We start from the raw sequence: 111,072 nt of genomic DNA on the forward strand, positions 1-111,072 counted from the left end.
GTGATGTTCGGCGAGATGCTGAACCCAGGCGTGCTGCACGACGCCCAGGTGGCGGCGCAGGAATCGGACGTGTTCATGGTGGTCGGCAGCACGGCGGTGGTCTACCCGGCGGCCGAGCTGCCGCAGCTGGCGATGTCGCGCGGCGCGCGGCTGATCACGCTCAACATGGAGCCGCTGCCGCAGCTGGACGCGGCGGCTGCGGTGGTCCTGCGCGGCGCGGCGGAGGTTCTTCTGCCGCGGCTCCTGGCGGGGATCGGCGGCTGAGGGCTCGCGCTCAGCCCTTCTTGCCCCCCAGCAGCACCAGCGCCCCGCCCACAACGATGGCGGCCACGCTGGCCCAGGCCGGGAAGTTGACCTGCTGCTTTTCCTTCACCGAGAACTCCAGCGGCCCCAGCTTGGCCTGGTGCGTTTCCTTCGTGAAGCTGAAGCCGCCGAGGCCGAGGCCCGCGATGCCCGCGACGATGAGCAGGATGCCGATGATGCGTGTGGCGTTCATGGTGGGTCTCCTCCGTTGGTGAAAAAAGCGCTTCGAGCCGAGCTTACTGCCGCGGCAGCTGGTCCACCCACTGCACGACCTCGGCCACGGCCGCATCGGTGGCCGCGGCCAGCGCCTTGACGCCGCCGGGTGCATCGGCGCTCGGCGCGGGGCGGCGCACGGTGAAGCTGCGCTGGCCCAGCACGCGGTCGCCGCCGGTGGTGCCGCGGATCAGCGTGGCGCGCAGGCGCACCAGGCCGGCGCTGCTGCTGGCCGATTCGAAGTAGTGGCTGAACTCGTCGAGCGAGATGCGCAGCGTGTCGGGCACCTTGCCCTCGGCGCGCGCAATGGTCGCGCTTTCTTCCGGGCCGAGCACGGTGCGCCGCTCGGCGAGCGCGTCGCGCAGCCGCTGGCGCAGCAGCTGCGCCGGCGCCAGGCTCCAGCGCGACTGGCCGTAGGGGCGCAGCTCGTTGGCATCGGCATAGCCGAGCCGGTAGAGGATCTGCGTGCTGTCGAGCCGCGTGTTGCTCTCGATCTCGGCCAGCGCGAGCGTGGGCAGCGCGGCCGCGGGCGGGTTGGCGGCTGGGGCCGATGCGGCCGGCCCGGGTCCGAAGTCGTACAGCGTGGCGCGCGCGGGCTTGTCGGGCAGGGCGCTGCAGCCCGCAAGCAGCAGCAGCGCGAGGCCGGCGCAGGCGGCCAGGCGCGGAGGGAGGCGAAGGACGGCGTTCTTCTTCATCATGGTCATCATCACGTTCAGGGACGTGCCAGCGAATGGGTGGAGGGCGGCGCCGAAAAACCGGGCTCGCCGGGCCCGGCAGCGGTGCCGCCGTTGCCGAACAGCAGTGACTGCGGGTTGTCGTTGATGCTGTCGGCCGCACGTCCCAGCCGGCGCACCGCGCGCGAGGTGTCGTCGGCCACGCGGTTCACGCGCGGCAGCGTGGCGGCGTTGAACGAATCGACCGATTGCGCGAGCGCCTTGGTGCCCTCGCTCAGCCGCTCGATCGGACCATCGGGCGCGTTGAGCCGGCCCACGGTGGTGTTGAAGTTGTTGGCCACGCGCGAGACGTCGCCGGCGGCGGTCTTCACCGAAGACAGCGTGTTCGGCAGCGCCGCCAGCGCCGGGTTCAGCCCGGTCTTCACCGTGTTGTCGAGCTGCTTGAGCAGCGTGTTGGCGCTGGCCGAGGCGGCCGCGATGTTCTCCAGCGCATCGGCCGCGCGCTTCTGGTTGTCGTCGCTCAGCAGCTGGTTGGCGCGCTTGGTCGCCTCGTCGACTTGGTTGACGATGGCTTCGCCGCGGTCCTGCAGCTGCGCCAGCATCGAGGGCTTGAGCGGAATGCGCGGCGGATCCTCGTTGTTGGGCGCGAGCGCCACGTTCGATTCGCCCTTGTCGTCCAGCGCGATGAAGGCCAGGCCAGTCACGCCCTGGTAGCTCAGCGTGGCAAAGCTCGAGGTGGTGAGCGGCACGCGCTGGTCGACCGTGATGCGCACGCGCACGTTGCCCTTGGTCTTGGGGTCGAAGTCGATCGAGGTCACCTTGCCGACCGCGATGCCGCGGTAGCGCACCATGGCCTGCGGCTGCAGCCCGCTGACCGGGTCGCGCGTGGAGAGTTCATAGGTGTTGCGCACGGTGCTGTCGCGCGTGAACCAGACCACCAGCCCCACGAGCACGGCGATGAGGCCGAGCACGAAGGCGCCGGCGGCGATGGCATGGGCTTTGTTTTCCATGGTGTGGCTACCTTTCAGCGGGCCGCGCCGGCGGGGGCCGGCGCGGCGTTGGCGGGTTTGTCATGCAGGGCCTCCAGCGCGCGCTGGCCGCGCCCGCCCAGGAAATATTCGTGGATGAACGGATGCGGATAGGCGATCACCTCGCGCGCCGAGCCGCTGACGATGACCTTGTGGTCGGCCAGCACCGCGATGCGGGTGCTCAGGTCGAACAGGGTGTCCAGGTCGTGCGTGACCATCACCACCGTCAGGCCCAGCTCGCGGTGCAGGCCGCGCAGCAGGTCGCAGAAACTGTCGGAGGCCTCGGGGTCCAGGCCCGCGGTGGGTTCGTCCAGGAGCAGCAGCGGCGGGTCCATGATGAGCGCGCGCGCCAGCGCCACGCGCTTGATCATGCCGCCCGAGAGGTCGGCCGGGCTCATGTTGGCATGCCGCGGCTCCAGGCCCACCATCTGCAGCTTGACCAGCGCCGCGTTGCGGATCAGCTCGTCGGGCAGCAGCTTGAGTTCGCGCAGCGGAAAGGCGATGTTCTCGAGCACGCTGAAGGCCGAGAACAGCGCGCCGTGCTGGAACAGCATGCCCACGTTGGCCGCGCCCTTGGCGCTGAGTTCGCCGGGCGCCTGGCCCAGCACCTCGACCGTGCCCTTGGTCGGCTTCTCGAGCCCGAGGATCTGGCGCAGCAGCACCGTCTTGCCGGTGCCCGAGCCGCCCACCAGCGACAGCACCTCGCCGCGCTCGATGCGCAGCTCGAGGTCGCGGTGCACCACGACCTCGCCGTCGGCGCTCTTGAACACCGTCCAGAGCTTGCGGATGTCGACGACGACCGAAGAGTCGTTCATGCCCGGAACCCCACGCCCTTGAACAGCACCGCGAACAGCGCGTCGACCAGGATCACCGCGGTGATCGAGGTCACCACCGACGAGGTGGTGCCGCGGCCCAGGCTCTCGGTGTTGGGCTTGACCTTCATGCCGAAGTAGCAGCCGATCAGCGCAATCAAAATGCCGAACACCGCCGACTTCGCGAGCGCGAGCCAGAGGTTCGAGATCGGCACCGCGCGCGGCAGTGCCGAGAGAAAGTAGGCCGGCGAAATGTCGAGCGCGGCGTCGGCTGCGAGCATGCCGCCCAGGAGCGCCGCCATCGAGGTCCAGAGGCTGATCAGCGGCATTGCGATGGCCAGCGCCATCACGCGCGGCATCACCAGCCGGAAGCCGTGCGGAATGCCCATCACGCGCATCGCGTCGAGCTCCTCGGTCACGCGCATCACGCCGATCTGCGCCGTGATGGCCGAGCCCGAACGGCCCGCGATCAGCACCGCGGCCAGCACCGGCCCGAGCTCGCGGATCAGCGACAGCCCGAGGATGTTGACCACGAAGGCCTCGGCGCCGTACTGGCGCAGCTGCTGCGAGATCAGGTAGGCCAGCACCACGCCGATCAACAGGCCCACCAGCGCCGTGATGTGCAGCGCGGTGGCGCCGAACTGGTAAAGATGCCCCGAGAAATCGCGCCACGGCCCGCGGTGCGGCGCCCGCAGCAGCGTGCAGGCGTCGAGCGCGAGCTGGCCGATCAGCCCCACGAAGTCGCGCGCCACCTCCAGCCCGCGCGCACCGGTGTGCGAGAAATGCCGCAGCCGCTCGGCCAGCGTGGGCGGCGGCTCCTCGGGCGTGCCCACGGTGAACTGCGCCACCTGGTCGAGCACCGCCTTGTGCTGCGGCGACAGCTCCAGCGTGGCCGGCCAGCGGTGGCGCCAGTGGTCCCACAGCAGCTGCGCGCCGATGTGGTCGAGCTGTTCGATCGGGCGCAGGTCCCAGGCGCGGCCGTCGGCGGGGGGCGCGCCGGCCAAGTCCTTGGAAAGCGCCTGCCACGCGCTGCGCGACGACATGGCCAGCGTGGTCCACCGGCCACTGGCGACGGTCCAGCTGCGGCCGTCCTGCTCGCGCTCGTCGATGCGGGGCAACACGCTGTCGGCGGCGGGTGCGTCGGCAGGCGGGGTTGCTAGGGACATGATGCGGCGGTAGGGGGCGAAGTAAGAAGAAAGAGGCGGTGCGGAAGGGCGCATCGTAACCGGATGAGTCGACATTCCCGGTGCGCCGCGGCGCCGCTTCGCGTAGGGCGGAACGCCGTTTCGCCGGTCATTCGTAACCCTTTTCCGCTCAGTTCCAGGCCCGCGCGAGCGCGTTCCATGCGCTCGCGATCACCGGCTCGTTGCGCCGCGCCGCCAGCGAGACGAAGCGCAGCGTGCAGTCCAGCTGCACGCGGTCGGCCATCACGAGGCCGTGCGACTGGCTTTCTCGGATCGCGATCGAGTCGCGCAGCAGGCTCAGGCCCACGCCCGATTTCAGCAGGTCGAGCATCGAGGCCTCCTGGTCCACCAGCGCCACGCGGCGCGGCGACAGCCCGAGCGGGCCGAACACCTTTTCCAGCAGCCGGTGGTGCGCCGACTCGGGCGGCGTGGCCAGCCAGGGCAGCGCGGCCAGCGCCTTCCAGTCGCGGCCCAGCACCTGCGGGCCCCAGCCCGCGGGCGCGACCACGCGGTAGGTGAAGCGCGTGAGCGTGCGCGCCGCGAGCGGCGCCGGCGTGGCGGCATCGTCCCCGTCCGCATCGAGGTGGAAGCCCACGTCGAGCTCGCCGCGCAGCACCTGGGCCAGCACCGTGCCGCTCATGCCGTGGCGCAGCTCGGTCTCGATCTGCGGAGCCGATTCCACCAGCTCGCGCAGGAACACGCCGAGCCGGGTGAACTCCGGGTCGAGGATGGTGCCGATGCGCAGCGCCCCGCGCACCGTGCCCTGCAGGTTGCGCGCGGCCTGCTGCAGGTCGCCCACGGCCGCGAGCACGCGCTCGGCCTGCGGCAGCAGCGCGGCGCCGTCGGCCGTGAGCGCCAGCCCGTGCGGCGTGCGCGTGAAGAGCTGCAGCCCGGTTTCCTCCGCCAGGCGCTTGAGCTGCAGGCTCACCGCCGGCTGCGTCAGGTGCAGCCGCTCGGCCGCGCGCGACACATTGCCCTCGCGCGCCGCCAGCACGAAGGCACGCAGAATCTGGAGGTCCAAGGCGGCGGCAGTCATATAAGAACGATTTATATGCCAACCGCGCCGAAATCATTGGCTTTTTGCGCATGGCTTGGGAGAAACTGCCGGCCGAAGCCCCTCACCGGGCCCATGAGCAAAAGAAATACCGTCGACCCCCGGAGACAAGCCAGCGCCATGAGCGACAACACATTCGACTACATCGTCATCGGCGGCGGCACGGCCGGCGCATTGATGTGCAACCGCCTCACCCGCAAATCGCAGCAGCGCACGCTGCTGATCGAGGCCGGCCGCAAGGACGACTACCACTGGATCCACATTCCGGTGGGCTACCTCTACTGCATCGGCAACCCGCGCACCGACTGGCTCTACAGCACCGAGCCCGACGCCGGCCTCAACGGCCGCGTGCTGCGCTACCCGCGCGGCAAGACGCTGGGCGGCTGCTCCAGCATCAACGGCATGATCTACATGCGCGGCCAGTCGCGCGACTACGACCAGTGGGCGCAGCTCACGGGCGACGACGGCTGGTGCTGGCAGAACGTGCTGCCCGACTTCAAGAAGCACGAGGACTACTACCTCGGCGCCGACGAGCTGCATGGCGCCGGCGGCGAATGGCGGGTGGAGAAGCAGCGCCTGCGCTGGGACATCCTCGACGCCTTTGCCGAGGCCGCGGTGCAGGCCGGCGTGCCGCACAGCACCGACTTCAACCGCGGCAGCAACGAAGGCGTCGGCTACTTCCAGGTCAACCAGAAGAACGGCTGGCGCTGGAACACCGCCAAGGCGTTCCTGCGGCCGGTCTGCTATGGCCGGCCCAACTTCGAGATGTGGGTCAACGCGCATGTCACCAAGCTGATCGTCGAGACCCAGCCCGACGGCAGCCGGCGCTGCACCGGCGTGCAGGTGTGGGACGGCCGCGAGATGGTCATCGCCCATGCCACGCGCGAGGTGGTGCTGTGCGCGGGCAGCATCGGCTCGCCGCAGATCCTGCAGCTCTCGGGCATCGGCCCGGCCGAGCTGCTGCGCCAGCACGGCATCGAGGTGGCGGTCGACGCGCCCGGCGTCGGGGCCAACCTGCAGGACCACCTGCAGATCCGCGCGGTCTACAAGATCAACGGCGCGCCCACGCTCAACGTGCTGGCCTCGTCGATGGTCGGCAAGGCGAAGATCGGCCTCGAATACCTGATGAAGCGCAGCGGGCCGATGAGCATGGCGCCGTCGCAGCTCGGCGCCTTCACGCGCAGTTCGCCCGAGCATGAGTGGCCCAATCTCGAATACCACGTGCAGCCGCTGTCGCTCGATGCCTTCGGCGATCCGCTGCACAGCTTTCCGGCCTTTACCGCGAGCGTGTGCAATCTCAACCCCACGAGCCGCGGCAGCGTGCGCATCAAGAGCCCGCGCTTCCAGGATGCGCCCGCGATCGCGCCCAACTACCTGAGCACCGACGAAGACCGCAAGGTGGCGGCCGATTCGCTGCGCGTGACGCGCCGCATCGCCTCGCAGCCGGCGCTTGCCAAGTACCGGCCTGAGGAATGGAAGCCCGGCGTTCAATACCAGAGCGACGAGGACCTGGCGCGCCTGGCCGGCGACATTGCGACCACCATCTTCCATCCGGTCGGAACCACCAAGATGGGGGCGGACGGCGACCCGATGGCGGTGCTCGACTCGAAGCTGCGCGTGCGCGGCGTGCAGGGGCTGCGCGTGGTCGATGCGGGCGCGATGCCGACCATCACGAGCGGCAATACGAACAGTCCTACCTTGATGATGGCCGAGAAGGCTGCGGGGTGGATTCTGGAAGCGAACGGCTGAGGCGCTCTCTTGTTCTTGGCGCTGTTGTTCTTGTTCGGGGCGTGTGCACAGATCACCGGGTACTCCCCTCCGCGAATGTCCCCCGGCCTTCGGCCTCCTCCTTGATTTCGCTGCGGGGAGCACCCGATGCTCTGTGCACATGGACACGCTTTGGGTGCACAGCTGATCAACCAGTGCTCTGATCACGCTCCCGCTGATGGGGTGCCTTGCGCAGCGAAATAAAGGAGGAGCGCGAAGCGCGGGGGGCATTCGCTTCGCCGCGTACCCCGTCGGCGGGAGCGCACCCCGAACGTCCCCGTTTTTTTGAATTACTTCTCGATCGTCTTGTTCCAACGAGCATTCCAAGCAGGACGGTTCGCATTGATGCTGTCCCAGTCGATGGTGACCGCCGTCTTCATCCACTTGTTGATGTCGGCCACCTGCGCCACCCCGTCGCCCACGGCCGGGGCCTTGGGGTTGGTGGGAATCTGCGCGCCGTACTGAAGCACGTTGGCCTGGGCCAGTGGGCTCAGCAGGAACTCGGCGAGCTTCTGCGACAGCTCGGGTTCGCTGTTGTTCGCGATCACGCACTGGCCCACCATCAGCACCACCGCGCCTTCCTTCGGCGGCGCGTACTCCACCGGAATGCCCTTGGTCTTGAGCGCCGCCACGGCCGTGGGCGTGAGCGGGAAGATCGCGGCCTCGCCGGTCTGCACCATCTCCGACAGCTTGGCCGAGCTCGGGATGTACTCCAGCACGTTCGGTCCGATGGTGGTGGGCCAGGCCTTGAAGCCGGGCTCCACGTTCTTGTCGTTGCCGCCCTGGATGCGGTTGAACATCAAAAAGCCGTGCAGCCCGAACGAGGATGACGACATCGACTGGAACACCACCTTGCCCTTGTACTTGGGATCGGCCAGGTCCATCCACGAGGTGGGCGGCGCCCAGCCCTTTTCCTTGAACATCTTCGCGTTGTAGGCCAGGCCCGTCATGCCCAGGCTCACGCCGCTGGCCATGTCGTCCTTGAAGCGCGCGGCCGGGTAGATCTCGGCCAGCGACGGATTGGGCCGCTGCTTCTGGCACAGGCCCATGCCGATCGCGCGCACCATGATGCCGTCGTCCAGGAACATCACGTGCATCTGCGGGCGGTCCTTGTTGGCCTGCGCCTTCGCGAGGATGTCGGACGAGGTGCCCGGCACCACCACCACCTTGGCGCCGTAGAGCTTCTCGAAGGCCGGGAACACGTACTGCGTGTACGCCTTCTCCATGGTGCCGCCGTTCATGCCGATGTAGAGCGTCTTGGTCTGCGCGCCGGCCGCGCCGCCGGCCGCGAGCGCGGCCACCGCCGCCGCACCGAGCACGGTCCGGCGAAGAGAGAAGAAGGAAAAAATCTTCTGGAAACGGGACATGGTGTTTTCCTTTCAGGGTGGGGTGGGGGTGAAGCGTTCGATCGAGAAGCTCTCGATGGGCGTGCTGCTGCGGCCGTCGCGCACGAGTTCGGCCAGCACTTCGCCGGCAGCGGGGCCGATCTGGAAGCCCGCGCCCGAAAAGCCGAAGCCATGGAACAGGCCGGGCGTGGTGCGGCTCGGGCCGAGCACCGGCTGGCGGTCGGGCAGGTAGCCTTCGGTGCCGCTCCAGGTGCGGATGAAATGCGCATGGCGCAGCGCGGGCAGCAGTTCGACGGCCTGTGCGGAGAGCGAGGCGATGGCGTCGCGGTCGGAGCGGGCGCGGTCGGCATCGAGCGCCACGCCCTTGCCGCCGCCACCCAGCACGAGATTGCCGCGCGCCACCTGGCGGCAGTAGATGCCGCCGCCCTCCACGCCAAGGCTCCAGTCCATGAAGAAGGGCAGCGGCTCCGTCACGGCCATGGCGGGATGGCCCGATTGCAGCGGCACCTCTTCGTCGAACTCGGTGGCGATCGATCCGGCCCAGGCGCCCGCGCAGTTGAGCAGCGCCGGTGCATGCACTTCGAGCGCATTGCCCGAGCGCAGCATGAAGGCCTGGCCGTCGTGCGCCACCTCGTCGACCTTGTGGCGCTCGAAGATCTGCGCGCCCGCGCGCTGCGCCGCGAGCGCGAAGGCGGGCGACACCAGCCGCGGATTGGCCTGCCCGTCTTCCGCGCACAGCGAGCCGCCGACGGCGCGCGTGCCGAGCCAGGGGCAGCGCTCGCGCAGGCGGGCATCGGAGATCAGCTCCAGCCCCAGGTCGAAGTCGCTGCTTTGCGCACGGTAGCGTTCCAGCGATGCCATGTCGGCCTCGCTGCGCGCGATCTTGAAGTGGCCCGAGCGCAGGTACTCGCCGTCGGTGCCGATGGTTTCGCGCAGGCGGCCCCAGATGCGGTGCGCGCGCTGCGCGAGCGGCAGCTGGTCGATCGGACGGCCCTGGCGGCGCACGCCGCCGTAGTTCACGCCGCTCGAACGCGAGCCGCACAGGTCGCGCTCCAGCAGCACCACGCCGATGCCCATCTGCCGCAAGGCCAGCGCGGCCGACGCGCCGACGATGCCGCCGCCGACGATGGCGACGTCGGTGCGCAATGTCCTGCGGCCGCTCATTCGCCGGCTCCTACGGTGGATGGCGCGGCGGCCAGGTGGATCGGAATCGGCTTGATCGGCGCCTGCCCGCGCAGCCGGCCCACCTGCTGCAGCGGCAGCCCCGTGGCCTGCGCGAGGATCTCGGCCGCCGCCGCGCCGCACATGCGGCCCTGGCAGCGGCCCATGCCCACGCGCGACAGCGCCTTCAGGCGGTTCATCTCGTCGGCGCCGGTGGTGGCGACGGTCTGGCGCAGCGTGCCGGCCGTGATGTTTTCGCAGCGGCAGACCACCAGCTCGTCGCTCGCATGCGCAGCCCAGTCCTGCGGCACGGGGAAGGCGCGTTCGAGTCCCTCGCGGAATCCGGCGAGCTTGCCGAGCTTGCGTTCGAGTTCGGCGGCGCGCGCCGCATCGACCGCCACGCCGTTGTCGGCCAGCAGCGCGAGCGCGGCGCGTTCGCCGGCCCATTCGGCCGCATCGGCACCCATGATGCCGGCGCCGTCGCCCGCAAGGTACACGCCGCGCACGCTGGAGCGGCCCGCAGCATCGCGCACCGGCAGATGGGCGCGGTGCAGCGGCGCGTAGTCGAAGCGGCAGCCGAGCAAGTCGGCCAGCTGCGTTTCGGAGCGCAGCGCGTAGCCGAAGCCGACGGCATCGCAGGCCAGCGTGCGTTCTTCGCGGCCGTCGTGCCACGCGACGCCGGCCACCCGGCTCTCCTGTGCATCGCCGAGCACGCGCAATGGCCGCACGCCGCCGTGCAGCGCCACGCCGTGCGCGCGCAGCCAGGCCACGTAGTACACGCCCTTGGCGAACACGGCGGGCTGCCGCAGCATCGCGGGCGTGGCAGCCAGCTGGTCGGCGAGCCGCGCGGTGTCGAGCACCGCCGCCACCTTTGCGCCGGCCTTCGCGTATTGATACGCGACCAGGTAGAGCAGCGGCCCGGTGCCCATGAACACCACGCGCTCGCCGATGGCGCAGCCCTGGAACTTGAGCGCCACCTGCGCGCCGCCCAGCGTGTAGACGCCGGGCAGCGTCCAGCCGGGCACGGGCAGCACGCGGTCGGTGGCGCCGGTGGCAACGATCAGCTGGCCGTACGAAAGGCTCGACGTGCTGCGCGTCGGGCCGTGCAGCACGTCGAGCCGGCCGCCTTGCGCATTCCACACTAGGCTGTCGGGGCGGTAGTCGATGCGCTCGCGCAATGAATCGAAGGCGGCATGCAGCGCATCGGCGCGGCCGGCCTCGAAGCCATAGAGCGCCTGCGCGCTGCGCTGGGCCAGGCTCGCGGGCGGCCGCCGGTAGATCTGGCCGCCAGCGCGCGAAGCCTCGTCGATCACCACGGGCCGCAGGCCATGCGCCACCAGCGCCTGGGCGGCGCGCACGCCGGCCGGCCCCGCGCCGACGATCACCGGCTGCAATGCGGCAGAAGAAGAAGCCGTCATCCGCCGCTCCTTCCCGTGACCAGCGCCATGCCCGGCGCAATGAAGGTGGAGCAGGCGCGCAGGCGCTCGCCCTGCTCGGTGGCGATCCAGCAGTCCTGGCAGGCGCCCATCATGCAGAAGCCTGCGCGCGGGGCGCCGCTGAATTCGTTGCGCCGCAGCTGGACGGCCTGCGTGAGCACGGCCGTCAGCACCGTGTCGCCCGCGAGGGCGGAGGCGGGCTGGCCGTCGAGCGTGAAGGGCACCGCGGCGCGGCCGGTCTCGGCCAGGCGATGCAGCAGCGGTTGAAGCTTTGGCAGGCTCATCTATCGGCGTCCCACCAGCACGCGGTCCAGTCCATAGACACGGTCGAGCACCACCATCGCGATGGCCGTCACCGCCACCATCAGCGCCGACACGGCCGCCATCAGCGGATCGATCGATTCGGTGGCATACATGTACATGCGCACCGGCAGCGTCACCGTGCTGGGCGAGGTGACGAAGATCGACATCGTCACTTCGTCGAAGCTGTTGATGAAGGACAGCAGCCAGCCGCCCGTCACGCCCGGCAGGATCATCGGCAGCGTGATGCGCCGGAACACCGTGGCCTGGCTCGCGCCCAGCGAGAGCGCGGCCTGCTCGGCGCTGCGGTCGAAGCCCACCAGCGCGGCCACCACGAGCCGCAGCGTGTAGGGCGTGACGATCAGCGCATGCGCCATCACCAGCCAGCCGAAGCTGCCCGTGCCGCCCACCAGCGCAAAGAGGCGCAGCAGGGCCACGCCCAGCACCAGGTGCGGAATGATCAGCGGCGAGAGGAACAGGCCGTTGAGGAAGTCGCGCCCCGGGAACGCGTAGCGCGTGATCGCCATGCCGGCCGGGACCGCGAGCAGCGTGGCGATGGTGGCCGAGGCCAGCGCGAGCCACAGGCTGTTCCAGAACGACTGCATGAAGTCGGGGTGTGCGAACACCGCCTCGAACCAGCGCAGCGAGAAATGCGTGGTCGGAATCGTCAGCGTGTTCTCGGGCGTGAACGCGACGATGCACACCACCACGAGCGGCGCCAGCATGAAGGTGATGACGAGCGCGTTGAACGCGAGGGCGAGGGGGCCGTTCTTGCTCATCCGATCACCCCAATGCCTTCTTGTAGCGGCCTTCGACGAGGCGGTTGTAGCTCAGCATCACGATGAGGTTGGCCACCAGCAAGGTGAGCGCCACCGCCGCACCGAGCGGCCAGTTGAGTTCGCTCAGGTACTCGTCGTAGACCACCGTCGCCACCATCTTCAATCGGCGCCCGCCCAGGAGCCCCGGAATAGCGAACGAACTCGCGGCCAGGCCGAACACGATCAGGCTGCCCGAGAGAATGCCCGGCATCACCTGCGGCAGCACGATGCGGCGCAGCGTGGTGAAGGGCGAGGCCCTGAGCGAGAGCGCCGCGTTCTCCACGCCCGCGTCGAGCTTCTGCAGCGAGGTCCAGACCGGAATCACCATGAAGGGCAGCATCACGTGGACCAGCGCGACGATCACCGCGGTCTCGGTGTAGAGCATCTTCACCGGCCCGATGCCCACCAGCCGCAGCAGGCCGTTCACCGCGCCTTCGGGCCCGAGCAGCATGCTCCAGCCGAAGGCGCGCACCACCACCGACACCAGGAGCGGCGCCAGCACCACCAGCAGCAGCACCGAGCGCCACGGGTTGCGCATGCGGCTCAGCACATAGGCTTCGGGCGCGCCGACCAGCACGCAGATCAGGGTGACGAGGCCCGAGATCCAGAAGGTGCGCCAGAAGATGCCGTGGTAGTACGAGTCGGTGAACACCTGCGCGTAGTGCGCGAGCGTGAACTCGCCGGCCTTCGGGCCCGTGGCCGGGTCGTAGACGTTGAACGACAGCACCGCGGTGAGCGCGAGCGGCACCACCAGCAGGGCCGCGAACAGCAGCAGCGCGGGCCCCGACAGCCACCAGGGCGTGGCCTTGCCCTTCATGCGGCCACCGCCTCGCCGGCCGGCAGCAGGCGCGTGCAGTGCGCGGGCCAGTCGATGCCGGCGGCATGGCCTTCGTCGAGCGCGTCGCGGCCGTCGTTGGGGCTCAGCACCATCAGGTCGCCGGCGGGCGTGCCCAGGCGGTAGAGCCACTGGCTGCCAAGGAAGAAGCGCTCCAGCACCCGGCCGTCGAGGCGGCCGCGGCCGGCCTCCACCAGCTGCAGTTTTTCGGGGCGCACGCTCATCAGCACCGCATCGCCCGGCTTGTAGCCGCTGTCGTCGACCTCGACCGCGAGCGCGCCCACCGCCACCTGGCAGCTGCGCGCGCCGCTGGCCGTGACGCGCCCGTCCAGCAGGTTGGCCTTGCCCACGAAGGTGGAGATGAAGCGCGTGCTCGGATGCTCGTACACGCGGTGCGGATGGTCGATCTGCGTGGCGCAGCCGCCTTCCATCACCACCACGCGGTCGCTGATCGACATGGCTTCGCTCTGGTCGTGCGTGACCATCACCGTGGTGGTGCCGACCTTGCGCTGGATCTGGCGCAGCTCGAACTGCATTTCCTCGCGCAGCTTGGCGTCGAGGTTGGAAAGCGGCTCGTCCAGCAGCAGCACCGGCGGCTCGATCACGAGCGCGCGGGCCAGTGCCACGCGCTGTCGCTGGCCGCCCGAGAGCTCGCGCGGGTAGCGCGCGGCGTGCGCTTCCAGGTGCACCAGCGCCAGCGCCTGCTTCACGCGTTCAGCGCGCTCGGCCTTGGGCATCTTGCGCATCTCCAGGCCGAAGCTCACGTTGTCGGCCACCGTCATGTGCGGGAACAGCGCGTAGGTCTGGAACACGATGCCCAGGCCGCGCGTGTTGGCCTTGGCATGCGTGATGTCCTTGCCCGCGAGCTCGATGCGCCCGCTCGACACCGCCTCGAAGCCCGCAATCATCTGCAGCGTCGTGGTCTTGCCGCAGCCCGATGGGCCGAGCAGCGAGACGAACTCGCCCTTCTCCACCGTGAGGTTCATGGCCGACACGGCGCGCGTGGCGCCGTAGAACTTGGTCAGGTCGGTGAGCCGTAGGAACGACATGAAGGGCCTTTCTGCGGAATCGAGAAATGGCGTGCAGCAGCTTGGTGCATGCCATGGCAAGGAGAGAACTTTCAATTCACTCTATTGCAACGATCGCGCCAGAATGCCTCGGGTATTCCATTAATCAGAATTTTTATTAAATTTATTCCATTCAATGGAATATCATGTGGAGAATCAATCTCAGGAATTCCACAGGAGCAAGGTATGGAAACCCTCTCGGCCGCCAGCGGCGGCGTGCCGCGCGTCTTTTCGGTGATCCGCGCACTCGGCGCGGTGCAGGCCGAGGGCGGGCGCGTGACCCAGATTGCACGGTCCGTGGGCCTCACGCAGGCCACCACGCACCGCCTTTTGCAGTCGCTCATGGCCGAAGGCATGGTCGAGCAGGACGAGCGCAGCAAGCTCTACCGGCTGAGCATCGACTTCTTCGCGCTCGCGGCCAGCGCCGGCAATCCCGGCGACCTGCGCTCGATCTGCCGCCCGGTGCTGCTGCGCCTGTGCGCGAGCCTGGGCGACAGCATCTTTTTGCTGGCGCGCAGCGGCTTCGACGCGATCTGCCTCGACCGCAGCGAAGGGCCGTTCCCGATCCGCTCGTTCACGGGCGACATTGGCGGGCGCATTGCGCTGGGCGTGGGGCAGGGCGCGCTCGCGATCCTGGCCTTTCTGCCCGAGGCGGAGCGCGAAGAGGTGATCCGCTTCAATCTCTCGCGTGTGCGCGAGTACGGCGTGTACGACGAGGTCTACCTGCGCACCGAGATCGAGCGCGTGCGCCAGGCCGGCTATGCGGGGCGCAACACCGGCCTGCTCGAAGGCATGGCCGGCGTGGCCGTGCCCATCCTCGACCGCGAGGGTCGCGCGGTGGCCGCGCTCAGCGTGGGCACCATCGCCGACCGCCTCAATGCCGACCGCATGCCCACGGTGGTCGAGCTGCTCAAGCGCGAGGCGGCGGCCATCGGGCCGAAGATCAATCCTTTCGACGCCACCTTGCGGCGGCCCGCGCAAAGCCTCGCGGGCTCGCCGGCCGGGCAGCGCATCAGCCTGCCCGAGCCGCCGGGGCCTGTGGCTTGAAGGCGTTGCTTGTGCGCCGAATGCACGAACGCTTCGGAAGTTCATTCCTGAAACGCACCAAGTCCTTCCGTTTTTTCGCTATGCAAGCAAGCCCTGTTCGCAGATATTGAGCTGTTGCCGCGTCGCCTTCCCTTCGTCTTGTCCTCTCTTCTCCACGCCGGAGCCTCCATGCCAGAAGCCCAAGCCTTTCTTTCCGTCGCCACCGAGATCGCGCAGCTGCTGCAGCGCCTCGACGTTCCGGGTGCCGCCCATACCGGCGGCGAACTCACGGTGCGCTCGCCGGTCACCGGCGAGGTGGTCGCGCAGGTGCGGCAGACCACCGCCGCCGAAGCGGCCGCGGCCATCGGCCAGGCGCACGAGGCCTTCAAGGCCTGGCGCAGCGTGCCGGCGCCGCGCCGCGGCGAACTGGTGCGCCTGCTGGGCGAGGAGCTGCGCGCCGCCAAGGCCGACCTCGGCCGCCTCGTCACGCTGGAGGCCGGCAAGATCCCGTCCGAAGGCGCGGGCGAGGTGCAGGAAATGATCGACATCTGCGACTTCGCGGTCGGCCTCTCGCGCCAGCTCTACGGCCTCACGCTCGCCACCGAGCGCGCCGAGCACCGCATGATGGAAACCTGGCATCCGCTGGGCGTGTGCGGCGTGATCTCGGCCTTCAACTTTCCGGTGGCCGTGTGGTCGTGGAATGCGGCACTGGCGCTGGTGTGCGGCGATTCGGTGGTGTGGAAGCCGTCCGAGAAAACACCGCTCACGGCACTGGCCGTGCACGCCATCGCGCAGCGCGCCCTTGCACGCTTCGGCGATGCGCCCGAAGGCCTGCTCGGCCTGCTGCTGGGCCAGCGCGACATCGGCGAAGTGCTGGTCGACGACCACCGCGTGCCGATCCTCTCGGCCACGGGTTCCACCGCGATGGGCCGGCAGGTGGGGCCGAAGCTGGCCGCGCGCTTCGCGCGCGCCATCCTTGAACTCGGCGGCAACAACGCGGCCATCGTCACGCCCTCGGCCGACCTCGACCTCACGCTGCGCGCCATCGCGTTCTCGGCCATGGGCACGGCGGGCCAGCGCTGCACCACGCTGCGCCGCCTGTTCGTGCACGACAGCGTGTACGACGCGCTGGTGCCCAAGCTCGCCAAGGTGTACGGCAACGTGCAGGTGGGCGATCCGCGCGAGGCCGGCACGCTGGTCGGCCCGCTGATCGACCGCGCGGCCTTCGACGGCATGCAGAAGGCCTTGGGCGAAAGCCGCGAGATCGGCGCCACGGTGCATGGCGGCCAGCGCGTGGAGGGCATTGGCACGAAGGACGCCTTCTATGTGCGCCCGGCGCTGGTCGAGCTCAAGTCGCACGACGGCCCGGTGCTGCGCGAAACCTTCGCACCCATTCTCTATGTGGTGCGCTACAGCGCGCTGGACGACGCCATCGAATGGCACAACGCGGTGGGCGCGGGCCTGTCGTCCTCGATCTTCACGCTCAACGTGCGCGAGGCCGAGCGCTTCCTCTCGAGCGCGGGCTCGGACTGCGGCATTGCCAACGTCAACATCGGCCCGAGCGGCGCCGAGATCGGCGGCGCCTTCGGCGGCGAGAAGGAAACCGGCGGCGGCCGCGAAGCCGGCTCCGACAGCTGGAAGGCGTACATGCGCCGCGCCACCAACACCATCAACTACTCGACCGCACTGCCGCTTGCCCAAGGCGTGACCTTCGAGATCAACGACTGACCGACCCCGGCCTTCCTGTCCTTGCCGCGCGGCGTTCCGCTGCAGCGGCCGGACGGAGGCCGTGCCCAAGAAAAACAACCAGGAGACAGAGACCATGAAGATGCAATTGAAGACCCTCGCCATCGCTGCCGCGCTGCTCGCGCTCGCCTTCGGCGCCGCCGCGCAGCAGGCCCCGGCCGGCGGCACGCTCGACAAGATCAGGAGCAGCGGAAAGGCGGTGCTCGGCGTGCGCGAAGCCTCGCCGCCCATGGCCTACATGCTGGGCGCGAACGAGAAATACGTGGGCTACCACGTCGAGCTGTGCGAACGCGTACTCAAGGACATCGCGCCGCAGGCCAAGCTCGAATACATGGCCGTCACCGCGCAGAACACCATCCCGCTGGTGCAGAACGGCACCCTCGACATCGGCTGCGGCCCCACCACCAACAACACCGCGCGCCAGCAGCAGGTCGCGTTCGCACTCACTACCTATGTGAGCGAGGTGCGCATGGCCACGCGCGTCGATTCGGGCATCAGCTCGCTCGACCAGCTGGCGGGCCGCACCGTGTCGGCCTCCACCGGCACCACCGCCGTGCAGCTGCTGCGCAAGCGCGAGCGCGCGCAGAACACCACCATCACCACCATGCTCGGCAAGGACCACCTCGAAAGCTTTTTGCTGATGGAGTCGGGCCGCGCCGATGCCTTCGTGCTCGACGACAACCTGCTCGCGGGCATCATCGCGAACGCGAAGAATCCGTCGGCCTACCGCATCGTCGGCGATGCGCTGGGCTCCGAGCCCATTGCGCTGCTGTTCCGCAAGGACGATGCCACCTTCAAGGCCGCGGTGGACGACGCGCTGCGCCGCCTGATGAAGAGCGGCGAGCTCGAGAAGATCTACACCAAGTGGTTCGTCGCGCCGATTCCGCCGAAGAACACCAGCCTGAACCTGCCGATGAGCGCGGCGCTGAAACAGCTCATTGCCGAGCCCAACGACAAGCCGCTGGAGGCCTACGCGAAGTGACATCCACCGTTCTCGATTCCGCACTTTCGGCTTCCGCATTCGAGCCCGCGCAGCGCGTGCGCGCCATCGGCGTGTCGGAGATCCTGCGCATCACCGACCATGCCAATGCGCTCAAGCGCGCCGGCCGGCCGGTGATCGTGCTGGGCGCGGGCGAGCCGGACTTCGACACGCCCGAGCCCATTCGCGCCGCCGCGTCCCGCGCGATGGAGCGCGGCGACACGCGCTACACCGTGCTCGACGGCAGCCCGGCCATGAAGGCCGCGGTGCAGCTCAAGTTCAGGCGCGACAACGCGCTGGACTTCGCGCTCGATGAAATCAGCGTGGGCGCGGGCGCCAAGCAGGTGATCTTCAACGCGCTGATGGCCAGCCTGAACCCGGGCGACGAGGTGATCCTGCCCGCGCCGTACTGGACCTCCTACGCCGACATCGTGCAGATCTGCGGCGGCGTGCCGGTGAGCGTGCCCTGCGGCGAGGCCAACGGCTTCAGGCTCGATGCCGCGCAGCTCGAGGCGGCCATCACGCCGCGCACGCGCTGGCTCTTCCTGAACTCGCCGTCCAACCCCTGCGGCGCGGCCTACAGCGCGGCGCAGCTCGCGCCGCTGTGCGAGGTGCTGCTGCGGCATCCCAAGGTGTGGGTGCTGGCCGACGACATCTACGAGCACATCCTCTACGACGGCCACGCGTTCGCCACGCCCGCGGCCGTGGAGCCGCGGCTGCGCGACCGCACGCTGACGGTGAACGGCGTGTCCAAGGCCTATGCAATGACCGGCTGGCGCGTGGGCTACGGCGCCGGGCCGCGCGCGCTGATCGCGGCCATGGCGGTGGTGCAGAGCCAGTCGACCTCGTGCCCGTCATCGGTGAGCCAGGCCGCCGCCATCGAGGCGCTCACGGGGCCGCAGCAGGTGGTGGCCGAGCGGCGCAATGACTTCCAGGCGCGGCGCGACTTCGTGGTGGCCGCACTGAACCGCGCGCCGGGCCTGCATTGCCGCGTGCCCGAAGGCGCCTTCTATACCTTTGCCAGCTGCGCGGGCCTGCTCGGACGGCGCACCCGCAGCGGAGTGCGGCTGCAGACCGACGGCGATTTCTGCAGCTACCTGCTGCAGAATTTCGAAGTGGCGGTGGTGCCGGGCAGCGTGTTCGGGCTCGCGCCGTACTTCCGCATTTCGTACGCCACGTCGATGGCGCAGCTCGAGGAGGCGTGTGCACGCATTGCCGCGGCATGCGAAGCTCTCGAATGACCTCGCGTTTCTCCCTCCCCTTCCGGGGGAGGGCAGGGGTGGGGGCAGGCGGCGTATCGATCGCGGCGGCCCGGCCAGCGCCGCTTGCCCCCATCCCAACCTTCCCCCGGGAGGGGAAGGAGTAGATACCAAGACCTTCATTGCATTGGAAACAGCATGACTTCTCCCCGCACCGGCGGCCAGATCCTGGTCGACCAGCTCATCACCCACGGCGTCAAACAGCTCTTCTGCGTGCCCGGCGAAAGCTTCCTGGCCGTGCTCGATGCGCTGCACGATGCCGCCATCGACGTGACGGTGTGCCGCCAGGAAGGCGGCGCCACGATGATGGCCGAGGCGCAGGGCAAGCTCACGGGCCGGCCCGGCGTCTGCTTCGTCACGCGCGGTCCGGGCGCCACCAACGCGGCGGCCGGCGTGCACATCGCGCACCAGGATTCGACGCCGCTCCTGCTGTTCGTCGGCCAGGTCGCGCGCGAGGCGCTGGGCCGCGAAGCCTTCCAGGAGCTGGACTACGGCGCGGTGTTCGGCACCATGGCCAAGTGGGTGGTGCAGATCGATGATCCGGCGCGCGTGCCCGAGCTGGTCTCGCGCGCCTTCCACGTCGCCACCTCGGGGCGGCCCGGCCCGGTGGTGATCGCGCTGCCCGAGGACATGCTGACCGAAGCCGCCACCGTGGCCGATGCGCAGCCCTATGCGGTGGTCGAAACGCATCCGGGCGCGGCGCAGATCGCCGAGCTGCAGCAGCGCCTGTCGCAGGCCGAGCGGCCGGTCGTCATCCTGGGCGGCAGCCGCTGGTCCGAGGCCGCCACGCAGCAGTTCGCGGCTTTTGCCGAGGCGTTCTCGCTGCCGGTGTACTGCTCGTTCCGCCGCCAGATGCTGCTGTCGGCCGAGCACCCTTGCTACGCCGGCGACCTGGGCCTGGGCGCGAATCCGCGCATGCTCGAGCGCATCCGCAACGCCGATCTCGTGCTGCTGGTGGGCGGGCGTTTGTCGGAAGTGCCATCGCAGGGCTACGAGCTGCTCGCCATTCCGCAGCCGAAGCAGGCGCTGGTGCACGTGCATGCCGATGCCGACGAGCTCGGCAAGCTCTATCGTCCCGCGCAAGGTATCCACGCCACGCCGCAGGCTTTTGCCGACGCGGTGGCCGCGCTGCGCCCGGCCGCGCCGCCCGCCTGGCAGGCCGGGACGAAGGCCGCGCGCGAGGACTTCCTGCGCTGGAGCGATCCGGCGCCCATCCGCATTCCGGGCCCGCTGCAGATGGGCGAGGTCATGCAGCACCTGCGCGAGGTGCTGCCGGCCGACACCATCTTCTGCAATGGCGCGGGCAACTTCGCGACCTGGGTGCACCGCTTCTGGCCGTTCCGCGCGTTCGCGAGCCAGCTGGCGCCCACCAGCGGATCGATGGGCTACGGCCTGCCGGCCGGCGTGGGCGCCAAGCGCCTCTGGCCGCAGCGCGAGGTGGTGGTGTTCGCGGGCGACGGCGATTTCATGATGCACGGCCAGGAGTTCGCTACCGCGGTGCAGTACGGCCTGCCGATCCTCGTGGTGCTGCTCGACAACGCCATGTACGGCACCATCCGCATGCACCAGGAAAAGCACTACCCGGGCCGCGTGAGCGCCACGCAGCTGAAGAACCCCGACTTCCGCGGCTATGCCGAGGTGTTCGGCGGCCACGGCGAGCGCGTGGCCAGCACTGGGGAGTTCGGCCCCGCGCTGGCGCGGGCGCGGGCCAGCGGCAAGCCCGCGATCCTGCATTGCCTGCTCGATCCCGAAGCCATCACGCCGGCCAGCACGCTGCAGTCGATCCGCAAGGCCGCTCTCGCGGCGGGCTGAAGGATCTCAGCCCAGCCCGTCCGCATAGCGCGGCAGCGGGTTGGGCAGATGGCCGTCGGGCGCACGCGCCGCCAGCCGCGCGGCGCGCGCCAGCGGCTCCATCGCCTGCTCCAGCCGGGTGGCGAGCAGGTACAGCTCTTCGTCCTTGGTCTCGACCGCATGCGCGCGCGTCATGCGCACGATCTCCGTGGCGTACTCGGCATTGGTGGCCATCCATTCGGTGTCGGTCACGCGCCCGTGCTTTCGCCTGAGCGCCACGTGCAGGCGCGCGGCCAGCGCAATGCGTTCGCTTTCGGACATGGACATGACGGCCTCCATGAATGGATCAAGCGCTTGCGTGCACAAGTCATGCCATGCCGTTAACGGTCCGAAACACTTTGGTTTGCGAACCGGCCCTTGGAGGTAAGGCAAAGCGGGTAATTCCCAATGCACTGGGGCGGTGCACCGCCTAAAGTCTGCCCACTCGCGAACGGGCCCAGCTCGTACTGCCGAGGGTCCGAGGAGACAAATTCGGTCTACAACAAAAATTCTTCAAGGCTTCCGCTCGAGAAGCCGTGCTGAACTTCAAAAGGCGCCGCTGGTCGGCGTCTTTTTTTTGCCCGCCGCAGCCCTCCCGCCGAGGCATTTTCTGCCGGCCGAAGAGCGCTCCTGCGCCCGTCCTGCCTCCGGTTGAAGCTCCCTTTTTGATAGCGATCCGGGTGCGACAATCGCCGCCATGGAAATGCTGGTGGTCACGGGCGCCTCGCTGCTCGCGGGTTTTGTCGATTCGATCGTGGGCGGCGGGGGACTGATCCTCGTGCCGGCGCTCTTTGCCGTCTTTCCGGGCGCGCCGCCGGCCACCTTGCTGGGCACCAACAAGAGCGCGTCCATTTGGGGCACGGCGGCCGCGGCCGCCCAGTTCAGCCAGCGCGTGCAGATGCGCTGGGGCGCCCTGTGGCCGGCCGCGCTGCTCGGTTTCGCGGGCTCGATGCTGGGTGCCTGGGGCGTCACGGTGTTCCCGGGCGACTTCCTGCGCCGCGCGCTGCCCGTCGTGCTGCTGGGCGTGCTGCTCTACACCATCGCGCGCAAGGACCTGGGCCGCAACCATGTGCCGCGCTTCAGCGGCCGGGCCGAAACCCTGGCGGCCTGCGCCATCGGGCTGTCGATCGGGTTCTACGACGGCTTCTTCGGCCCCGGCGCGGGCAGCTTCCTGGTCTTTTTGTTCGTGCGCTGGATGGGCTACGACTTCCTGAACGCCTCGGCCTCGGCCAAGATCATCAACACGCTCACCAATGCCGCGGCCCTGCTGCTGCTCGCGCTCAAGGGGCACGTCTGGTGGCACTATGGGCTGGTGATGGCGGTGGCCAACGTGGCCGGGAGCCTGCTGGGCACGCGTGTTGCGCTGAAGCACGGGGCCGGTTTCGTGCGGGGGGTGTTCATCGTCGTGGTGAGCGCGCTGATCCTGAAGACCGCCTATGACGCATTCCTGAAATAGCCCAACCCGAAAGTCCTCCTGCATGCCGCCGCCAGAGCCTGTCGAACCTCCCGCACCCATCGGCTTCTGGCAGGCCTTCGCCTACTGGCTCAAGCTCGGCTTCATCAGCTTCGGCGGGCCGGCCGGGCAGATCGCGCTGATGCACCAGGAACTGGTCGAGCGCCGGCGCTGGATCTCGGAGAAGCGCTTCCTGCATGCGCTGAACTACTGCATGCTGCTGCCCGGCCCCGAGGCCCAGCAGCTGGCCACCTACATCGGCTGGCTCATGCACCGCACCTGGGGCGGCATTGCGGCGGGCGTGCTCTTCGTGCTGCCCTCGCTCTTCATCCTGGTTGGCCTGTCGTGGGCCTACATGGCCTACGGCCAGGTGCCGGCCGTGGCGGGCCTGCTCTACGGCGTGAAGCCCGCGGTGACGGCGATCGTGCTGTTCGCCGCCTGGCGCATCGGCTCGCGGGTGCTCAAGAACGCATGGCTCTGGGCGATTGCCGTGGCGGCCTTCGTGGCGATTTTCGCGCTGCGCCTGCCGTTCCCGCTGATCGTGCTGGCCGCCGGGGCCATCGGCTACTTCGGCAGCCGGTTTGCGCCGGCGTACTTTGCGGCGGGCGGCGGCCACGGCAGCGCCGCGTCATCGGCCGGGCCGGCGCTGATCGACGACCACACGCCGACGCCGCAGCACGCGCTTTTCGGCTGGGGCCGTTTCGCGCGCGTGCTGGCGGTGTTCTTCCTGCTGTGGCTCGGCGCCCTTGGTGCACTCACGGCGCTGTACGGCTGGCACGGCGCGCTCACGCAGATGGCCTGGTTCTTCACCAAGGCGGCGCTTCTGACCTTCGGCGGCGCCTACGCGGTGCTGCCCTATGTGTTCCAGGGCGCGGTCGACCATTACCAATGGCTCAGCGCCACGCAGATGATCGACGGACTGGCGCTCGGCGAAACCACGCCGGGTCCGCTGATCATGGTGGTGTCGTTCGTGGGCTTCGTGGGCGGCTGGGGGCAGGCCCTGTTCGGTCCAGAGGCGCCGTTCGCGGCGGGCGCTGCGGCGGCGGCGGTGGTGACCTTCTTCACCTTCCTGCCGTCGTTCCTGTTCATCCTGCTGGGCGGCCCGTTCATCGAATCGACCCACGGCAACCTGAAGTTCACCGCGCCGCTGACCGCCATCACCGCGGCCGTGGTCGGCGTGATCGTCAACCTGGCGGTCTTCTTCGCCTACCACGTGCTCTGGCCCGCAGGCCTGTCCGGACCCTTCGAGATCGCTTCCGCCGTGATCGGCGCCCTCGCGGCCCTCGCGCTCTTCCGCTTCAAGGCCGGTGTGATCCCGGTGGTGCTTGCTTCCGCACTGACCGGGATGGCCTGGCAACTACTGCACTAGGCTCGCCCCGGGGTCATTCCTCGACGAAGGCTTCTTCGCGCTTGGCCTTGATGGAAGGCAGCAGCACGATGCCCAGCAGCAGCGCCGCGGCCACCAGCAGGCCGGCCGACAGCGGCCGCGTGACGAACACGCTCCAGGCACCGCGCGACAGCAGCAGCGCGCGCCGCAGGTTCTCTTCCATCATCGGCCCGAGGATGAAGCCCAGCAACAGCGGGGCCGGTTCGGTGCGCAGCTTCAGGAACAGGTAGCCGATGAAGCCGAAGATCGCGACCATCCACACGTCGAAGGTGTTGTTGTTGGTCGAGTACACGCCAATCGCGCAGAACAGCACGATCGCCGGGAACAGGAACTTGTAGGGCACCGTCAGCAGCTTGATCCACATGCCGATCAGCGGCAGGTTCAGCACGATCAGCATCGCGTTGCCGATCCACATCGAGGCGATCAGGCCCCAGAACAGCTCGGGGTTGCTGGTCATCACCTGCGGGCCGGGCTGGATGTTGTGGATGGTCATCGCGCCCACCATCAGCGCCATCACCGCGTTGGGCGGAATGCCCAGCGTGAGCAGCGGGATGAAGGAGGTCTGCGCGCCGGCGTTGTTGGCCGACTCGGGCGAGGCCACGCCGCGGATGTTGCCCTTGCCGAAGGCGATCTCGCCGGGTCGCATCTTGATCTTCTTCTCAAGCGCATAGGCCGCAAAGGCCGCCAGCAGCGCGCCGCCGCCCGGCAGGATGCCGAGCGCCGAACCCAGTGCCGTGCCGCGCAGCACCGCGGGCGTCATGCGCTTGAAGTCTTCCTTGGTGGGCCACAGGCCCTTGACCTTGTGCGTGAACACCTCGCGCTCGTCGTCGGGCTGCGAGAGGTTGCCGATGATTTCGCCGTAGCCGAACACGCCCATGGCAATCACCACGAAGCCGATGCCGTCGGTGAGCTCAGGAATGTCGAAGCTGAAGCGCGCCACGCCCGAATTCACGTCGGTGCCCACGATGCCGAGCAAGAGGCCCAGCACGATCATCGCCACCGCCTTGAGCAGCGAGCCCGAGGCCAGCACCACCGCGCCGATCAGGCCCAGCGTCATCAGCGAGAAGTACTCGGCCGGGCCGAATTTGAAGGCCAGCTCGGTCAGCGGCGGCGCGAAGGCCGCGAGGATCAGCGTGCCGACGCAGCCCGCGAAGAACGAGCCCAGGCCCGCCGCGGCCAGCGCGGGGCCTGCGCGGCCCTGCCTTGCCATCTGGTAGCCGTCGATGCAGGTGACCACCGAGGACGACTCCCCGGGCAGGTTCACCAGGATGGCGGTGGTCGAGCCGCCGTACTGCGCGCCGTAGTAGATGCCGGCCAGCATGATCAGCGCCGACACGGGCGGCAGCGCGTAGGTGGCGGGCAGAAGCATCGCGATGGTCGCGACCGGGCCGATGCCCGGCAGCACGCCGATCAGGGTGCCCAGGATGCAGCCGAGCAGGCAATACAGCAGGTTGGTGAAGGTGAAGGCAACGCCGAAACCGATGGAAAGGTTGTGGATCAGGTCCATGGTGCGTGCTCCTCAGCCCGAAATGAAAGTGGGCCAGACCTGGATCTGGAGCTTGAGCGCCCAGATGAAGGCCACGTAGCTGCCGGCCGCCAGGATGGTGGACAGCACCAGCACGTCGCGCAGCTTGAAATGTTCACCGGCCATGCTCGAGATGATGGTGAGCGCGTAGATCGCGACGATCATTCCCATGGCGGGCAGGCCGATGCTCGGCAGGCCCCCCAGCAGCACGCCGAACGCGAGGTTGGCGCCGAGCACGAAGGCCAGCGGCTTCCAGGCCCACTTGCCGATCTTGTCGCCGTCGGCGGTTTCGACCACCAGCGCCTGGAACATGATGAATGCGCCCAGGATGGCCAGCAGGATGCCCAGCATGAGCGGGAAGTAACCGGGCCCCATGCGGGCACCGTCGCCGATGTTGTAGGTGGTGGCGCCGATGCCGAAGGCGCCCCCCACGGCTGTGAACATGACTCCTGAAAAGAAGTCAGCCTGACTCTTGATGCGCATTGTCTCGACCCTCTTGATTGGAGGGGTGAGGGTCGTCGCCCGCGGCTGACCGCTGGCTGACCTGCGCGGTAGGGACTAATGCGTACGAGGGTTCTCCCGCTCTGGAAAGAGGAGCGGTGCGGAAACGAAAAAAGCTCCCGAAGGAGCTTTTTTTACTTGAGAGCGAAGTCTCGGGGGAGGGCTTAGTAGCCGCCGCGACCACCGCCGCCGCCGCCGTAGCCGCCGCCACCACCGCTGCGGCCACCGCCGCCACCACCGTAGCCGCCGCCGCCACCACCACCGCCGTAACCACCACCGCCGCCGCCGCCGTAGCCGCCGCCACCACCGGTACGGGGGGGACGAGCTTCCATCGGACGTGCTTCGTTCACGGTCAGGGCGCGGCCCTGGAGCGAATGGCCGTTCATGGCTTCGACGGCAGCCAGCGCTTCAGCGTCGGTGCCCATTTCCACGAAACCGAAGCCCTTGGAGCGGCCGGTGTCGCGTTCCATCATGACCTTGGCGCTGACGATCGAGCCGAACTCGCCGAAAGCCTGTTCCAGGTCGTTGTCACGCACAGAGTAGGCGAGGTTGCCTACGTAGAGTTTCTTGCCCATTGAGGGACTCCTAATTCAAACCAACAAGACAAAGCGATGGAGTCCCAGAATCACAACAAACAAATGCGCTGTGGCGCGAAACTGACCGATCACCGAATTACGTGCACGGGAGACAAGCTCACAGACACGTAGGCCGGATTATCAAGCCGTTCCGGAAAAAGCGTATCAAAATCCGCGCTTATTACGAAACATCACGTCCTGAGGGGCGGTTTCGCAACGGTTGCAGCAGACCGGAGAGGCCGTTGTGGTCTATTTCATGCATCAAATGAAGCAGCCGGCCAATTTCGCCCGAGGGAAAACCCTCGCGTGCGAACCAATTTAGATAATTTCCGGGCAAATCGGCAATCAGCGTGCCCTTGTGCTTGCCAAAGGGCATTTCGAGCGTGACGAGGCGCTGCAGGTCTTCGGGTTTCATTGAATTCAGCCTCCTGCGCGCTTGACGGTGTGGCCCTGCTTCGAGAGCGCGGCGATCACCAGCTCGCGGTGGTCGCCCTGGATTTCGATCAGGCCGTCCTTCACCGTGCCGCCCGAGCCGCAGGCCGTCTTGAGCTGCTTGCCCAGCGCCGCGAGCGCCGCCGCATCGAGCGCCAGGCCCTTGACCACGGTCACGCCCTTGCCCTTGCGGCCCTTGGTCTCGTGCGATACACGCACAATGCCGTCGGTAGCCGGCGCGCGCGCCTTGATCTGCTTGCAGCGGCACTGCGCCATCGGCGCGCCGCAATCGGGGCACATGCGGCCGCCCGCCTCGGTGGAGTACACCAGGGCGCTGGCCGGATTGCTTTTCATCGTTGCCATTCGATCGATCTCTTCGTCTTCTTCACTTCTTCACTGTCCCCGGTTCATCCCTCTGTCTGCTCACATGCCATTCGACTCACTGGGCCTGGCCCCCGCGCTCGTGCAGGCTGCCGCCGAAAGCGGCTATGCCGCGCCGACCGCCATCCAGGCTGCGGCCATTCCCGCCATTCTGCAAGGCCGCGACGTGCGGGGCTCGGCGCAGACCGGTTCCGGCAAGACCGCCGCATTTTCCCTCCCGCTGCTGCAGCGCCTGGCTGCCGAACCGGCACAGGCGCCGCGGCGCATGCGCGCGCTGGTGCTCGTGCCCACGCGCGAACTCGCGGCCCAGGTCGGCGAGACCCTGCGCAGCCTCGCGCAGCACCTGCCCGAGCGGCTCAAGATCGCGATCGCCTTCGGCGGCGTGTCGATCAACCCGCAGATGATGAGCCTGCGCGGCGGCGCCGACATCATGGTGGCCACGCCGGGCCGACTGCTCGACCTGGTGGAGCACAACGCGCTGAAGCTCGGCGCCGTGTCCATGCTGGTGCTCGACGAGGCCGACCGCCTGTTCGACCTCGGCTTTGCCGAGGAGCTGGGCCGCATCCTCGCGCTGCTGCCCGCGCGGCGCCAGAACCTGCTGTTCTCGGCCACCTTCCCGCCCGCCATCCAGGCGCTGGCCGACGGCACGCTGCAAAACCCCGCGGTGATCGACGTGCAGGGCGAGCCCGGCACCGAGCCCGCCATCGTGCAGCGCGTGATCGAGGTCGATGCGAACCGCCGAACGCAGCTGCTGCGCCACCTGCTGAAGGAAAACGAGTGGGATCGCGTGCTGGTCTTCGTCGCCACCCAGCATGCGGCGCAGACCGTGGCCGAGAAGCTCTACAAGAACGGCGTCTATGCGGTGCCCTTCCACGGCGACATCGCGCAGGGCACGCGCACCGACATCCTTGCGCAGTTCAAGGAGAGCCGCTGGGACGTGGTGATTGCGACCGACCTGGCCGCGCGCGGCATCGACATTGCGCAGCTGCCGGTGGTCATCAACTACGACCTGCCGCGCTCGCCCACCGACTACATCCACCGCATCGGCCGCACGGGCCGCGCCGGCGAAAGCGGCCTGGCGATCAGCTTCGTGAGCGCGGCCACCGAGGCGCACTTCCGCCTGATCGAGAAGCGCCAGGGCCTCAGCCTGCCGCGCGAGCGCATCGAAGGCTTCGAGCCCACCGAGGCGCCCGTGCCGATGGCCGATGCCTCGGGCACCGGCGGCATCAAGGGCAAGCGGCCGAGCAAGAAGGACAAGCTGCGCGCGGCGAATGCGCTGGCTGCCGCGCAGCACGATGCGGGTGAAAAGAAGAACGGCTGACTCGCGCCGCTCATCGGCTGCGCGCTACGCGGGCTTGTGCAGGAAGCTCGCGAGCAGCTCCACCGGCAGCGGAAAGACGATGGTGGTGTTCTTGTCCGCACCGATCACCGTCAGCGTTTCCAGGTAGCGCAGCTGGATCGCCTGCGGCTCCTGCGCCAGCACGCGCGCGGCCTGGAACAGCTTCTCGGAGGCCTGAAGCTCGCCTTCGGCATGGATCACCTTGGCACGCCGCTCGCGTTCCGCCTCGGCCTGCCGCGCGATGGCGCGGACCATCGATTCGGTGAGGTCGATCTGCTTGATCTCCACGTTGGAGACCTTGATGCCCCACGAAGCCGTCTGCACGTCGAGCGACTCGCGCACATCCAGGTTGAGCTTTTCCCGCTCCGCCAGCATGTCGTCCAGCTGGTGCTTGCCGAGCACCGAGCGCAGCGTGGTCTGCGCCAGCTGGCTGGTCGCGTTGAAGAAATCCCTGACTTCGATGATGGCCTTTTCGGCATCGACGATGCGGAAGTAGACGACCGCGCTGACCTTCACCGACACGTTGTCGCGCGAGATCACGTCCTGGGTCGGAACCTCGAGCACCACGGTGCGCAGGTCGACCCGCACGACCTGCTGGATGGCGGGAACCACGATCACCAGCCCGGGCCCCGCGACCCTGGAGAAGCGGCCCAGGGTGAAAACGACGCCGCGCTCGTATTCGCGAAAGATCCAGATGGCCGAAAAAAGCAGCACCACCAGCAAGACAAGCAAGACGGTGCCGATGCCGAAAGTGAACATGGCGGTCTCCCGCGACCCAGCGACAGCGCTGGACTGTTGGACCGCCGGTGCGCGCGGGCGTTCCGGCCGAGGCCGGAAAAGATCGCAGCCTCAGCCGCGCGGCGGCCGCTTGGCGATGCCCATCGTCTTGGCGAGGATGCCCAGCATCACTTCGTCGGCGCCGCCGCCGATGGAGCCGAGCCGCCCGTCGCGGTACAGCCGCGAGACGCGGTTCTCCAGCGTGAAGCCCATGCCGCCCCAGAACTGCAGGCAGGTGTCGGCCACCTGGCGCGTGAGCCGGCCGGTCTTGAGCTTGGCCATCGAGGCCAGCTCGAGCACGTCCTGGCCCTGCACGTGCAGGTCGCAGGCGCGGTAGGCAAGGGCGCGCAGCGCTTCCACCTCGGTCTTGAGTTCGGCCAGCTTGAACTGAACCCACTGCTGGTCGGCCAGCGTGGCGCCGAACATCTGGCGCTGCTGCGCCCATTCGATGGTCTGAGCGATGCAGTCTTCCATCGGTTCGAGCGAGCTCGCGGCGGCCCACAGGCGCTCTTCCTGGAACTGCTGCATCTGGTAGACGAAGCCCTGGCCCTCCTCGCCGATGCGATAGCGCTGCGGCACGCGCACGTTGTCGAAGTGGATGAGGCCCGTGTCGCTCGAATGCATGCCGATCTTGCGGATCTTCTTCGCCTTCTCGATGCCGGGGCTGTCCATCGGCACCATCACCAGCGACTTGTTGCGGTGCACCGGGCCATCGCTGGTGTTGACCAGCATGCACATCCAGTCGGCCTGCAGGCTGTTGGTGATCCACATCTTCTGGCCGCTGATGAGGTAGTCGGCGCCGTCCTTGCGTGCGTGGCTCTTGAGGCCCGCCACGTCGCTGCCCGCGCCGGGCTCGCTCACGCCGATGCAGCCGACCGTCTCGCCCGCGATGGCGGGCGCGAGGAACTCGCGGCGCAGTTCGTCGCTGCCGAAGCGCGCGAGCGCGGGCGTGCACATGTCGGTCTGCACGCCAATGGCCATCGGCACGCCGCCGCAGCTCACATGGCCGAGCGCCTCGGCCATGGCCATCGCATACGAATAGTCGAGCCCGGCGCCGCCGAAGGCCTCGGGCTTGTTGAGGCCCAGCATGCCCAGCTTGCCGAGCTTCCTGAAGACCTCGTGCGCGGGAAAGATCTCGGCCTCTTCCCATTCATCGACATGCGGATTGATCTCGCTGTCGATGAAGCGGCGCAGCGTCTTCTGGATCTCGAGGTGCTCGTGGGTGTACTGCATGCGGTTGTCTCCAATCAGTCGTTTGCTTCGCCGCCGACCCGGAACACGCGCGGCGCCTCGGCCAGGTGAAAGCCGCCGAAGGGCCGCACGGCGGCGCGCTGCCGCACCTGCGCATCGGGCAGCGCCATCGGCCAGCCCATGCGCACCTGCGGCCGCGCGCCGTCCACGCGCAGCACGCTGCCGCTGATGAAACTCGCCGCCGGGCTCAGCAGGAAGGCGATGGCGGCGGAGGTCTCGGCCTCGTTGCCGAAGCGGCCCGCGGGCACGGTGTCGCGCATGGCGCGCAGCATCTCGCCGGCCTCGGGCGGGTAGTGGTCCATGCCGCTCGACGCGATGTAGCCCGGTGCCACGGCGTTCACGCGCACGCCATTCGCGGCCCATTCGAGCGCGGCGGTCTCGGTGAAGCTCACCATGCCCGCGCGCGCCGCGCCGCTATGGCCCATGTGAGGCATCGAGCCCCACATGTCGGCCACGATGTTGACGATGGCGCCGCCATGCGCCTGCATGCTCTGCACGAAGCACTCGCGCGCCACCAGGAAGCCGCCCGTGAGGTTGGTGTGGATCACCGCCTCCCAGCCCTTGGCCGAGATGGCCGCGAGCGGCGTGAGGTACTGGCCGCCCGCGTTGTTGACGAGGCCGTCGATGCGGCCGTGCGCTGCAACGATGTCGGCGACGGCGGCGCGCACCGCTTCTTCCTGCCGGATGTCGAAGGCCTGGATGCTGGCCTTGCCGCCCGCATCGGCGATCTCGGCCTGCACCTGCTGCAGCTTGTCGGCGTTGCGGCCGGCCAGCACCACCTGCGCGCCCAGCGATGCAAGCTCGTGCGCCGTGCAGCGGCCGATGCCCGAGCCGCCGCCCGTGACGAGGATCACTTGCCCGGCAAACAGGCCGGGCGAGAACACGGAGCGATAGCGCGAAGAGTCGTTCATGCGTGAGGCTTCCGCAAAGGCTGGCGAGCTGCAGTGTGCGCCGTCATGCGTCGGCGATCTCGGCCACCACATGGCGCGCGGCCACCTGCGCGCCCACCGCCACATGCAATGCGGCGACGCGGCCCGCGCGCGGCGCGCAGTGCACATGTTCCATCTTCATCGCCTCGAGCGTGGCAATCGGCTGGCCGGCAGCGACGGCCTCGCCTTCGGCCACCAGCAGCGCGATGACGCGGCCGTTCATCGAGGCGCGCAGCAGGCCGTCGCCGCCCGCGGCCTCGGCGCGCGGCACGGCGGCATGCGTGAGGTCCTGCAGGCCGAAGGCCTGGCCGTGGAAGTGGAGCCACAGGCGCGTCGCGGATTCGCGCACCGCCAAGGCCCGCTCCGAGACGCCATCGCAGGAGAAGCGCAAGGCGCCGTCGCCGGTCAGCGAAAGCAGCTCGATCGGTATCGGCGCGGCCGCATCGAGCGAGACATCGAAGCAGCCCGCGCCCCGCGGCGTCACGCGCGCGGCGTGCACCTGGCCGTCGAGCGAGAAGCGCAGCGCGTTGGGCAGCGTGTGCGCGAGCGGCGAGGGCCATCCGCGTTCGCCCAGCTGGAGCAGCAGCGCCGCGAGCCATGCGGTGCGGCGCGCCATGGCGGGGTCGATTGCCAGCAAGGCCCCGGCGTGTTCGGCAATGAACGCCGTCGTCGCCGAACCGCCGGCAAACACCGGATGCGTCAGCGCGCACTGAAGGAAGCGCTGGTTGGTCGCCAGGCCCAGGGCCACCGTGTCCTGCAGCCCCGCGACCAGCCGGCGCCTGGCTTCCTCGCGCGTGCGGCCGTAGGCCACGAGCTTGGCGATCATCGAATCGTAGAAGGGCGGCACCGCGGCGCCGTCCCGCAGCGCATGCTCGATGCGCAATGCCGGCGAAGGCCGCCATGCGGCGAGCGTGCCGCTTTGCGGCATGAAGCCCTGCCGCGGATCTTCGGCACACAGCCGCACCTCGATCGCATGGCCGCTCAGGCGCACGTCCTGCTGTGCAAGCGGCAGCACCTCGCCCGCCGCCACGCGCAGCTGCAGCTCGACCAGGTCGAGCCCTGTCACGGCCTCGGTCACCGGATGCTCCACCTGCAGCCGCGTGTTCATTTCCATGAACCAGTACTGCCCGTCGGCATCGAGCAGGAATTCGAGCGTGCCCGCGCCCTCGTAGCCGATGGCCCTTGCCGCCGCCACGGCCGTGGCGCCCATGCGTTCGCGCAAGGCCTCGGAGACGGCGGGCGAGGGCGATTCCTCGATCAGCTTCTGGTGCCGGCGCTGCACCGAGCAGTCGCGCTCGCCAAGATGGATGGCGTTGCCATGCCGGTCGGCGAACACCTGGATCTCGATGTGGCGCGGCGCGGCGATGGCGCGCTCCAGGATCACCGCCCTGTCGCCGAAGGCATGGAGCGCCTCGGACTGCGCACTCTGCAGCAGCTCGGCAAAGGCCTCGGCCGATGGCGCGAGCCGCATGCCGCGCCCGCCGCCGCCGGCCGTGGCCTTGATCATCACGGGCCAGCCGATGCGCGCGGCTTCGGCGGCGAGCGTGGCCGCACTCTGGTCTTCGCCCTGGTAGCCGGGAATGCAGGGCACGCCGGCGGCCTGCATCAGCCGCTTCGCGGCGGCCTTGTCGCCCATGGCGCGGATGGCCTCGGGCGAGGGGCCGATGAAGACGAGGCCCGCATCGCGGCAGGCCTGTGCGAAGTCTGCGTTCTCGGCGAGGAAGCCGTAGCCCGGATGGACCGCTTGCGCGCCGCTCGAACGCGCGGCTTCGACGATGGCCGCGATGTCCAGGTAGCTCTGCGCGGGCAGCGGCCCGCCGATCCACACGGACTGGTCGGCCTGCCGCACGTGCTCCGCATCGGCATCGGCGCTCGAATACACGGCGACCGTGCGGCAGCCCATGGCGCGCGCCGTGCGCATCACGCGCACTGCAATTTCGCCGCGGTTGGCGATGAGGATCTTGTGGAAGCTCATGGCCGCGCCACCGAGAACTGCATGGCCTGCGGCACGCGCGCATCGCCGTCGCGGCACACCGACAGCACTTCGGCCAGCACCGCGCGCGTGTCGCGCGGGTCGATCACGCCGTCGTCGAGCAGCAGCGCGCTGGTGGTGAAGACGCTGGTCTGCCGATCGAAGCGCTCGATGATCTGCCGCTGCATGGCGTCGATCTTCGCGCGGTCGACGGAGCCTTTTCGCGCCATGCCCGCCTCCATCACCATGGCCATGGTCTGCGCCGCCTGCTCGCCGCCCATCACCGCGGTGCGCGCGTTGGGCCATGAGAAGCAGAAGCGCGGCGCGAAGCCGCGGCCGCACATGCCGTAGTTGCCCGCGCCGTAGGAAGCGCCGCAGTGCAGCGTGACCTGCGGCACGGTGGCGCTGGTCACGGCCTGGATCATCTTGGCGCCGTGCTTGATGATGCCGGCCTCCTCGTGCGCGCGGCCCACCATGTAGCCCGTGATGTTCTGCAAATACACGATGGGCGTGCGCGACTGGCAGCAGGCCTGGATGAAGTGCGTGGCCTTGGTGGCGCCGTCGGAGTCGATCGGGCCATTGTTGGTGACGATGCCCACCGCATGGCCTTCGAGCCGCATGTGGCCGCACAGCGTGGCGCTGCCGTAGTGCGCGCTGAATTCGAGGAACTCGGAGCCGTCGGCAAGGCGCGCGATCACCTCGCGCATGTCCACCGGCCGCCGGCCGTCGCTGGGCATGATGCCCAGCAGTTCCTCGGCCGCGTAGAGCGGCGGCGCGAACTTGCGCGCTTGCTCGTCGCGCGCCCAGTCGATGCCGCCGAGGATCGCGCGCGCGATGCGGATGGCGTCGCGGTCGTCCTCGGCCAGGTAGTCGCCCAGGCCCGAAATGTGGGTGTGCATCACGGCGCCGCCCAGTTCTTCTTCGGTGGCGATTTCGCCGGTGGCGGCCTTCAGCAGCGGCGGGCCGGCCAGGAAGGCACGCGTGCGGTCGCGCACCATCACGATGTAGTCCGAAAGGCCCGTCTGGTAGGCGCCCCCCGCGGTCGAGGAGCCGTGCGTCACCGTCACCACCGGCAGGCCCGCGGCGGAGAGCCGCGCCAGGTTGCGGAAGATGCCGCCGCCGCGCACGAAGTCCTGCACGCGGTACTGCATGAGATTGGCGCCCGCGCTTTCCACCAGCTGCACGTAGGGCAGCTTGTTCTCCAGCGCGATCTCCTGCACGCGCAGCTGCTTGTCGAGGCCCATGGGCTGCAGCGCGCCGGCGTCGATGCCCGAGTCGGAGGCGCTGACCATGCAGCGCACGCCCGCGACCCGGCCGATGCCCGCGATCACGCCGCCGCCCGGCACGCTTTGCGCGAGGTCTTCGTTGTCGTGCCCCAGCCCCGCGAGCGAGGCCAGTGGCAGGAAGGGCGCGCCGGTGTCCAGCAGCAGCGCGAGCCGCTCGCGCGGCAGCAGCTGGCCGCGCCTGGCAAAGCGCTCGGCCGAGGCGTTCGATGCCCCGGCCGCGCGGGCCTCGTGCGCGCGCACCTGCCCGAGCAGCGCCAGCATACCGGCGCGGTGGGCCTGGAAGGATTCGCTGGCCGCGTTCAGCCGGGATTCGATGGCGGGCATGGAAGAGTCAGTGCAGATCGCTTTCGCTCTGCACCGACTCTAGGGCGCCGATGCACGCCCGGCTTGCGCCAATTAGCTGGTGCGGGCGCGCTGTGCGGCGGGCGCGTCCAGGCTGGCGCCCGTGATCACCCAGTAGATGAAGATCAGCACCGCGCCGGCCGTGCCGAACACCGACAGGCCCATGTAGTTGCCGCCGATGGCCAGCGCGTCGGTGGGCGCGGCCGCGATGCAGATCATGCTGGCCGCGCTCATGCCCACGTAGTGCATGGTGCAGACGGCCACGCCCATCACGGCGGCTGCCGCAATCTGGTGGCTCAGCCGGCGCAGGTTGAAGGCCAGCCACAGGGCCGCGCCGGCGGCGGTGATGGCAATGGCCACCGACAGCGCCACGACGGTGGGGTCGAAGTCCATCGAGGCGCGCATGTTCATTGCGAACATGCCCATGTAGTGCATCACGCACACGCCCAGCCCCGCGAGCAGGCTTCCGGCCAGCCAGCCGGCCCGGCTGAACTTGCGCCGCCCGCCCGCCATGTACAGCGCAATGCCCGAGATCAGGATGGCCGCGACCAGCGAGACGACCGTGAGCGGCACGTTGTACGAAATGCCCACCGGCAGGCGGTACGCCAGCATGCCGATGAAGTGCATCGACCAGATGCCGATGCCGCCCAGCGCCACCGCGGCGCAGGCGACCACCGCGAGGTTGGGTTTGCCGTCGGCGCCGACCATGCGCCCCGCGCAGATCAGCGCCACCAGCGAGCCCGCGAACGAGATGAGGAACGAGAGCGCCACCAGCCCCAGCGAATACTCGGGCGACAGCAATTGGCCAACGACGAGGGGAGTCATGTCTTTTCTTCTCCTGGTAAGGAACGGCTCGCCGCCGCCGGCCACCTGGCCGGCCGAAGATGTAACGAGACGTCCGCTCAGGAGTCTGTAATAGTTGTTTTTAAAAGTAAACCCAATTTCATGGGATTTACTCCCATTTTTATGGGGCTCAATTTTTCGGGCGAATCCGGTAGATCGCGTTGTTCCGGTCGGCCGCCATGTAGATGCTCCCGTCGCTGCCGACCGCGACGCCCGTGACCACGTAGGGCGGCGGCAGGCCCGGTCCCGCGGCCAGCCCGATCGGCAGGTTTTCTGCCACGGTGCGGCGCGAGCCGTTGGCCGGGTCGATCTCCACCAGCCGGCGCGCGGCGCTTTCGGCCACGATGAAGCTGCCCCAGGGCGTCTCGGCCACGCCCTCGGGCAGCGCCAGGCCTTCGGCAATCGCGCGCAGCGGGGCGCTGGCGTCGAGCGGAATGCGGGTCAGCTTGCCTGCGGCTTCGGTGACGTAGAGCGCGCCGTCGCGGCCGACGATCATCTGCACCGGGCCGCCCAGCCCGCTGGCGAGCACTTGCTTCTCTGCAAAATGAGGGCCGCTCGCGCGGGTGATGCTGCCGGTGGCAATCTCGGCATAGATCACACTGCCGTCGGCCATGGGAATGGCATCGAACGGCGCCTTCAGGCCGTGGATGATTTCGACGGTTCGCAGCGTCTGGCGGTCCACCAGCTGCACGGTGCCCGTGAACCACGAGGTCAGCGCGAAGCGCGTGCCCGACAGGCCGACGGCGAACGGATAGTCGAGCTCCGGATCGCGCTGCATGCGGAACACGTCGCGCACTTCGCCCGTGCGCACGTCCACCTGCCGGAAGCCGAACACATCGGCCACCCAGAGCGTGCGGCCTTCGATCTTGAGCCCCGCGGGCGTCGCGAGCTTGCCGCTGGTGAGCGTGCGCAGCACGCCGGTGGCGGGGTCGAAGGACTGCACTTCGTTGTTGGCCATGTTCGTCACGTAGATCGTGCCGTCGGGGGCGATGGCCAGGTTGTCGAGCGACGGGCGCAGCTGCTTCGCGACGGTCTTGCGGCCCGTGGCAAGGTCCACCTTGACCAGCTCGCCGCTGCGCGCATCGACCACCCAGAGGTTGCCCTTGCCGTCGAGGTTGGCGGCCGCGGGAATCTTGAAGCCGCCGGCAATCACGGTCATGGCGCCGTCGGCCGGATCGATCTTCACCACCTGGCCCTTGAACCACAGCGGTCCGTAGAGCCTGCCGTCGGGGCCGACCTCGAAGCCATTGAAGCCGCCCATGTCCTTCTTGATGAGCCGCGGCGGCTTCTGGCCCGTGCGGTCGATTTCCCAGAGCGCGTCGCCCAGGAACACCTGCGAGGCGTAGAGCTTGCCGCTGCTGCGGTCGAAGTCCAGCGAGTTGAGGCCGGGCAGGTCCTTGGCGAGCACGCGCATCGGCGCGCCGTCGCTTTCGCGGTAGCGCAGCATGCCCATGAGGTAGTTGGTCCATGCCAGCTCGCCCCGGGGGCCGACCGCGATGTCGTCGGCCTGGCCCTCGGGCGCATCGATCAGGACCTTGGCCGCGCCGGTGCTGCGGTCGACCTCCCACAGCGTGTTGCCGAGCACCGAGCCCGCGAGCAGGCGGCCCTTCTGGTCGATGGCCAGGCCGTGCACGCCCGCGAACGAGGACGGCGCGACCAGCACTTCGGGCTCGGACCACGCGGCGGGGCGGGTGGGCGGTGGCGACGGCGGCGGCGCAATGCCGGCGCAGGCGGCCAGCAGGGCGAGGATGGCGATGAGTGCGGCGGCGCGGATGAACGGGCGGCAGGGCATGTCTTCTCTCCTTCTTTTGGATGCGCGCGAGCAGTCTAGAAGGAAGGAGGGGCGGCGGGCCAGTCGCTCCCGCGACAGGCGGCCTTTCGTCCGCCTCGGCTCAACCGCGCAGAAGCTGCGTCGCCGTGTGGATCGAGAGCCCCACCAGCCCGCCCACCAGCGTGCCGTTGATGCGGATGAACTGCAGGTCGCGCCCGATGTGGCGCTCCAGCTCGCTGGTCATCTCGCTGGCGTTCCAGTCGGCGACGCGCTCCTCGATGTAGCGGCGGATGTCCTCGCGGTAGCGCTCGATGGCCAGCGGCGCGGCCGCCTCGATCTGCTCGTTGATCCAGCGGCGGATCGCGTCGTCGGCCTGCAGCCGCGTGCCGAGCGCGCCGGCCATCGCTGCGATGCGCTGGCGGATGGTGGAGTCGCCCCGGCCCAGGTCGTCGTGCAGCCAGGCCAGCAGCTCGCCCCAGATGCCGTGCAGGTAGTCGCCGAGCGCGGGATGCGCCATCAGCTCGGCGCGGATCTGCTCGCCGCGCTGCTGGAACTCGGGGTCGAGCTTGAGCCGCACCACGAAGTCGTCCACGAAGTGGTCGAAGCGCCGGCGCATCGGATGCTCGGGCTCGGCCGCGAGTTCGGCGATGGTGCGCGCCACGGCCGCCACGATCTTGCGCGTGGCGAGCTTGGCCGCCACCTGGTCCAGGCCCACGTAGCGCAGCGTCTTGATCTCGCGCGCAATGGCTTCGGTGATGTGCGCCTGCACCTCCTCGCCTTCGAGCAGGCCAGCCACCTGCTGCAGCACGTCGTCCAGCAGCGCCTGGTGGCGCCCGCCCGCCGTGAGCGCGTCCAGCGCCTGGCCCATCAGCCGCGAGAGGTCGATCTTCTGGAGGCCGGCCGCGGCGGCACGGCCCATGAAGGCGCGCACGCGCTCGTCGTCGAAGGCCGCAAGCCCGTAGCGGGCGGCCGCCACGCCCCATTCGCCGAGCTTCTGGCCGCTCGCGGGCCGCGCCAGCCAGTCGGCGATGCGACCGGCCGCGTCGAACTCGCGCAGCTTGGCGAGCACCTGCCCGGTGCCGAGGAAGTTGTTGCAGATGAAGCCGGCCAGCTTGGCGCCGATGCGGTCCTTGTTGCTCGGGATGATCGCGGTGTGCGGGATCGGCAGGCCCAGCGGATGCCGGAACAGCGCCACCACCGCGAACCAGTCGGCAATGGCGCCGACCATCGCGGCCTCGGCAAAGGCCGCCGCGTAGCCCCAGGCCGGATGCTCGCCGTCCAGCGCACTGGCCAGCGCATAGAGCAGCGCCGCCGCGCACAGCAGGCCGAGCGCGACGCGTTTCATGCGCTGCAGCGCGCCGCTGCCGTGGCTGTCTTCAGCCAATGGTCGGCGTGGCAGCAAGGCGCTGCATGAACAGTTCGCAGCGCGCCAGCTGCTCCAGGCTCACGAACTCGTCGGGCTGGTGCGCCTGCTCGATGCTGCCCGGGCCGCACACCACGGTGGGGATGCCGGCGTTCTTGAACAGGCCCGCCTCGGTGCCGAAAGCCACCAGCGTGGTGCGGTCCTCGCCCGCGAGGCGCTGCGCGAGCAGCGTGACCGGATCCGTAGCCGCGCCCAGGAAGCTCGGGATCTCGCAGATGGTCTCGAAGCGGAAGCCCGCATCGGGCGCCACCTTCTTCATCGAGGCCTCGAGGCTGCCGGCATAGGAGACGACCTCGTCCTGCATCTTTTTTGCGTCGGCGGTCGGCAGGTCGCGGAATTCGTAGCGGAACTCGGCGTCGCGCGGCACCACGTTGTCGGCGATGCCGCCGTGGAACTGGCCCACGCTCGCGGTGCTGAAGGGCACGTCGAAGCCCTCGTAGCGCGGCTCGCTGCGCTCGAAGCCTTCGGCCATGTCGCGCACCTTGCCGACCACGCGCGCGGCCATCTCGATGGCGTTGACGGACTTGGGCGTGAGCGACGAATGCGCCTCCTTGCCGCGCACGCAGCAGCGGTAGCGGTACACGCCCTTGTGCGCGATGGCCGGCACCATGCTGGTGGGCTCGCCCACGATGCAGGCGAGCGGCTTGATGCCGGCGTCGCGCATGTCGGCGATGAGTTCCTTCACGCCGAAGCAGCCGATCTCTTCCTCGTAGCTGAAGGCAAAGTGCACCGCGAAGGGCGAGTCGCTTTCGAGGAAGCGCCGGGCATTGGACAGCGCGATGGCGATGAAGCTCTTCATGTCGGCCGAGCCGCGGCCGTAGAGGCGTTCGTTCTGCACCGCGGCGGAGAGCGGGTCGACGCTCCAGTCCTGCCCGTCCCACGGCACCGTGTCGGTGTGGCCCGAGATGATCACGCCGGCCGGCTTGCCCTCGCCGAGGGTGGCGAACAGGTTGGCCTTGGTGCGCTCGGCGTTGTAGGTGATGCGGCTCTTCACGCCCAGCGCGGCCAGGTGGCTTTGCGCGAGGTCGATCAGCTGCAGGTTGCTGTTTTCGCTGACGGTGTTCATGCGCACCAGCGTCTGGGCCAGCGCGAGGCTCTGGGGGGAAAGCGTAGGGGACATGCAACACATTGTCCAAGAAGTCGGCGCCGCGCGCCCGCGGGCGCCCCGGCTGTCATGCGCTGCGGGTACGCTGCGCCTCTTTTGGATGGAGAAAAAGACGATGCGCACCGTTCACTTCGCCCTTGCCGCGACCGCCGCCCTTGGCCTGGCGGCCTGCACCACCATCGGTCCTGCCAACAAGCTGCTCACGCTCGACGGCAACCCACCGCTGGTCATTGCGCACCGCGGCGCCTCGGGCTACCTGCCCGAAGAAACGCTCGAAGCCTATGCGCGCGCCATCGAACTGGGTGCCGACGTGATCGAGATGGACCTGGTCTCCACCAAGGACGGCGTGCTCATTGCCCGCCACGACCCCAACCTGGCCATCAGCACCGACGTGGCCAAACACCCGCGCTTCGCCTCGCGCAAGAAGACCATCAAGGTCGACGGCGAAACCCAGACCGGCTGGTTCAGCAACGACTTCACGCTGGCCGAGATCAAGACACTGGGCGGCATCTCCACCGACCCCGAGCGCCCGCAGGAATTCAACGGCAAGTTCAAGATCCCCACCTTCCAGGAGATCATCGACTTTGCCAAGGCCAAGTCGAAGGAAACCGGCCGCACCATCGCGATCTACCCCGAGACCAAGAACCCGACCTACTTCCGCGAGCTGGGGCTGCCGCTGGAAGACAAGGTGATCGCCGCCATCAACGCCGCCGGCTGGAACAGCAAGACCGCGCCCATCTACGTGCAGTCCTTCGAGCCCGGCAGCCTCAAGTACATGAAGGCCAAGGGCCTGAACACCCGGCTCATCCAGCTGATCGACGGCGACAGCGTCGACCTGAAGACCGGCGCCGTGACCTTCGCCGTGCCGAGCGACCGCCCCTACGACTGGACCAAGGCCGGCGACAAGCGCAACTTCGACGCCATGGTCACGCCCGCGGGCCTGGCCGAGATCAAGACCTATGCCGACGGCATCGGCCCGTGGAAGCGCTACATCGTGAGCATCAAGGGCAGCATCGGCGCCGACGGCAAGCCGCTGGACGTCAACAAGGACGGCAAGATCAACGACGCCGACGCCACCTCGGTCTCGCCTACGACGCTGATTGCCGATGCGCACAAGGCCGGGCTCTTCGTGCACCCGTTCACCTTCCGCAACGAATCGCGCCGGCTCGCGGCCGACTACAACAAGGACGGCAGGAACGAGTACGCGGTCTACTACAAGCTGGGCGTGGACGGCGTGTTCACCGACTTCACCGACACCGCGATCGCCGCGCGCGCCGACTACCTGAAGAGCATGGGGCGCTGAGCGCGACCTGGGGGTTTGCCCGGCACGGTCTTTGCGGAGGTTTCCGCAAAGCCTAGACTGTGCTCCATGAAACTCATCGACTCGCTCGTCACGCAGGCGGCCGGCATCGCCGCCGTGCGGCGTGACCTCCACGCCCATCCCGAACTCTGCTTCGAAGAAGTCCGCACCGCCGACGTGGTGGCAGGCAAGCTCACCGAATGGGGCATTCCCATCCACCGGGGCCTGGGCACCACCGGCGTGGTGGGCATCGTCAAGAACGGCACCAGCACTCGCGCCGTGGGCCTGCGCGCCGACATGGACGCGCTGCCCGTCACCGAGCTCAACACCTTCGCGCATGCCAGCAAGCACCACGGCAAGATGCACGCCTGCGGGCACGACGGCCACACGGCCATGCTGCTCGCGGCCGCGCAGCATCTTGCGAAGAACCGCAATTTCGACGGCACCGTCTACCTGATCTTCCAGCCGGCCGAAGAGGGCGGCGGCGGCGCGCGCGAGATGATCAAGGAGGGGCTGTTCGAGCAGTTCCCGATGGACGCCGTCTTCGGCATGCACAACTGGCCCGGCATGAAGGCCGGCCAGTTCGCGGTGAGCCCGGGGCCGGTGATGGCGTCGGGCAACAAGTTCTACGTCAACGTGATCGGCAAGGGCGGCCATGCCGCGCTGCCGCAGACCGGCATCGACCCGGTGCCGATCGCCTGCGAGATCGTGCAGGCCTTCCAGACCATCCTCACGCGCAAGATGAAGCCGACCGACTCGGCCGTGATCTCGGTCACCACCATCCATGCCGGCGAAACCAACAACGTGATCCCCGACAACTGCGAGCTGACGGGCACGGTGCGCACCTTCTCGATCGAGGTGCTCGACATGATCGAATCGCGCATGAGGCAGATCGCCGAGCACATCTGCGCGGCGCACGACGCGACGTGCGACTTCCGCTTCGAGCGCTACTACCCGCCCACCATCAACACCGAGGCCGAGGCCAACTTCGCGCGCCGCGTGATGGGCGGGATCGTCGGCCCCGAGAACGTGCTGCGGCAGGAAGCGGCCATGACCTCGGAAGACTTCGCCTTCATGCTGCAGGCCAAGCCCGGCGCCTATGCCTTCATCGGCAACGGCGACGGCACGCACCGCGACGTGCACCACGGCGAAGGGCCCTGCACGCTGCACAACGCGAGCTACGACTTCAACGACGAGCTCATTCCGCTGGGCGCCACCTGCTGGGTGCAGCTGGCCGAGCAGTTCCTCGGCAAGCCCGGGGGAGCCGCGCCTTGATCGGCATCGGCGAGGCGTTTTCGCCGCGCTATGCCCAGGCCCGCCAGAAGTTCCTGCAGGCCTGCGTGAGCGCGGGCCTCGCGGCCCTGCCGCATGCGCATCCGGGCAAGGGGCGGGACGGCGAGGAGCTCTCGATGGACGTGGCGCTCGATGGCGCCGCGGACGCCGAGCGCCTGCTGATCGTCTCCAGCGGCTGCCACGGCGTGGAGGGCCACTGCGGCAGCGGCGTGCAGGTGTTCGCGCTGCACGACGCCGAATGGCGCGAGAAGGCCAGGGCGCAGGGCGTGGCGGTGCTCTATGTGCATGCGCTCAATCCGCACGGCTTTTCGTACGGCCGGCGCGTCACGCAGGAGAAGGTCGACCTGAACCGCAACTTCGTCGATTTCTCGCAGCCGCTGCCGGCCAACGAGCCCTACGCCAAGCTGCATCCGCTGCTGGTGCCCGAGAGCTGGCCGCCCACGCCCGAGAACGAGGCCGCCATCGAGAAATGGATAGCCAAGCATGGCGCCGAGGCCTACCAGGCGGCCGTCACCAGCGGGCAGTACCAGTTCGAGGACGGCCTGTTCTTCGGCGGCAAGGCGCCGGCCTGGAGCAACAAGACCTTGCGCGGCGTGCTGCGCCGGCATGCCGCCAGCGCGCGCCGGCTGGCCTGGATCGACCTGCACACGGGGCTCGGGCCCAATGGCCTGGGCGAGCGCATCTTCGCCTGCCGCGACGACAAGGCCGCCTACGCGCGCGCCAATGCCTGGTGGGGCACGCCCGCGGCGCCCGTCACGTCGATCTACGACGGTTCATCGAGCGCGGCGCTGCTGCGCGGCCTGATGTGGGACACCGCGCACCAGGAGTGCCCGCAGGCCGAATACACCGGCATCGCGCTCGAATACGGCACGCTGCCCATGCTCGAAGTGCTGGCCGTGCTGCGCGCCGACCACTGGCTGCACAAGCACCCCGAGGCGCCGGCCGACCTGGCCGCCGGCATCCGCGCGCGCATGCTCGAGGCCTTCTATACCGACACCGATGCCTGGCGCGGCCAGGTCGTGAGCCAGGCCAGGCAGGCGATGTTCCAGGCCGTGGACGGCCTCTGCAGCTAGGTCCGGACCCGCCCGTCCCCGGTCAGCATCGACAGCTCGACGAACTTCGATGCCACGTGGTTCTTGGCCGAGAACGACACCTCGAAACCGCCGAACTGCTGCCGGTCGATGCTTTCGAGGCCAGTGATGAGGCCGTCGCGCGAGGCCTTGCCCGGCGCGCGGCGCAGGCCCTCGGTCAGCACCTTGGCGGCAAGGTAGCCCTCCAGGCTCGAGAAATTGGCGCTCGCGCCGGCGCCGGCCTTCTTCACCGCCTCGCTGAATTCGCGCGTGATCGCATTGGCCGCGTTGTAGGGCGAGGGCACCACCTGCGTCACCATCACGCCCGCGCCCTCCTTGCCGAGCTCGTCGGCCAGCGCCTGGGTGCCCACGAAGGACACGTTGAAGAAGGTGCCGCCGTAGCCCGCCTTGCGCGCCTGGCGGATGAAGGCCGCGCAGGCCTTGTAGGCGCCCACCTGGACCACCGCGTCGGGCCGCGCCGCCGTGATGCTCTTCACCGCCGCGGCCACGTCGACCGAATTGCGCTCCACCGTGGCCAGCGCCACCGGCTTGAGCTCCTGCTGCGACAGCGCGAGCGTGACGCCGTCCAGGCCCGCCTTGCCGTAGGCATCGTTCTGGTAGAAGACCGCGATCTTCTTCAGGCCCAGGTGCGTGAGCTGCTTCACGATCAGCGCGGTCTCGTCGTTGTACGAGGCGCGCAGGTGGAACACGTTCCTGTGGAAGGGTTCGCGCAGCGACATCGCGCCGGTGAAGGGCGCGATGAAAGGCACCTTCTCCTTCACCGCGAGCGGCAGCGCCGCCATGCTGGTGGGCGTGCCGATGTAGCCGAAGAGCGCGAACACGTCTTCCTCGATCAGCTTTTGGGTGTTGGCGGCGCAGCGGTCGGGCTCGTAGCCGTCGTCCAGGTTCTTGATGACCACGTTGCGCCGGCCGGCCTGGGCGTTGTACTGGTCCAGGAACAGCTTGGCGCCCTGGTGGAACTGGATGCCCAACTGCGCGGCCGGGCCGGTGAACGGTGCCGATTGGCCCAGCACCAGCGGCACGTCGCCCTGCGCCCGCGCCAACTGGAAGCCGCCGAGCGCGGCCGCGCCGGCGCCCAGGGAAAAATGTCTGCGATTGATCATGTGAAACCTCCTTTGCGCCTTGCCGCGCCTCTGCCTGGAAAACTTTAGACTTGCCGGATGGTCGATGCCCCGGTCTCTACAACTGCTGTTCTCCCCACCAACACTTCCACGGTCCTGGGCGCCTGTCCGCACGACTGTCCGGACACCTGCGCCCTGGTCACCACCGTCAAGGACGGCGTGGCCGTGAAGCTGCAGGGCAATCCGGCCCACTCGCACACCGCTGGCGTTCTCTGCACCAAGGTTTCGCGCTACATCGAACGCAACGACCATGCCGAAAGGCTCGTCCAGCCGCTTCGGCGGACCGGTCCCAAGGGCAGCGGCCAGTTCGAACCCGTCAGCTGGGACGCCGCTCTTGACGACATCGCCGCGCATCTCCGTGCATTACAGACAGATCCGGACACAATTGTGCCTTACAGTTACGCCGGCACGATGGGCCTGGTGCAGGGCGAGTCGATGGATCGGCGTTTTTTCCACAAACTGGGCGCCACGCTGCTGGACCGCACGATCTGCTCCATGGCCGGCGGCGAAGCCATGGTCCATACCCTGGGCGCCAAGGCCGGCATGCGGATCGAGTTCTTCGCCGAGGCGAAGCTGATCCTGATCTGGGGCAGCAACTCCATTGCCAGCAACCTGCATTTCTGGCGCCACGCCCAGGCCGCCCGGCGCGCCGGTGCGCGGCTGGTGTGCATCGACCCGCGCAAGACCGAAACCGCCGACAAGTGCGACGAGCACATCGCCCTGCTGCCCGGCACCGACGCCGCGCTGGCCCTGGCGCTGATGCACGAACTCATCGTGCACGGCTGGCTCGACCACGACTTCATTGCCAACCACACGCTCGGCTGGGAGCCGCTGAAAGAGCGCGCACTGCAATGGCCACCCTCGCGCGCGGCTGCCGTGTGCGGCGTGCCCGAGGCCCAGATCGCGGCGCTGGCGCAGGCCTACGGCACCACCCGGCCGGCCGCGATCCGCCTGAACTACGGCATGCAGCGCGTGCGCGGCGGCGGCAACGCGGCGCGCGCCATCGCCTGCCTGCCCGCGCTGGTGGGGGCTTGGCGCGACCGCGCGGGCGGGCTCCTTCTGAGCAGCTCGGGCCACTTTCCGGTCGACCGCGCCGCGCTGCAGCGCCCCGACCTGCTCGCGGGCCGCCAGCCGCGCACCATCAACATGAGCACCATCGGCAACGCGCTGCTCGACCAGGCAAGGCCGGTGAAGGCCATCGTGGTCTACAACAGCAACCCGGTCGCGGTGGCGCCCGAGTCGGGCAAGGTGGTGGCGGGCTTTGCGCGCGAAGACCTTTTCACCGTGGTGCTCGAGCAGTTCCGCACCGACACCGCCGACTACGCCGACTACCTGCTGCCCGCCACCACCCAGCTCGAGCACTGGGACATCCACACCAGCTACGGCCACACCGACGTGCTGCTGAACCGGCCCGCGGTGGCGCCGCGCGGCGAGGCGCGCAGCAATGCCTGGGTGTTCCGCGAGCTCGCGCGCCGCATGGGCTTCGACGAGCCCTGCTTCTCGGACGACGACGAGGCGCTGTGCCGCAGCGCCTTTGCGCCGGGCGCCATCGACTACGCGCAGCTGCTGGAACAAGGCTTCACCAGCCTCAAGCTGCCCGAGGCGCCCTTTGCCGAAGGCCGCTTCCCGACGCCTTCGGGCCGCTGCGAATTCTTCAGCGCGCGCCTGCAGGCGCAGGGCATGGACGGCCTGCCCGACCATGTGCCCAACTACGAGGCGGCCGGCAGCTCCAGCGAGTTTCCGCTGGCCATGATCTCGCCGCCGGCGCGCAATTTCCTCAACTCGACCTTCGTCAACGTGACCAGCCTGCGCGCCATCGAGGGCGAGCCGCTGCTCGAGATCCACGAGGCCGACGCCGCCGCCCGCGGCATCGAGGACGGCGCCATCGTCCGCGTCTTCAACAGGCGCGGCGAGCACCGCTGCCGCGCCGAGGTGTCGCGCCGCGCGCGGCCGGGCGTGGTGCACGGCATGGGCATCTGGTGGCGCAAGCTCGGCCTGGACGGCACCAACGTCAACCAGCTCACCAGCCAGCGCCTGACCGACATCGGCCGCGGGCCCACGTTCTACGACTGCCTGGTCGAAGTGGAGCGTATCGCTCCCTCTTCCTCTGGGAGAGAGCCGGGGTGAGGGCTGCCCCCGCATTCGCCCTGGCCGGCGCACTGCTGCTGCTCGGTGGCTGCGCTGACCTCGGCTACTACTGGCAGTCGGCCAGCGGGCACCTCGGCATCCTGCGGGTGGCCAAGCCGGTGCCCGAATGGCTTGCGGACCCCGCGGTTTCCGCGCCGCTGAAGGCCAAGCTCGAACTCGCGCAGCGCATCCGCCGCTTCGCCGTGACCGAACTGGCGCTGCCCGACAACGCCAGCTACACCTCGTACGCCGATCTGCACCGCCCCGCGGCGGTGTGGAACGTGGTGGCCGCGCCGCCCTATTCGCTCACGCTCAAGAGCTGGTGCTTTCCGGTGGCCGGCTGCGTGGGCTACCGCGGCTACTACGACGAGGCCGCCGCCAAGGCCGAGGCCGAGGCGCTGCGCGCCAAGGGCCTGGAAACGGCCGTGTACCCGGTGCCGGCGTATTCCACGCTGGGCTGGATGAACTGGGCCGGCGGCGATCCGCTGCTTTCCACCTTCATCGGCTACCCCGAAGGCGAGCTGGCGCGCATCGTGTTCCACGAGCTCGCGCACCAGGTGCTCTATGTGCCCGGCGACATCGTCTTCAACGAGTCGTATGCCACCGCGGTGGAGCGCATCGGCGGCGCGATGTGGCTGCAGCGCGAGGCCAGCGAGGCGGCGCGCGGCGAGTACGCACGCTTCGACGGGCAGCGCCAGCAGTTTCGCGCGCTGGCCCTCGAGACGCGCCGCGCGCTCAACCAGGTGTACGAATCCGCCCAGGCCAAGGCCGGCGACTGGCCCGCGGTCGACGCCATGAAGAAGGCCGCGATGGACGCCTTTCGCGAGCACTACGCGATGCTGCGCGCGCAATGGCAGGGGCCGCGGCAGGGCGCCTACGACCTGTGGGTGGCGCGCGCCAACAATGCGGCTTTCGGCGCCCAGGGTGCCTACGACGACCTGGTGCCGGGCTTCGAGGCTTTGTTTGCGCGCGAGAATCGCAACTGGCCGCGCTTCTACAAGGCGGTGCGCCGCATCGCCGCGCTGCCGACCATGGAAGAGCGGCGCAACGCATTGCAGACGGCCACGGGAATGCTGCAGACGCATTCCGGCCATGGCGGCAACAACGACAACGACAACAGCAGCAGAAGCAACGGAGGCCACGGTGCCTGACATCCATATCGAAAGAAACCATGCACTCGGCATTGCCGGCGCCCGCGAAGTCGCACGCCAGTGGATCGAGCAGGTCGGGCAGGACTACGGCCTGGAATGCACCTACACCGAGGGCGAGGCCTGCGACGTCGCGCAGTTCAGCCGTGCAGGCATCGACGGCACGGTGGAGGTCACGGCCGACACGCTGACGCTGGAGGCGACGCTGGGTTTCCTGTTCAGCAGCTTCAGCGACCAGATCGAGCAGAAGATCTCGCGCAAGCTCGATGCCCTGTTGCAGGCGCCCGGCGGCGCCCGCTTCGCCTGAGCGGCCATCAAATCAGACGATGGTGTAGCCGCCATCCACCGGCAGCGCCGCGCCGCTGACCATCGAGGCGCCATCGGAGAGCAGGAACAGGATCGGCGCCACCACTTCGTCGACCTGCGCGAACCGTCCCAGCGGAATGTTCCGGAGCGCCGCCGCGCTCTTGGCCGGATCGGCCCAGGCCTGCTCGGCCATGGGCGTGAGCGTGACGGTGGGGTTCACGCTGTTGACGCGAATGCCGTGCGGTCCGAGTTCGAGGCACAGCGAGCGTGTGATGGCGTCCATGGCGGCCTTGGATGCGCAATAGCAAAGATGCGCATCGAGCGCGACCAGTGCCGCCTGGCTCGACACGTTGACGATGCTGCCGCGCACGCCGGCCGCGATCATCGCCTTGGCGCAGCGCGAGGCGACCAGGGCTGCTGCGCGCGCGTTGACGGCCATCACGGCGTCGAAGCTCTCGGCCTGGACGTCGAGCGCCGGTTCGAGCAGTGCGATGCCGGCGCAGTTCACCACGAGGTCGAAGGCTGGCAGTGCTGCGAGTGCCCGTTCCAGTTCGGCTGGGTTGGCCACGTCGACGGTCAATGGGGTGCAGCCGGCTTCTGCGTGCAGTGTGTCGAGCGCGGCGGCGTTGCGGCCCACGGCGGTCACGGCTGCGCCTGATTGCGCGAGCCGCACGGCGACCGCACGGCCGATGCCGCTGCTTGCGCCGGTGACCAGGGCGCGCTGGCCTGAAAAATCGAAAGTTGTTGTCATGGTGTTGCTGTCATGGATGGGGCTTGTGTTCAGTGCTTGTGTTCAGGGCGCGTGCACAGATCACCGGGTACTCCCCTCCGCGAATGTCCCCCGCCCTTCGGGCTCCTCCTTGATTTCGCTGCGGGGAGCACCCGATGCTCTGTGCACCGGGGCGCGCTGCTGGTGTACCGCTGATCAACCGGTGCTCTGATCACGCTCCCGTCGATGGGGTGCCTTGCGCAGCGAAATTAAGGAGGAGCCCGAAGGGCGGGGGACATTCGCGGAGCAAGGTACCCCGTCGGCGGGAGCGCGCCCTGAATGAATGGATGGATTCATTTCAGCCGATGCATCGCATCACGCAACGCCGGATAAAGCGACTTGTAGATATCGAAGCGCTCGCGATAAACAGCTTGCGCCGCAGCCCCGGGCCGCGCGCGTTCCACCAGCGTGACCCAGCCGCGCTCGGCAGTGGCCGCATCGACCAGCCCCGCGCCGAGCGCCGCGAGCATCGCCGCACCGAGGGCCGCCTCGACCTCTTCCTCGATGGTGAACACCGGGTAGCCCGTGACATCCGCCACGATCTGCATCCACAGGTCCGAATGCGCCGCGCCCCCGACCACGATCAGCCGGTCGTCCAGCGGCTGGCCGCTTTGCCGGCCGGCCTCGATGTTGTGCTGCAGCGCAAAGCTCACGCCTTCGAGCACCGCGCGGTACATGTGGGCGCGGCTGTGCGCGAGCGAGAGGCCGATGAAGGCGCCCTTGGCCTGCGCGTCCCAGATCGGGCTGCGCTCGCCCATCAGGTAGGGCAGGAAGACCAGGCCCTCGGCGCCGGGCGGCACCTCGATGGCCTTGCGCTCGATCAGCGCATGCGCATCCTCGCCGGTGCGCGCGGCCTCGGCCACCTCGGCCTGGCAGAAGGCCTCGCGGAACCAGGTGACGGCCGCGCCCGCGGTGATCGCGCCGCCGAAGACATAGCTGCGGTCCGCGCCGCGGTAGACGTGCGGCATCGTGATGAGTTTGTGGCGCGCATCCACCGTGGGGCTCACGAAGCCCCAGCACATGCTGGTGCCGATCATCGCCACGTGGTCGCCGCTGCCGGTGACGCCCGCACAGAAGGTGGCCACGGCCGCGTCGACGCCGCCGCCCATCAGCGGCATGCCTTCGGCGAGGCCGAGCTTCGCGGCCCATTCGGCGCTCAGGCCGCCCACCACCTCGCTCGATTCGACCAGGCGCGGCGGCATCATGCGCGCCGGAATGCCCAGCATGCCGAGCGCCTCGTGGGACCAGCCGCGCTGGGCCGCGTCGTACACGCCGCCGATGTTGCCGGCCGAACTGTGGTCCACCGCGAGCTCGCCGCTCAGCCGCCAGTTGACGTAGCTGTTGGGCGGCAGGAACCAGCGCGTCTTCGCCCACACCTCGGGCAGGTGCTCGCGGAGCCACAGCATCTTGGTGAAGCCGTAGTAGCTGTCGACGCCGTTGCCGGTGATCGCCTGCAGGCGCGCGACGTCGACGTTTGCGTTCACCGCATCGACCTCGGCGGTGGCGCGGCGGTCCATCCAGATCAGGCAGGGGTGCAGCGGCTGCATCGCCTCATCGACCGGAATGCCCGCGCCGCCGTACAGGCTGCTCACGCACATCGCGGCGATCTCCGTTGCCGCGATGCCGCTCTTCGCCACGCAGGCGCGCACGCTCTCGCACACCGCGTCGAACCACACATCGCAGTCCTGCTGCGCCCACAGCGGCTTCGGCGTGTCGGGCTGGTAGGCCACGCTCGCCTGCGCATGCACCTTGCCGTCGGTGCCGGCCAGCAGGCACTTGGTGCTCTGCGTGCCGATGTCGACGCCGATCACGTATTTCATGATGATGTTGTTGCCCGCGGCTGCGGCTTGAGCAGCACCTTGATGGAGTCGAGCGAGTTGGCCAGTGTGAAGGCGCGCTCCCACTCGGTCAACGGGAAGTCGTGCGTCACGATGCCCTTCGAGGTGACGAGGCCGCGCGCCAGCAGGTCGATGGCAATCGGGTAGCAGTAGGGCCCCAGGTGCGCGCCGCGCACGTCGAGTTCCTTGCGGTCGCCGATGATCGACCAGTCGGCGCTGGTCTCCGAGCCGAACACGCTGAACTCGACGAAGCGGCCGAGCTTGCGGATCATCTCCAGCCCCTGCGTCACGCCGATGGGCGCGCCGGTGGTCTCGATGTACACGTCGCAGCCATAGCCTTCGGTCAGGCCCTTGACGATGGCGTCGGCGTTCTCGGCCGTGGGATTGATGGTCACGTCGGCGCCAAACCTTTTGGCCAGTGCGAGCCGCTCGGGCACGAGGTCGATCACGATCAGCTTCTTCGGCGTCTTCAGGTGCGCGGCCTGCACCATCATCAATCCGAGCGGGCCGGCGCCCGCGATCACCACCACGTCGTCCAGCTGGATGTCGCCGCGGTTCACCGTGTGGATCGCGCACGAGAGCGGCTCGATGATGGCGGCGTCTTCCAGCGAGATGCCGTCGGGGATCCTGTGCACGCGCGAGGTCGGCGGCAGCCGCATGTAGTCGGCCATGCCGCCGTCGGCCACGATGCGCTGGAACCCGAAGATGTTGTGCACCTCGCACATCCAGTACTTGCCCGAGGTGCAGAAGCGGCACTTGCCGCAGGGCACGATCTGCTCGGCGATCACGCGGTCGCCTTTTTCCACGCCGAAGTGCTCGGCCGCGCCTTCGCCGAGCGCTTCGACATAGCCGAAGAATTCATGGCCCGGGATCACCGGCGCCTTGACCCACGAGGGCTGCCCATCGCCGCCCCAGAACATCTTCGCGCCCGAGTGGCACTTGCAGTCGGAGGCGCAGATGCCGCAGGCCGCGATGGAGATCAGCAGTTCGTTCGGCCCGATGCTGGGCATCGCGACGGTTTCGAGCCGGTAGTCCTTGGGGCCGTGGCAGACGACGGCCTGCATGGCGGCGAGTTGGCCGATGGCGCCCGATGCGCCGGGCTGGAGCTTTTGATAAGACATGGGTTCCTTGTGGTCAGGGGGTGTTGGAAATTTCTCCCTCCCCTCCCGGGGGAGGGCCGGGGTGGGGGCAAGCGGCGCTTTCAATGGGCACGCCCTGTCTGCCCCCATCCCAGCCTTCCCCCGGGAGGGGAAGGAGCAAGAGAGGAGGTCAGCGTTTGGCTTCGCGGCTGATGAAGATGGCGAGCAAGACAATGCCGCCCTTGATGATCAATTGCAGGTACGGCGACACGCCGATCATGTTGAGCCCGTTGTTCAGCACGCCCAGCAGCAACGCACCGACCAGCGTGCCGACGATCGCGCCGCGGCCGCCGGCAATAGACGTGCCGCCCATCACCACCGCCGCGATCGCGTCGAGTTCGAAGCCCACGCCGACACCGGGCTGCCCGCTCGTGACACGCGCCGCCTGCACGATGCCCGCAATGGCCGCCGTGAGGCCGCTCAGCGCATACACGAGCAGCTTGTAGCGCGACACGCGCACGCCCGAGAGCCGCGTCGCTTCCTCGTTGCCGCCGATGGCATACACGTAGCGACCGAAGGGCGCCATGTTGAGCAGCACGTACGCGACGAGGTAGGTGGCGAGCATGATGAGGATCGGCACCTTGATGCCCGCGAGCACGCCGCCGCCGAGGAAGGCGAACGAGTCGGGCAGTCCGTCGATGGGGTAGCCGCCGGTGTAGATGAGCGCAATGCCGCGCGCGATGCCCATGGTGGCGAGCGTCACGATGATGGGCGGCATGCGCAGGTAGGCCACGCAGTAGCCGTTGAAGAGGCCGATCACCACGCCGACGGCAAGGCCGAGCGGCACGGCGAGCATCGGCGGCAGCCCGAACTGCACCATCATTCCCGAGGCCAGCGTGCCGGAGAGCGCCACCACCGCGCCGACCGAAAGATCGATGCCGCCGGTGAGGATGGCGGCGGTCATGCCGACCGCGATGATGGCGTTGATCGACGACTGCAGCGCGATGTTCTGCAGGTTGCCCCAGGACAGGAAGTTGTCGGTCGCGGCGATCATGAAGACCGAGATGGCGACCAGGCCTACCAGTGGAAGAAAGGCGGTCGAGCGGCGCAGCTGGGTGAAGAGGCCGCCTGCCGGTGCGGGCGGCGTGGGATGGGTTGCGGTTGCGTTCATTTCAGGTGCTCCATGGCGCATTGCTGGAAGACGGGGCGCTGTTGTTCTTGGCGCTGTTGTTCAGGGCGTGCGCACAGATCACCGGGTACTCCCCTCCGCGAATGTCCCCCGGCCTGCGGCCTCCTCCTTGATTTCGCTGCGGGGAGTACCCGATGCTCTGTGCACGAGGGCACGTTCGTTGTGCATCGCTGATCAACGACTGCTCTGTCCAACGCTCCCGCTGATGGGGTGCCTTGCGCAGCGAAATCAAGGAGGAGCGCGAAGCGCGGGGGACATTCGCGGAGCAAGGTACCCCGTCGGCGGGAGCGCGCCCCGAAGCGGCAGTCATTGAAGGCTCCCGGACGAAGTAGCGTGCCGCATGATGTCCCCCGAATTGATCGCATCGCCCTCGAGCGTGGCCACGATGGACCCGCCCGAGAACACAGCAACACGGTCGCACATGCCCACGATCTCGGGCAGCTCGCTCGAGATCATGATGATGGCCTTGCCCTGCTGCGTGAGCTCGCGCATCAGGCCGTAGATCTCGGCCTTGGCGCCCACGTCGATGCCGCGCGTGGGCTCGTCGAAGATCAGCACCTCGCTTGCGTGGCCGAGCCAGCGCGCGATCACCACCTTCTGCTGGTTGCCGCCCGACAGCGTGGCCACACGCGTCTCGATGCCCGGCGCCTTCACGCCCACGCGCTTCGAGAGTTCGGTGGCCGATTGCCTTTCCGAGCGCTGGTTCACGAGCCCCGCGCGCCTGTGGCGGCCGAGGTTGTTCATCGAGATGTTGAAGCGGACCGTGAAGTCGGTGATCAGCCCCTCGACCTTGCGGCTCTCGGGCAAGAGGCCAATGCCGTTCGCAAGCGCCCGCGTCGGGTCATTCAACCGCACGGGCCGGCCGTTGCGCAGCACCGTCTTGCGGTGCGCGCGGTCGGCGCCCATCATGCCCAGCGCAAGCTCGGTGCGGCCCGAACCCACCAATCCCGCAAAGCCGAGGATCTCGCCTTCATGCAGCTCGAAGCTGTTCACGGGCCCGCCCTTGGCGAGCTGGATCTCGGGCACCTCGAGCACCTTGCGCCCGCGCGGCGCGGGCTGCGGCTTGGGCGGAAAGCTGTGCTCGATCCTGCGGCCGACCATCATCTCGACCAGCGCATCCACATCGGTCGCGCCCACCTCCGCATGCCCCGCGTTGGCGCCGTCGCGCAGCACGCTGATGCGGTCGCACACCTCGAAGATCTCGTCCAGGTGGTGCGAGATGAAGATCATCGCCACGCCCCGGGCGCGCAGCTCGCGCATGATCCTGAACAGGTGGCCGGCCTCGTTGGGCGTGAGCGTGGCGGTGGGCTCGTCGAGCACCAGCAGCTTCGCGTCGAGCGACAGCGCCTTGCCGATCTCCACGAACTGCTGCTGCGCCACCGAGAGCCGGCAGATCGGCACGCCAAGGTCGATCTGTACGCCCAGCTCGTCGAAGAGCTGCTGGGCCGAACGCTTCATCGCGGCCCTGTCCATCAGCCCGAAGCGGTTTGTCAGGTAGCGGCCCAGGAAGATGTTCTCCACCGCGTTCAGGTACGGCACCAGGCTGAACTCCTGGAAGATGATCCCGATGCCCGCCGCGATCGCGTCGCCATAGCCCGCGAAGCTGCGCTCGCTGCCCTCGATGAAGATGCGCCCCTCGTCGGCCTGGTAGATGCCGCCGAGGATCTTCATCAGCGTCGACTTGCCCGCGCCGTTCTCGCCGAGCAGCGCATGCACCTCGCCCTTGCGGATCGAGAGGTCGATGCCCGAGAGCGCCTTCACGCCCGGAAAGCGCTTGGACACGCCTTCCAGCCGGAGCATCTCTTCTGGTGCAGAGGAGGAGGTCATGGCCGGCGCCGGTTACCAGCTGAAGGTCTTCGCGCCCTCGGCGTCGATCAGCTTCACGTCCACCGGCACCGCGGCCGGCACGTTGGCGCCCCACTTCTTGGCCAGCGCGATGCCGATCGCCAGGCGGATCTGGTCGCGCGGGTACTGCGCGGTGGTGGCGATGAACTTCGAGCCCGGCTTCTGCATCGCCTTGATGGCTTCGGGCGCGCCGTCCACGCTCGCGAGCTTCACGTCCTTGCCGCTGGCCTCGATGGCCGCGAGCGCGCCCATCGAGCCGCCGTCGTTCACGCTGAAGATGCCCTTCAGGTCCTTGTTGGCCTGCAGGATGTTCTCGGTGACCGTGAGCGCGGTGGCGCGCTCCTGCTTGCCGTTCTGCGTGCTCACCACCTTGATGCCGGGGTACTTGGCCAGCGCTTCGCGGCAGCCCTTCACGCGCTCCAGGATCGGCACCACCGGAATGCCGTCGAGGATGGCCACGTCGCCTTTCTCGCCGATGCTCTTGGCAAGGTATTCGCAGGCGAGGCGGCCCGCGTCGGTGTTCTTCGAGCCCACGAAGGAGTCGACCGGGCCCTGCGCGTTGGCATCCACCGCCACCACGATCAGCCCCGCCTTCTTGGCCGAGCGCACGGCCGACTGCACGCCGGTGGAGTCGGTCGGGTTCAGCAGCAGGATGTCGATCTTCTTCTGGATCATGTCCTCCACGTCGCCGATCTGCTTGGCCACGTCGTGCCGCGCATCGGTGGTGACCACGGTCGCGCCGATGCTGGCCGCGGCCTCTTCGAGCGCCTGCTTCATCGTCACGAAGTAGGGGTTGTTGAGTTCCTGGAAGGTCATGCCGATGCGCAGCGGCTGCTTCGGTGCCTGCGCCTGTGCGGCGGAGGTACCGAAGGCCAGGGCGGCGGCGAGGGCGGTGGCTTTGAGGATGTTCTTCATGGTGGCTGTCTCCTGGAGGTTGTCTCTGTTTGAAAAACGCTGGCAAAGGGTCGCCCCGCGCGGCGCCCGTGCGCCACGCCAGAGACGACGTGGGGGGAACTCGGGACGCGCGCTAGGGCGGGCTGGCGGCGCGCGATGCGGCGGCCTGCATGCGATGGAAATTGCGGAACTTGGTCGGCGGCATGCGCTTGTGCAGCAGGAACTGCCGGTTGAAGTTCGACACGTTGTTGAAGCCCACGTCCATGCAGACGTCGAGCACCGGCTTCTCGCTGCTGGTGAGCAGCTCGCAGGCGCGGCTGATGCGCAGCCGGTTCACGTAGCGCACGAACGACTGGCCCGTGTGCTTGCGGAAGGCGCGCGAGAACGCGCTCGGGCTCTGGCCCACCAGTTCGGCCAGCATCGGCTCGCGCAGGTCGTCGCCCAGGTTGGCTGCGATGTGCGCGAGCACGTTGTTGATCGCGTGCGACATGAAGGCCTTGGGGTCGGGCTTGAACGCGGGGCTCGCGAGCCGCTGGCGGTCCTGGCTGTCCGCCAGCAGTTCGAGCAGCGAGAGCAGCAGGATCACGCGGCGCAGCCCGCGCGCCTCCAGCAGCGATTCCATCAGCGGCTTGGCGGCGGCCGCGGTCTCGGCCGGAAAGAGCAGGCCCGAACCCGATTCGGCCAGGAGCGGCGCGATGCGCTCGAACTCGGGAAAGGTGGCCGCCATGTTCTTCGCCAGCCCGGCCGGAAACTGGATCACGATGCCGCGCCGCTCCACGCTCTGGCCCGCGGGCACGTCGCTGATCCAGTTGTGCGGCAGGTCGGGGCCCATGAGCACGAGGTTGCCGGGCTCGAAGTGGCCGACGTGGTCGCCCACGAAATACACGCCCCGGGTCTCGACGATCAGCTGGATCTCGTACTCGGGGTGGAAATGCCAGCGCACCGTGCGATACGGATAGCCGTGCGCCCAGGCGGTGAACGATTCGTCACCGCGGACTTCGACGATTTCCAGATCGGGTTGCATGGACGGTTGGTTCCTTTTGCTTGTCTCGGAGCGCACTGTACGAATCGCCCCGGGCGCCAACAACCAGAGATGACGCCCGAAATTGATACTTTTTTGACCTTTGTGCAAGCCTGCCGGCCAAGGCATTGCATCGCAGCAAAGCCCTTTCTCCTCGGGAGAGAGGCCGTGCCGCGCGGCGATTGCTGCACCGCCGCAAGACCGCCGCGCGCCGCATCAAGAATTCATAGGTGTTTTCCCGCCCCGCAAAGGCCGGGCGGCGGCACGGCACACTCTGGCGCCATGACGAACACCTCTTCTCCTCCCCCGGCCGCGGGCCCGCTGGCCGGCCTCAAGGTCGTCGAGCTCGGGCAGCTGATCGCCGGGCCTTTCGCGGCGCGCACGCTGGCCGACTTCGGCGCCGAGGTCATCAAGATCGAGCCGCCGGGCGCGGGCGATCCGCTGCGCACCTGGCGGCTCTTGAAGGACGGCACCTCGGTGTGGTGGCAGGTGCAGTCGCGCAACAAGCGTTCGCTCGCGCTCGACCTGCGCCAGGCCGAGGCGCAGGCCGTGGTGCGCCAGCTGGCCGCCGAGGCCGACGTGCTGGTCGAGAACTTCCGCCCCGGCGCGATGGAAGGCTGGGGCCTCGGACCCGGCGAGCTGCTGGCCGCCAACCCCGCGCTCGTGATGCTGCGCATCAGCGGCTACGGCCAGACCGGCCCCTATCGCGACCGGCCGGGCTTCGGCGTGGTGGCCGAGGCCATGGGCGGGCTGCGCCACCTCACGGGCGAGCCGGGCCGCGTGCCGGTGCGCGTGGGCGTTTCGATCGGCGACACGCTGGCCTCGCTGCACGGCGTGATCGGCGTGCTGATGGCGATGCAGCACCGCCATGCCACCGTCAGCGCCGAGTATCCGAAGGGCCGGGGCCAGGTGGTCGACGTGGCGCTCTACGAGGCGGTCTTCAACTGCATGGAAAGCTTGCTGCCCGAGTACAGCGCGTTCGGCGCGGTGCGCGAGGCGGCCGGCAGCGCGCTGCCCGGCATCGCGCCGACCAACGCCTACCGCTGCGCCGACGGCGGCTACGCCATCGTCGCGGGCAACGGCGACAGCATCTTCCGCCGGCTGATGGCGTGCATCGGCCGGCCCGACCTCGCGGCCGATCCGTCATTGGCTGGCAACACGGGCCGGGTGGCGCAGGTGGAAATGCTCGACGCCGCCATCGGCGAGTGGACGGCAGCGCGCACGGTGGACGAGGTGCTGGCCGCGCTCGATGCGGCGCAGGTGCCGGCCGGCCGCATCTACACCATTGCCGACATCGCGGCCGACCCGCACTACGCCGCGCGCGGCATGCTGCAGCAGGTGCACATGCCGGACGGCAGCACGCTCGCGGTGCCCGGCTTCGTGCCCAAGCTCTCGCTCACGCCGGCCAGCCACCGGCGCAGCGCGCCCGCGCTGGGCGCGGACACCGATGCGGTCCTGAAGGAGATTGGCCTGAGCGCCGAGCAGATCGCCGCGCTGCATGCGCGCGGGATCGTCGGCTGAGCGCTGCGGCTCAGGCGCGCAGCGATTCGATCAGGTCGATGTACTTCTGCTTCGCCTCGTCGGCGCCCAGGCCCTTTTGCGCGGTCCAGGCATCCCACTTGGCACGCGCGACGATGTCGCTGAAGCTCGGCTTCTTGGCCGTGTTGTCGCCCTCGGTGGCCTGCTTGAAGAGGCCGTAGATCTTGAGCAGCGTGGGGTTGTCGGGGCGCTCCGGCAGCAGCTTGGAGGTGGCCTGGGCGGCTTCGAAGAGGGCGTTGAGGTCGGACATGGCGGTCGGATTGAAAAGCGGGAAACCCGCATCTTAAAGTGCGCGGTACCCGCGGGTACCAAGGCGCGGCTCAGTCCGACAGCCCGGCCCGCGCCAGTTCCACGTCGAGCCGTTCCTTGGCATCCGCCGGCTTCAGCGCGGCGGCCTTCTCGTAGAGCTGCGTGGCCTCGCCCAGGCGCGCGTCGCCGTGCAGCATGAGCAATGCGCGGCCGTATTCCATGAGCGCGCTGGGCGAATGGGGGTGCAGCTCGAGGCCGCGCTCGAACAGCTCGACCGACATTTCGGCGCGCACGCCGTAGGTCATGCGGCCGACCAGCGCGCCCACCTTGTCGATCACCTCGGCGTGGAAGGCGGCCAGCGCGATGTGCGCATCGGCATGCTGCGGCTGCAGCTCGATCACGCGCTCCAGCGCCCCCTTGAGCTTGCTGCCGAGGCCCTGCGCCAGCGCGCGCGCCACGCTGATGCCCTGGCTGTAGCGCCCGAGCGCATAGGCCTGCCAGTAGAGCGCGTGGCAGTTGTCGGGCTCGGCGCCGACTTGCGCGGCGGCGCGTTCGATGACCTGGCGGAACATCGAAAGCCGCACCGATTCGCGCGGCTCCAGGTAGTTGGCATAGACGGCGGTGGCCTGGTTGGCCAGCACCAGGCCCTCCGGCCCATGTGCCAGGCCGAGGGCGGCGGCGCGCTCGAACTCGCCGTTGTGATAGAGCGCCCAGCCATCGGCCAGCGGATGCCCGCTTGGCGGCGGCGGCAGCGCGTGGCCCGCGTGCAGCCGCGGCCAGTGCGGCAGCAGGCTGTGCGCGTCGTAGCGCGGCAGGTCGGCGTAGGGCAGCGGTGTCCAGGATTGCGCAGCAGCCGCCGCGGCAACCGGGCTGGCGGACATCAGCGAGAGCGGCTTGAAATCTGGATGGGACATGGCGTTAGCGGGCCTCGGCTGCCAAATCGGCGCTGGCCTGCGCAGGCCGCGCGCTTGCGGAATCATCGCCGCTGTAGGCGTTGCTCAGTGTCAGCAAATGCCGCCGCTGCTCGCCTCCGAGATACGGCGCGAGCAGGTGCAGCGTGTGCTGGCCGCCGCGCATCAGCGCGCCCTGGGCATGCGCGGGTTCGAGCGCCTCGCGCGGATTGCGCACGTACTCGTAGCTGAGCCAGTAGGTCAGCACCACCACCATGCTCTGGGCGAGGGTGTCGACCTCGTGCACGTCGATGTCCAGGTGCCCGGCCCGGCTCAGCCCGGCGATCAGCATGCGGATCGCGCGGGTCTTGTTCTTGAGCACCAGCTGGAACTGCGTTTCCAGGTGCCGGTTCTTGCTCAGCAGGTCGTTCAGGTCGCGGTAGAGGAAGCGGTAGCGCCAGATCAGTTCGAACAGGCTGTGCATGAAGAACCAGGCGTCTTCCACATCGTGCACGCCTTCGCTGGCATGCAGCAGCTCGTTGAGCTCGGCCTCGTAGCCTTCGTAGAGCTTGTTGATCAGCTCTTCCTTGGCGGGGTAGTGGTAGTAGAGGTTGCCGGGGCTGATGTTGAGCTCGCCCGCCACCAGCGTGGTGGAGACGTTCGGCTCGCCGAAGCGGTTGAACAGCTCGAGTGCGGCTTCGAGGATGCGTTGCGCTGTGCGGCGTGGCGCCTTCTTGGCCATGTCAGTCCCCGTTTTTTATCTCTTGGGGACACTCTAGCCTATGTGCACTGCACCATGAATGCGCCAGCGCAATGTTTTGCGGCGGCGCGTGTTGTGCACCGCCGCAAAAACGGGGCTCCAGGAGGCGTTCAGCCGGGCTTGCTGCTGCTGCCGCGCCGCACGGCCTTCTTGGCGGCGGTGGCAGGTGCTGCGCTACGGCCTGCGGTCTTGCGGCTCGCGCTGCGCGCCGGGGCGGCGCCCTTGCCCGGGCGGCGCTGCAGCTCGGCCTCGAGCGCGGCCACGCGGGCCTGCAGCGCGGCGTGCTCGGCGGCCGAGGGCACGCCCAGCTTTTCGAGCGCACGCGCCACGCGCTCTTCGAAGATGTTCTCGAGCTTGCCCCATTGGCCCGCGGCCTTGGTGCCGAACTCGTTCGCAAAGCCGGCCATGCGCGTCTGCGCCTGCGCAAGGGTTTCCTCGGCAGCCTGCTGGGTCTTCTTCTGCAGGCCGGCGCCGTCCTTCACCAGCGCCTCGAAGGCCTTGCTGCCTTCCTGCTGCATCTTGGCGAAGGCGCCAAGCCCGGCCAGCCAGATCTGCTGGGCCGAGTCCTTGATGCGGTCGGAGCCCTTGTTGCCGTCGTCGTCCTGGGTAGCCATGGTGCGAAATGTTCCTGTGAAACCAACGAGCGACTCTAGCCGCTCGGCCCGCTCGTTTTTAGAGCTTTGTATCTATGGCCACGGGCTAGACCGTGGCTCCCGCGGCGCGGCTGGCGTCCAAATGGGTTTTCGCCCGTTCGGCCAGCGCCATTTCGCCCGGCGTGCCCGGCACGAAGGGCTGCACCGGCAGCGGCCGGCCGTGCGAGTCGACCGAGACGAAGACGATCAGGCATTCGGTGGTCTTGTCCATGGTGCCGCCCTTCATGTCGCCGCTGCGCACCTCGACCGAGATGTTCATGCTGGTGGTGCCGGTGTAGGCCAGCCGGGCCTCGACCTCGACCAGGTCGCCGATCATGATCGGGTGGTGGAAGCGGATGCTGCCGATGAACGCCGTCACGCAGTAGCGCTTGGCCCAGCTGGTCGCGCAGGCGTAGCCGGCCTCGTCGATCCATTTCATGACGGTGCCGCCGTGGACCTTTCCGCCGAAGTTGACGGTGCTGGGCTCGGCCAGGAATCGAAGGGTGATGGAGGACATGCGCCGCCTTTTTGTGTGGGCCGTGGATGGGGTTCCGATTATGCGAGCGAGCGCCCACCGCGCCGCGCGCCGCCGGTCGGCGGGGCACGCACGCTCAGCCGCCGCCGCCGAACAGCTCCGCCAGCGTGCGCCGCAGCCAGGCATTGCCGGCGTCCGCATGGAAGCGCTCGTGCCAGTGCTGCTTGACGGCATAGGCCGGCAGCTCGAAGGGCGGCTCCAGCAGCTTCACCGGCTCCTGCGTGGCCAGCACCTTGCCGAGGATGCTGGGCACGATCACGATCAGCTCGGTGTGCGCCACGATGCGCGCCACGCTCAGGAAGCTCGACAGGCTGGCCACCACGTTGCGCCGGAGCCCCAGCCGCGCGATGGTCTTGTCGACGATGGCGTGGCCGGTGCCCGACGAGGCCACCACCGCATGCGCCTCGCTCTCGAAGCGCTTGCGCGTGAGCCGCTCGCCGATGCGCGGATGGTTGCGTGCGGCCAGGCAGACGAAGTTCTGCATGAACAGCGTCTGCTGGTAGAAGCCCGCGTCCAGCTGCGGCATGAAGCCCACCGCCAGGTCCACCGCGCCGTCCTCGAGCCGGCGTCCGCTCTCGGTGGAGATGATCTCGGTCTCGATGCGCACCCCCGGTGCGGTGCGCCGCAGGTGGTCGAGCAGGCCGGGCAGCAGCACCACCTCGCTGATGTCGGTCATGCAGATGCGGAAGCTGCGCGCCGCGCTGGCAGGCTCGAAGCTCGCGCGTCCGCCCTTGGCCCGGTTCAGCCGGTCGAGGATGTCGAGCACCAGCGGCTGGATCTGCCGCGCATAGGGCGTGGGCTCCATGCCGCGCGAGGTGCGCACGAACAGCTTGTCGCCGAAATGCGTGCGCAGCCGCGCCAGCGCGGTGCTGGCCGCCGACTGCGAAAGGCCGAGCCGCTCGGCCGCGCTCGACACGTTGGCCGTCTTGTAGACCTCGTCGAACACCAGCAGCCATTCGAGATCGAGCTGGGCCATGGAACATCTCCTTTGCAGCGACCACTATCAAGAAACAAGATCGGGCCTATCGCCACGGCCCCATTGCGCCAATAGTAGTACCGGCGGAAGATCAGCGTTCCCCCGGAGACAACCGCCGCACGACGGCCGGAACTGCTGCTGCCCATGAACCCCACCGCCCAGAAATCCGCCGCCCCGGCGCCCGCCAATGCCGCGGAGCGCCGCAACTACTACGAGCGCATCCGCCCGCTGCACCTCACGCCGCTGTGGGAGTCGCTGCATGCGCTGGTGCCGCGCGAGCCCGCCACGCCCTGCGTGCCGGCGCTCTGGCGCTACGACGAGATCCGCCCGCTGCTGATGGAATCGGCCGCGCTCATCACCGCCGAGGAAGCGGTGCGCCGCGTGCTCGTGCTCGAGAACCCGGCGCTGCCCGGCAACTCGTCGATCACGCAGTCGATCTACGCGGGCCTGCAGCTCATCATGCCGGGCGAGGTCGCGCCCTCGCACCGCCACGTGCAGTCGGCGCTGCGCTTCATCGTCGACGGCAAGGGCGCCTACACCACGGTGGGCGGCGAGCGCACCACCATGTACCCGGGCGACTTCATCATCACGCCGTCCTGGGCCTGGCACGACCACGGCAACGAGGGCGTCGGCGGCACCGTGGAGCCGGTGGTCTGGCTCGACGGGCTCGACATTCCGATGCTGCGCTTCTTCGACGCCGGCTTTGCCGAGAACGACGACGCCAAGGTGCAGCACGTGGCGCGCCCCGAGGGCAACAGCCTCGCGCGTTTCGGCCACAACATGGTGCCGGTGCGCCACGACCACGCATCGCCCACCTCGCCGATCTTCAACTACCCCTATGCCCGCAGCCGCGAGGCGCTGGCCCTGCTGCAGAAGCAGGAAGCGCCCGACGCCTGGCTGGGCCACAAGCTGCGCTACATCAACCCGCTGACGGGCGGCGCGCCGATGCCCACCATCGGCACCCAGCTGCAGCTGCTGCCCCGGGGCTTCGCGGGCAAGGCGCACCGCGCCACCGACGGCACCGTCTACAGCGTGGTCGAAGGCCGCGGCATCGCCGAGATCGCGGGCCGGCGCTTCGAGTTCGGCCCGCGCGACACCTTCGTGGTGCCTTCGTGGGCGCCGCTGCGCCTTTCGGCGCCCGGCGAGGACGTGGTGCTCTTCAGCTTTTCGGACCGTCCCGTGCAGCAGGCCATGGGCGTCCTGCGCGAAGCCTTTCTCGAAGAAGACGCCTGAAAACCGTCCGCATTTTTTCTTTCTTTCTTTCTTCTCTTGTTGTCTTGACCCTGTGCCGCCGCGCGCGGCAGGAGCCCACATGTCCTTCGCCTTCACGCCTCCTTCCATCGTCGGCCTGCCCATCGTGGGTTCGAGCGAGCTGTTCCCGGTGCGCCGGGTCTACTGCGTGGGCCGCAACTACGCGGCGCATGCGCGCGAGATGGGCTTCGACCCCGACCGCGAACCGCCGTTCTTCTTCTGCAAGCCCAACGACGACGCCTCGGTGGTGCCAGTGGCCGAAGGCGAGACCGGCGCCATTCCGTATCCGCCGCTCACGAGCAACTACCACTACGAAGCCGAGCTGGTCGTGGCCATCGGCAAGGGCGGCAAGGACATTGCGGTGGAGCAGGCGGCCAGCCACATCCACAGCTACGCCGTGGGCCTGGACATGACGCGGCGCGACCTGCAGATGAAGATGCGCGAAGCCGGCCGGCCGTGGGAAATCGGCAAGGCCTTCGACTTCTCGGCGCCCATCGCGCCGCTGCGCACGCTGGCCGAGGTGGGCGAGATCAACGCCGGCGCCATCAGGCTCGAGGTCGACGGCCAGGTGCGCCAGAACAGCGACATCACGCACCTGATCTGGTCGGTCAACGAAGTGATCGCCAATCTCTCGACGCTCTTCGCGCTGCAGCCCGGCGACCTGATCTTCACGGGCACGCCCGAAGGCGTGGGCGCGGTAAAGCCTGGGCAGACGCTCAAGGTGAGCATCGACAAGCTGCCTTCGCTCACCGTGCGCATCGACTGAGCAGGCGCAGCGCAGAGGCCCCGCGATGAGCACATCTCTCCCGAAGAATCCCCCCACCGTGCTGCTTGTCGGCGGCGGCATCGGCGGCATGGCGGCCGCGCTGGCGCTTGCGCGGCTCGGCGTTTCCATCGACCTGCTCGAGCAGAGCGCCACCATCGGCGAGATCGGTGCCGGCCTGCAGCTCGGCCCCAACGCCTTCGCGGCGCTCGATGCGCTCGGCGTGGGCGAGGCGGTGCGCCGCAACTCGGTCTTCACCGACCGGCTCGTGATGATGGACGCGGTCGACTGCGGCGAGGTGGCCTCGGTGCCCGTGGGCGAAGCCTTCCGCGCGCGCTTCAGGAACCCCTATGCGGTGAGCCACCGCGCCGACCTGCACGGCGCCATCCACGAGGCCGTGAAGCAGCATCCGCTGATCCGCTTCCACACGTCGGCGCAGGTCGAGTCCATCGACATCGGCACGGGCAAGTCGCAGGGCGTGGTCGCCACCACGCGCGACGGCCGGCGCTTCAAGGCCGATGCGATCGTGGGCTGCGACGGCGTCAAGTCCGTGGTGCGCGCCAGGCTGGTCGGCGACGAGGCGCGCGTTTCGGGCCACGTGGTGTACCGCGCGGTGGTGCCGGTGGCCGACATGCCGGCCGACCTGCGCTGGAATGCGCCCGTGGTCTGGGCCGGCCCCAACTGCCACCTGGTGCACTATCCGCTGCGCCATGGCGAGCAATACAACCTGGTCGTCACCTTCCACAGCCGCGAGCAGGAGGAGTGGGGCGTTTCCGAGGGCAGCAAGGAAGAAGTGCTGTCCTACTTCGAGGGCGTGCATGCGCGCCCTCGCCAGCTGCTCGACCGGCCCAGCTCGTGGCGGCGCTGGAGCACGGCCGACCGCGATCCGGTGGCGCGCTGGAGCGACGGCCCGGCCACGCTGCTGGGCGATGCCGCGCATCCGATGATGCAGTACCTCGCGCAGGGCGCCTGCATGGCGCTGGAGGACGCCGTCACGCTGGGCGCCGCGGTGCAGGCCTGCGATTTCGACATGCCGGCCGCCTTCAAGCTCTACGAGGCCGCGCGCATTCCACGCACCGCCCGCGTGGTGCTGTCGGTGCGCGAGATGGGCCGGCTCTATCACGCCAAGGGCGTGGAGCGGCTGGTGCGCAACAGCCTCTGGGTGGGCCGCACGCCCGAACGCTTCTACGATGCGGTCGAGTGGCTCTATGCCTGGCGGCCCGAGCATTGCCTGGACGACGCGCCGCAGCCGCTGCTGCGCTCCGCCGCGGTGCCCGGCGCCGAGGCGGCGGCCGTGCTTTCGCCGCACTGAGCGGACGGGTTTCTTTCATCATCACTATTCGAGGCCGCAGGCCCAGGAGACAACATGACTTTTTCACCACGCGCATTGCGGGCGGGCATCCTGGCCCTGGCGTCGCTGGCCTGCGCCACCGGCGCGCTGGCGCAGGCCGGCGACTATCCGAACAAGCCGGTCACGCTGGTCACGCCCTTCGCGGCCGGCAGCGGGCCCGATGCGGTGCTGCGGCTGGTCTCCGACAAGCTCTCGCGCCTCTGGAACCAGCGCGTGCTGATCGACAACCGGCCGGGCGGCGGCGGCTTCATCGCGATCGACCAGGCGCGGCGCGCGGCGCCCGACGGCTACACGCTGCTGCAGCTCGACAGCGAGCACATCGCGGCGCTGCCGCACCTGTACAAGTCGCGCAACTTCGTGACGCTGCAGCACTTCGATCCCGTGGCCTCGCTGTTCCGCACGCCCTTCTTCGTGGCGGTGTCGAGCGAGTCGAAGTGGAAGAACATGGGCGACCTGATCGCGGCCGCCAAGGCCAACCCCGACGCCATCGTCTACGGCTCCTGGGGCGTGGGCAGCCCGGGCCACCTGGGCGCGCAGCAGCTGGAGGCGCTCACCGGCATCCGCATGCGGCATGCGCCGTTCCGCGAGGTGTCGCAGCTGTTCTCCAACGTGGGCACGGGCGAAGTGCCGTGGAGCTTTGCCAGCATTCCGTCGAGCCAGGGCATCTACAAGGCCGGCAAGCTGCGCTACCTGGCCATTGCCGCGCCCAAGCGTATTCCGCAGATGCCCGACGTGCCGACCATGGCCGAGGCCGGCGGGCCGGCCTCGCTGGAGGTCAACTCCTTTGTCTCGCTGCTCGCGCCCAAGGGCGTGCCGGCGGCGGTCAAGGCCAGGATCAACGCCGACGTGGCCAAGGTCATTGCCGACCCCGAGATCCGCGCGCGCTTCGACACCTTCGCCTTCGAGCCGCTGGCCTGGTCGCCCGAGGAGATCGAGCGCAACGCCGAGGCCAAGTCCAAGGTCTATGGCGAGCTGGTGCGCCGCGGCAACATCAGCCTCGACTAGCGGCCCTCATTACCATTACGTTTTTTCACATTTCCTTTTCACTTTCCATGCACGCCACCAAGAGAGCCCTCCTGATCGCCTGCGGCCTGGCCGCCGCCGCCGCGCTGCCGCTCGCGGCCAGCGCACAGAGCAATGCCTGGCCGACCAAGCCCATCCGCCTGCTCGTGGGTTTTCCGGGCGGCTCCACGCCCGACATCGCCGCCCGCACCATCGCCGAGCCGCTCGCCAAGGCGCTCGGCCAGCCCGTGGTGGTGGACAACAAGCCCGGCGCCTCGGGCAACATTGCCGCCGACATGGTGGCCAAGGCCACCGACGACCACACGCTGGGCATCGTGATCAACGGCAATCTCACCTCGTCGAAGATGCTGTATCCGCGGCTGCCCTACGACCCGGCGAAAGACTTCACCTACCTCTCGCTGATTGCCACGGCCCCGCTGGTGCTGGTGGCGCAGAACAACCTGCCCTCGGGCACCGCCTTCTTCGACGCGGCGCGCAAGGGTGGCGACAAGTGGAACTACGGCTCGGTGGGCGTGGGCTCGGTCGGGCACCTGGGCATGGAACTGCTCAAGAGCCGCGTGGCCGGCTTCAACCCCGAGCACGTGCCCTACCAGGGCAACCCGCAGGTCGTGACCGCGATGCTCGGCGACCAGGTGCAGATGGGCCTCATCCCGCCGGGCGTGGCCATGCCGCAGGTGCGCGCCGGCAAGCTCAAGGCGATCGGCCTCACGGGCGGCCGCAGCGCGCTGGTGCCCGAGCTGCCGCCGCTGGCCGACGCCGGCGTGCGCGACTTCAACCTCGAGGTGTGGGTGGCGCTGCTCGGCCCGGCCAACCTCTCGAAGACCGCGCAGGCGCGCATCAGCCGCGAGATCGAGGTCATCATGAAGCAGCCCGAAGTGCGCCAGAAGCTCTTCGACCAGGGCTGGCAGGCGGTGGGCACCTCGCCCGACGGCATGCGCCTGCGCGTGAAGGAAGAGGCGGCGATCATGACGCGCATCATCTCGGCCCGCGGCATCAAGATCCAGTGATGGCCGCCGTCCCACACAAGACCCTGAGCGAACCGGCGCGCGAGCTGCCGGTGTTCGGCGAATACGACGTGGTGGTGGTCGGTGGCGGCCCCGCCGGCATTGCCGCCGCCGTGAGCGCAGCGCGCCGTGGCGCGAACACGCTGCTGGTGGAGCGCTACGGCTTCCTCGGCGGCATGGGCACCGCGGGCGGCGTGACCAACTTCGCGGGCCTCTACGGCAAGCGCAACGGCGAGATGACGCTGCTGGTGCGCGGCGTGGCCGACGACCTGCTCGCGCGCATCGATGCGCTGGGCGGCCTCAACACCCCGCAGGACGGCATGCAGGGCCGCATCCGCGTGCGCTCCTACGACACCTCGGCCTACAAGATCGCGGCCGACCAGCTGTTGCTCGATGCTGGCGTGAACCTGCTGTTCCACGCCTGGGCCGCCGCGGTGGTGCGCGAGGGCGACCGCATCGCGGCGCTGGTGGTCGAGACCAAGTCGGGCCGGCAGGCGATCCGCGCCAACGCTTTCGTCGATGCCAGCGGCGACGCCGATGTGGCGGCCTTTGCAGGCGTGCCCTTCGAAGTGGGCGACGGCCACGGCAGCGGCCTGTTCCCGACCACCATGTTCCGCGTCGGCCAGGTCGATGCGCAGCCCGCGCTCGCGGCCGTCGGCGAATTCAAGGCCATCAACGATCTGATGGCGCGCGTGCAGGCGCAGAAGCCGGGCGCGTACAGGTTTCCGCGCGAAGGCGCGATCCTGCGGCCCAACATCGACCCGCGCGAATGGCGCGCCAACGTCACGCAGATCCGCAACGCGGCCGGCCGCGCGATGAACGGCGTCGATGCGCGCGAACTCACCGAAGGCGAGCTCGAAGGCCGGCGCCAGATCGCCGAGTACTTCAGGTTCATGAAGGCCGAGGTGCCGGGCTTCGCGCACTCGGCCATCGTCGAGATCGCGCCGCAGGTCGGCATCCGCGAAACGCGCCGCATCGAGGGCCTCTACGCGCTCACGGGCGAGGACATCCTGTCGTCGGCCAGCTTCGACGACAGCATCGGCATCAACGCCTGGCCCATGGAGATGCATGCCGACGGCCGCATCGAATGGGCCTTTCCGCGGGACGAGAGCCGCACCTACAACCAGCTGCCCTGGCGCATGCTGGTGCCGCGCACCGTCGACAACCTGCTGGTGGCCGGCCGCTGCGCCGCCATGACGCACGAAGGCCAGTCGGCCGCGCGCGCGAGCGGTGGCTGCTTCGTGATGGGGCAGGCGGCAGGCACCGCCGCGGCTTCGCTGGGTGCCAGCGCGAAGTTCGCCGAGGTCGACGTGCCGGCGCTCCAGAAGAAGCTGGCCGCCGACGGCGTCGATCTCGACCGCTGAGCCGCCGGCGAAGCACTGACCGCCCCGCGACAGCCCGCGGGCGCGGCCTTTGCTATGGTCTGGGGTTGCTTCCTTCGCATTGACGCTCTTCCTCCGATGACCACCGATCCCGCCACCGCCGCCCGCCTTGTCGCCGAACTCGTCGCGCTCATGCAGCTCGAGCCGCTCGGAGGCGACAAATTCCTGGCCCAGAGCGAAGACATCGGCACGCCCGCCGTGTTCGGCGGCCAGGTGCTCGGCCAGTCGCTCGCGGCCGCGAGCCTCACGGTGGGCGCCGACCGGCCGGTGCATTCGATGCACGCCTACTTTCTGCTGCCGGGCGAGCATGCGCCCATCGAATACAGCGTGGACCGCGTGCGCGACGGCCGCAGCTTCACCACGCGGCACGTGGTGGCGCGCCAGCAGGAGCGCATCATCTTCGAGATGTCGGCCTCGTTCCAGACGGTGGACGACGGCGTCGAGCACCAGTTCGCCATGCCCGCAGTGGAGGGCCCCGAGGGCCTCGCGAGCGAACTCGACCAGCGCCTCGCGCTCGGCGAGCGGCTGCCCGAACGCTGGCGCATCAAGGGCCTGGAGCCGCACGGCATCGAATACCGCGGTGTCGAGGCCGACGACCTGCTGGCGCCGGCGGTGCGCTCGTCCGAAAGCGCGATCTGGATGCGCGCCATCGCGCCGCTGCCCGACGACCCGGTGGTGCACCGCGCGCTGCTGGCCTACGCCTCCGACCACGGCCTGCTGCGCGCCGCGATGCTGCCGCACGGCCTGAGCTTCATGAGCGGCCAGGTGCGCCCCGCGAGCCTCGACCACGCGATGTGGTTCCACCGCGATTTCCGCATGGACGACTGGCTGCTCTACGTGCTCGATTCGCCAAGCGCCAGCGGCGCGCGCGGCCTGTGCCGCGGCAGCCTGTTCACGCGCGACGGGCGGTTGGTGGCTTCTACGGCGCAAGAGGGAATGCTGCGGGTCAAGCGCTGAGGAAGTATTCGATGCTGCTGTTCAGGGCGGCGCTCCCGCCGACGGGGTACCTTGCTCCGCGAATGTCCCCCGGCCTTCGGCCTCCTCCTTTATTTCGCTGCGCAAGGCACCCCATCAGCGGGAGCGTGATCAGAGCACTAGTTGATCAGCGATACACCAGCGGCGTGCCCAGGTGCACAGAGCATCGGGTGCTCCCCGCAGCGAAATAAAGGAGGAGGCCGCAGGCCGGGGGACATTCGCGGAGGGGAGTACCCGGTGATCTGTGCACGCGCCCTGAACAACGGCGCCCGAGCCCAGCCCGTGCAAGCCCTCCGAATCCTTGGCTAAATGCGGGTCTCGCATGAAATGAACCAAGGACCCACATGTCTTCCGAAGCACAGAAAAAAGTAGCCATCGTCACCGCCGGTGGCAGCGGCATGGGAGCGGCTGCGGCGCGCAAGCTCGCGGATGACGGTTTTCGCGTCGCCATCCTCTCGTCATCGGGCAAGGGCGAGGCGCTCGCCGCCGAGCTTGGCGGCATCGGCGTGACCGGCTCCAACCAATCGAACGACGACATCAAACGGCTGGTCGACAAGGTGACCGACACATGGGGCCGCGTCGACGTGCTCGTCAACAGCGCGGGCCATGGTCCGCGCGCGCCGATCCTCGACATCAGCGACGAAGACTGGCACCGCGGCATGGACGTCTACCTGCTGAGCGCGGTGCGCCCCGCGCGGCTCGTGGCACCGCTCATGGTCAAGCAGGGCGGCGGCTCGATCATCAACATCTCCACCTTCGCCGCCTTCGAGCCCGACCCCGTGTTCCCGACCTCGGGCGTGTTCCGCGCCGGCCTCGCGGCCTTCACCAAGCTCTTCGCCGACAAATACGCCGCGCAGAACGTGCGCATGAACAACGTGCTGCCCGGCTTCATCGACAGCCTGCCCGAGAAGGCCGAGTTCCGCTCGCGCATTCCGATGGGCCGCTACGGCAAGAGCAGCGAGATCGCGGCCGTGATCGGCTTTCTCGCATCCGAAGGCGCGGGCTACATCACGGGGCAGAACCTGCGCGTGGACGGCGGCATCACGCGCTCCGTGTAGTGTGGAGCGCTTAGGTAACTTTCCTCAGAAACTGGAAAGGCTCCCATGAACATTCCCGACCTGGCGCAGGAGAACATGCGCCGCACCATCGAGTCCTACGAAGCGTCCGCCTGCGAATACAACGCGATCGTGGCGGGCCACCGGCCGGTCGAAATCGAGGATGCGCTGCGCCGGATGATGCAGCTCGTGCCGGCCGGTGGCAGCGTGCTCGAGATCGGTTCCGGAACGGGGCAGGACGCCGACTTCGTCGAGGCCCTGGGCGGGACCGTGAGGCGCACCGATGCGGTCCAGGCCTTTCTCGACCTGCAGGCGGAGCGCGGCAAGAAGGGCGAGCTGCTCAACGTCGTCACGGATGCGCTGGGCGGGCCCTACAGCGCGATCGTCGCGTTGTGCGTGCTGATCCATGTCGACCGCGCGCAGATCGCGCCGGTCCTGCGCAAGGTGTTCGATGCGCTCGCGCCCGGCGGGGTCTTCCTGGCGGCGATGCGCATCGGCGAAGGCGAAACCAATGGCGACTACCAGACCGTCTACTGGGCGAAGGACCGCTTCGCCGAGCAGCTCGAGGCGGCGGGCCTGCGCATGCAGTGGGAGAGCCAGTGGATCGGCCGCGGCAACGTGGCGTGGGCCAACTTCCTGGCGCTCCGACCGCTGTAGCGAACCGGGATCTACACGCCCAGGTAGCGCGTCCAGAGCGAGCGGTCGGCGTCGAGCGCGGCCGAATCGCCCTGCCACACCACGCGTCCGCGTTCCAGGATCACGTGGCGGTCGGCCAGCGGCAGCAGGCGCTGCACGTACTTGTCGACCACCAGGATCGCCTCGCCCTCGGCCTTGAGCGTGGCGATGCAATGCCAGATCTCCTCGCGGATCACCGGGGCCAGGCCCTCGGTGGCCTCGTCGAGGATCAGCAAGCGCGGATGCGTCGACAGCGCACGCGCAATCGCCAGCATCTGCTGCTCGCCGCCCGAGAGCTGGTTGCCCGCGTTGGCCTTGCGTTCCGCGAGGCGCGGGAACAGGCCGTAGAGCGCCTCGACCGTCCAGCGCGGCGCGCTGCCGGGGCGCGGCCGTGCGAAGGCGCGCAGGTGCTCGTCGACGCTGAGATTCGGAAACACATGGCGGCCCTCGGGCACGATGGCCACGCCGCGCCGTGCAATGGCGTCGGGCCTCATTGTCTTGTGTGGGCCGCCGATCGCATCGCCGCTGAAATGCACGCTGCCGCGCATCGGTGCCAGCGTGCCGGTCAGCACCTTCAGCAGCGTGCTCTTGCCCATGCCGTTGCGGCCCAGCAGCGCGAGCACTTCGCCCGCGCCAATACGCAGGTCGATGCCGAACAGCACCTGGCTTGCGCCGTAGCCGGCCTCGACGGATTTCGCGTCGAGCAATGTGGTGGCTGCGTTCATGCGTGTCCTTCCGCTTCCGTACCGAGGTACACCGCCTGCACATCGGGATGCCCGCGCACTTCGTCGGCCGTGCCGCTCATCAGCACGCGCCCCTGCACCAGCACCGTGAGCCGGTCGGCCAGGCGGAACACCGCGTCCATGTCGTGCTCGATCAGGAGGATCGCCATCGATTCGCGCAGCGACTCGATCAGCTCCACCATGCGCGCCGATTCGTCGGGGCCCATGCCGGCCATCGGCTCGTCGAGCAGCAGCAGCTTGGGTTCGGCCGCAAGCGCCAGCGCCACGTCGAGCGCGCGCTGTGCGCCGTGCGGCAGGGTGCCCGCGATGCGGTGGCGTTCGCTGCCGAGGCCCACGCGGTCGGCCAGCGCCACGGCGCGTTCCACCAGGCCGCGTTCCGTCGCGCGCGGCGACATGAAGCGCAGGCTGCTGCCCGCATGGGCCTGCGCCGCGAGCATGAGGTTGTTGTGCACGGTTTCCTTGGCGAAGACGCGCGTCACCTGGAAGCAGCGCGACATGCCGGCCGCCACGCGCTGGTGGTCCTTGAAGCCGGTGATGTCCTTCTCGTCGAGCAGGATGCGCCCGGCGTCGGCCTTGAGCAGCCCGGTGATCAGGTTCACGAGCGTGGTCTTGCCCGCGCCGTTCGGCCCGATCAGCGCATGCACTTCGCCGCGCTCCACGGTGAGGTTCACATGGTCGGTTGCGAGCAAGCCGCCGAAGCGCTTGACCAACCCTTCGATTCTGAAAAGGCTCATGTCTTGCTCCCTCGCCCCTCTGGGGAGAGGGCCGGGGTGAGGGGCAAGCGGCGCTTGTACAAAGCTGCGAGCCCTTTAGGCGCCCACAACGCAACAGCAATCAACAACAGCCCCAGCGGCATGTGCCAATGCTCCGTGTGCTGCTTCAACGCTTCCTCGAGCACCAGCCAGACCACGGCACCCACCGGCCCGCCCCAGCTGCGTCCCAGTCCACCGATCACCACCATCACCAGCAGCGTGGCCGACTGCGTCCAGTGCATCGTCGCCGGGCTCACGAAGCCATTGCCGCCCGCGAGCAGCGCGCCCGCCAGCCCCGCGATGGCGCCGGCGATCGCAAAGGCCACGAGCTGCAGCTTGAACACCGGGTAGCCCAGTGCCCGCATGCGCGTCTCGTTGTCGCGGATGCCCATCAGCGCATGGCCGAAGCGCGATTGCGTCGCGCGGTGCAGCCACCAGAGCGCGAGCGCCACGATGGCCAGCACGACCCAGTAGAAGTTCGATTCGTTGCCGAGGTCAAGGCCTGGCAGCAGCGTGGGCCGGCTCATCAGCGTGTAGCCGTCGTCGCCGCCATAGCGGCGCAGCGACACCACCACGAAGTACAGCATCTGCGCAAAGGCCAGCGTGGTCATGATGAAGTAGACGCCGCGCGTGCGCAGCGCCACCGTGCCGATCAGCGCCGCGACGAGGCCGGCCACCAGCGCGGCCAGCGGCCACATCACCCATGCGGACACCACGCCCGCATCGCTGAGCGCCACCACCGTGTAGGCGCCCATGCCGATGAAGCCCGCATGCCCGAGCGCCACCATGCCGCCGAAGCCCAGGATGAAGTTGAGGCTGGCAGCCGCCAGCGCCACCACGAGCACGCGCCGCACGAAGCCGATGTAGAACTCGAGCCCGAACAGCGGCGCGACCAGCGGAAAGGCCGCGAGCAGCAGGAGGAGGAGCAGCCCGAGGCCGAGAGAGCGTGAGGACAACTTCATGACCGGGCGGAGAAAAGGCCGGAGGGCCGGAAGATCAAAACGACGACCATCAGCGCGTACATCGCGACTTCGGCGAACAGCGGGCCCAAGTCGGCGGCCGTGGCCGGCGGCAGCGTGGCGCGCAGCAGCATCGGCACGAAAGCGCGTCCGACCGTGTCGACCACGCCCACCATCAGTGCGGCCACGAAGGCGCCGCGCACCGAACCGATGCCGCCGATCACCAGCACCACCAGCGCCGGAATCAGGATCGCCTCGCCCATGCCGACCTGCACCGCGACGATCGGCCCCATCAGCGCGCCGGCCAGCGCGGCCAGCGCCGCGCCGAGCAGGAACACGCCGTTGAAGATGCGGCCCACGCGCACGCCCATCAGCTCCGCCATCGGCCGGTCGGACGCGCCCGCGCGCACCCGCATGCCGATGCGCGTGTGGTTGACGAGCAGGTAGAGCGCGAGTGCCACCAGCAGCCCGCCCGCGAGGATCACGAGCCGGTAGGACGGGTAGGGCAGGCCGTCGACCAGCTCGATCGGCCCCGACAGCGCGGCCGGCGTCGGCGCCATCACCGGCGACGGGCCCCAGGCCATCTTGACGATGTCGTCGGCCACCAGGATCACGCCGAAGGTGGCCAGCACCTGCGCCAGGTGGTCGCGCGTGTAGAGGCGGCGCATCAGCAGCACCTCGAGCAGCAGCGCCACCACCACCGTGACCGCCACCGCGATCACGATGGCTGCCGTGAACGAACCGGTGCGCGTGTGCGCCTCGGCCGCCACGTACGCGCCCGACATGAAGAGCGAGCCATGCGCGAGGTTCAGCACGTCCATGATGCCGAACACCAGCGTGAGCCCCGCTGCCAGCAGGAACAGCATCAGCCCATAGCCGAGGCCGTTGAGCAGCTGCTCGAGAACGAGGATGCCGCTCACTTGAGGGGACACTTGTCGGCGTACGAGTCGCCGTAGTTCGTGAGAACCGTGTTGATCAGCTTGTTCGTGACCTTGCCCTGTGCGTCCTTGCCGATCACGCGCAGGTAGAAGTTCTCGACCGGATAGTGGTTGTTCGCGTACTTGAAGCTGCCGCGCGTGGATGCGTAGTTGGCCTTCTTCAGTGCGGCCACCACGGCTTCGCGGTTCTGGGCGTTGCCGCCCGATTGCTTCACGGCCGCATCCATCGCCAGGATCGCGTCATAGGCCTGCGCCGCATACACCGACGGGTAGCGGCCGTTGTATTCCTTGCGGAACGCGGCCACGAAGGCCTTGTTGGCAGCATTGTCGAGGTCGTGCGCCCAGTGCGAGGTGTTGAACAGGCCCAGCATCGGTTCGCCCACCGCGCCGATCACGTCCTCGTCGGCCGAGAAGCCGCTGGTCACGAGCGTGATGTCCTTCGACAGGCCCGCGCCCACGAACTGCTTGATGAAGTTGATGCCCATCGCGCCGGGCAGGAAGAAGTAGATGGAGTCGGGCTTGGCCGCGCGCAGCTGCGCGAGCTCTGCGGCGTAGTCGATCTGGCCGAGCTTGGTGTAGAGCTCGTCGGCCACCTGGCCCTTGAACTGGCGCTTGAAGCCGCCCAGTGCATCCTTGCCCGCGGGATAGTTGGGCGCGATCAGCACGGTCTTCTTGAAGCCGCGGTCCTGCGCGAACTTGCCGGCGGCCTCGTGGAACTGGTCGTTCTGGTAGGCGGTGCCGAAGAAATACGCATTGCACTGCGCGCCCGCGAACTGGCTCGGGCCGGCATTGGCCGAGAGGTACGGCACCTTGGCATTGAACAGCGTCGGGCCCACGGCCAGCGCCACGTTGGAGCCGATCGGGCCGCTGAAGAGGTCGATCTTGTCGCGCTGGATCATGCGGTCGACCAACTGCTTGGCCTGGTCGGGGCTGCCGGCCATGTCGGCCTGCACGAACTCCACGTCCTGCCCGCCGAGTTTGCCGCCCAGCTGCTTGATGCCGAGCGCGAAGCCGTCGCGCGCCTCGGCGCCCAGGGCCGCGAACGGGCCCGAGATGTCGAGCGCCAGGCCCACCTTCACGGGCGCGGCCATGGCCGATGCCGCGCCACCAAGGGCCGCGCCGCAGAGCAGCAGCGAAAGCAGGGTGCGCGGCAGCAGCGCGGGCGACTTCGGGGACGGGTGGCTCATGGATTCTCCGGCAGAGGAAGGGTGAAACGGCGCCCCGGCGCCGCGCCATGCAGCACCGAAGACGTCGAACCGTTGATAGCTAAATACTTTAACCATAAACAATTCGCTGTCAACGGTACTAGCACGAATGGTGCCAATGGTCCGTGCCGCTTCCTGGTGCGCGGGGCCCGTTTCGGTGGGCCTTTTCGCCGGCTTCAGCCGAAGGGATTGGCCGTTGCAAACCACAGGCCGATGCCGGTGGCGATGATGAATGCGCCGTCGGTCACGCCCGCCACCAGGAAGAACTTGGTCTGCAGCGTGTCGACCAGTTCGGGCTGCCGCGCCGTGCTCTCGAGGAACTTCTGCCCGACCAGCCCGATGCCCAGGCAGGAGCCGAGCGCTGCCACGCCGATGAGCAGGGCGACTGCGAGGGGAAGGATGTTGAAGCCGGTCATGGTGTTTTCTCCAGTGGTTGATCGATGGAGGTACTTTCCCAGAGCGGGTGCGTACGGTCGATGACGTGGGAGGTCATGTTTGGGATGAATCGGGGGTGCGCTCCCGCCGACGGGGTGCCTTGCTCCGCGAATGTCCCCCGCCTTCGGCTCCTCCTTTATTTCGCTGCGCAAGGCACCCCATCGGCGGGAGCGTGTTCAGAGCACTCGTTGATCAGCCGCGAACCGACAGCGTGCCCGGTGCGCAGGGCATCGGGTGCTCCCCCGCAGCGAAATCAAGGAGGAGGCCGCAGGCCGGGGGACATTCGCGGAGGGGAGTACCCGGTGGCCTGTGCACGCGCCCTGGACAACAGCGCCCTGAACAAGAGCGCCCCGAAACAAAAGCAAGCCCTAAGGCAGCTGCGTCCAGTTCTGGTTGTTCCCTCCATTGCAGGTCCACGTGATCAGCGCCGTGTCCTGCGTCGTCGAGCCGTTGGGCACGTCGAGGCACGAGCCCGAGGCGCGGTTGCGCAGCGTGCCGCCGGCCAGGCTCCACTGCGCCGTGTTGCCCGCCGTGCATGCCAGCTGCACCACCGGCGCGTTGGTCGTCGCGGTGCCGTTCTGCGCCAGGCAAAGGCCGCTGTGCTCGGCCACCAGCTGCACATAGCCGCCCGTGACCGACGTGACCGTGAACTTCTCGTGGCTCGCCGTGCCGCAGGGCCACTGCACCGCCACCGTGCCGCTCGCCGTCGCCCCGCCCTTGATGTTCACGCACATCGTCGGATTGAGGTCCGAGCGCAGCCGCGTCACCACCGCCGGCGCCGTGTCCAGCGAGCGCACGTACTCGCGCAGCGCCACCACGTCCGTCGGCGGCAAGCTCGAGGCATTGCCGTGGCCGCTGTTCAGCACGTCCTGCAAGGTCGCGGCCTGCCCGTTGTGGAAGAAGGCCGTCGTGTTCCAGGTGCCCGAGAGCGTCGGCGTATCGAAGCCCAGTCCCGCGAGCGGCTGGTTGTGGCCCTTGCCCGACGAGAGCTGGATCGTGCCCACGTCGTGCCGCAGGCCGTCGCGCAAGGTGCCGCCGGTGTGGCAGGTGGCGCACTGTGCCGTGTTGAACACCGTCTGGCCGCGCGCCGCCTCCACGCTCAGGCTGCCGTCCGCCGCACGCGCCGGGCTGCGCATGTACTTGTTCAGCGAACTCAGGTAGGCCGCAAGATCGTCGAGCTGCGCACTCTTGCCGGCCTTGGGCGCGCCCAAGGGGTCGGCCGTGGCGGCGAAATCCGCATTCGTCAGAAAGCCCGTGCCGCCGAACTCGTTGCGGATGTCGTTCTCGAAGTCCTGCACCTCGTCGAAGTTGGCGGTCCAGTGCATCTTGCCGTGGCCCGCGCCGCGCCGGCCCATGAGGCTGATGGTGCGTCGCAGGCCCTCGCCGCGCTGCGTGAAGTCCCACACCATGCCGTCGTCGCCGCCGTCCGCATGGCAGCTCGCGCAGGAGATGTAGTTGTCCTTGCTCATGCGCCGGTCGGAGGCGTTGTAGAACACCTGCTTGCCGCGCAGCGCCGCGGCCGCCATCGGCTCCTGCGCGACCGTCGCCACGTTCTGCAGGAAGGTCGCCGCCGCCGATTCCGACGACAGCACCAGCGACACGTCGTGCACCGACACCGACCGCGCAAGGAAGTTGTTGACGAACAGCCGCTTGCGCGCCGCATCCAGGTACAGGCCGTGCGGCGCACTGCTCGCGTTGATCTCGCCGCGCACGGCCCGGCTGTACGGGTCGACGATGGCGACGCGGTTGCCTTCCATCTGCGCCACGAAGAGGTAGTCGCCGGGCGGAGAGAACAGCGCCGCGCGCGCCGGTGCGCGGTCGTCGAAGTCGATCTGTTCGCCGAACACTTCCGCGGCCGCTTGCAGGTCGACCTGCGAGAGGATGGAGCGCACGCTCTGGTCGTGCGTCAGGTCCACGCCGTCGCGGAAGCGGCCGCGCACGATGTTGTCCTTCTTCGACGGCAGCACCGCGCGCCGGCCATCGGGCGAGATCACCACCTGGCTCAGGTAGTTGGCCACGCCGCGCGCGCGGCTCTCGGTGTCCACCGTGGTGGTGTCCACCGGCAGCGCGATGGTGGGCATTGCGCTCATGCTCTGCAGGTTCACCTTGTGCAGCTGGCCGCCGGTCAGCTTCGACTTGAAGCGCGTGACATAAGCCACCTGCGCATCGGAGCTCACGGCAATGCCGCGCAGGCTGCCTTCGAGGGCGACGGCGCCGGTGGTGGCGCCGTTGCTTGGGTCGAAGCTCATCAGCACCGACTTGCTCTCCAGCGTCAGCAAGCCCTTCGCGCCGTCGGGCGTGAAGGCCACGCCGTAGGGGCCGCTGCCGTAGGCCAGCGGCACGGTGGCCGAGAGGCTGCCGTCGGCCGCGCTGAGCGCCACCAGCTTGTCCTCGCCCTGCACCGCGACCCAGATGCGCCCATCCGGGCCCACGGCCAGTGTCTTCGGCTCGTCGCCCACGCGCACTTCCCAGCGCTTGGCCAGGGTCTGCGCGTCGATGGCGGCGACCGTGCCGCTGTCGGGGTTGAGCGAGTAGACCGAATTCGCATCGCCTGCGATGTTGGTCGTGTGCGTGGGCGCCCGCGCCGTGACCGGGACGATTACCGTGAGGTTGTAGGTGTAGAAAGTCTCGCGGCCGCTCGCGTCGCGCACCGTCAGCGTCGCGGTGTAGTGCCCCGGCCGTGTGTAGGTGTAGGTGTAGCGCGGCTGGGTGGAGTAGGCCGTCTGCGTGCCGTCGCCGAAGTTCCAGCGGAACTGCGCGCCGCTGCTGCCGAGCGTGGCCGGGTCGAACACCAGTTGGCCGTTGACGATCTTCGGACCGCCGCCGATGCCGGGGTCGCCGATGATCGCCTGCCCGCGCAGCGTGGCCACCTCGCCGTCGGTGAGCACGCGGCTGTACACGCGCACTTCCGCCAGCGTGCCCTTGAACAGGTCGGCATTGCCCTGGATCTGGCCCATGACCTGGAACTTGTTCGCGAGCCCTTTGGTGCCGGTGAGGCCCGTGGAGCTGGTCTTCACGCCGTCCACGTACATGGCCTGCGCGCCCGAGGCCGCATCGCGCGTCATCACCACGTGGTGCCAGTTGCCGTCGTTCACCGCCGCCTGCGAGCGGGTGCCGGGGTTGTTGGTGGCCTTGTTCGCGACCGAGAGGTTCATGAAGCCGCTGCCGTCGATCCAGCCCCAGAACACGTCGTCCGCTCCGCTGGCCTGGTCGCGCCCGAAGATGCCCGGTGCGGTCCATGGGTTCGCGCTGCCGGCCTGCGTGGTCTTCATGTAGAAGCTCAGCGACGCGGTGCCGCCGAGCACGGTGGCGACGCTGTCGTTCTTCAGCGGCACGCCGGCGGTGCGGTTCGCGAAGCTCATGCCGATGCTTTCGAAGGTATCGCCCGACGCCGGCGTGCCGTTGTTGCTGCCGATCGGGTCGGAGAGGTTGCCGGCCAGCGTCCAGTAGTGCTGCAGGTTGATGTCGGTCGCGTTGCCGGTGTTGAAGGTCGACTTGAAGTCGGCGCCGATGGCATTGCCCGCATAGTCCTTCACGCCGTTGGCAGGCAGGAACACTTCATAGCTGGTGCCCGGTTGCAGCGGCTGCTCCGGATGGAAATTGATGATGCCCAGCTGCACGCTGTAGGTGCCCGCCAGCGTGTTGCCGCCCACCGGCCGCACGATGAAGGTGTTGGCGTTCACGCTCTCGGGGCGGATGTTGTCCGTCATGCCCAGGCCGATGCGCGAGCTCAGGGCCTGCTGCTTCGCGCCGTTGGCCGGCGAGACCTGCTTCACCTCGGGCCGGGTGGTGTCGGGGTCCACCGCATGCACGACGAAGCCGCTGCCCGAGCCGTGGTCGTTGCCCACGAAGACCAGGTTGCCGAACATCGCGACCTGGCCGTTGTCCGAATGCGAGTAGTTCGGGTCGTCCTCGCGCAGGATGCTGCCGCGGCCCACCTCCACGTGATTGAGCGGATTGCTCACGTCGACCTTGTGGATGCGCGTTTGCGCGCCCTGGATCACGTAGTTGTCCTGCGTGGCGCAGTACAGCTGTTCGTCGATGACCAGCCGGTTGTCCTCGGCCACGAAGCGCGAGCGGTCGGAGAGGTCGTAGCTGTACATCTTCGCGCCGCTGCCGCGCGTCGAGGCGTGCAGGTTCCTGCCGTCGAAGCAGGTGGCGTAGTAGAACGGCGTGGTGCCCACGATGGAATCGAGCACCTTGGGGTTGAGCGGGTCGGAGATGTCGAGGCTCGCGAACCCGCCGTTGCTTTCCATCGCGGTCAGCACCATGTGGTTGCCCATGGTGAAGATCGGACCGATCCGGAAGTTGCCGAGTTCGCCCGTGGGCACCGGGTTGGGCTTGCCGGCGCCGCGGTTCGCAACCACGGCGTTCGCGGGGTCCCGGGCATCGACGATGAAGATGCCACGGCCCGCCGAGGCCACGTACAGGTAGGGCGCCTGCCACCAGAGCTGCCAGGCGACGTTCTCGTAGTCGCCGGCGTTGACGCCGGGCAGCGCCAGCTTCTTCACCTGCTTGATGTCGTTGATGTCGGTGAAGTCCCAGAACTCGACGCCGTTGATGCTGGGCAGCACCACGTACGTCTTGCCGCCGATCTTCGCGGTGCCGAAGGAGTGCGTCTCGCGGAACTCCTTGGTGCGGCCACCTGTCGCGTCATCGGGTTCGTAGATCTTCTTGACCAGCCGGATCTGGCGCGGGTTCGACACGTCGTACAGCAGGAATCCGCCCGGACCCAGGCCGCTGTCCGGCGCGAAGGAGGTGAGGAAGTAGCCGTTGACCATGATGCCCGCGTTCATGCCGTAGTCCTTGCGGCCCGGGTACGTGGCGGGCACCTCGCGCGACTCGTAGGCACTGCTGTGCGCCGGGTCGAGCGGGTGCGCAAGGCTCGTGATCATCGACACCGGCTTGAACAGTTCCGCCGATGTGTAGCTGAGGTTGCCTAGGCCCGGCCCCTGCAGCGGGAGCGGGTCGGCAACGGCCTCGGAAACCGCCGTGGCCATGTTGCCGAGGGTGGTCATCGGGCTGACCCCGGTGATGGCCGCATGCGTCAGCAATGTGACGAGCGGGGCCAGGAACGCCATCAGGAAATACCGGATCTTCATCGTCGCCTCCAGGTTGTTGGAAAGTCGCAGGGCAACCCATTGCTCGATCCCTCTCCAGTGCGCGCGCAGGACGCACCCCGGCTGGCGACGGGTGCATCGCCTGCCGTGCTGATTTCTTGTTTGTCTTACTTCGCGCCGTCCGATTCGTAGAGCGCCCAGGCCGCCTCGGCGCTCGCGCCGCGGTGGATCATGGCCATCAGCGCACTCACCACGGCCGAGGGGTTGGCGTGCTGGTAGACGTTGCGTCCGTACACCATGCCGACGGCGCCCTGGTCCAGCAGCACGCGAGAGCGCGCGAACACCTGCTGCAGGTCTTCGCGCCCGCCGCCGCGCACGAGCACGGGGCAGCGCGCGGCCTGCACCACGCGGTGGAAGTCCTTCGGGTCGCTGGTCGGGTCGGCCTTGACGATGTCGGCGCCCATCTCGCGCGCAAGGCGCACCAGCGTGACGATCTTCTCGGCATCGCCGTCGACCTGGTAGCGGCTGCCGGGCGTGGGCGACTGCATCACCAGCGGCTCGATCATCAGCGGCATGCCGTAGCGGTCGCAGTCGGCGCGCACGCGCGCGATGTTCTGCACGCACTGGCGGAACAGGTCGGGCTCGTTGGGCAGCATGAAAAGGTTGACCACCACGCAGGCCGCATCGCGCTGCACGGCCGGCAGCACCGGGTCATGCTCGTTCTGCAGCTGGGCCCACATCACGCGGTGCAGCGTGGCGTTGTAGGGGTTGCCCATGTCGATGCGCATCACCAGCGCGGGCTTGTTGCGCCCCGGGCGGTCCTGCAGCAGGTCGGACTGGCCGTAGTTGAGCTGGATCGCATCGGGGCCGGCGGCCAGGAGCTTCTCCATGACCTGGGGCATGTCTTCCAGGCCGTCGAGAAAGGAGGGCTCGTTGCACACGCCGTGGTCCAGGGCAATGTCCAGGCAGCGGCCGTGGGTGAGCAAGCGGTTGAGCCGCGCTGTCTTGTCTTTCGACATCGGAAAGAACTCCTTGTAGGGGATCGGAAAAAAAGAAGCGAAGCTCAGGCGAGCGCGCCCAGGTGGCGGCTGGCCGCGGCGTCGATCAGCCGCAGGGCGTCGTCGCCCAGCGCGACCGCGCCGGCGCCGGCGTTCTCGATGGCCTGCTGGCGCACGCGTGCGCCGCACAGCGCGACAGCCACGGTGCCGCGCGCGACGGTCCACGCGATCATCATCTGGCCGAACGAGCAGCCGAGCTTTGCGCGCATGGGCTCGAGTTCCTCGAAGAAGGCCTTGAGCGTTGCTCGGTTGGCCGAGCTGAAGCGCGGATTGCTCGCGCGCTGGTCGTCGCCCTTGAACTCGCGTGCCGGATCGATGGGCCCCGCGAGCAGGCCGAGCGCCAGCGACGAATAGCCGAGCACCGCCACGTTGTGCTCGCTGCACAGGGGCGCGAGCGTCTGCTCGATCTCGCGGTCGATCAGGCTGTAGCGCTCCTGCGCCGCATCGACCGGACCGTGGCGCAGGTATTCGGCGAGCGTCTCGGGGCTCACGTTGCTCACGCCGATGGCGCGGATCTTTCCCTCTTTCTTGAGCGCAAGCAGCGCGTCCATGGTCTCGGCCACGGGCGTGGTGCTGTCCTGCCAGTGCGTGATGTAGAGATCGATGTAGTCGGTCTGCAGGCGCTTCAGGCTCTCTTCGCATTCATGGAAGATCGACTCGCGGCCGAGGTAGCGGTACACGGGATGCCCGTCTTCCTCGAAGAAGTGCGTGCCCTTCTGCGTGTGCCACACCAGCCCGCACTTGGTGGCGATCACGGCCTCGTGGCGGCGCCCCTTGAGGGCAGTGCCCACGATGCTTTCGGAGCGCCCCAGGCCGTAGGCCGGCGCGGTGTCGATCAGGTTCACGCCCGCATCCAGCGAAGCCTGGATCGCCGCCTCGGCCGCCGCGTTGTCGCCGCCGCCCCACATCCATCCGCCCATCGCCCAGGTGCCCAGGCCAATGGCCGAGCATTCGATGCCCGAGGGGCCCAGCGCCGTCTTCTTCATCGTCGTCATCGCGTTGTCTTTCTCGTGTTCAGGAGGTGGTCGATGGTCACGGCCGCGAGCAAGATGAGGCCCTTGATCACGTCCTGCCAGTAGGGCGACACGTCGAGCAGGATCAGCGAACTGGTCACCACCGACAACAGCGCGAGGCCCAGAACCGCACCCAGCACGGTGCCGGAGCCGCCCTTGAGGCTCGCGCCGCCGATCACCGCGGCGGCAATCACGTTGAGCTCCATGCCCACGCCGAAGGTGGGCGTGGCCGCGCCGAAGCGCGCCGTGTAGATCACGCCGGCCAGGCCCGCCGATGCGGAACACAGCACCGTGACCCAGAACTTCACGCGCCCCACGCGGATGCCCGAATAGAGTGCGGCCTTCTCGTTGCTGCCGGTGTAGAAAACGCGCCGCAGCAGGGTCGAGCGGCGCAGCACGAAGTCGCTCACCACGACGATCGCCACGAAGATCAGGATCACGGCTGGAACATCGAACAGCGTGCCCTGCCCGATGAACTTGAACTCCGCCGGCAGCGAGAACAGCGACTGCGGCGTGCCCTGCGTGAGCGCCAGGCACAGCCCGCGCACGATCACCATGAAGGCCAGCGAGGCGATGAAATGGTTCAGCCCGATGCGCGTGACGCAGCCGCCGATCATCGCGCCGACCAGCCCGCTCGCACCGATGGCCACCAGGCTCGCGATCCAGGGGTCGACGCCCATCAGGAACAGCTTGCCCGTGACCACCATCGCAAAGCAGACCACCGAGCCCACCGACAGGTCGATGCCGCCGACGATCAGCAAAATGGTCATGCCCACCACCACGATGCCTTCGATCGAGAAGGACAACAGCATCGCGCGCACGTTGTCCCAGGTGAGGAAGTAGGGCGATGCGAAGCTCATCGCCACGCACAGCACCGCAATGATCAGCAGCAGGCCCATCTCGCGCATGCTCGTGAGCTTGCTGGCGGGCTTCACGGGGCCGTCTCCCGATGGGCGCGGTGCCAGGCCCGCATCGAGTTGTGCCGGGTAGTTCATGCCATCTCCTCCTGTTCGCAGAGTCCGGAGGCCAGCCGCAACAGGGCCTCCTCCGTCATGTCGTTGGAATTCAATTCGCCGGCCAGCCGGCCGTCGCGGACCACCAGCGCCCGGTCGCACAGGCCGATGATCTCGGGCAGCTCCGAAGAGATCACGATGACGCCAACGCCCTGGTTCGCGAGTTCGCGCAGGATGTGGTGGATCTCCGACTTGGCGCCCACGTCGACGCCGCGCGTGGGCTCGTCCATCAGCAGCACCATGGGGTTGGTGGCCAGCAGCTTGGCAATCGCCACCTTCTGCTGGTTGCCGCCCGACAGGCTCGACACTTCGATCGCCACGCCGTCCGATTTGAGCTTGAGCCTGGCGCCCAGCTCGCGGGCCAGGCGGTGTTCGGCCGCGCGCTGCAACAGGCCCCAGCCGGAACTCACGCGCCGCAGCGCCATCGACGAGATGTTCTGAGCGATCGGCAGGTCCAGGTAGACGCCCGCCGCCTTGCGGTCTTCGCTGAGGTAGGCGATGCCTTCGCGCAGCGCGTCGCTGTACTTGCGGATCGCGAGCGCCTTGCCGTGCAGGCGCAGCGTGCCGCGCGTGGCGGGGCGCAGGCCGCAAATGGTCTCGGCCAGTTCGCTGCGGCCGGCACCCATGAGCCCGGCAATGCCGAGGATCTCGCCGCGCTGGAGCGCAAACGAGATGCCGTGCACGCGCTCGCCGTCGGCAATGTCCACCGCTTCGAGCACCGGCCCGGACGGTTCGGTGGCCTCTTGCTTGGGCGGGTAGTAGTTGCCGAGGTCGCGCCCCACCATGCGGCGCACCAGCTCGTCGGCGCTCAGGCCGGCCAGCGGTCCGCTGTGCACGTTGCGCCCGTCGCGCAGCACCGTGACGCGCGAGCAGTGCGTGAATATTTCAGCCATGCGGTGGCTGATGTAGATGATGCCGATGCCCTGCGCCTTCAGGTCGTGCAGCACGCGAAAGAGCGCGGCCGACTCGTTGTCGGTGAGCGCGGCCGTGGGCTCGTCGAGGATCAGCACCTTGCAGTCGAGCGTGAGCGCCTTGGCAATCTCCACCAGCTGCTGGCTCGAGATGCTCAGCTCGCGCACCGGCGTGGCGGGAGCGATGTCCTGCCCGAGCCGCGCCAGCACCTGGGCGGCGCGCGCGTTCAGGCTGGCGTAGTTCATCCACGCCTGTTTGCCGGCGTTGATCTCCGGCATGAAGATGTTCTCGGCCACGGTGGCGTCGGCGCACAGCGCGATCTCCTGGTGCACCAGGCCGATGCCCAGGCGCATCGCATGCGCCGGGCCGTCGATCACCACCTTCTGGCCGTTCAGCAGGATGTCGCCTTCGTCGGGGCGGTGGATGCCGTCGATGATGTTCATCAGCGTCGACTTGCCCGCGCCGTTCTCGCCGCACAGCGCGTGGATCTCGCCCGCATGCAGCGAGAAGTCCACGCCCGAGAGCGCGCGCGAAGCGCCGAAGCGCTTGCTGATGCCGCGCAGTTCGAGCAATGCAGAAGAGCCCACAGCGCTCACTCGCCGATTCCCTTGGTGCCGCGGCGCGCGAGGTACTTGTCCCAGTAGAAGTCGTCGGCGTTGGCCTTGCTGACCACCGACAGGCCGTTGTCCAGGAACGGCACCGACATCGGATTGGTGCCGTTGCGCTTGGCGTCGTTCATCGGGTCGATGAGCGAGGGGTTCTTTGCCAGGAACAGCATCATCATGCCCATGTAGCCCTGCATGCCCTGGTTCGGGTTGATGGCGCCGAACACGTCGCCGGCCTTGATCATGTCGAGGATCTTGGCGTTAACGTCGCAGCACATCACGCGGATGTTCTTCTTCGATTCGATCTTGGCCTGCGCGGCACCCAGCGCCGAGTTGGCCTCGGGCATGAACAGCGCACCCAGGTTCGGGTTGGCCTGGGCCAGGCTCAGAACCGCCTGGTAGGCCTTGCTCGGGTCCTGGTTGCTGGCGGCGCGGCCGACCAGCTTCATGCCCGCATGCTTGGTCTTCATGCGGTTGACGAAGGCCGCGATGCGGCGGTCGTGGTTGTCCTGGCCCGGGTTCTCGAGCACTGCGTATTCGCCCTTGCCGCCCAGCGCCGCGGCAATCGCGTCGGCCGCCTGCGTGCCTTCGCGGTCGTTGTCCGAGGTGACGAAGGAGGCGCGCTTGGAGTTGGGCGAGTCGGCCGCGAAGGTCACGACCGGGATGCCCATGGCCACCGCCCGGTTGATCGGCTCGATGAACGGATCAGGGTTCATCGGGTGCAGCAGGATGCCCGCGGGCTTGCGCGCCAGCTCCTGCTCGAACGAGGCCAGCTGCTTGTTGACGTCGTACTCGGGCGTGCCGGTGTAGCGCGTGCGCACGCCCAGCGTGCGGCCCAGCTGCTTCATCATCTCGTAGACCGGAAACCAGTATTCGACGCCCGACACCATCACGTTCATCACGTAGACGTCGCTCGCGTTGCCGCGCAAGCCGGTGGCGGCGGGCGTGGGGGTGGATTGCGCAAATGCGCTGGTGCCGGCCAGGCCGATACCGGCGGCCGCCGCGGACTTCAGGAAATTTCGCCTCATCTTGTGTCTCCTCGCGTTGACTGGCAGAGCTTGCGACCTGCCTTGGGGGCGCAGATCTTCGGACCTCATTGTCACGACAGTTGTTATGACAGGTAGAATGTAATCTCGGGTTGTTTGCCGCGATAACTAGGGGAAACGCTACTGGCCGGCGGCTTTCAACTCGCCGAAGCTGTTATGACATGAAGTCCAACATATTGATCGGCGTCGACATGGGCTCGAGCAGCCTGAAGGCGCTGGCCCTCGAAGCCGCGAGCGGCCGCACCGTCGCCTTGTCCCGCATGCCCCTGCCGCACGACCGGCTGCCCGGCGGAGGCTGCGAGGTGGGCGCGCCCGCCATCCGCGCCGCGCTGACGCATGTGCTGCGTGATGTCGCCCGCCAGCTCGGCCCCCGCGCGGCCGAAGTCCGCGCCATGGCCTGCACCGGCCACGGCGCCGGCCTCTATGCGCTCGATGCCGGCAACCAGCTCATCGGCGGCCGCGCCGTCGCCTCCACCGACCAGCGCGCCGATGCCCGGGCGCGCGCGCTGGCCGCGAGCCACGGCGCGCAGCTGTTCGAGGAGGTGGGCTGCAGCCCCTGGCCCGGGCAGCCCACGGTGATCGCGGCCGAGCTGCTGGGTGCGGATGCGGTGCAGCGCGGCGAACTGCACCGCCTGCTGTTCGCCAAGGACTACCTCGCCTTCCTGCTCACCGGCCAGATCGCCACCGACGTCAGCGATGCGAGCACCGCCGGCCTGGTGTCGCTTGCCACCGGCAGCTGGTCGCGCGCGGCCCTCGAGGCCTCGGGCATCGCGGAGCTCGGCGCGCGCGCCTTCGGCCCCATCGTGCCGAGCGGCACCACGATCGGAAAGCTCCTGCCCGCCGAGGCCGCGCTGTGCGGCCTGCCCGCGGGCATTCCGGTGGCCATGGGCGCGATCGACCTGCTCGCCTCGATGACCGCGATCCGCGCGGAAGGGCGCGGCCGCGCGGTGTCGGTGCTCGGCACCTGGTGCGTGAACGCGGTCGTCGGCCCGGTGATGGCGCCCAAGCCTGCGGTTGCCGCCATCGTGAACTTCGGCCGCGGCAACGCGCGGCTCTACATGGAGAACAGCCCGTCCTCGATGGCCAACATCGCCTGGCTGGCCGGCGTGCTCGCGCTGCCCGATGCGCGCGCGGTGGTCGACCTGGCCATGGCGGTGCCGCTGGGCGCCAGCGGCCTGCGCTTCCTTCCTTTCGTCAATGGCGGAGGCGGCGTGACGGCCGGCTTCGTGGGGCTCAAGAGCCATCACACGCGCGCCGACATGGCCCGCGCCGTGGTCGATGCCGTGGCGGCGCTGCATGCGCGGCACACGGCGCGCCTGGCCGCGGCCGGCCTCGCGGTGGGCGGGACGACGGTGCTTGGCGGCGGCGCGGGCGACGCGCGCCTCGTGCGGCTGCTCGCGGCCTTCCTCGGGCGCCCGGTCGAGCGCTGCGCCGACGACGAGACCGGCGCACGCGGCGCCGCGATCTACGCCGCAATGTCGCAGGGCCTGGGCGACGCGTCGCGGGACAGCGCACTGCTCGCGCCCTGCGACGTGATCGAGCCCGATGCGCGCGAGGCACGCGCCCATGCGGATTTCAACGCCGGTTTCAACGAACTGATCGACAGCATGTCACCTGTATTCACCCACTTTGCGGGCGGTTCGAAATGAGCGCCTGGCAACTTCCCTTCGTGCGCCCGGCCTCGCTCGCGGGCCGCCATTTTTCCACCGTGATCGTCGGCGCCGGCATCAACGGCGTCGGCGTGTTCCGCGACCTGTCGCTGCAGCGCGTCGACTGCCTGATCGTCGACAAGGGCGACTTCGGCGCCGGCGCCAGCAGCGCGCCCTCGCGCATGATCCACGGCGGCCTGCGCTACCTGGAGAACGGCAGCTTCTCGCTGGTGGCCGAAGCCACGCGCGAGCGCAACCTGCTGCTGCGCAATGCGCCGCACCTGGTGCGGCCGCTCAAGACGGTGGTGCCGCTCGCGAGCTTCTTCGGCGGCCTGATGAGCAGCGCGCTCAAGTTCTTCGGCCGCACCCCGCCGCAGCGCACGCGCGGCCTCCTGGCCGTGGCGCTCGGCCTGCGGCTCTACGACATCCTGGGGCGCCGCCAGCGCGTGATGCCGGGGCACCGCATCAGCCGCGTGCCGCTGGCCGACCGCGGCCTGTTCCGCGCGGCCATCCGCTGGACCGCCACCTTCTTCGATGCGTGGATCAGCCACCCCGAATGGCTCATCCTCGAACTGATAGCCGACGCCTGCCGTGACCAGCCGCGCTCCGCGGCCGCCAACTACTGCCGCGTGATGGGCTGCGCGGGCAACATCCTCACCTTGCGCGACGAGATCACCGGCGAGCTCGTGCGCGTGACCGCCGACACGGTGGTGAACGCCACCGGCGCCTGGCTCGATCGCAGCGCGGCCGTGCTCGGCGGCGCCGGCCCGCGCGTGATGGGCACCAAGGGCTCGCACCTCGTGCTCGACCATCCCGCGCTGCGCGATGCGCTCGACGGCCGCATGGCCTACTTCGAGGCGGTCGACGGGCGCGTGTGCATCGTCTATCCGTTCCTGGACCGCGTGCTGGTGGGCTCCACCGACATCCCGGTCGAAGACCCGGACCAGATCGTCACCGAGCCGGCCGAGGTCGACTACCTGATCGAGGTGCTGCGCGAGGTCTTCCCCAACATGGCCTTCGGCCGCGGCGACGTGGTCTACACCTACGTCGGCGTGCGGCCGCTCGCGCGTTCGGAGGCCGACAAGCCGGGGCAGATCTCGCGCGACCATTCGGTGGTGGTCGATCCGCCGAACGCGACGCGCGACATCGCCATCGTGGGCCTCGTCGGCGGCAAGTGGACCACCTTCCGGTCGCTGGCCGAGGAGGCCACCGACGAAGTGCTGCAGCTGCTCGGCCGCTCGCGCACCGCATCGACCGAGCTGCTGCCCATTGGCGGCGGCGCGGAACTGCCGGCCGATGCGCCGGCGGCCGAGCGCTTCGTCGAGAAGATGATGGGCGCCTCTGGCATGGATCGCGCACGCGCACTGACCCTGCTCGGCCGCTACGGCTCCAAGGCGCTGCCGCTCGCGCAGCGGCTCGCGGCCTCGGGCGATGTGCCGCTGCAGCATGCACCGGACTACTCGGCCGCCGAACTCTCCTACCTGTGCCTGGAGACCGGCGTGCTGCACCTGGACGACCTCGTGATCCGCCGCACGCTGCTGGCCATTCGCGGCCTCGTCACCGACGCCGCGCTGGCCGAGATCACGGGCGTGGCGGCCGAGGCACTGGGCTGGGACGCCACCCACGCCCACAACGAGCTGTGCGCCTGCGCCACCGCGCTGCGCGAGCGGCACAACGTGCGGCTGCACGCGGTGGCGGCCGGCGAGGCGCCTTCTTTCGATGCATCATTGATGGCCAGCTCAGTCCTCGGCCAAGCCTAAAAGTGAACAGTAGTCCCAACGACATGTCGACCGTGCTCGACCGCAATTCCGAATCGCCGCTGTGGGCGCAGTTCCGCGACGCCATCCGCCTGCAGATACTGCAGGGCGTGCTGCCCATTGGCGCCAAGCTGCCTTCGGAGGCGGAGCTCGGCGAGCAGTTCGGCATTTCGCGCATCGTGGTGCGCGAGGCCTTGGCCGACCTGGTGCGCAACAACCTCATCTACAAGATCAAGGGCCGCGGCGCCTTTGTATCGGCGCGCGAACGCGACGAGGATTTCGTCTCCACCGTGCTCGGCTTCTCCGACGAAATGGAGCGCAAGGGCCGCTCGGTGCGCACGCAGATCCTCGCTCAGGAACTGCGCGCACCCACCGAGCACGAAGCCGCATCGCTGGGCCTGGCCGACGACACGCAGGTGGTGGCCCTCAAGCGCCTGCGCAGCGTGGATGGCGAGCTGCGCCTGCTGGTAGAGACGGCAGTGCCGGCGGACCTGGCGCCCGGCCTGCACCGCGCGCGGCTCGAGGACCGCTCGCTCTACGACGTGCTGCGCCGCCAGTACGGCCTGCGCCTGGTGCGCGCCGAGCGCTGGATCGACGCGGTGCTGCCCGATGCCGAGACCTGCAGGCTGCTCGACCTGCCGCAGCCCGAGCCGCTGCTGCGCATCGAGTCGATTGCCTACGGCGCCAACGGCCGGCCGCTGGAGCACTACCGCGCGCTGCACCGCTGCAAGACCAGCCGCCTGCACGTGCAAACGACCACCTGATTTCTTCTTCAGGCCTTGGCCTTGGCGGCGCTGCGCGAGGGCCAGAGCACCGAGGCAATGGCCACCATCATCAGCGCGACGGCCACCCAGTCCTGCCAGTGCACCACCTCGCCGAGCCACACCGCGCCGCTGAACACGCCCAGCACCGGAATGAACATCACGCTCAGGGTCGAGGCCACCGGCGGCAGGCCGCGCGCGAGGTAGAACCATGCGGCATGCGCAAAGCCGAAGATCAGCACCGCGTTGTAGGCGATCGATCCCCAGGTCACGGGGCCGGGCCAGCGCCATGGGCCGCGCTCGAACAGCAGCGACAGCACCGTCATCACCACGGCCGTCATCGCCGTCATCCAGAACGAGAGCGTGAGCGTCGGCAGCCCGATGCGCGAGTGGCGCAGCAGCTGCGTGCCCAGCGCCCATGTGGCGGCCGCCACCAGTGCGAGCGCCACGTAGCCGGGCCGCCCGGCAAGGTCGGTGAGCTCGTGCCACAGCAGGAGCCCCACGCCGACTGCGCAGGCGCCCACGCCCACCCATGAGCGCCGCGTGAGCACGGCTGAGAACAGCAGCGCCCCGATCACCGCCGAGAACACCGGCATGGTGTAGCCCAGGATCGCGGCGCGCCCGCCCGAGAGCGCCTTCACCGCGAGGATGATGCAGGCGTGCCAGATGAACATGTTGGTGGCGCCCAGCCAGACCAGCTCGGGCCATGCGCGGCGCGGCACGTGGAACGGCACCTTCATCCACGCCAGCGCAAGCCCCAGCACCGGCACGCCGAGCCAGATCGAGATCGCGCGGAAGGCCAGCGGCGGATAGTCCGCCACGCCGAGCTTCATCACGGGCCAGTTGAGGCCCCATGCAAGCGTGAGGAGAACGAGCAGGACGAACTGGCGCGGCGTGAAGGAAGGCATGGGCCGCGATTGTGGCGCGGCCCGCGCGTTCGTGCTGGGAGCAGGCCCGGCTACAGCAGCCGCTTGAGGTAGCGCCCCGTGTGGCTCGCCTCGTTGGCCGCGATGTCCTCGGGCGTGCCTTCGCCCACCACCGTGCCGCCGCCGGCACCGCCCTCGGGGCCCATGTCGATCAGCCAGTCGGCCGTCTTGATGACGTCCAGGTTGTGCTCGATCACGACGATGGTGTTGCCCGCGTCGCGCAGCTGGTGCAGCACCTTGAGCAGCAGCTCGATGTCGGCAAAGTGCAGGCCGGTGGTCGGCTCGTCGAGGATGTAGAGCGTGCGGCCGGTGTCGCGCTTGCTGAGCTCGAGCGCCAGCTTCACGCGCTGCGCCTCGCCGCCCGAGAGCGTGGTGGCCGACTGGCCGAGCTTGATGTAGCTGAGGCCCACGTCCAGCAGCGTGCGCAGCTTGCGCTCGATGGTCGGCACGGCCTTCAAAAATTCGTGCGCGGTCTCCACCGTCATCTCGAGGATCTGCGCGATGTTCTTTCCCTTGTACAGAACCTCGAGCGTCTCGCGGTTGTAGCGCTGGCCGTGGCACACCTCGCAGGGCACGTACACGTCGGGCAGGAAGTGCATCTCGACCTTCACCACGCCGTCGCCCTGGCAGGCCTCGCAGCGCCCGCCCGCCACGTTGAAGCTGAAGCGGCCCGGGCCGTAGCCGCGTTCGCGCGCGGTGTTGGTCTCGGCCATCAGCTCGCGGATCGGCGTGAACAGTCCCGTGTAGGTGGCCGGGTTGCTGCGCGGCGTGCGGCCGATGGGGCTTTGGTCGACGTTGATGACTTTGTCGAAATACTCGATGCCCTCGACCGATTCATGCGCGGCCGGCTCCTCGTGCGCGCGGTAGAGCGTGCGCGCCACGGCGGTGTAGAGCGTGTCGTTCACCAGCGTCGACTTGCCCGAGCCCGAGACGCCCGTCACGCAGGTCAGCAGGCCGACCGGGAAGGCCACGCTCACGTTCTTGAGGTTGTTGCCGGTGGCGCCGACCACGCGGATTTCCTGCAGGTCGGTCTGCGAGGCCAGGTGCGCCGCTTCGCGCGCGGCGCGCCGCTCGGCCGCGGGGCTCGGCGGAAAGCGCGAGGCCTTCTTGCCTTCGTTGAAAGCGGGCTTCTTCACGACCGGCAGCCAGGCGGTGCGGCGCTTGGGCACTTCGATCTTCTTCGTGCCGGAAAGGTATTGGCCGGTCAGCGAATCGGGGTTGGCCGCCACCTGGGCGTAGCTGCCCTGCGCCATCACGCGCCCGCCGTGGATGCCCGCGCCCGGGCCCATGTCGATCACGTGGTCGGCGGCGTGGATCATGTCCTCGTCGTGCTCGACCACGATCACGCTGTTGCCGATGTCGCGCAGATGCTTGAGCGTGCCGATCAGCCGGTCGTTGTCGCGCTGGTGCAGGCCGATGCTGGGCTCGTCGAGCACGTACATCACGCCCGTCAGGCCCGAGCCGATCTGCGAGGCCAGCCGGATGCGCTGCGCCTCGCCGCCCGAGAGCGTCTCGGCGCTGCGGTCCAGGCTCAGGTAATTGAGGCCCACGTCGTTCAGGAACTTGAGGCGCAGGCCGATCTCGCGCACCACCTTGTCGGCGATGTCGGCCTTGGCGCCGCGCAGCTTGAGCGTCTGGAACCAGGCGAGCGAATCGCGCAAGGTCAGGTGGCTCAATTCGAAGATCGCCATGCGCGGCGGCTCGCCGCCGTCCGCGGGCCGGGCCGATTCATCGACCAGGAACACGTTGCGCGCTTCAGGCCGCAGCCGCGAGCCGCCGCAGTCGGGACACGGCTGCAGGTTGCGAAAGCGCGCGAGGTCTTCGCGCACCATCACCGAATCGGTCTCGCGGTAGCGCCGCGCCATGTTCGGGATGATCCCCTCGAAGGGGTGCTTCTTCGTGAGCTTCTTGCCCGCGAAGTTGCCCGACTCCATGGTGTAGTTGAACTTGATCTCCTCGGCCGCCGAGCCGTGCAGCAGCACCTGCTGCACCGAGGCGGGCAAGGATTCGAAGGGCGCGTCGACGTCGAACTTGTAGTGCTTCGCAACGCTCTCGATCATGCTGAAGTAGTAGCCGTTGCGGCGGTCCCAGCCCTTGATGGCGCCGCTCGCGAGCGAGAGCGAGGGGAAGGCGACCACGCGCGCCGGGTCGAACACCTCGCGGTGGCCGAGGCCGTCGCAGCTCGGGCAGGCGCCCACGGGCGAGTTGAACGAAAAGAGGCGCGGCTCCAGCTCCGACAGCGAGTAGTGGCAGATCGGGCAGGCGAACTTGGCGTTGAACAGGTGCTCCTTGTCGGGCGCGCCCGCAGTGCCATCGGCGCTGCCTTCCGGCCTTGCGCCCAGTTCCAGCGCGATCGCGCGGCCTTCGGCCAGCCGCAGCGCCGCCTCGAAGCTCTCGGCCAGGCGCTGCTGCATGTCGGGGCGCGCACGCAGACGGTCGATCACCACGTCGATGTCGTGCTTCTCGGTCTTCTTGAGCTTGGGCAGGTCGTTGTATTCGTAGGTCTGGCCGTCGACACGGAAACGCACGTAGCCCGCGGCCTGCATCTCGGCGAAGAGCTCGAGGAATTCGCCCTTCTTCTCGCGCGCGACGGGCGCGAGGATCATCAGCCGTGGCTCGTCGGGAATCGCGAGCGTGGCATCGACCATCTGCGACACGGTCTGCGCCTGCAGCGGCAGGTGGTGGTCGGGGCAGTAGGGCGTGCCGGCGCGGGCGTACAAGAGGCGCAGGTAGTCGTGGATCTCGGTCACCGTGCCCACGGTGGAGCGCGGGTTGTGGCTGGTGGCCTTCTGCTCGATGCTGATGGCGGGCGACAGGCCCTCGATCACGTCGACGTCGGGCTTGTCCATGAGCTGCAGGAACTGCCGCGCATAGGCCGAGAGGCTTTCCACATAGCGCCGCTGGCCTTCGGCATACAGCGTGTCGAAGGCCAGGCTCGATTTGCCCGAGCCCGACAGGCCGGTGATCACCACCAGCTTGTTGCGCGGAATGTCGAGGTCGACATTCTTCAGGTTGTGGGTGCGCGCACCGCGGATGCTGATGCGCTGCTGCGCGAGCACCGCGCCGAGGTAGGTGTCGCGTTCGAGTTCCGCGTCGCGTGCGCGCTGCGCGCCGTCGTCGGCGTATTCAATGGCTTTGGAATTCAAGGGGGCGATCGTCCGAGGGCAACCGGACATGATAGTCCGAGCGCCATTTCATGGCGAGCGGGCGGGTTGCGGCGGTTTCAAGCAGGCGGTGCTTCGGCGGGGCCCGGCGGGGGCGCCCGGGGCGCCGGCATCGGGCACAATCTAGGGTTCTTTTCTTCCTTCTCCTTCATCCACTTATCAGGGGCAGTGCATATGGCATCGGTCAACAAAGTCATCGTCGTCGGCAATCTGGGGCGCGACCCCGAAATGCGTACCTTCCCGAGCGGCGACCAGGTCGCGAACGTCACCGTGGCCACCACCGATCGCTGGAAAGACAAGCAAAGCGGCGAAATGCGCGAAGCCACCGAGTGGCACCGCATCGTCTTCAACGGCCGCCTGGCCGAAATCGCCGGCCAGTACCTGCGCAAGGGCTCGCAGGTGTACGTCGAAGGCAGCCTGCGCACGCGCAAGTGGACCGACAAGGACGGCATCGAGAAATACACCACCGAAATCCGCGCCGACCAGATGCAGATGCTGGGCAGCCGCCAGGGCCAGGGCGGCCCCTCGGGCGGTCCCGAGGACGACGGCGGCTATTCGCAGGGCGGCGGTGGCGGCGGCTACTCGCAAGGCGCCGGCGGTGGCGGCGGCGGCGGCTATGCCCCCCGCGCACCGGCCGCGGCACCGCGCGCTCCGGCGCCGGCACCGCGCCAGGCTCCGGCCAAGTCGTCGTCGGGCTTCGACGACATGGACGACGACATTCCGTTCTGAGCTGAATCGCACCGTTTCCTGAGCCGGACCGGGCAGGCCGCACGCGGATGAGCCTCGCATGAGCCTCGGATCTGCGCGCCGGCTGCTCGAACATTTCTCCAGATACCGCTTTGCCTCGTTCTGGGCGAACGTGGTGCTCGCCGCGTCCGTGGCGCTGCTGGTGGCCATGGCCGCCTTTTTCGGCACCAGCGCTGCGCAGCACAACGCGGCGCTGCACCTGACGCAGGCCGACTGGCAGGTGCAGGACGCACCCGGCTTCCGTGCACTGCCGCTTGCCGTGGACAGCAAGGCCCTGCCTCCCGCCTGGCAACCGGTCGAACTGCCGCTGGCGCTGCCCATTGCGCTGCTGCGCCAGGCCGACGGCAGTGCATCGGCGGGTGCGACCCGCATCACCTGGCTGCGGATCTCCACGCGCGGCCTGCCCGACACGCAGGCGCCGCTCGCGCTCTACGGCGCGCGCATCAAGACCGACGGCACCATCGCGGTATATGCCAACGGGCGGCAGGTCCACCGCGCGCAGGTGCAGGGGCCGCTGTGGAACAGCACCCGCACGCCGCTGTGGGTGCTGCTGGGCAAGACGACCGACGGCGCGCCGCTGGACGAGATCCTGGTGCGGATGGAGCACACGCGCGGCGCGCAGGTGGCGGTTTCGTCGCTGTGGCTCGGGCCCGCCGAAGCGCTGGAGCCGCGCTACCGCATGCGGCAGTGGCTGCAGCAGGAGCTGCCGGCCATGCTCAGCACGGCCTTCATGGCGGTGGGCGTGTTCGCGCTGTTCGTGTGGTTCAGGCGGAGCCACGAAACCGGCTACCTGCTCTTCTTCAACCTGGCGACCACGTCCTTCCTGCGCAGCCTGCATTTCTATGTCGGCGTTCCGGTCGCCAACGACTGGTTCGCCTGGCTCACGGTCAACTCGCTGTTCTGGCTGGTGGCGGTGGTGCACTTCGCGCTGCGCCAGCTGCACGGCCGACCGCTGCGGTGGTTCACCGGCGCGGTGGTGGCGTGGACGGTGCTGACCGGCGTGCTGACGCTGCCGGGCCTGGCGATCCTGAGGAACACGCCGCAGGTCACGCCGCTGATCTACCTGGGCGCGGCGCTGATGGGGGTCGCCGTTGCGCTGGTGGGCGGCATCAGTGCCTGGCGCCGCTCCGGCGAGGGGCGGCTGGTGGCCGTGGGCATCGGCGTGTGCGTGCTGCTGGGGGTGTCCGACTGGCTGCTGCAGAACAATTTCGTGAGCCCCGAGGGCTGGTACCTGGGCGCCTACACCAACGCCGTCACCTTCAGCGTGTTCGGGGTGCTGCTGTACCGGCGCTACGTCAATGCCATTGCCGAGGTCGAGCGCGTCAACGCCAGCCTGGCCCAGCGCCTTGCGGCCCGCGAAGCCGAGCTCGAGCTCAGCCACCGGCGGCTGCGCGAGGTCGAGAGGAAGCAGACCATCAGCGACGAGCGCCAGCGCCTCATGCAGGACATGCACGACGGCCTGGGCTCCTCGCTGATCAGCGCCATCCGCTCCGTGGAGGGCGGCAGCATGAGCGACGACAAGGTCTCGCAGGTGCTCAAGAGCTGCCTGGACGACCTCAAGCTCACCATTGATTCGATGGAGCCGCTCGAGGACGACCTGCTGCTGCTGCTGGCCACGCTGCGCTACCGGCTCGGCCCGCGGCTCGAGAGCTCGGGCGTGGCGCTGCAATGGCAGGTGCAGGAGCTGCCGGCGCTGGACTGGCTCGACCCGACCAGCGCGCTGCACATCCTGCGCATCGTGCAGGAGAGCATCGCCAACGTGCTGCGCCATACGCGCGCCACCGAGATCCGGGTGGCCACCGAGCGCCAGGCATCGGGCGTGCGGGTGAGCATCGAGGACAACGGCCAGGGCTTCAACGTCGAGAAGGCCCTGGCCGGTGCCGGCGGGCGCGGCATGCAGAACCAGCAGCGCCGGGCGCAGGCCGTCGGGGGCGAGGTGTCGTGGCGCTCGGGGCCCGGAGGCACGCTGTTCACGCTCTGGCTGCCGCTCCAGCGCGGCGGGCGGTCGGCGTAGCAGGCCGGAGGCTCAATCGGCGTCGGCGTGGCCCGCGTATTGGGGCAGGTCGTCGGTGATCGTGAACCAGGGCGCCTTCGAGCCCACGAAGATGTGCGCACGCGGGCGGATCGAAGGGGCGTCCACCAGCGTGCCCAGCGTCACATGCACGAACAGGCCATCGCGCACCACCGAGTAGAGCAGCGAGCCGCAATGGCGGCAGTGCACGTCGCCCGCGTCTTCTTTGCCGAAGACCAGGAGTTCGTCCTGGCCCTGTGCAATGGCCAGCTTGTGCCGCTCGATGCCGGCGAAGGGCTTGAAGGCCGAGCCGGTCGCGCGCCGGCAGTCGGCGCAGTGGCAGTTCAGCGCATAGGCGAAGGCGTCGGCCACCGTGTAGCGCACCGCGCCGCAAAGGCAGCGGCCGGCCAGCGTGCGGTTGGCCGCGCTCTCGGGGCTGCTCACCGGACTGTCCATCGACCGAAAGGCGGCGGCTCAGCCCGCCAGGCCCACGAACACGTTCTGCACGTCGTCGTTCGCATCGATGGCGGCCAGGAACACTTCGACCTCCTCGAGGTGCTCCGCGCTGAGGCTGGCCGGATCGACCGGGTTCTTTGGCTTGTAGCCCAGCTTGGCCGACAGCACGGTGAAGCCCTGGGCCGGCAGCGCGCGGCTCACCAGGTCGAGGTCGGTCGGGTCGGTCAGGAACACCGTGGCCCCGCCTTCGCCGGCCGCCTCGAAGTCCTGCGCGCCCGCTTCGATGGCGGCGACTTCGGCATCGGCATCGGCACGCGAAGGCTCGGCCTCGATCATGCCCACGTGGTCGAAGTCCCACGACACCGAGCCCGAGGTGCCGAGCTGGCCCTTGCGGAACAGCACGCGCATTTCAGGCGCGGTGCGGTTCACGTTGTCGGTCAGGCACTCGACCATCACGGGCACCTGGTGCGGTGCAAAGCCTTCGTAGATCACATGCTCGAAGTGCACCGCCTCGCCGCTGAGCCCCGCACCCTTCTTGATGGCGCGGTCCAGCGTGTCCTTGGGCATCGAGACCTTGCGGGCCTGCTCCACCACCAGCCGCAGGCGCGCATTGGAGGCCGGATCGGCGCCGCTGCGCGCGGCCACCATGATTTCCTTGGCCAGTTTTCCGAACAGGCGGCCCTTGGCATTGGCCGCCAGGTCCTTGTGCTTTGCTTTCCACTGTGCGCCCATGGCTGATGTTCCTTGTGTTGTGTGTGTGGCTGGATGGGCCGTTTGGGGCAACTACTTTAGCCGCAGCGCCTGGGGGCGGCCGCTTTTTCCAATCTGCGAAGGCCGGTGTCGCCATGGCCCCGGTTTCTCGCTTGGGCGGTGCGATTGTTTCCTTTCCGTGAACGCCGTGGTTCTTTTTGCTAAGGGTTTTTACGTAGAAGACGGCGCACAATTCATCTCACAGACCGGCCCCCAAGCCGATCTGGGTGAACAGGGCCCCGAGCGAGGTGGCCGCCCCCCGATGGGACGGTGACCCACCCAAGACCGGTTCGAAATCATCCAAAGTCAAAACTGAACTGAATTGAAGGAAATCAAAATGACCGCCTCGAAGATCCTCTCCGCCGTTGCTGTTGCCCTCATGGCCGTCGCCGGTGCCGCCCACGCCGAAACCTACGAAGGCGTGCATCAGCTGACCTCGGCCGCCAGCCGCGCCGACGTCGCCAGCCAGGCCGTGGTTGCCGCGCACAGCGCCAACCCCTACGCCACCGGCGCCAATGCAGGCCCGGCCCAGGTGCTCGTTTCGTCGAACAGCCGCGATGCGGTCCGCGCAGAAGCCGCCGTCGCGGCCCGCAGCGCCGATCCGTACGCCGAAGGCGCCTCGTCGGGCGTGGCTCCGATCGTCGCCAGCACGGTGGACCGCGCCACGGTGCGCGCCGCAGCCCGCGCTGCTGCCCGCGGCGACGCTCTGCCGCTGTAAAACGGCCCTGGCGCTCGACGAGCGCCAATCCTCCAAAAAGCCGGCCATGCGAAAGCATGGGCCGGCTTTTTGCCGTGCTCGCCGCCCCGGATGCGAGGCCCGCGGCCCGGGCGTGGCTGATTTGCCACGCAGGCAAATGCTTTCGCCTTACAAAATGGCCGCCGCCTCCACGGGCGGACATCGAGCTTTGGCCGCAGCCCGGTACGATGGTGCCCGCCGCGGCGGGGCTGGCCGGCGCGGTTTTGGTGGCCTCCCATCCGCAAGATACCCACAACGTGAGCTGCACCCTGGTTCTGAAAGACGACGCCGGCCGCTTCGAAGCCGATGCCTTCGCGTGCCTGGCAGGTTGAACCGAGCACGCATGGCCCTCACGCTCGACCCCGAAGACACGCGCGAACGCATTCACGGCCTGGCGTGGTGCGGCTTCCATCCCGACGGCGACATCGAATGGATGATCACCGACGAGTACCTCGACCCCGACGAGCTCACGGCCGAAGACCGCGCCTGGGTCAAGGCCGAGGCCGCGCGCGCCTGCGCCGCCAAGCGCGCCGCCGAGGCTTCGTGGCCCGCCCGGACCGAATACGACCGGCTCGAAGCGGTGTTCGCCCAGCTGCGCAGCGAGAAGATCATTGCGCTGCACCGCGCCGGCAACTCGCTGGCCGATGGCCATGACGACGTGCGCGAGCAGTGGCGTGCCGCGGGCCGGCTTGCCTCGGGCATTCGCGGCTGCTGCTTCTATCACGCGCAGGACCTCGACACCGCCGTGCGCACCGGCCGCCTCTACCTGGCGTTCAGCGGCGGCATGATTCCCGAGATCGACCAGCGCGAGGCCAACACCGTCGCGGTCGGCCGGCGCATCGTCGAGCTGCTGCGCGCGGCCGGCTTCGGCGCGCAGTGGAGCGGCAACATCAACGAGCGCATCGAGGCCGACCTGGGCCAGTGGCGCAAGCGAAGCCCGTAGCCGGGCCACGGCCAGCCCTAGCAGAGCGGGCAATGGCTTGCACGAGCAGGGATCGCCGGATCGCGCCATCATCCGGCCCATGATTCCGTTCTCGATCCTCGACCTCTCCCCCATCACCGAAGGCAGCGACGCCGCGCAGTCGTTCCGCAACTCGCTTTCGCTCGCGCAGCACGGAGAGAAGCTGGGCTACCGGCGCTACTGGCTGGCCGAGCACCACGGCATGCCGGGCATCGCGAGCGCGGCCACCGCGGTGCTGCTCGCCTACGTGGGCGCCGGCACCTCGACGATCCGCATCGGTGCCGGCGGCGTGATGCTGCCCAACCATTCGCCGCTGGTGATCGCCGAGCAGTTCGGCACGCTGGAGTCGCTGTATCCGGGGCGCATCGACCTGGGCCTGGGCCGCGCGCCCGGCTCCGACCAGCGCACGGCGCGCGCGCTGCGCCGCAACCTCGAATCCGACGCCGACCAGTTCCCGCAGGACGTGGTCGAGCTCATGGACTTCATGTCCAAGGCGCCGCAGCAGCCCGTGCGCGCAGTGCCGGGCGCGGGGCTCGAGGTGCCGGTGTGGATCCTCGGGTCGAGCACCTTCGGCGCCCAGCTGGCCGCGCACCTGGGCTTGCCCTACGCCTTTGCCTCGCATTTCGCGCCGCAGCAGCTGATGCAGGCGATCCAGATCTACCGCGAGACCTTCAAGCCTTCGGCGCAGCTGCAGAAGCCTCATGTGATGCTGGGCTTCAACGTGTTCGTGGCCGACACCGACGAAGAGGCCGAGTTCCGCGCCACCTCGTGGCAGCAGGCCTTCGTGAACCTGCGCAGCGGCCGGCCGGGGCGCCTGCCGCCGCCGGTCGAGGGCTACCGGCAGAAGGTCGGCCCGGCGGAGAACGCGCTGCTCGATTCGGTGCTGTCGTGCTCGGCCGTGGGCTCGCCTGCCCGCGTGCGCGAAGGCGTGCAGGCCTTCATCGAGCGCACGGGCGCCGACGAGCTGATGATCACCTCGCAGGTGTTCGACCACGCGGCGCGGCTGCGCTCCTACGAGCTGCTGGCCGGCTTGCGCGGCCAGGCCTGAATCCCCCACGCCGGCCGCCCGGGCGCCGGGCTGGGACAATGGCGGGCTTATGGCAAAGCAACGGATCGTGGTGGGACTGAGCGGCGGGGTCGATTCCGCGGTCACGGCGCACCTGCTCAAGCAGCAGGGGCACGAGGTGGTCGGCATCTTCATGAAGAACTGGGAAGACGACGACGACAGCGAATACTGCTCGTCCAACATCGACTTCGTGGACGCCGCCAGCGTGGCCGACGTGCTGGGCATCGAGATCGAGCACGTCAACTTCGCGGCCGACTACAAGGACCGCGTGTTCGCCGAGTTCCTGCGCGAATACAAGGCCGGCCGCACGCCCAACCCCGACGTGCTGTGCAATGCCGAGATCAAGTTCAAGGCCTTCCTCGACCACGCGATGCGCCTGGGCGCCGAGAAGATCGCCACCGGCCACTACGCGCGCGTGCGGCTGAACGAGGCCAGGGGCAGGCACGAGCTGCTCAAGGGGCTCGACCCCTCCAAGGACCAGAGCTATTTCCTGCACCGGCTGAACCAGGCGCAGCTGTCCAAGACGCTGTTCCCCGTGGGCGAGCTGCACAAGACCGAGGTGCGCCGCATCGCGGAAGAGATCGGCCTGCCCAACGCGAAGAAAAAGGATTCGACCGGCATCTGCTTCATCGGCGAGCGGCCGTTCCGCGAGTTCCTCAACCGCTACATCTCGAAGGAGCCGGGCCCGATCAAGGACGACCGCGGCCGCAAGCTCGGCGAGCACCAGGGCCTGAGCTTCTACACGCTGGGCCAGCGGCAGGGGCTGGGCATCGGCGGTGTCAAGGAGAAGGGCGCGCAGCGCGGCTCGGGCGACCACTCGCCATGGTTCGTGGCGCGCAAGGACGTCGAGAAGAACACGCTCTGGGTGGTGCAGGGCCACGACCATCCCTGGCTGCTGTCCTCGGCACTCGCGGCCGGCGATGCGAGCTGGGTCTCGGGCGACGCGCCCGCGCCGGGCCGCTACGGCTCGAAGGCGCGCTACCGCCAGGCCGATGCGGCCTGCGAACTGGAAGAAGGCGGCGGCGAGGCCGGCTTCAGCCTGCGCTTCGGCGAGCCGCAATGGGCCGTCACGCCGGGGCAGTCGGCCGTGCTCTACGACGGCGAGCGCTGCCTCGGCGGCGGGGTCATCGTCTGAGCGCCTGAGGGCGGCGCGCGACAGCCGTCAGCGCACCGATTCGTGGACGTGGATCAGGTCGAGCGGATAGCGCTTGCCGGCCAGGTGGTCCTCGACGCACTGCAGCAGCAGCGGGCTGCGGTGCCGCGGCACGCTGGCGCGGATCTCGTCGGCGCTCATCCAGACCGTGCGCACGATGCCTTCGTCGAGCGCTCGGCCCGCTTCCTGCGCACCGAGCGTGCCGGCAAAGGCAAAGCGCAGGTAGGTCACGTCTTCCTTGCTGCCCGTGCGGTGGCTCGAGCGCGCCATGTAGATGCCGACCAGCGCGGTGGGCGTGAAGGCGTGGGCGGTTTCCTCGAGCGTTTCGCGGGCACAGCCTTCGATCGGCGATTCGCCCGGGTCGAGGTGTCCCGCCGGGGTGTTGAGCCTGAGGCCCTGGGCGGTGTGCTCCTCGACCAGCAGGAAGCGGCCGTCCTGTTCGATCACGGCCGCCACGGTGACGTTGGGTTTCCAGCGCGGGGTCGTCATTGTCTTGGGCCCTTTTGACTACTTAATGCAGCGCGTAGCCGCTGAAGCGCCAGATGCGGTCGCTGTCGAGATGGAAGCTCACGAGTTCGCGCAGTGTGCCATCCGGCTTGTTGCTGAAGCGGGTCTCGTACTCGATGCTGACATATTGTCCGGCCGCCTCGGCATCAGGGTCGGCCACGGCCCGGCGCTTGACCGCCACCCAGGTGCGCTGCAGCGGCGCGCCCAGCGCGGAACGGCTGCTGGAAACCTTGGCGGCGAAGTCGGTGCGCGCGATGCGCTTGCGGGTGGCGGCCGTGGCGCCGTCCCAGAGCTCGCCGGTCCTGCCCTGGTCGATCATCCGGATGGCCTGCATGCCGCCCTGCACCAGGTCGCTGGCTTCCACATCCTGCGCGGCGGCCGTGCCGAAGACGCCCCAGCACAGTACGGCGGCCAGCAGCAGCCTCGTGAGAACTTTCATCGGCTTCATTCCTTTGGGGCGGCCCCACGGCAGGGGCCCGAAGCCGTTTGGAGCCCGTATCGGGGCGGAGATTCCCGGGCGGGCCTCAGCGCGCGAGGCTGTCGGGGTGCGTGCTGGCGTCGACCACTTCGAGCCGGTAGCCCAGCCCATAGATGGCCAGCAGCAGGAAGCCGCTCGCGGGCCCGAGGCCCAGCTTGGTCCGCAGGCGGGAGATGTGGGTGTCCAGCGACCGCGACAGCGCTGCCGTGCCAACGCCCCACACCGCCTCGTGCAGGTGCTCGCGCGACAGCAGCCGGCCGAGGTTCTGGAACAGGAACAGCGCGAGCGCGTATTCGCGGTTCTTCAGCTCGACGGGCGTGCCATTCACCTTGAGGACGCGCGCGGGCGGATAGAAGTGATAAGGGCCGAACACCAGCTCGGTCTCGTGCTGCGCGGGATAGGACCGGCGCAGCAGCGCATTGACCCGGGCCTCGAGCTCGGTGGCGCGCACCGGCGCGACCATGAAATCGTCGGCGCCCGCATTGAGCCCTTCGACCACGGCGGTCTCGTCGCGCGTGGTGGTCACGAAAAGAATGGGCGCGCGGCTTCGCAGCTCGTTGCGCGCGGTCTTCACGAGCTCGAGGCCGCGCATGTCCGGCGGGTTCCATTCGAGGATCAGAAGATCGAAGGTTTGCCGGCGCAGCGCCTGGAGCAAGGGACGCCCTTCGGTGTACGAGTGACATTCGTGGCCGAGCCCCGACATCGCCTCGGCGATCAGCCGAAGCTGATCGGGCTCGTGATCAAGTACTGCAATACGCATTCCATCCCCTTCTTCCTGCCAAATTTGCCTCTGCGGGCTTTCGAGTGAAAGAAGTGTATCTATCTGCGTCTCCGGAAAAAAGGCTTCGCGTAACTAATGCACGAAATGAAGGTATCTTTCTTGGAGTTGATGGCAATTGCAAACAAATGCGCGCTAATTGACGACAAGCGTTGCCGGACGCCGCTGCCTGGCGGCCGGGCACGCCGAAACATGGGAGCCCGATACGGGGGAAACAACCGATGTACGGGCCTGCAGGTCCCGATGCCGCCTGCTTCGCTACCATTTATATAGCTACACATGCAATGACTACGGTCATCAAGCGGCGAACAGGCGGTGGATTTTGGCGACAGCGCAGCCGTAATCTTGCTGTAAGCTCTGGCCGCGTTCCCGTATTGCCCTTGCCCTGAGGAGATCTCTATGCTGATAGGCGTGCCTGCCGAGACGATGGCCGGCGAAACCCGCGTGGCCGTAACGCCCGAGACGGTGAAGAAACTGGCCGCTTCCGGGCACACCGTGCGCGTGCAGTCCGGGGCTGGCATTGCAGCCAGCGTCACCGATGCCGCCTACGAGGCCGCCGGTGCCGAGATCGTCAACATGAACGCCGCCTTCGCGGCCGACATGGTGCTCAAGGTGCGCACCCCCAGCGATGCCGAAACCGCGCTCATGAAGCCCGGCACCGTGGTCATCGGCATGCTCAACCCCTTCGATGCGGCCGGCCTGCAGCGCCTGGCCACGGCCGGCCTCACCGCCTTCGCGCTCGAAGCCGCACCGCGCACCACCCGCGCCCAGAGCATGGACGTGCTCTCCTCGCAGGCCAACATCGCGGGCTACAAGGCCGTGATCATCGCGGCCGACAAGTACCAGCGCTTCTTCCCGATGCTCATGACCGCCGCCGGCACCGTGAAGGCCGCGCGCGTGGTCATCCTGGGCGTCGGCGTAGCGGGCCTGCAGGCCATTGCCACCGCCAAGCGCCTGGGGGCCGTCATCGAGGCTTCCGACGTGCGACCGAGCGTCAAGGAGCAGATCGAGTCGCTCGGCGGCAAGTTCATCGAGGTGTCCTACGACACCGACGAAGAAAAGGAAGCCGCGGTCGGCGTCGGCGGCTACGCCAAGCCCATGCCCCCCAGTTGGCTCGCGCGCCAGCAGGTCGAGGTGGCCAAGCGCGTGGCGCTGGCCGACATCGTCATCAGCACCGCGCTCATTCCCGGACGCGCGGCGCCCACGCTCATCACCGAGGACATGGTCAAGGCCATGAAGCCCGGCTCGGTGATCGTCGACATCGCGGCCGGCAAGGGCCCGGGTGGCGTGGGCGGCAACTGCCCGCTGTCGGAAGCCGACAAGACGGTGATCAAGCACGGCGTGACCATCGTCGGCGAGACCAACCTGCCGGCGCTGGTGGCGGCCGATGCGTCGGCGCTTTATGCGCGCAACGTGCTCGACTTCCTCAAGCTGATCGTCACCAAGGAGGGCGGCCTGAAGATCGACCTCGAAGACGACATCGTCGCCGCCTGCCGCGTCGCGCACGACGGCCAGGTCACGAAGAAATAAGCCACCCCGGCACCCCCGCGAGGAGAAGAATCCATGGATCCCGTTTCCCACACCGTCATCAATCTCATCATCTTCGTGCTGGCCATCTACGTGGGCTACCACGTGGTGTGGACCGTCACGCCCGCGCTGCACACGCCGCTGATGGCCGTGACCAACGCGATCTCGGCCATCGTGGTCGTGGGCGCCATGCTGGCGGCCGCGCTCACCGAAACCCCGCTGGGCAAGACCATGGGCGTGCTCGCGGTGGCGCTGGCGGCGGTGAACATCTTCGGCGGCTTCCTGGTCACGCGGCGCATGCTCGAGATGTTCAAGAAGAAAGAGAAGAAGGCCGCACCCAAGGCCGAAGCGGGAGCCTCGCAATGAGCATGAACGTCGTCACGCTGCTGTACCTGGTTGCCAGCGTCTGCTTCATCCAGGCCCTGAAGGGCCTGTCGCACCCCACCACCTCGATCCGCGGCAACCTCTTCGGCATGGCCGGCATGGCCATCGCGGTGGTCACCACCGGCGCGCTGATCTACAAGCTGGCCGGCGGCCAGCTCACGGGCCTGGCCTGGGTGCTGCTGGGGCTGGCGGCCGGCGGCGGCTACGGCGCCTACCGCGCCAAGACGGTCGAGATGACCAAGATGCCCGAGCTGGTGGCCTTCTTCCACAGCATGATCGGCCTGGCGGCGGTGTTCATCGCGGTGGCAGCCGTGGTCGAACCCGCGGCCATGCTCGAAGGCATCGCCAAGGGCGCGCCCATTCCCGCCGGCAACCGGCTCGAGCTGTTCCTGGGCGCGGCCATCGGCGCCATCACCTTCAGCGGCTCGGTGATTGCCTTCGGCAAGCTCTCGGGCACCTACAAGTTCCGCCTGTTCCAGGGCGCGCCGGTGCAGTTCAAGGGCCAGCACATGCTGAACCTGGTGCTCGGCCTGGCCATGATCGGCCTGGGGCTGGTGTTCATGGCCACCGAAAGCTGGCCGGCGTTCTTCGCGATGCTGGCGCTGGCCTTCGTGATGGGCGTGCTCATCATCATCCCGATCGGCGGGGCCGACATGCCGGTGGTGGTGTCCATGCTCAACAGCTACTCGGGCTGGGCGGCCGCGGGCATCGGCTTCAGCCTGAACAACGCGATGCTGATCGTGGCCGGCTCGCTGGTGGGCTCGTCGGGCGCGATCCTGAGCTACATCATGTGCAAGGCCATGAACCGCTCGTTCTTCAACGTGATCCTGGGTGGCTTCGGCGGCGAGGCGGTCACGGCCGGCGGCGCGGCCAAGGAGCAGCGGCCGGTCAAGAGCGGCAGCGCCGACGACGCGGCCTTCGTGCTGGGCAACGCCGAGACGGTGGTGATCGTGCCGGGCTACGGCCTGGCGGTGGCGCGCGCCCAGCATGCGGTGAAGGAACTCGCCGAGAAGCTCACGCACAAGGGCATCACCGTGAAGTACGCGATCCACCCGGTGGCGGGGCGCATGCCGGGCCACATGAACGTGCTGCTGGCCGAGGCCGAGGTGCCCTACGACCAGGTGTTCGAGATGGAAGACATCAACGGCGAGTTCGGCCAGGCCGACGTGGCGATCATTCTGGGCGCCAACGACGTGGTGAACCCGGCCGCGCTCACCAAGGGCAGCCCGATCTACGGCATGCCCATTCTCGAAGCCTACAAGGCCAAGACGGTGATCGTGAACAAGCGCTCCATGGCGGCGGGCTATGCGGGCCTGGACAACGAGCTCTTCTACATGGACAAGACCATGATGGTCTTTGGGGATGCGAAGAAAGTAGTGGAAGATATGGGCAAGGCCATCGAATAGGCCCAAGGTCCGCACCCGCGCAGTGCGGGCAGATCATCACCGCGGCGCCACTTGTGCGCCGCTGTCGTTTCAAAAACACGCGATTCCGAGGAGACACACCCATGACCGACCGCCCCTGGCTCAGCAGCTATCCGCAAGGCGTGCCCGCCGACATCGACGCCTCGCAGTATTCCTCGCTGGTCGGTCTCATGGAGGAGAGCTTTGCCAGGTACGCCGACCGCACGGCCTACAGCTTCATGGGCAAGGACGTGAGCTATGCGGAGACCGACAAGCTCAGCAAGGCCTTTGGCGCGTACCTGCAGGGGCTCGGCCTCGCCAAGGGCGACCGCGTCGCGGTCATGATGCCCAACTGCCCGCAGTACCCGATCGCGGTCGCGGCCATCCTGCGCGCCGGCCTGATCCTGGTGAACGTGAATCCGCTGTACACGCCGCGCGAGCTCGAGCACCAGCTCAAGGACTCGGGCGCCAAGGCCATCGTCATCATGGAGAACTTCGGCACCACGCTGCAGCAGTGCATCGCGGCCACGCCCATCAAGCACATCGTGCTCGCGGCCATGGGCGACCGGCTCGGCTTCCTCAAGGGCGCGCTCGTCAACTACGTGGTGCGCAACGTGAAGAAGCTGGTGCCGCACTACAGCCTGCCGGGCGCGGTGCGCTTCAACGATGCGCTCGACCAGGGCGCGGGCCGCACGCTGAAGGCGCCGGCCCTCGGCCCCGACGACGTGGCCGTCCTGCAGTACACCGGCGGCACCACCGGCGTCTCCAAGGGCGCGGTGCTGCTGCACCGCAACGTCATTGCGAACGTGCTGCAGTCCGAAGCCTGGAACGAACCCGTGATGGCCCAGGTGCCGGCGGGCGAGCAGCCCACGAGCGTGTGCGCGCTGCCGCTCTATCACATCTTCGCCTTCACCGTGGGCATGATGCTGAACATGCGCACGGGCGGCAAGCTGATCCTCATTCCGAATCCGCGCGACCTCGCGGGCGTGCTCAAGGAACTGTCCAAGCACACGATCCACAGCTTTCCCGCGGTCAACACGCTGTTCAACGGGCTGGCCAACCACCCCGACTTCAACACCGTCAACTGGAAGAACCTCAAGGTGTCGGTGGGCGGCGGCATGGCCGTGCAGGCGGCGGTCGCGAAGCTCTGGCTCGAGAAGACCGGCTGCCCGATCTGCGAGGGCTACGGCCTGTCCGAAACCTCGCCCTCGGCCACCTGCAACCCCACCAACAGCAAGGCCTACACCGGCACCATCGGCCTGCCGCTGCCGAGCACCTGGCTCAAGCTGCTCGACGACGAAGGCCGCGAGGTGCCGCCGGGCCAGCCCGGCGAGATCGCGATCAAGGGCCCGCAGGTGATGGCCGGCTACTGGCAGCGCCCCGACGAAACCGCCAAGGTCATGACGCCCGACGGCTACTTCAAGAGCGGCGACATCGGCGTGGTCGACGAGCGCGGCTACTTCAAGGTGGTCGACCGCAAGAAGGACATGATCCTGGTCTCGGGCTTCAACGTGTACCCGAACGAGATCGAGGACGTGGTGGCGCAGATTCCGGGCGTGCTCGAATGCGCCGCGGTCGGCGTGGCCGACGACAAGACCGGCGAGGCCGTCAAGCTGGTGATCGTCAAGAAGGACGAGTCGCTGACCGAAGCGCAGGTGCGCGAATACTGCAGAGCAAACCTTACGGGTTACAAGCAGCCGCGGATCGTGGAGTTCCGTGGCGAACTCCCGAAGACGCCAGTCGGAAAGATCCTGCGGCGCGAACTGCGCGACGTCAAGAAGTAAGGGTTCGGCCCGGGTAGGGCCGCGGCATCGATCTTGCATATTGCGGGTCGATGCTTCGCTTCCTCCTCACGCGCGTGAGCCTGCTGGTGCCGACCTTCATCGGCATGACGCTGCTTGCCTTTTT

Annotated in this window: 102 protein-coding genes (2 of these 102 only partly in view); 41 read left to right on the top strand and 61 right to left on the bottom strand. The window is 68.6% G+C overall.

Annotated elements, in window-relative coordinates; translation table 11 throughout:
- Window positions 1-264, top strand: partial view of a Sir2 family NAD-dependent protein deacetylase gene (locus ACAM58_RS02110; RefSeq protein ID WP_062363775.1) — the 3' end only. 486 nt of this gene lie to the left of the window's left edge; the window shows 264 of its 750 coding nt (coding positions 487-750); its start codon lies beyond the left edge, outside the window; the stop codon is at window positions 262-264.
- 10 nt (window positions 265-274) lie between these two features.
- Here the strand turns inward: ACAM58_RS02110 and ACAM58_RS02115 are convergent, their stop codons facing one another.
- From ACAM58_RS02115 to ACAM58_RS02140, 6 genes are all read right to left on the bottom strand, one after another.
- On the bottom strand, window positions 275-496 hold the full coding sequence (locus ACAM58_RS02115) for a hypothetical protein (RefSeq protein WP_012745458.1): 222 nt from the start codon (window positions 494-496) through the stop codon (window positions 275-277).
- 43 nt (window positions 497-539) lie between these two features.
- Window positions 540-1,223: an ABC-type transport auxiliary lipoprotein family protein gene (locus tag ACAM58_RS02120; protein ID WP_012745459.1), complete on the bottom strand. Its 684-nt coding sequence runs from the start codon at window positions 1,221-1,223 to the stop codon at window positions 540-542.
- Between the two features lie 5 nt (window positions 1,224-1,228).
- Complete coding sequence (locus ACAM58_RS02125; protein ID WP_012745460.1) at window positions 1,229-2,200, bottom strand: MlaD family protein; 972 nt, start codon at window positions 2,198-2,200, stop codon at window positions 1,229-1,231.
- Window positions 2,201-2,214: 14 nt separating this feature from the next.
- Entirely contained in the window at window positions 2,215-3,033 is an 819-nt protein-coding gene (locus ACAM58_RS02130) for an ABC transporter ATP-binding protein (protein ID WP_012745461.1), read from the bottom strand.
- Window positions 3,030-4,196: an ABC transporter permease gene (locus ACAM58_RS02135; RefSeq protein ID WP_012745462.1), complete on the bottom strand. Its 1,167-nt coding sequence runs from the start codon at window positions 4,194-4,196 to the stop codon at window positions 3,030-3,032. The genes ACAM58_RS02130 and ACAM58_RS02135 overlap by 4 nt, the downstream gene beginning before the upstream one ends.
- 148 nt (window positions 4,197-4,344) lie before the next feature.
- Window positions 4,345-5,250 carry a LysR family transcriptional regulator gene (locus ACAM58_RS02140; RefSeq protein ID WP_369664006.1) on the bottom strand — a complete coding sequence of 302 codons (906 nt, stop codon included), beginning with the start codon at window positions 5,248-5,250 and terminating at the stop codon, window positions 4,345-4,347.
- A gap of 138 nt (window positions 5,251-5,388) precedes the next feature.
- Here ACAM58_RS02140 and ACAM58_RS02145 point away from each other — a divergent pair, with 138 nt between their 5' ends.
- The gene (locus ACAM58_RS02145; protein ID WP_369664007.1) at window positions 5,389-7,017 is read left to right on the top strand and encodes a GMC family oxidoreductase; all 1,629 of its coding nucleotides are present in this window, start codon (window positions 5,389-5,391) and stop codon (window positions 7,015-7,017) included.
- 308 nt (window positions 7,018-7,325) lie between these two features.
- On the opposite strand, the gene ACAM58_RS02150 is transcribed toward ACAM58_RS02145, so the two are convergent.
- Genes ACAM58_RS02150 through ACAM58_RS02180 form a run of 7 tightly spaced genes read right to left on the bottom strand, consistent with a single transcriptional unit; the run spans window position 7,326 to window position 13,980 of the window.
- On the bottom strand, window positions 7,326-8,402 hold the full coding sequence (locus ACAM58_RS02150) for an ABC transporter substrate-binding protein (RefSeq protein WP_012745465.1): 1,077 nt from the start codon (window positions 8,400-8,402) through the stop codon (window positions 7,326-7,328).
- Window positions 8,403-8,414: 12 nt separating this feature from the next.
- Window positions 8,415-9,545 carry an NAD(P)/FAD-dependent oxidoreductase gene (locus tag ACAM58_RS02155; RefSeq protein WP_369664008.1) on the bottom strand — a complete coding sequence of 377 codons (1,131 nt, stop codon included), beginning with the start codon at window positions 9,543-9,545 and terminating at the stop codon, window positions 8,415-8,417.
- Window positions 9,542-10,960 carry an FAD-dependent oxidoreductase gene (locus ACAM58_RS02160; protein WP_369664009.1) on the bottom strand — a complete coding sequence of 473 codons (1,419 nt, stop codon included), beginning with the start codon at window positions 10,958-10,960 and terminating at the stop codon, window positions 9,542-9,544. Before ACAM58_RS02160 ends, ACAM58_RS02155 begins: the two co-directional genes overlap by 4 nt.
- The gene (locus tag ACAM58_RS02165; RefSeq protein ID WP_369664010.1) at window positions 10,957-11,262 is read right to left on the bottom strand and encodes a (2Fe-2S)-binding protein; all 306 of its coding nucleotides are present in this window, start codon (window positions 11,260-11,262) and stop codon (window positions 10,957-10,959) included. The genes ACAM58_RS02160 and ACAM58_RS02165 overlap by 4 nt, the downstream gene beginning before the upstream one ends.
- Window positions 11,263-12,057, bottom strand: a complete 795-nt coding sequence (locus ACAM58_RS02170) for an ABC transporter permease (protein ID WP_027729783.1) — start codon at window positions 12,055-12,057, stop codon at window positions 11,263-11,265.
- 4 nt (window positions 12,058-12,061) lie between these two features.
- Window positions 12,062-12,913, bottom strand: a complete 852-nt coding sequence (locus ACAM58_RS02175; RefSeq protein WP_018903904.1) for an ABC transporter permease — start codon at window positions 12,911-12,913, stop codon at window positions 12,062-12,064.
- Complete coding sequence (locus ACAM58_RS02180; protein WP_369664011.1) at window positions 12,910-13,980, bottom strand: ABC transporter ATP-binding protein; 1,071 nt, start codon at window positions 13,978-13,980, stop codon at window positions 12,910-12,912. Before ACAM58_RS02180 ends, ACAM58_RS02175 begins: the two co-directional genes overlap by 4 nt.
- Window positions 13,981-14,184: 204 nt before the next feature.
- Between ACAM58_RS02180 and ACAM58_RS02185 the strand changes: the two genes are divergently transcribed.
- From ACAM58_RS02185 to ACAM58_RS02205, 5 genes are all read left to right on the top strand, one after another.
- Window positions 14,185-15,045, top strand: a complete 861-nt coding sequence (locus ACAM58_RS02185; RefSeq protein WP_369664012.1) for an IclR family transcriptional regulator — start codon at window positions 14,185-14,187, stop codon at window positions 15,043-15,045.
- A gap of 168 nt (window positions 15,046-15,213) precedes the next feature.
- Entirely contained in the window at window positions 15,214-16,752 is a 1,539-nt protein-coding gene (locus tag ACAM58_RS02190) for an aldehyde dehydrogenase family protein (RefSeq protein WP_369664013.1), read from the top strand.
- A 94-nt stretch (window positions 16,753-16,846) separates the two neighbouring features.
- The gene (locus ACAM58_RS02195) at window positions 16,847-17,752 is read left to right on the top strand and encodes an amino acid ABC transporter substrate-binding protein (RefSeq protein WP_027729779.1); all 906 of its coding nucleotides are present in this window, start codon (window positions 16,847-16,849) and stop codon (window positions 17,750-17,752) included.
- Window positions 17,749-18,990: a pyridoxal phosphate-dependent aminotransferase gene (locus tag ACAM58_RS02200; RefSeq protein WP_369664014.1), complete on the top strand. Its 1,242-nt coding sequence runs from the start codon at window positions 17,749-17,751 to the stop codon at window positions 18,988-18,990. Before ACAM58_RS02195 ends, ACAM58_RS02200 begins: the two co-directional genes overlap by 4 nt.
- A 156-nt stretch (window positions 18,991-19,146) precedes the next feature.
- Window positions 19,147-20,820: a thiamine pyrophosphate-binding protein gene (locus ACAM58_RS02205; protein WP_369664015.1), complete on the top strand. Its 1,674-nt coding sequence runs from the start codon at window positions 19,147-19,149 to the stop codon at window positions 20,818-20,820.
- Between the two features lie 6 nt (window positions 20,821-20,826).
- Here ACAM58_RS02205 and ACAM58_RS02210 read toward each other — a convergent pair whose 3' ends face one another.
- Window positions 20,827-21,126, bottom strand: coding sequence for a hypothetical protein (locus ACAM58_RS02210; RefSeq protein ID WP_369664016.1), 300 nt, complete (start codon window positions 21,124-21,126; stop codon window positions 20,827-20,829).
- Window positions 21,127-21,535: 409 nt separating this feature from the next.
- Here ACAM58_RS02210 and ACAM58_RS02215 point away from each other — a divergent pair, with 409 nt between their 5' ends.
- Both ACAM58_RS02215 and chrA read left to right on the top strand, forming a co-directional pair.
- Complete coding sequence (locus tag ACAM58_RS02215) at window positions 21,536-22,294, top strand: TSUP family transporter (RefSeq protein WP_012745478.1); 759 nt, start codon at window positions 21,536-21,538, stop codon at window positions 22,292-22,294.
- Window positions 22,295-22,316: 22 nt separating this feature from the next.
- Complete coding sequence (chrA, locus tag ACAM58_RS02220) at window positions 22,317-23,660, top strand: chromate efflux transporter (protein ID WP_307593019.1); 1,344 nt, start codon at window positions 22,317-22,319, stop codon at window positions 23,658-23,660.
- A 13-nt stretch (window positions 23,661-23,673) separates the two neighbouring features.
- On the opposite strand, the gene ACAM58_RS02225 is transcribed toward chrA, so the two are convergent.
- From ACAM58_RS02225 to ACAM58_RS02245, 5 genes are all read right to left on the bottom strand, one after another.
- Window positions 23,674-25,185, bottom strand: a complete 1,512-nt coding sequence (locus tag ACAM58_RS02225; RefSeq protein ID WP_012745480.1) for a tripartite tricarboxylate transporter permease — start codon at window positions 25,183-25,185, stop codon at window positions 23,674-23,676.
- A 12-nt stretch (window positions 25,186-25,197) separates the two neighbouring features.
- Window positions 25,198-25,686, bottom strand: a complete 489-nt coding sequence (locus tag ACAM58_RS02230; RefSeq protein ID WP_012745481.1) for a tripartite tricarboxylate transporter TctB family protein — start codon at window positions 25,684-25,686, stop codon at window positions 25,198-25,200.
- A 182-nt stretch (window positions 25,687-25,868) separates the two neighbouring features.
- Entirely contained in the window at window positions 25,869-26,279 is a 411-nt protein-coding gene (locus tag ACAM58_RS02235) for an RNA-binding protein (RefSeq protein WP_192323417.1), read from the bottom strand.
- Between the two features lie 181 nt (window positions 26,280-26,460).
- On the bottom strand, window positions 26,461-26,694 hold the full coding sequence (locus tag ACAM58_RS02240; protein WP_012745483.1) for a DUF3820 family protein: 234 nt from the start codon (window positions 26,692-26,694) through the stop codon (window positions 26,461-26,463).
- A 5-nt stretch (window positions 26,695-26,699) separates the two neighbouring features.
- Window positions 26,700-27,074 carry a translation initiation factor Sui1 gene (locus ACAM58_RS02245; protein WP_278878371.1) on the bottom strand — a complete coding sequence of 125 codons (375 nt, stop codon included), beginning with the start codon at window positions 27,072-27,074 and terminating at the stop codon, window positions 26,700-26,702.
- A gap of 64 nt (window positions 27,075-27,138) precedes the next feature.
- Here ACAM58_RS02245 and ACAM58_RS02250 point away from each other — a divergent pair, with 64 nt between their 5' ends.
- Window positions 27,139-28,413 carry a DEAD/DEAH box helicase gene (locus tag ACAM58_RS02250; RefSeq protein ID WP_369664017.1) on the top strand — a complete coding sequence of 425 codons (1,275 nt, stop codon included), beginning with the start codon at window positions 27,139-27,141 and terminating at the stop codon, window positions 28,411-28,413.
- A 24-nt stretch (window positions 28,414-28,437) separates the two neighbouring features.
- Here ACAM58_RS02250 and ACAM58_RS02255 read toward each other — a convergent pair whose 3' ends face one another.
- The 9 genes from ACAM58_RS02255 to argE all read right to left on the bottom strand — a co-directional run bounded on the left by ACAM58_RS02255 (window position 28,438) and on the right by argE (window position 40,145).
- Window positions 28,438-29,190 (bottom strand): slipin family protein, encoded by a 753-nt coding sequence (locus ACAM58_RS02255; protein WP_369664018.1) that lies wholly within the window; start codon window positions 29,188-29,190, stop codon window positions 28,438-28,440.
- Between the two features lie 90 nt (window positions 29,191-29,280).
- Complete coding sequence (locus ACAM58_RS02260) at window positions 29,281-30,441, bottom strand: acyl-CoA dehydrogenase family protein (RefSeq protein WP_012745487.1); 1,161 nt, start codon at window positions 30,439-30,441, stop codon at window positions 29,281-29,283.
- A 14-nt stretch (window positions 30,442-30,455) separates the two neighbouring features.
- The gene (locus ACAM58_RS02265; RefSeq protein WP_369664019.1) at window positions 30,456-31,370 is read right to left on the bottom strand and encodes an SDR family oxidoreductase; all 915 of its coding nucleotides are present in this window, start codon (window positions 31,368-31,370) and stop codon (window positions 30,456-30,458) included.
- 43 nt (window positions 31,371-31,413) lie between these two features.
- Window positions 31,414-33,363, bottom strand: a complete 1,950-nt coding sequence (locus ACAM58_RS02270; RefSeq protein ID WP_369664020.1) for an acetyl-CoA carboxylase biotin carboxylase subunit — start codon at window positions 33,361-33,363, stop codon at window positions 31,414-31,416.
- On the bottom strand, window positions 33,360-34,970 hold the full coding sequence (locus ACAM58_RS02275; protein ID WP_012745490.1) for an acyl-CoA carboxylase subunit beta: 1,611 nt from the start codon (window positions 34,968-34,970) through the stop codon (window positions 33,360-33,362). The genes ACAM58_RS02270 and ACAM58_RS02275 overlap by 4 nt, the downstream gene beginning before the upstream one ends.
- A 72-nt stretch (window positions 34,971-35,042) precedes the next feature.
- A complete protein-coding gene (locus ACAM58_RS02280) occupies window positions 35,043-35,813 on the bottom strand; it encodes an MHYT domain-containing protein (protein WP_369664021.1) in 771 nt (256 codons plus the stop codon).
- A gap of 148 nt (window positions 35,814-35,961) precedes the next feature.
- On the bottom strand, window positions 35,962-37,623 hold the full coding sequence (locus ACAM58_RS02285; protein ID WP_369664022.1) for a hypothetical protein: 1,662 nt from the start codon (window positions 37,621-37,623) through the stop codon (window positions 35,962-35,964).
- A 100-nt stretch (window positions 37,624-37,723) separates the two neighbouring features.
- A complete protein-coding gene (locus ACAM58_RS02290) occupies window positions 37,724-38,986 on the bottom strand; it encodes a DUF445 domain-containing protein (RefSeq protein WP_369664023.1) in 1,263 nt (420 codons plus the stop codon).
- The gene (gene argE / locus ACAM58_RS02295; RefSeq protein WP_012745494.1) at window positions 38,979-40,145 is read right to left on the bottom strand and encodes an acetylornithine deacetylase; all 1,167 of its coding nucleotides are present in this window, start codon (window positions 40,143-40,145) and stop codon (window positions 38,979-38,981) included. The genes ACAM58_RS02290 and argE overlap by 8 nt, the downstream gene beginning before the upstream one ends.
- Window positions 40,146-40,245: 100 nt before the next feature.
- On the opposite strand from argE, the gene ACAM58_RS02300 reads away from it, so the two are divergent.
- From ACAM58_RS02300 to ACAM58_RS02310, 3 genes are all read left to right on the top strand, one after another.
- Entirely contained in the window at window positions 40,246-41,433 is a 1,188-nt protein-coding gene (locus ACAM58_RS02300; protein WP_369664024.1) for a glycerophosphodiester phosphodiesterase, read from the top strand.
- A gap of 66 nt (window positions 41,434-41,499) precedes the next feature.
- Window positions 41,500-42,705 (top strand): M20 aminoacylase family protein, encoded by a 1,206-nt coding sequence (locus ACAM58_RS02305; protein WP_012745496.1) that lies wholly within the window; start codon window positions 41,500-41,502, stop codon window positions 42,703-42,705.
- On the top strand, window positions 42,702-43,796 hold the full coding sequence (locus tag ACAM58_RS02310; protein WP_369664025.1) for a M14 family metallopeptidase: 1,095 nt from the start codon (window positions 42,702-42,704) through the stop codon (window positions 43,794-43,796). Before ACAM58_RS02305 ends, ACAM58_RS02310 begins: the two co-directional genes overlap by 4 nt.
- On the opposite strand, the gene ACAM58_RS02315 is transcribed toward ACAM58_RS02310, so the two are convergent.
- On the bottom strand, window positions 43,793-44,917 hold the full coding sequence (locus tag ACAM58_RS02315; protein WP_012745498.1) for an ABC transporter substrate-binding protein: 1,125 nt from the start codon (window positions 44,915-44,917) through the stop codon (window positions 43,793-43,795). The two genes, ACAM58_RS02310 and ACAM58_RS02315, sit on opposite strands and share 4 nt — an antisense overlap.
- A 57-nt stretch (window positions 44,918-44,974) precedes the next feature.
- Between ACAM58_RS02315 and ACAM58_RS02320 the strand changes: the two genes are divergently transcribed.
- Genes ACAM58_RS02320 through ACAM58_RS02330 form a run of 3 tightly spaced genes read left to right on the top strand, consistent with a single transcriptional unit; the run spans window position 44,975 to window position 48,517 of the window.
- Window positions 44,975-47,062: a molybdopterin-dependent oxidoreductase gene (locus ACAM58_RS02320; RefSeq protein ID WP_369664026.1), complete on the top strand. Its 2,088-nt coding sequence runs from the start codon at window positions 44,975-44,977 to the stop codon at window positions 47,060-47,062.
- Window positions 47,059-48,213: an aminopeptidase gene (locus ACAM58_RS02325; RefSeq protein ID WP_369664027.1), complete on the top strand. Its 1,155-nt coding sequence runs from the start codon at window positions 47,059-47,061 to the stop codon at window positions 48,211-48,213. The genes ACAM58_RS02320 and ACAM58_RS02325 overlap by 4 nt, the downstream gene beginning before the upstream one ends.
- Window positions 48,206-48,517, top strand: coding sequence for a polyhydroxyalkanoic acid system family protein (locus tag ACAM58_RS02330; RefSeq protein WP_369664028.1), 312 nt, complete (start codon window positions 48,206-48,208; stop codon window positions 48,515-48,517). Before ACAM58_RS02325 ends, ACAM58_RS02330 begins: the two co-directional genes overlap by 8 nt.
- A gap of 12 nt (window positions 48,518-48,529) precedes the next feature.
- Here ACAM58_RS02330 and ACAM58_RS02335 read toward each other — a convergent pair whose 3' ends face one another.
- The 7 genes from ACAM58_RS02335 to ACAM58_RS02365 form a co-directional block, all read right to left on the bottom strand.
- Entirely contained in the window at window positions 48,530-49,267 is a 738-nt protein-coding gene (locus ACAM58_RS02335) for an SDR family oxidoreductase (RefSeq protein ID WP_012745502.1), read from the bottom strand.
- Window positions 49,268-49,578: 311 nt separating this feature from the next.
- The gene (locus ACAM58_RS02340) at window positions 49,579-51,105 is read right to left on the bottom strand and encodes an FGGY-family carbohydrate kinase (protein ID WP_369664029.1); all 1,527 of its coding nucleotides are present in this window, start codon (window positions 51,103-51,105) and stop codon (window positions 49,579-49,581) included.
- Window positions 51,102-52,244, bottom strand: coding sequence for an alcohol dehydrogenase catalytic domain-containing protein (locus ACAM58_RS02345; protein ID WP_369664030.1), 1,143 nt, complete (start codon window positions 52,242-52,244; stop codon window positions 51,102-51,104). The genes ACAM58_RS02340 and ACAM58_RS02345 overlap by 4 nt, the downstream gene beginning before the upstream one ends.
- A 148-nt stretch (window positions 52,245-52,392) precedes the next feature.
- A complete protein-coding gene (locus ACAM58_RS02350; protein WP_369664031.1) occupies window positions 52,393-53,373 on the bottom strand; it encodes an ABC transporter permease in 981 nt (326 codons plus the stop codon).
- A gap of 324 nt (window positions 53,374-53,697) precedes the next feature.
- Window positions 53,698-55,218: a sugar ABC transporter ATP-binding protein gene (locus ACAM58_RS02355; RefSeq protein ID WP_369664032.1), complete on the bottom strand. Its 1,521-nt coding sequence runs from the start codon at window positions 55,216-55,218 to the stop codon at window positions 53,698-53,700.
- Window positions 55,219-55,230: 12 nt separating this feature from the next.
- A complete protein-coding gene (locus ACAM58_RS02360; RefSeq protein WP_369664033.1) occupies window positions 55,231-56,151 on the bottom strand; it encodes an ABC transporter substrate-binding protein in 921 nt (306 codons plus the stop codon).
- 112 nt (window positions 56,152-56,263) lie between these two features.
- Window positions 56,264-57,154 carry an AraC family transcriptional regulator gene (locus ACAM58_RS02365; RefSeq protein ID WP_012745508.1) on the bottom strand — a complete coding sequence of 297 codons (891 nt, stop codon included), beginning with the start codon at window positions 57,152-57,154 and terminating at the stop codon, window positions 56,264-56,266.
- 279 nt (window positions 57,155-57,433) lie between these two features.
- Between ACAM58_RS02365 and ACAM58_RS02370 the strand changes: the two genes are divergently transcribed.
- Window positions 57,434-58,672: a CaiB/BaiF CoA transferase family protein gene (locus tag ACAM58_RS02370; protein ID WP_369664034.1), complete on the top strand. Its 1,239-nt coding sequence runs from the start codon at window positions 57,434-57,436 to the stop codon at window positions 58,670-58,672.
- 10 nt (window positions 58,673-58,682) lie between these two features.
- On the opposite strand, the gene ACAM58_RS02375 is transcribed toward ACAM58_RS02370, so the two are convergent.
- The 6 genes from ACAM58_RS02375 to ACAM58_RS02400 form a co-directional block, all read right to left on the bottom strand.
- Window positions 58,683-58,940: an acyl-CoA-binding protein gene (locus ACAM58_RS02375; RefSeq protein WP_369664035.1), complete on the bottom strand. Its 258-nt coding sequence runs from the start codon at window positions 58,938-58,940 to the stop codon at window positions 58,683-58,685.
- Window positions 58,941-59,010: 70 nt separating this feature from the next.
- A complete protein-coding gene (locus ACAM58_RS02380) occupies window positions 59,011-59,853 on the bottom strand; it encodes a hypothetical protein (RefSeq protein WP_278880136.1) in 843 nt (280 codons plus the stop codon).
- 4 nt (window positions 59,854-59,857) lie between these two features.
- The gene (locus ACAM58_RS02385) at window positions 59,858-60,571 is read right to left on the bottom strand and encodes a TetR/AcrR family transcriptional regulator (RefSeq protein ID WP_012745512.1); all 714 of its coding nucleotides are present in this window, start codon (window positions 60,569-60,571) and stop codon (window positions 59,858-59,860) included.
- Between the two features lie 128 nt (window positions 60,572-60,699).
- On the bottom strand, window positions 60,700-61,203 hold the full coding sequence (locus ACAM58_RS02390) for a phasin family protein (RefSeq protein ID WP_369664036.1): 504 nt from the start codon (window positions 61,201-61,203) through the stop codon (window positions 60,700-60,702).
- Window positions 61,204-61,288: 85 nt separating this feature from the next.
- Entirely contained in the window at window positions 61,289-61,738 is a 450-nt protein-coding gene (locus ACAM58_RS02395) for an acyl-CoA thioesterase (RefSeq protein ID WP_018903932.1), read from the bottom strand.
- 94 nt (window positions 61,739-61,832) lie between these two features.
- Window positions 61,833-62,732, bottom strand: coding sequence for a LysR family transcriptional regulator (locus ACAM58_RS02400; RefSeq protein ID WP_369664037.1), 900 nt, complete (start codon window positions 62,730-62,732; stop codon window positions 61,833-61,835).
- A 144-nt stretch (window positions 62,733-62,876) separates the two neighbouring features.
- On the opposite strand from ACAM58_RS02400, the gene gtdA reads away from it, so the two are divergent.
- From gtdA to ACAM58_RS02445, 9 genes are all read left to right on the top strand, one after another.
- The gene (gene gtdA, locus ACAM58_RS02405) at window positions 62,877-63,965 is read left to right on the top strand and encodes a gentisate 1,2-dioxygenase (protein ID WP_369664038.1); all 1,089 of its coding nucleotides are present in this window, start codon (window positions 62,877-62,879) and stop codon (window positions 63,963-63,965) included.
- A gap of 79 nt (window positions 63,966-64,044) precedes the next feature.
- On the top strand, window positions 64,045-64,749 hold the full coding sequence (locus tag ACAM58_RS02410; RefSeq protein ID WP_369664039.1) for a fumarylacetoacetate hydrolase family protein: 705 nt from the start codon (window positions 64,045-64,047) through the stop codon (window positions 64,747-64,749).
- Window positions 64,750-64,774: 25 nt separating this feature from the next.
- Window positions 64,775-66,058: a 3-hydroxybenzoate 6-monooxygenase gene (locus ACAM58_RS02415; RefSeq protein ID WP_369664040.1), complete on the top strand. Its 1,284-nt coding sequence runs from the start codon at window positions 64,775-64,777 to the stop codon at window positions 66,056-66,058.
- Between the two features lie 54 nt (window positions 66,059-66,112).
- Window positions 66,113-67,102, top strand: a complete 990-nt coding sequence (locus ACAM58_RS02420; RefSeq protein WP_369664041.1) for a Bug family tripartite tricarboxylate transporter substrate binding protein — start codon at window positions 66,113-66,115, stop codon at window positions 67,100-67,102.
- Between the two features lie 47 nt (window positions 67,103-67,149).
- Window positions 67,150-68,127, top strand: coding sequence for a tripartite tricarboxylate transporter substrate binding protein (locus ACAM58_RS02425; RefSeq protein WP_012745520.1), 978 nt, complete (start codon window positions 67,150-67,152; stop codon window positions 68,125-68,127).
- Complete coding sequence (locus tag ACAM58_RS02430) at window positions 68,127-69,488, top strand: FAD-dependent oxidoreductase (protein ID WP_369664042.1); 1,362 nt, start codon at window positions 68,127-68,129, stop codon at window positions 69,486-69,488. The genes ACAM58_RS02425 and ACAM58_RS02430 overlap by 1 nt, the downstream gene beginning before the upstream one ends.
- Window positions 69,489-69,584: 96 nt before the next feature.
- Window positions 69,585-70,463 (top strand): acyl-CoA thioesterase II, encoded by an 879-nt coding sequence (locus ACAM58_RS02435; protein WP_012745522.1) that lies wholly within the window; start codon window positions 69,585-69,587, stop codon window positions 70,461-70,463.
- Between the two features lie 362 nt (window positions 70,464-70,825).
- Window positions 70,826-71,539, top strand: a complete 714-nt coding sequence (locus tag ACAM58_RS02440) for an SDR family oxidoreductase (RefSeq protein WP_018903941.1) — start codon at window positions 70,826-70,828, stop codon at window positions 71,537-71,539.
- Window positions 71,540-71,584: 45 nt separating this feature from the next.
- Window positions 71,585-72,193: a methyltransferase gene (locus ACAM58_RS02445; protein WP_369664043.1), complete on the top strand. Its 609-nt coding sequence runs from the start codon at window positions 71,585-71,587 to the stop codon at window positions 72,191-72,193.
- An 11-nt stretch (window positions 72,194-72,204) separates the two neighbouring features.
- Here the strand turns inward: ACAM58_RS02445 and ACAM58_RS02450 are convergent, their stop codons facing one another.
- From ACAM58_RS02450 to ACAM58_RS02505, 12 genes are all read right to left on the bottom strand, one after another.
- A complete protein-coding gene (locus ACAM58_RS02450; RefSeq protein ID WP_369664044.1) occupies window positions 72,205-72,936 on the bottom strand; it encodes an ABC transporter ATP-binding protein in 732 nt (243 codons plus the stop codon).
- Complete coding sequence (locus ACAM58_RS02455) at window positions 72,933-73,688, bottom strand: ABC transporter ATP-binding protein (protein WP_369664045.1); 756 nt, start codon at window positions 73,686-73,688, stop codon at window positions 72,933-72,935. Before ACAM58_RS02455 ends, ACAM58_RS02450 begins: the two co-directional genes overlap by 4 nt.
- Complete coding sequence (locus tag ACAM58_RS02460) at window positions 73,685-74,668, bottom strand: branched-chain amino acid ABC transporter permease (protein ID WP_369664046.1); 984 nt, start codon at window positions 74,666-74,668, stop codon at window positions 73,685-73,687. The genes ACAM58_RS02455 and ACAM58_RS02460 overlap by 4 nt, the downstream gene beginning before the upstream one ends.
- Window positions 74,665-75,585 carry a branched-chain amino acid ABC transporter permease gene (locus tag ACAM58_RS02465; protein ID WP_278880557.1) on the bottom strand — a complete coding sequence of 307 codons (921 nt, stop codon included), beginning with the start codon at window positions 75,583-75,585 and terminating at the stop codon, window positions 74,665-74,667. The genes ACAM58_RS02460 and ACAM58_RS02465 overlap by 4 nt, the downstream gene beginning before the upstream one ends.
- Entirely contained in the window at window positions 75,582-76,790 is a 1,209-nt protein-coding gene (locus ACAM58_RS02470) for an ABC transporter substrate-binding protein (protein WP_018903945.1), read from the bottom strand. Before ACAM58_RS02470 ends, ACAM58_RS02465 begins: the two co-directional genes overlap by 4 nt.
- 194 nt (window positions 76,791-76,984) lie before the next feature.
- Window positions 76,985-77,224, bottom strand: a complete 240-nt coding sequence (gene atpE, locus ACAM58_RS02475) for a F0F1 ATP synthase subunit C (RefSeq protein ID WP_012745530.1) — start codon at window positions 77,222-77,224, stop codon at window positions 76,985-76,987.
- A gap of 387 nt (window positions 77,225-77,611) precedes the next feature.
- Complete coding sequence (locus ACAM58_RS02480; protein ID WP_369664047.1) at window positions 77,612-82,345, bottom strand: RICIN domain-containing protein; 4,734 nt, start codon at window positions 82,343-82,345, stop codon at window positions 77,612-77,614.
- 125 nt (window positions 82,346-82,470) lie between these two features.
- On the bottom strand, window positions 82,471-83,322 hold the full coding sequence (locus ACAM58_RS02485) for a class I fructose-bisphosphate aldolase (RefSeq protein ID WP_369664048.1): 852 nt from the start codon (window positions 83,320-83,322) through the stop codon (window positions 82,471-82,473).
- Between the two features lie 44 nt (window positions 83,323-83,366).
- The gene (locus tag ACAM58_RS02490) at window positions 83,367-84,347 is read right to left on the bottom strand and encodes an aldo/keto reductase (protein WP_369664466.1); all 981 of its coding nucleotides are present in this window, start codon (window positions 84,345-84,347) and stop codon (window positions 83,367-83,369) included.
- A gap of 5 nt (window positions 84,348-84,352) precedes the next feature.
- Entirely contained in the window at window positions 84,353-85,369 is a 1,017-nt protein-coding gene (locus ACAM58_RS02495; RefSeq protein WP_369664049.1) for an ABC transporter permease, read from the bottom strand.
- Complete coding sequence (locus tag ACAM58_RS02500; protein WP_369664050.1) at window positions 85,366-86,895, bottom strand: sugar ABC transporter ATP-binding protein; 1,530 nt, start codon at window positions 86,893-86,895, stop codon at window positions 85,366-85,368. The genes ACAM58_RS02495 and ACAM58_RS02500 overlap by 4 nt, the downstream gene beginning before the upstream one ends.
- A complete protein-coding gene (locus tag ACAM58_RS02505) occupies window positions 86,892-87,932 on the bottom strand; it encodes a substrate-binding domain-containing protein (RefSeq protein WP_012745536.1) in 1,041 nt (346 codons plus the stop codon). Before ACAM58_RS02505 ends, ACAM58_RS02500 begins: the two co-directional genes overlap by 4 nt.
- 179 nt (window positions 87,933-88,111) lie before the next feature.
- Between ACAM58_RS02505 and ACAM58_RS02510 the strand changes: the two genes are divergently transcribed.
- From ACAM58_RS02510 to ACAM58_RS02520, 3 genes are read left to right on the top strand one after another with little or no spacing between them, the layout of a single operon-like run.
- The gene (locus ACAM58_RS02510; protein WP_369664051.1) at window positions 88,112-89,599 is read left to right on the top strand and encodes an FGGY family carbohydrate kinase; all 1,488 of its coding nucleotides are present in this window, start codon (window positions 88,112-88,114) and stop codon (window positions 89,597-89,599) included.
- A complete protein-coding gene (locus ACAM58_RS02515; RefSeq protein ID WP_369664052.1) occupies window positions 89,596-91,359 on the top strand; it encodes a glycerol-3-phosphate dehydrogenase/oxidase in 1,764 nt (587 codons plus the stop codon). Before ACAM58_RS02510 ends, ACAM58_RS02515 begins: the two co-directional genes overlap by 4 nt.
- 23 nt (window positions 91,360-91,382) lie before the next feature.
- Complete coding sequence (locus tag ACAM58_RS02520) at window positions 91,383-92,120, top strand: GntR family transcriptional regulator (protein ID WP_225612860.1); 738 nt, start codon at window positions 91,383-91,385, stop codon at window positions 92,118-92,120.
- 8 nt (window positions 92,121-92,128) lie between these two features.
- Here ACAM58_RS02520 and ACAM58_RS02525 read toward each other — a convergent pair whose 3' ends face one another.
- The gene (locus ACAM58_RS02525; RefSeq protein ID WP_369664053.1) at window positions 92,129-93,025 is read right to left on the bottom strand and encodes a DMT family transporter; all 897 of its coding nucleotides are present in this window, start codon (window positions 93,023-93,025) and stop codon (window positions 92,129-92,131) included.
- A gap of 50 nt (window positions 93,026-93,075) precedes the next feature.
- Entirely contained in the window at window positions 93,076-96,219 is a 3,144-nt protein-coding gene (gene uvrA / locus ACAM58_RS02530) for an excinuclease ABC subunit UvrA (protein WP_012745541.1), read from the bottom strand.
- A gap of 162 nt (window positions 96,220-96,381) precedes the next feature.
- Between uvrA and ssb the strand changes: the two genes are divergently transcribed.
- Window positions 96,382-96,936 carry a single-stranded DNA-binding protein gene (gene ssb, locus ACAM58_RS02535; RefSeq protein ID WP_012745542.1) on the top strand — a complete coding sequence of 185 codons (555 nt, stop codon included), beginning with the start codon at window positions 96,382-96,384 and terminating at the stop codon, window positions 96,934-96,936.
- Between the two features lie 58 nt (window positions 96,937-96,994).
- Window positions 96,995-98,968 carry a sensor histidine kinase gene (locus tag ACAM58_RS02540; RefSeq protein WP_369664054.1) on the top strand — a complete coding sequence of 658 codons (1,974 nt, stop codon included), beginning with the start codon at window positions 96,995-96,997 and terminating at the stop codon, window positions 98,966-98,968.
- Window positions 98,969-98,980: 12 nt separating this feature from the next.
- Here the strand turns inward: ACAM58_RS02540 and ACAM58_RS02545 are convergent, their stop codons facing one another.
- Together ACAM58_RS02545 and ACAM58_RS02550 are read right to left on the bottom strand one after the other, a co-directional pair.
- A complete protein-coding gene (locus ACAM58_RS02545) occupies window positions 98,981-99,421 on the bottom strand; it encodes a GFA family protein (RefSeq protein WP_018903958.1) in 441 nt (146 codons plus the stop codon).
- Between the two features lie 18 nt (window positions 99,422-99,439).
- A complete protein-coding gene (locus ACAM58_RS02550; RefSeq protein WP_012745545.1) occupies window positions 99,440-100,153 on the bottom strand; it encodes a YebC/PmpR family DNA-binding transcriptional regulator in 714 nt (237 codons plus the stop codon).
- A 355-nt stretch (window positions 100,154-100,508) separates the two neighbouring features.
- Here ACAM58_RS02550 and ACAM58_RS02555 point away from each other — a divergent pair, with 355 nt between their 5' ends.
- From ACAM58_RS02555 to mnmA, 5 genes are all read left to right on the top strand, one after another.
- Window positions 100,509-100,889: a hypothetical protein gene (locus ACAM58_RS02555; protein WP_012745546.1), complete on the top strand. Its 381-nt coding sequence runs from the start codon at window positions 100,509-100,511 to the stop codon at window positions 100,887-100,889.
- 56 nt (window positions 100,890-100,945) lie between these two features.
- On the top strand, window positions 100,946-101,239 hold the full coding sequence (locus tag ACAM58_RS02560) for a hypothetical protein (RefSeq protein ID WP_307592979.1): 294 nt from the start codon (window positions 100,946-100,948) through the stop codon (window positions 101,237-101,239).
- 11 nt (window positions 101,240-101,250) lie between these two features.
- On the top strand, window positions 101,251-101,850 hold the full coding sequence (locus ACAM58_RS02565) for a hypothetical protein (protein ID WP_369664055.1): 600 nt from the start codon (window positions 101,251-101,253) through the stop codon (window positions 101,848-101,850).
- A 79-nt stretch (window positions 101,851-101,929) separates the two neighbouring features.
- Complete coding sequence (locus tag ACAM58_RS02570) at window positions 101,930-102,916, top strand: LLM class flavin-dependent oxidoreductase (protein ID WP_012745549.1); 987 nt, start codon at window positions 101,930-101,932, stop codon at window positions 102,914-102,916.
- Window positions 102,917-102,965: 49 nt separating this feature from the next.
- On the top strand, window positions 102,966-104,069 hold the full coding sequence (gene mnmA / locus ACAM58_RS02575) for a tRNA 2-thiouridine(34) synthase MnmA (protein ID WP_369664056.1): 1,104 nt from the start codon (window positions 102,966-102,968) through the stop codon (window positions 104,067-104,069).
- A 27-nt stretch (window positions 104,070-104,096) separates the two neighbouring features.
- Here the strand turns inward: mnmA and ACAM58_RS02580 are convergent, their stop codons facing one another.
- The 3 genes from ACAM58_RS02580 to ACAM58_RS02590 form a co-directional block, all read right to left on the bottom strand.
- Window positions 104,097-104,576 (bottom strand): NUDIX hydrolase, encoded by a 480-nt coding sequence (locus ACAM58_RS02580; protein ID WP_145742672.1) that lies wholly within the window; start codon window positions 104,574-104,576, stop codon window positions 104,097-104,099.
- A gap of 22 nt (window positions 104,577-104,598) precedes the next feature.
- Window positions 104,599-105,033, bottom strand: coding sequence for a DUF4019 domain-containing protein (locus ACAM58_RS02585; protein WP_369664057.1), 435 nt, complete (start codon window positions 105,031-105,033; stop codon window positions 104,599-104,601).
- Window positions 105,034-105,118: 85 nt separating this feature from the next.
- Window positions 105,119-105,832: a response regulator transcription factor gene (locus ACAM58_RS02590; RefSeq protein WP_012745553.1), complete on the bottom strand. Its 714-nt coding sequence runs from the start codon at window positions 105,830-105,832 to the stop codon at window positions 105,119-105,121.
- A 417-nt stretch (window positions 105,833-106,249) separates the two neighbouring features.
- Between ACAM58_RS02590 and ACAM58_RS02595 the strand changes: the two genes are divergently transcribed.
- The 5 genes from ACAM58_RS02595 to ACAM58_RS02615 form a co-directional block, all read left to right on the top strand.
- Window positions 106,250-107,380: a Re/Si-specific NAD(P)(+) transhydrogenase subunit alpha gene (locus ACAM58_RS02595; RefSeq protein WP_369664058.1), complete on the top strand. Its 1,131-nt coding sequence runs from the start codon at window positions 106,250-106,252 to the stop codon at window positions 107,378-107,380.
- Window positions 107,381-107,413: 33 nt separating this feature from the next.
- Window positions 107,414-107,743: an NAD(P) transhydrogenase subunit alpha gene (locus ACAM58_RS02600; protein ID WP_012745555.1), complete on the top strand. Its 330-nt coding sequence runs from the start codon at window positions 107,414-107,416 to the stop codon at window positions 107,741-107,743.
- Window positions 107,740-109,167 (top strand): NAD(P)(+) transhydrogenase (Re/Si-specific) subunit beta, encoded by a 1,428-nt coding sequence (locus ACAM58_RS02605; protein ID WP_018903963.1) that lies wholly within the window; start codon window positions 107,740-107,742, stop codon window positions 109,165-109,167. The genes ACAM58_RS02600 and ACAM58_RS02605 overlap by 4 nt, the downstream gene beginning before the upstream one ends.
- 101 nt (window positions 109,168-109,268) lie before the next feature.
- Window positions 109,269-110,948, top strand: a complete 1,680-nt coding sequence (locus ACAM58_RS02610; RefSeq protein ID WP_018903964.1) for a long-chain-fatty-acid--CoA ligase — start codon at window positions 109,269-109,271, stop codon at window positions 110,946-110,948.
- Between the two features lie 50 nt (window positions 110,949-110,998).
- Window positions 110,999-111,072, top strand: partial view of an ABC transporter permease subunit gene (locus ACAM58_RS02615; protein WP_369664059.1) — the 5' end (the start) only. The gene runs 931 nt beyond the window's last position; the window shows 74 of its 1,005 coding nt (coding positions 1-74); the start codon lies at window positions 110,999-111,001; its stop codon lies beyond the right edge, outside the window.

It is taken from the genome of Variovorax sp. V116 (assembly GCF_041154435.1).
Taxonomy (GTDB): Bacteria; Pseudomonadota; Gammaproteobacteria; order Burkholderiales; family Burkholderiaceae_C; genus Variovorax; species Variovorax paradoxus.

What these genes read in the sequence shown, in the direction of transcription:
- ACAM58_RS02490 (WP_369664466.1), bottom strand. Translation starts at nt 84,347, where the DNA reads ATGAAGAAGACGGCGCTGGGCCCCTCGGGCATCGAATGCTCGGCCATT.
- ACAM58_RS02215 (WP_012745478.1), top strand. Translation starts at nt 21,536, where the DNA reads ATGGAAATGCTGGTGGTCACGGGCGCCTCGCTGCTCGCGGGTTTTGTC.
- ACAM58_RS02435 (WP_012745522.1), top strand. Translation starts at nt 69,585, where the DNA reads ATGACCACCGATCCCGCCACCGCCGCCCGCCTTGTCGCCGAACTCGTC.
- ACAM58_RS02145 (WP_369664007.1), top strand. Translation starts at nt 5,389, where the DNA reads ATGAGCGACAACACATTCGACTACATCGTCATCGGCGGCGGCACGGCC.
- ACAM58_RS02340 (WP_369664029.1), bottom strand. Translation starts at nt 51,105, where the DNA reads ATGAAATACGTGATCGGCGTCGACATCGGCACGCAGAGCACCAAGTGC.
- ACAM58_RS02595 (WP_369664058.1), top strand. Translation starts at nt 106,250, where the DNA reads ATGCTGATAGGCGTGCCTGCCGAGACGATGGCCGGCGAAACCCGCGTG.
- uvrA (WP_012745541.1), bottom strand. Translation starts at nt 96,219, where the DNA reads ATGTCCGGTTGCCCTCGGACGATCGCCCCCTTGAATTCCAAAGCCATT.
- ACAM58_RS02190 (WP_369664013.1), top strand. Translation starts at nt 15,214, where the DNA reads ATGCCAGAAGCCCAAGCCTTTCTTTCCGTCGCCACCGAGATCGCGCAG.
- ACAM58_RS02185 (WP_369664012.1), top strand. Translation starts at nt 14,185, where the DNA reads ATGGAAACCCTCTCGGCCGCCAGCGGCGGCGTGCCGCGCGTCTTTTCG.
- ACAM58_RS02515 (WP_369664052.1), top strand. Translation starts at nt 89,596, where the DNA reads ATGAGCGCCTGGCAACTTCCCTTCGTGCGCCCGGCCTCGCTCGCGGGC.
- argE (WP_012745494.1), bottom strand. Translation starts at nt 40,145, where the DNA reads ATGTCCCCTACGCTTTCCCCCCAGAGCCTCGCGCTGGCCCAGACGCTG.
- ACAM58_RS02225 (WP_012745480.1), bottom strand. Translation starts at nt 25,185, where the DNA reads ATGGACCTGATCCACAACCTTTCCATCGGTTTCGGCGTTGCCTTCACC.
- ACAM58_RS02170 (WP_027729783.1), bottom strand. Translation starts at nt 12,057, where the DNA reads ATGAGCAAGAACGGCCCCCTCGCCCTCGCGTTCAACGCGCTCGTCATC.
- ACAM58_RS02250 (WP_369664017.1), top strand. Translation starts at nt 27,139, where the DNA reads ATGCCATTCGACTCACTGGGCCTGGCCCCCGCGCTCGTGCAGGCTGCC.
- ACAM58_RS02375 (WP_369664035.1), bottom strand. Translation starts at nt 58,940, where the DNA reads ATGTCCGACCTCAACGCCCTCTTCGAAGCCGCCCAGGCCACCTCCAAG.
- ACAM58_RS02120 (WP_012745459.1), bottom strand. Translation starts at nt 1,223, where the DNA reads ATGATGACCATGATGAAGAAGAACGCCGTCCTTCGCCTCCCTCCGCGC.
- ACAM58_RS02360 (WP_369664033.1), bottom strand. Translation starts at nt 56,151, where the DNA reads ATGAAGAACATCCTCAAAGCCACCGCCCTCGCCGCCGCCCTGGCCTTC.
- ACAM58_RS02480 (WP_369664047.1), bottom strand. Translation starts at nt 82,345, where the DNA reads ATGAAGATCCGGTATTTCCTGATGGCGTTCCTGGCCCCGCTCGTCACA.
- ACAM58_RS02115 (WP_012745458.1), bottom strand. Translation starts at nt 496, where the DNA reads ATGAACGCCACACGCATCATCGGCATCCTGCTCATCGTCGCGGGCATC.
- ACAM58_RS02370 (WP_369664034.1), top strand. Translation starts at nt 57,434, where the DNA reads ATGACGAACACCTCTTCTCCTCCCCCGGCCGCGGGCCCGCTGGCCGGC.
- ACAM58_RS02470 (WP_018903945.1), bottom strand. Translation starts at nt 76,790, where the DNA reads ATGAGCCACCCGTCCCCGAAGTCGCCCGCGCTGCTGCCGCGCACCCTG.
- ACAM58_RS02275 (WP_012745490.1), bottom strand. Translation starts at nt 34,970, where the DNA reads ATGCCCGCCATCGAATCCCGGCTGAACGCGGCCAGCGAATCCTTCCAG.
- ACAM58_RS02525 (WP_369664053.1), bottom strand. Translation starts at nt 93,025, where the DNA reads ATGCCTTCCTTCACGCCGCGCCAGTTCGTCCTGCTCGTTCTCCTCACG.
- ACAM58_RS02345 (WP_369664030.1), bottom strand. Translation starts at nt 52,244, where the DNA reads ATGTCTTATCAAAAGCTCCAGCCCGGCGCATCGGGCGCCATCGGCCAA.
- ACAM58_RS02270 (WP_369664020.1), bottom strand. Translation starts at nt 33,363, where the DNA reads ATGAGCTTCCACAAGATCCTCATCGCCAACCGCGGCGAAATTGCAGTG.
- ACAM58_RS02135 (WP_012745462.1), bottom strand. Translation starts at nt 4,196, where the DNA reads ATGTCCCTAGCAACCCCGCCTGCCGACGCACCCGCCGCCGACAGCGTG.
- ACAM58_RS02485 (WP_369664048.1), bottom strand. Translation starts at nt 83,322, where the DNA reads ATGTCGAAAGACAAGACAGCGCGGCTCAACCGCTTGCTCACCCACGGC.
- ACAM58_RS02140 (WP_369664006.1), bottom strand. Translation starts at nt 5,250, where the DNA reads ATGACTGCCGCCGCCTTGGACCTCCAGATTCTGCGTGCCTTCGTGCTG.
- ACAM58_RS02560 (WP_307592979.1), top strand. Translation starts at nt 100,946, where the DNA reads ATGGGCCGGCTTTTTGCCGTGCTCGCCGCCCCGGATGCGAGGCCCGCG.
- ACAM58_RS02510 (WP_369664051.1), top strand. Translation starts at nt 88,112, where the DNA reads ATGAAGTCCAACATATTGATCGGCGTCGACATGGGCTCGAGCAGCCTG.
- ACAM58_RS02285 (WP_369664022.1), bottom strand. Translation starts at nt 37,623, where the DNA reads ATGCCCTGCCGCCCGTTCATCCGCGCCGCCGCACTCATCGCCATCCTC.
- ACAM58_RS02395 (WP_018903932.1), bottom strand. Translation starts at nt 61,738, where the DNA reads ATGTCCTCCATCACCCTTCGATTCCTGGCCGAGCCCAGCACCGTCAAC.
- ACAM58_RS02245 (WP_278878371.1), bottom strand. Translation starts at nt 27,074, where the DNA reads ATGGCAACGATGAAAAGCAATCCGGCCAGCGCCCTGGTGTACTCCACC.
- ACAM58_RS02125 (WP_012745460.1), bottom strand. Translation starts at nt 2,200, where the DNA reads ATGGAAAACAAAGCCCATGCCATCGCCGCCGGCGCCTTCGTGCTCGGC.
- ACAM58_RS02420 (WP_369664041.1), top strand. Translation starts at nt 66,113, where the DNA reads ATGACTTTTTCACCACGCGCATTGCGGGCGGGCATCCTGGCCCTGGCG.
- ACAM58_RS02390 (WP_369664036.1), bottom strand. Translation starts at nt 61,203, where the DNA reads ATGGCTACCCAGGACGACGACGGCAACAAGGGCTCCGACCGCATCAAG.
- ACAM58_RS02450 (WP_369664044.1), bottom strand. Translation starts at nt 72,936, where the DNA reads ATGAACGCAGCCACCACATTGCTCGACGCGAAATCCGTCGAGGCCGGC.
- ACAM58_RS02495 (WP_369664049.1), bottom strand. Translation starts at nt 85,369, where the DNA reads ATGAACTACCCGGCACAACTCGATGCGGGCCTGGCACCGCGCCCATCG.
- ACAM58_RS02565 (WP_369664055.1), top strand. Translation starts at nt 101,251, where the DNA reads ATGGCCCTCACGCTCGACCCCGAAGACACGCGCGAACGCATTCACGGC.
- ACAM58_RS02155 (WP_369664008.1), bottom strand. Translation starts at nt 9,545, where the DNA reads ATGAGCGGCCGCAGGACATTGCGCACCGACGTCGCCATCGTCGGCGGC.
- ACAM58_RS02315 (WP_012745498.1), bottom strand. Translation starts at nt 44,917, where the DNA reads ATGATCAATCGCAGACATTTTTCCCTGGGCGCCGGCGCGGCCGCGCTC.
- ACAM58_RS02175 (WP_018903904.1), bottom strand. Translation starts at nt 12,913, where the DNA reads ATGAAGGGCAAGGCCACGCCCTGGTGGCTGTCGGGGCCCGCGCTGCTG.
- ACAM58_RS02385 (WP_012745512.1), bottom strand. Translation starts at nt 60,571, where the DNA reads ATGGCCAAGAAGGCGCCACGCCGCACAGCGCAACGCATCCTCGAAGCC.
- ACAM58_RS02195 (WP_027729779.1), top strand. Translation starts at nt 16,847, where the DNA reads ATGAAGATGCAATTGAAGACCCTCGCCATCGCTGCCGCGCTGCTCGCG.
- ACAM58_RS02570 (WP_012745549.1), top strand. Translation starts at nt 101,930, where the DNA reads ATGATTCCGTTCTCGATCCTCGACCTCTCCCCCATCACCGAAGGCAGC.
- gtdA (WP_369664038.1), top strand. Translation starts at nt 62,877, where the DNA reads ATGAACCCCACCGCCCAGAAATCCGCCGCCCCGGCGCCCGCCAATGCC.
- ACAM58_RS02210 (WP_369664016.1), bottom strand. Translation starts at nt 21,126, where the DNA reads ATGTCCATGTCCGAAAGCGAACGCATTGCGCTGGCCGCGCGCCTGCAC.
- ACAM58_RS02590 (WP_012745553.1), bottom strand. Translation starts at nt 105,832, where the DNA reads ATGCGTATTGCAGTACTTGATCACGAGCCCGATCAGCTTCGGCTGATC.
- ACAM58_RS02265 (WP_369664019.1), bottom strand. Translation starts at nt 31,370, where the DNA reads ATGAACGACTCTTCGCGCTATCGCTCCGTGTTCTCGCCCGGCCTGTTT.
- ACAM58_RS02505 (WP_012745536.1), bottom strand. Translation starts at nt 87,932, where the DNA reads ATGAGGCGAAATTTCCTGAAGTCCGCGGCGGCCGCCGGTATCGGCCTG.
- ACAM58_RS02255 (WP_369664018.1), bottom strand. Translation starts at nt 29,190, where the DNA reads ATGTTCACTTTCGGCATCGGCACCGTCTTGCTTGTCTTGCTGGTGGTG.
- ACAM58_RS02380 (WP_278880136.1), bottom strand. Translation starts at nt 59,853, where the DNA reads ATGTCCCATCCAGATTTCAAGCCGCTCTCGCTGATGTCCGCCAGCCCG.
- ACAM58_RS02605 (WP_018903963.1), top strand. Translation starts at nt 107,740, where the DNA reads ATGAGCATGAACGTCGTCACGCTGCTGTACCTGGTTGCCAGCGTCTGC.
- ACAM58_RS02430 (WP_369664042.1), top strand. Translation starts at nt 68,127, where the DNA reads ATGGCCGCCGTCCCACACAAGACCCTGAGCGAACCGGCGCGCGAGCTG.
- ACAM58_RS02415 (WP_369664040.1), top strand. Translation starts at nt 64,775, where the DNA reads ATGAGCACATCTCTCCCGAAGAATCCCCCCACCGTGCTGCTTGTCGGC.
- ACAM58_RS02280 (WP_369664021.1), bottom strand. Translation starts at nt 35,813, where the DNA reads ATGACTCCCCTCGTCGTTGGCCAATTGCTGTCGCCCGAGTATTCGCTG.
- ACAM58_RS02350 (WP_369664031.1), bottom strand. Translation starts at nt 53,373, where the DNA reads ATGAACGCAACCGCAACCCATCCCACGCCGCCCGCACCGGCAGGCGGC.
- ACAM58_RS02260 (WP_012745487.1), bottom strand. Translation starts at nt 30,441, where the DNA reads ATGCAGTACACCCACGAGCACCTCGAGATCCAGAAGACGCTGCGCCGC.
- ACAM58_RS02520 (WP_225612860.1), top strand. Translation starts at nt 91,383, where the DNA reads ATGTCGACCGTGCTCGACCGCAATTCCGAATCGCCGCTGTGGGCGCAG.
- ACAM58_RS02460 (WP_369664046.1), bottom strand. Translation starts at nt 74,668, where the DNA reads ATGAAGTTGTCCTCACGCTCTCTCGGCCTCGGGCTGCTCCTCCTCCTG.
- ACAM58_RS02160 (WP_369664009.1), bottom strand. Translation starts at nt 10,960, where the DNA reads ATGACGGCTTCTTCTTCTGCCGCATTGCAGCCGGTGATCGTCGGCGCG.
- ACAM58_RS02540 (WP_369664054.1), top strand. Translation starts at nt 96,995, where the DNA reads ATGAGCCTCGGATCTGCGCGCCGGCTGCTCGAACATTTCTCCAGATAC.
- ACAM58_RS02235 (WP_192323417.1), bottom strand. Translation starts at nt 26,279, where the DNA reads ATGGGCAAGAAACTCTACGTAGGCAACCTCGCCTACTCTGTGCGTGAC.
- ACAM58_RS02580 (WP_145742672.1), bottom strand. Translation starts at nt 104,576, where the DNA reads ATGACGACCCCGCGCTGGAAACCCAACGTCACCGTGGCGGCCGTGATC.
- ACAM58_RS02335 (WP_012745502.1), bottom strand. Translation starts at nt 49,267, where the DNA reads ATGACAACAACTTTCGATTTTTCAGGCCAGCGCGCCCTGGTCACCGGC.
- ACAM58_RS02305 (WP_012745496.1), top strand. Translation starts at nt 41,500, where the DNA reads ATGAAACTCATCGACTCGCTCGTCACGCAGGCGGCCGGCATCGCCGCC.
- ACAM58_RS02165 (WP_369664010.1), bottom strand. Translation starts at nt 11,262, where the DNA reads ATGAGCCTGCCAAAGCTTCAACCGCTGCTGCATCGCCTGGCCGAGACC.
- ACAM58_RS02355 (WP_369664032.1), bottom strand. Translation starts at nt 55,218, where the DNA reads ATGACCTCCTCCTCTGCACCAGAAGAGATGCTCCGGCTGGAAGGCGTG.
- ACAM58_RS02240 (WP_012745483.1), bottom strand. Translation starts at nt 26,694, where the DNA reads ATGAAACCCGAAGACCTGCAGCGCCTCGTCACGCTCGAAATGCCCTTT.
- ssb (WP_012745542.1), top strand. Translation starts at nt 96,382, where the DNA reads ATGGCATCGGTCAACAAAGTCATCGTCGTCGGCAATCTGGGGCGCGAC.
- ACAM58_RS02555 (WP_012745546.1), top strand. Translation starts at nt 100,509, where the DNA reads ATGACCGCCTCGAAGATCCTCTCCGCCGTTGCTGTTGCCCTCATGGCC.
- ACAM58_RS02585 (WP_369664057.1), bottom strand. Translation starts at nt 105,033, where the DNA reads ATGAAAGTTCTCACGAGGCTGCTGCTGGCCGCCGTACTGTGCTGGGGC.
- ACAM58_RS02425 (WP_012745520.1), top strand. Translation starts at nt 67,150, where the DNA reads ATGCACGCCACCAAGAGAGCCCTCCTGATCGCCTGCGGCCTGGCCGCC.
- ACAM58_RS02150 (WP_012745465.1), bottom strand. Translation starts at nt 8,402, where the DNA reads ATGTCCCGTTTCCAGAAGATTTTTTCCTTCTTCTCTCTTCGCCGGACC.
- atpE (WP_012745530.1), bottom strand. Translation starts at nt 77,224, where the DNA reads ATGACCGGCTTCAACATCCTTCCCCTCGCAGTCGCCCTGCTCATCGGC.
- ACAM58_RS02445 (WP_369664043.1), top strand. Translation starts at nt 71,585, where the DNA reads ATGAACATTCCCGACCTGGCGCAGGAGAACATGCGCCGCACCATCGAG.
- ACAM58_RS02600 (WP_012745555.1), top strand. Translation starts at nt 107,414, where the DNA reads ATGGATCCCGTTTCCCACACCGTCATCAATCTCATCATCTTCGTGCTG.
- ACAM58_RS02230 (WP_012745481.1), bottom strand. Translation starts at nt 25,686, where the DNA reads ATGCGCATCAAGAGTCAGGCTGACTTCTTTTCAGGAGTCATGTTCACA.
- ACAM58_RS02320 (WP_369664026.1), top strand. Translation starts at nt 44,975, where the DNA reads ATGGTCGATGCCCCGGTCTCTACAACTGCTGTTCTCCCCACCAACACT.
- ACAM58_RS02180 (WP_369664011.1), bottom strand. Translation starts at nt 13,980, where the DNA reads ATGTCGTTCCTACGGCTCACCGACCTGACCAAGTTCTACGGCGCCACG.
- chrA (WP_307593019.1), top strand. Translation starts at nt 22,317, where the DNA reads ATGCCGCCGCCAGAGCCTGTCGAACCTCCCGCACCCATCGGCTTCTGG.
- ACAM58_RS02610 (WP_018903964.1), top strand. Translation starts at nt 109,269, where the DNA reads ATGACCGACCGCCCCTGGCTCAGCAGCTATCCGCAAGGCGTGCCCGCC.
- ACAM58_RS02440 (WP_018903941.1), top strand. Translation starts at nt 70,826, where the DNA reads ATGTCTTCCGAAGCACAGAAAAAAGTAGCCATCGTCACCGCCGGTGGC.
- ACAM58_RS02455 (WP_369664045.1), bottom strand. Translation starts at nt 73,688, where the DNA reads ATGAGCCTTTTCAGAATCGAAGGGTTGGTCAAGCGCTTCGGCGGCTTG.
- ACAM58_RS02550 (WP_012745545.1), bottom strand. Translation starts at nt 100,153, where the DNA reads ATGGGCGCACAGTGGAAAGCAAAGCACAAGGACCTGGCGGCCAATGCC.
- ACAM58_RS02300 (WP_369664024.1), top strand. Translation starts at nt 40,246, where the DNA reads ATGCGCACCGTTCACTTCGCCCTTGCCGCGACCGCCGCCCTTGGCCTG.
- ACAM58_RS02400 (WP_369664037.1), bottom strand. Translation starts at nt 62,732, where the DNA reads ATGGCCCAGCTCGATCTCGAATGGCTGCTGGTGTTCGACGAGGTCTAC.
- ACAM58_RS02545 (WP_018903958.1), bottom strand. Translation starts at nt 99,421, where the DNA reads ATGGACAGTCCGGTGAGCAGCCCCGAGAGCGCGGCCAACCGCACGCTG.
- ACAM58_RS02205 (WP_369664015.1), top strand. Translation starts at nt 19,147, where the DNA reads ATGACTTCTCCCCGCACCGGCGGCCAGATCCTGGTCGACCAGCTCATC.
- ACAM58_RS02410 (WP_369664039.1), top strand. Translation starts at nt 64,045, where the DNA reads ATGTCCTTCGCCTTCACGCCTCCTTCCATCGTCGGCCTGCCCATCGTG.
- mnmA (WP_369664056.1), top strand. Translation starts at nt 102,966, where the DNA reads ATGGCAAAGCAACGGATCGTGGTGGGACTGAGCGGCGGGGTCGATTCC.
- ACAM58_RS02130 (WP_012745461.1), bottom strand. Translation starts at nt 3,033, where the DNA reads ATGAACGACTCTTCGGTCGTCGTCGACATCCGCAAGCTCTGGACGGTG.
- ACAM58_RS02365 (WP_012745508.1), bottom strand. Translation starts at nt 57,154, where the DNA reads ATGCAACCCGATCTGGAAATCGTCGAAGTCCGCGGTGACGAATCGTTC.